Here is a 112,746-nt window from a genome sequence, read left to right on the forward strand (position 1 = left end):
AAATATACTTCGACGTATCCATACCAATGCGGATAATCTGGTTCACGGACGGCTCCCATGTATGAGATCTAGACAACCTCATTCTGGCACACCGATGCCGTAGGGGGCCGTCCACACCATCAACCACAGGATGCACTTGTTGTGCGACGCTGGGGGCCCCAGCGAATTCGATCACACAAGGCGGTGGTAATGGGTCCCGGCCTTCGCCGGGACGACGAGCGGATAGAACTCGTCTCGACCCGTCATTCACCATCTGGAAACGACCCCTTTGTACAGTCCGCGCCGGACTTTGGGGGATTTCCGCTTGATCATTTCGACCGCCGCCGCGCAGCGCCGCGCGCTGACGATTCTCGTCCTGACATTGCTGCTCGGTGCCACGCGTTTCTCCGTGGAAACCTTCGTCCCCAAGGCTCACGCGGCCGGCGCGTTCGCGGTCGGCAAATGCGGGGCGTATGGCCAGGCCTACGACTATCCGGCGGAAGGCGCGGCGCGCGCCGCGGCGCTGAAGCAGTGCAAGGGCGATTGCACCACGGTGACCATGAAGCGCGCCTGCGCCGCGCTCGCAATCGACATGAAGAATCCCTGCGGCGCGCATGGCTACGCGGTGGCGCCGAAGATCTCGAGCTCGCTCAATGCCGCGACCAAGAAGTGCTACGACTATGGCGGCAAGGAATGCGTGATCCGCGCCTGGGCCTGCGACGCCAAGGGGTAGCCCGGCCCGGCATACTGCGGCTAAGCTCGCGCCATGCAGTTCGACACCAAGATCGCGGTCGTGATCCGCACCGACCTGGAAGTCTGGCAGAAGCTCAACGTGGCGTCGTTCCTCGCCGGTGGCATCGCAGCTTCCTTCCCTGAATGCATCGGCGAGAATTACGAGGACGGCTCGGGGACGAAGTATCTGTCCCTGATCGGCCAGCCGATCCTGATCTACGGCGCCGACCGTGCGCAGTTGTCGCGCGCGCTGGAACGTGCGCTGGCGCGCGACGTGCGGCCGGCGCTCTACACCGAGGACATGTTCAGGACCACGCATGACGCCGCCAATCGCGAGGTGGTGAGGGCGGTGGCACGGAGCGATCTCAACCTGGTCGGCCTCGCCATCCGCGCCGAGCGCAAGGTGGTCGACAAGATCCTCGACGGGCTGAAGTTTCACACGTAGTCGGGCCGGCTCCCTCCGGCGTCATTCCCCGATGCGCAATTGCGCATCTGGGAGCGACGCGTAGCGTCGAGCCCGGAATCCGTTCCACCAGGCGGCATGATCCCGAAATGTGGCGCGGCGTTTTGATCGCGCTCAAGCCGGCCAACAGCAACCTTTCGTAAGCAAGCGAGTTCTCCCTTAATCGTATTGACAATGACTGACTGGTCAGTCATATTTTGGTGATGACCGAACGCATGAACACATCGACCCGTACCCCACCCGCCAAACGCCGGACCGCGAGCCGGGCCGCCTCGGCGAGGATCCCCAAGGTGACCTCGGCCAAGCTGGCTGAGGCGAGGCCGCCTGCGAACCGCGCCGAGAAATCGGCGGAGCGGCGCGCGGCGATCATCGAGGCGGCGATGGACGAGTTTATCGCCCGCGGCTTTGCCGCGACGCGGCTCGACGACGTCGCCAAGCGGGCCGGCGTCGCCAAGGGCACGCTCTATCTCTACTTCAAGGACAAGGAGACGATGTTCGAGGAGCTGATCCGCACCGCGCTGGTGCCGCTGATCGGCCGCTTGACCGCGCTGCCCACCATCACCGGCCCCGTGCGTGACGCGGTGGAGGGGTTTGCCGAGACCTTCATGCGCGAGGTCGTGGCGACCCGGCGCGGCGACATCATCCGCCTGATCGTGTCCGAAGGGCCACGCTTCCCGGCGATCGCCGATTTCTATTTCCGCGAGGTGGTGTCGAAGGGCCTGACCGGCATGAAGGCGCTGGTCCAGCTCGCGATCACGCGCGGCGAGATCAAGCAGCGGGAGCTCGGCGATTTCCCGCAACTGGTCGTCGCGCCCGCGATCGTCGCGGTGATCTGGCAGAGCCTGTTTGCCCGGCACGCGCCGCTCGACGGGCTCGCGATGTTCAAGGTGCATCTCGATCTGATCTTTGGCGAACGGAGGAAGACATGACCGCTTCGCGCATGATGAAGCTGATCGCGGCCGTCGCGCTGGCCGCGGCGCTCGCCGGCTGCAAGGAGAAGCGGGACCCCGGCTTCCAGGGCTGGGTCGAGGCCGACATGATCTTCGTCAGCCCGGATGAATCCGGCCGCGTCATCAAGCTCAACGTGCGCGAGGGCGACGAGGTCAAGCCTGGCGATCTGCTCTACTCGGTCGACGACGATCTGCAGCGCGCCGATCTCAACCAGAACAACGCGACCCTGGCGAACGCGCAGCAGAGCTATGACCGCGCGGCCTCGCTGCGCGGCACCGGCGCCGGCACCCAGGCTAATCTCGATTCCGCCGTCTCGGCGCTGCGCGTCGCAGAGGCGCGCGTCGTCACCTCGCAGACGCGGCTCGACCGCCGCAAGGGCTTTGCACCGATCGCGGGCGCGATCCAGCAGATCTATTTCCGCGAGGGTGAGATGGTGCAGGCGCAGCGGCCGGTGCTGTCGATCATGCCGCCCGGCAACATGAAGCTGCGCTTCTTCGTGCCGGAGACCGAGCTGCCGAAACTCGCGCTCGGCGACGAGGTGAGGGTGACCTGCGACAATTGCGCGGCCGACCTCACCGCCAAGATCTATTTCATCGCCACCACGGCAGAGTATACGCCGCCCGTCATCTACAGCCTCGATGAGCGCAACAAGCTTGTCTACCTCATCCAGGCGCGGCCAAGCCGGCCCGACGTGCTGCGTGTCGGCCAGCCGATCAGCATCTACCTCAATCCCAAGACGCCGATGGCGGAGCGCAGATGAACGGCCCGACCAGCGCGCAGTCCAATGCAGCTTCCATCGCGATCGATGTGAAGGGCTTGACCAAATCGTTTGGCGGGCGCGAGGTGGTTCACGACCTGTCGATGCAGGTCAAGCGCGGCTCGATCTACGGCTTCCTCGGCCCCAACGGCAGCGGCAAGACCACCACGATCCGCATCCTGTGCGGCCTGTTGACGCCCGACAGCGGCGAGGGCACCTGCCTCGGCTACGAAATCCGGCGCGATGCCGACAAGATCAAGCGCAAGGTCGGCTACATGACGCAGCGCTTCAGCCTTTACCAGGATCTGTCGGTGCGCGAGAATCTGGAGTTCGTCGCGCGGCTCTATGGCATGCCGGACGCGCGCGGCGCCGCGGCCGACATGATCGCGCGGATCGGATTGAAGGGCCGCGAGGAGCAGCTCGCCGCCAATCTCTCCGGCGGCTGGAAGCAGCGGCTGGCGCTCGGCGCCTGCACGCTGCCCAATCCGCAATTGCTGCTGCTGGACGAGCCGACCGCCGGCGTCGACCCGAAGGCGCGGCGCGACTTCTGGAACGAGATCCACGCGCTCGCCGCCGAAGGCCTCACCGTGCTGGTCTCGACCCATTACATGGACGAGGCCGAGCGCTGTCATGAGATCGCCTATATCGCCTACGGCCACCTGCTGGCCCACGGCACGGTGGATGAGGTGATCGCGGCCTCCGCGCTGTCGACCTGGACGGTGACGGGCGAAGACTTCAACGGGCTGATGGCCGAGCTTACCGGCAAGCCCGGCGTCGACATGGTGGCGCCGTTCGGCACCAGCCTGCATGTCTCCGGCCGCGACAAGGCGGCGCTTGAGGCCGCCATCGCACCTTACCGTAGCAATTCGAAGTGGCACTGGCAGCCGAGCGAGCCGTCGCTCGAAGACGTCTTCATCGACCTGATGGGACGCTCCAAAGATAATTTTCAAGGATAGGGTCCGATGAGCGCGACGGATACGATCCGGAAAGGTGAAGAGCGGGAGCCGGCATTCGGCTTCTGGCGGCGCAGCTATGCGATGCTGGTCAAGGAGTTCATCCAGCTCCGCCGCGACCGCGTCTCGTTCGCCATGATCATCATGCTGCCGGTGATGCAGCTCACGCTGTTCGGCTACGCCATCAACACCACGCCACGCAATCTGCCGACCGCGGTGCTGACCCAGGAGGACACCGATCTCGGGCGTTCGATCCTGAAGGCGATGGAGAACACCGCCTATTTCCATTTTGTCCGAGAGGTCCACACCGTCGAGGAATTCGACGAGCTCCTGCAATCCGGCAAGGTGCTGTTCGGGGTCGAGATCCCGCGTGGCTTCGAGCGCGCGGTGCGGCGCGGCGACAGGCCGGCGCTGCTGGTCGCGGCCGATGCCACCGATCCGGTCGCATCGGGCACCGCGCTCGGCACGCTCGGGCCGCTGGTGCAATCGGCGCTGGCGCACGATCTGCATATCGGCGATCCCCCGGACATGCCGTTCGAGATCCGCGCCCATGCCCGCTACAATCCGGCGGCGGATTCGCGCCTCAACATCGTGCCCGGCCTGGTCGGGACCATCCTGACCATGACGATGCTGATCTTCACCGCGCTGTCGGTGACGCGCGAGATCGAGCGCGGCACCATGGAGAGCCTGCTGTCGATGCCGATCAAGCCGGTCGAGGTGATGTTCGGCAAGATCATCCCCTATGTGCTGGTCGGCTTCATCCAGGCCACGCTGATCATCGCCATCGGTATCGTGCTGTTCGGCGTGCCGGTGCTCGGCAGCCTGACGCTGCTGGCGCTACTCACCACGCTGTTCATCACCACCAATCTGTCGATCGGCTACACCTTCTCCACCATCGTGCAGAACCAGTTGCAGGCGATGCAGCTCTCGATGATGTTCTTCCTGCCGAGCATCCTGCTGTCCGGCTTCATGTTTCCGTTCGCGGGCATGCCAGTCTGGGCGCAATATATCGGCGAGGGGCTGCCGCTGACCCATTTCGTCCGCATCGTCCGCGCCATCATGCTGAAGGGCGCGGCGATGCCGAACCTGCAATACGACACCATCGCGCTGGCGGCCCTGATGCTGTTCGCCATGACCATTGCTGTGACGCGCTTCCGCCGCACGCTCGATTGAGGCAGAATGCGAGTGATTGTTGATCGTCATTCCGGGGCGCCTCGACGGGGCGAGCCCGGAATTTCGAGATTCCGGGTTCGCTTCGTGCCCCGGAATGACCGGGGCGGGGAAATGGCGGAATTTTCGGATAGTGACAGCGCAGCGGCAGGCACGACCGTATCCGCCGATTTCAACCACGCTTTGATGCGCGAGGTGATGACCACCGAGCTGCTCCGCATCAAGGTGCTGATCGGCACCGCCATCGTGCTGGGCGCGATCAGCCTCCTGGTGTATCTGTTCGCGCCCGAGGCGGTCAGCCGGGTCTGGCACGGCAACCTCGACCCCGCCTACATCTTCTATGTCACCGTTCCGCTGATCCTGTTCGAGATCTGGGTGCATGGTGCGATCAGCTGGTACAGGCGCAACGGCCGCGACCTGCCGGTGATCCGGCGCTACATCGGCGTGCTGGTCGAGACCTCGCTGCCGACCGTCGTGCTGGCGCTGCATATCGACAGCATGGGCCGCCAGGAGGCGCTCGGCTTCGTGGCTCCGCTGATCTATTTCGTGTTCATCATTCTCTCGACGCTGCGGCTCGATTTCTGGCTCTCGACCTTCACCGGCGTCGTCGCCGCGACCGAGCTGTTCTACATGGCGGTGTTCTTCCACGCGGCTGATGGCGTCGCGGCCGATCAAGGCATTTATTATCATGCCGCGCGCAGCACGATCATCCTGATCTGCGGCGTGCTCGCCGGCGCGGTCGGCCTGCAGCTGCGGCGACAGTTCGCGGCCAGCATTGCGGCTGCCACCGCACGCGACCGCATCACCAATCTGTTCGGCCAGCACGTCTCGCCGCAGGTGGTCGAACGCCTGATGGCGGAGGGCGCCACCACCGCGAGCGACATCCGCCGCGTCGCCGTGATGTTCGTCGATTTCCGCAGCTTCACCGCGGGCGCGCGCTCGCGCTCGCCGCAGGAGGTGGTGGATCGGCTCGACGGCGCCTTTGCCGTGCTGGTCGATATCCTCGATCGCCATGGCGGCATCGTGAACAAGTTTCTCGGTGATGGCTTTCTCGCGCTGTTCGGCGCGCCGTTCGAAGCCGGCGACGCCGCGCATCAGGCAGTCGCCGCCGCGCGCGAGATGCTGGCCGCCAACGAGCGCACCAATGCGTCGTCGAGCTGGCCGCTGCGCATCGGGATTGGCATCCATATCGGCGAGGTCGTCGCCGGCAACGTCGGCTCGCCGCGGCGCAAGGAATACACGGTGATCGGCGACACCGTGAACTTTGCCGCGCGGCTCGAAGCGCTCAACAAGGAGCTCGGCTCGCAATTCCTGATCTCCTCCGCGGTACGCGAGGCGCTCGGCGACGCGTGCCCGGAAGCCGTGTCGCGCGGCGAGATTCCGGTGCGGGGTTACGAGCACCCGGTGCCGGTCTGGCAATTGGGGTAGGCCGCAGCCATCCAGATTTGAGGTAATAAAGTAGCGATTGACGCGACCTCGTATATTCATATAGATGACTATATGAATTCAGCCCTCGACGACCGCCTCCCGCGCTACCAGCGTCTTCGCGACGACCTCGCGGCGCGCATCAACCGCAATGAATGGCGTCCCGGGGACCTGATCCCCTCGGAGGCCGAGCTCGGCGCGCATTACGGCGTCGCGATCGGCACCGTGCGCAAGGCGATCGATCAGCTCGTCAGCGACGGCGTGCTGGAGCGCCAGCAGGGCCGCGGCACCTTCGTGCGCCGCGCGCGGTTCAATTCGTCGCTGTTCCGCTTCTTCCGCTTCCAGTCGGAGAGCGGCGAGCGCCGCGTGCCGCAAAGCCGTATCCTGCGGCGCAAGGCGATGCCGGCGACCTCGGCTGTCGCCTCGGCGCTGCGCATCACCGTCGGCGAGCCCGTCATCAGCCTGTCGCGCCTGCGGCTGATCGACGACGTGCCGCTGCTCGCCGAGGAGATCTGGCTCGAGAGGTCGCGCTTCGAGGCGCTGCTCGCGCTCGCGACCTCCGAGTTCGGCGACTTGCTGTATCCGCTCTACGAGGATCGCTGCGGCCAGGTCGTGGTCTCCGCCGATGAAATCCTCACCGTCGAGATCGCGACCGAGATGCAATCGCGCCTGCTGCGATTGGAGGCCAACGCGCCGCTGATCGTGATCGAGCGCCTGGCCTTCGATCTGGAGCGGCGGCCGATCGAATGGCGCCGCTCGCGCGGGCCGGCGGATCGCTTCCGCTACCACGCCGAGATCAGATAGCGCGGCAACCAAACACAACAACATAAGAATTCACAGGGAGAAGAAATGGCAAACTGGTACAGCGAATGCTCGCCGCTCGAACGGCGTACCTTCTGGGCAAGTTTTGGCGGCTGGGGGTTAGATGCGCTCGACGTCCAGATGTTCAGCCTCGCCATTCCGGCGCTGATCACGGCATTCGGGATCAGCAAGGCCGATGCAGGGTTGCTCGGCTCGGTCACGCTGTTCTTCGGCGCGTTCGGCGGCTGGCTTGGCGGCGCGCTCGGCGACCGTTTCGGCCGGGTGCAGGCGCTGCAGATCACGGTGGCGACCTTTGCGCTCGCGACCTTCGCCTCGGCCTTCGCGATGAACTACAGCCAGCTCGTGATCCTGAAGGCGATCCAGGGTATCGGCTTCGGCGCCGAATGGGCCTGCGGTGCGGTGCTGATGGCCGAGATCATTCGCGCCGAGCATCGCGGCAAGGCGCTCGGCGCCGTGCAGAGCGCCTGGGCGGTCGGCTGGGGCGCTGCCGTGCTGCTCTCGGCCCTGGTCTTCACCACTGCGCCCGCCGACATCGCCTGGCGTATCCTGTTCGCCGTCGGCCTGATCCCGGCGCTCTTGATCCTGTATATCCGCCGCGGGTTGAAGGAGCCGCCGCGCGCTGCAGCGCGCGAGGCCGAGCCGCCGTTCTTTGCGACGCTCGCCGGAATTTTTCACCGCGACGTGCTGCGCTCGACCTTGATCGGAGGCCTGTTCGGCATCGGCGCCCATGGCGGCTATGCGGCGCTGACGACATTCCTGCCGACCTTCCTGCGCGAGGTGCGGCATCTCTCGGTGCTCGGCTCCAGCGCCTATCTCGCCGTGATCATCGTCGCCTTCTTCTGCGGCTGTGTGGTGTCGGGGATCATCAGCGACCGGATCGGGCGGCGCGCCAACGTCACGCTGTTCGCCGCCGCCTGCGTCGTGACGGTGCTGGTCTACATCTTCGCGCCGCTCTCCAATTCGCAGATGCTGGTGCTCGGCTTTCCGCTGGGCTTTTTCTCGGCGGGCATTCCCGCCAGCATGGCGGCGCTGTTCAGCGAGCTCTATCCGGCGGGCGTGCGCGGCACCGGCGTCGGCTTCTGCTACAATTTCGGCCGCATCGTCTCCGCGGCGTTTCCCTTCCTGGTCGGCTACCTCAGCGATCACATCGGCCTCGGTGCGGCGATCGGGATCGACGCGGCGTTCGCCTATTCGCTGGTGCTGGTCGCGGTGCTGATGCTGCCGGAAACCCGCGGCAAGGTTTTCGAGCAGGCTGCCGCCACGCGCGCGTGATGATGAGGAATGATCATGACATCGTACCAACATGGGTTGACGCGGCGCCGGTTTGCCGCGGGAGTGGTTGCCGCGCTGTCGGCGGGCGGATTGGCGAGCAAAGTGAGGGCTGAAGTGCCGAAACTCGCGATCGATACCCACGCCCACGTCTTCCATCGCGGGCTAAAGCTCGCGCCCGGCCGACGCTACGCGCCGGACTATGACGCGCCGCTCGCGCTCTATCTGCAGCAGCTCGACCAGAACGGCATCACCAACGGCGTGTTGGTGCAGCCGAGCTTTCTCGGCACCGACAATTCCTATCTTGCCGAATGCCTGAAGGCGACCAATGGCCGCCTGCGCGGCATCGCCGTGGTCGACGTTGCTGTTGCAGCCGACGAGCTACGCGCGCTCGATCGCGCCGGCGTCGCGGGCATCCGTCTCAATCTGGTCGGCCAGAAGCTGCCCGATCTGACGTCGCCGGAGTGGACGGCGCTGCTGGCACAGATCAGGACGCTCGACTGGCAGGTCGAGATCCAGCGCAACGCCGGCGATCTCGCGACGCTTGCGCCAACGCTGCTCGACCAGGGCGTGAAAGTCGTGCTCGATCACTTCGCCTTGCCCGATCCGAAGCTCGGCATCGACGATCCCGGATTCCAGTCGGTCCTCAAGCTGGGCGCGACGCGAAATGTCTGGGTCAAGATTTCCGCGCCCTATCGCAACGGCGCGGCCGGTGAGGCGTTCGCGAAGCAGGCCTATCCACTGCTGCGCACGGCTTTCGGCGTCGACCGGCTGCTGTGGGGCAGCGACTGGCCGCACACGCAATTCGAGGCGACGCAGAGCTACGGGAAGAATCGCAAATTCCTCGACGAGCTTGTCACCGATGCCGATGAGCGCGCCCGCGTGCTCGCATCGCCGCGCGAGCTGTTTCGCTTCTAAAGCATGATCCGGAAAAGTGCGAAGCGGTTTTCCGAGGAGATCATGCTCAAACAAGGAGCGCGATTGTACCGAGTGCTCTGAAGGGCGTCATTGCCGCTGTGCTACGATGACGCCTTCGGAATGACCGGCACAAGGACACGCAAGATGCAGCGCCGCTATATCACCGTCGACGTTTTCACCGACCGCGCCTTCGGCGGCAACCCGCTCGCCGTGGTGCTCGATGCCGAGGGGTTGTCGAGCACGCAGATGCAGGCGATCGCGACCGAGTTCAACTATTCCGAGACGACCTTCGTGCTGCCGCCGCAGGACAAGGCCAACGACGCCCAGGTTCGCATTTTCACGGTGCGCTCGGAAATTCCGTTCGCCGGCCACCCCAATGTCGGCACCGCCTTCGTGCTGGCGAGCCTGGCAGCGAAGACGCCGGAGCGGCTGAGGTTCGAGGAGAAGGCGGGTCTGGTGCCGGTCGAGATCATGTCCGATGGCGGCAGGGTGATCGGTGCCGAACTGACGGCGCCGCAGCAGCTGCAACGGACGAATGAGGTGAGCGCGGCCGACGCCGCGGCTTGCCTCTCGCTGTCAGTGGCCGACGTGAAGACCGATCGGCACGGGCCGCAGGTCGCTTCGGTCGGCCTGCCGTTCCTGGTTGTCGAGATCGCCTCGCGTGAGGCGCTGAAGCGAGCGCGGCCCGATGCCGCGGCATTCGCCAGGGCGCTGGCCCAGATCGGCCGCGACGTCGTTTATTTCTACACCCGCGATGCGCCGGCGAGCGAGCGGCCGCTCGATTTGCAGGCGCGCATGTTCCATCCGGGCGCCAGCGGCCTGTCGGAAGATCCCGCCACCGGCAGTGCGACTGCGGCCTGCGCGGCGCTGCTCGCCGATATCGATCCCGCGCGTGACGGCGAATTGCGGCTGCGGATCGGGCAGGGCGTCGACATGGGCCGGCCGAGTCTCTTGCTGACGCGGGTGTGCAAGCAGGGCGGCGCGATCACCTCGGTGCATGTCGGCGGCGGCTGCGTGAAGATGATGGAGGGAACGATCAGCGTGCCGGGGGAGGGCCGACGCTAGACCTGGGGCGCTGCGAGATTCTCGATCTTGACGCCGTCGCGCTCCTCGATGATCTCGGCGATCCAGCGGCGGTGACAATGCTCGTGGTCGCGCTCGTAGCAGAGGATGCAGACCGGGCCGGACTTCTTCACCAGCGCCGACAGCTCGTCGAGCTCCTCCTTGGCCTGCACCGTCTTGAGGTGTGCCGAATAGATCTTGTGCAGCAGCGCATATTGCCCGCTGCGCGCCGCCTCGCGGCCGCTCTTCGGCGTGCCGAGGCCGCGGAGGTGGACGTAGCCGATGCCGCGCTCGTCGAGGCCCGCGGCGAGCTGGCTCTTGGAAAAGCCGGGGCGGCGCGAGGAGGCGACCGCGCGGACGTCGACCAGCAGCTTGACGCCGGCGTGCTGGAGCTCATCGAGCACGGCCTTGGACGGCGTCTGCTCGTAGCCGATGGTGAACAGCTTCGATGCCTTCGCCATCGGCTCTCCCTCACTTCACCCGTTCGATCAGCTCCATCGCGCCCGCGGGCGCGCGGATCTTGCCCTCATGGATCACGTAGGCGAACACGTCGCGTGGCGTCTTCTTCGGCGCTGATTTGTCGACCCGCGGCAGATCGTCCGGCTCGCTGCCGCCGGCCCAGTCCTGAAACCGCTTGGCCCAGGCGTCGAGCTGCTTCGGCGGATAGCAGGTCTTCAATTCGTCATTGCCCTTCTGCAGCCGCGCATACACGAAGTCGCTGGCGATATCGGCGATCGCCGGGTATTTGCCGTGCTCGGCGAACACCACGGGCACCTCGAACTGCCGCAGCAGCGCGATGAATTCGGGCACGCAAAAGCTGTCGTGACGCACTTCGACGACATGGCGCAGCGCGCGGCCGTCGAGCTTGCGCGGCAACAACTCGAGGAACTTGCCGAAATCGGCGCCGTCGAATTTCTTGGTCGGCGCAAACTGCCAGAGCACCGGCCCGAGCCGGTCCTTCAGCTCGAGCACGCCCGAATCATAGAACCGCTTCACCGAATCGCCGGCCTCGGCGAGCACGCGGCGGTTGGTGGCGAAGCGCGGCCCCTTCAGCGAGAAGATGAAGCCGTCGGGCACTTCGCTCGCCCATTTGCGAAAGCTCTCCGGCTTCTGCGAGCCGTAATAGGTGCCGTTGATCTCGATCGAGGTCAGCTTGGAGGCGGCGTAGGACAGCTCCTTCGCTTGCGTGAGCTTCTCGGGATAGAACACCCCGCGCCACGGTTCGAAGGTCCAGCCGCCGATACCGATATAGATTTTGCCTGCGTCTGTCTTGGTCGCCTTGGTGGGAGCTTTGGCCACGACTGCACTCATCGCGAGGAGGGGGAACAGGGATCGAGAGTAGTCAAAATAATCGTGATTGGCCAGTTTGCCAGATTGGCGCGGCGGTGCTTATCGTCGCTCTCGCTCTTCGCTACGATGCGCCAAGATGGAGAACAACACATGCGCATGCTGGTTGCGGCCGCCCTTCTGATCACGTCCTCCGCTGCCATATCGTCCGCTGCAATGGCCGACGAGGTCGACGATGCGCACAGGCTCGCGATCACCGGCCGCGACGCCTACTGGAATTGTCTCGCCCGCGAATATCCCCGCGACAGCAACAAGGCGATGTCCGACCAGGAGTTCACCTCGCTGATCGCCAATGTCTGTCCCTCGGAGCGGCAGAACTTCCGGGTGTCGCTGATCGACTTCCTGTCGCTGCAGTTTCCGAAGCAGGATGCCGACGCCAATCTGACGACGGCCAACCGCGCGATCGAGCTGGCGCAGAAGGACATCGTGACCGCCTTCACCCGGCGCAGAGCCGCGGCGAAATAGGTTCCCGAATCCTGTTGCGGCCGGCCGATTTTTGATATCAATCCGCGCAGGCAAGGGGATGATCGGCATGAGATCACAATCGACGGCAGGCTTCTTGGGCGCAGTGGTCGCAGCCGTCGCGCTGGCGGCGGCGTTCATCTACGGGCCGTCGCCGAGCCAGCTGCGTAACCCGACCCAGCCCGCAGCCGTGCAGGCGGCTCCCGCCACCGAAGCCGCGCCGGCGGCCCCGGTGCCACGCGGCCCGGTGATCCGGGAAGTCCCCAACAACTAGCGCCACCGCCCCTTGCGGACCGCCTGGGGCCTTCCCATCTAGCCTCCAACGGCGACGTTGCAGCTTAGGGGCTCCGGCGCCGGGACGACCACGACATTGTTTGGCTGCGCCGGATGTACGCGCGCCCCTTGTTCGTGGTCGTTGGCATTTTCGGGGGTATTTTGCCCCGTTTTCCCGCTTTCCGAGACGGCGTTTGGGCCGACCCGCCTTGGCAGCGGGGGAGGCTGCGGCTATACGCTGCGCTCATGAATGACGCCATCAAGCTCGCCCCCGAAACCTCCTCGCAGGCAGCAAGTTTGCCGCAGCTTTCGGTGGTCGTCCCGACCTTCAACGAACGCGACAATGTCACGGTGCTGTACCGCCGGCTCGACGCGACCCTGAAGGACGTGTCCTGGGAGGTCATCTTCGTCGATGACAATTCGCCCGACGGTACCTGGGACGTGGTGCGCGCCCTGGCGCGGAAGGATTCCCGCGTGCGCTGTATCCGCCGGATCGGCCGGCGCGGCCTGTCGGGCGCCTGCATCGAGGGCATCCTGGCGTCGAGCGCGCCCTATGCCGCGGTCATGGATGCCGACCTCCAGCATGACGAGACCCAGCTCCCGAAGATGGTCGCGCTGCTGCAGAACGGCGAGGCCGAACTCGTGGTCGGCAGCCGCTATATCGAGGGCTACAAGACCGAAGGCTTCAACAAGCAGCGCGCCGGCGCCAGCGCCTTTGCCACCGAGATCGCGCGCCGCTCGTTGAAGGTCGAGATCGCCGATCCCATGAGCGGCTTCTTCATGATCCGCCGCGACCGTTTCGAGCAGCTCGCGCCGCAGCTGTCGACCCAGGGCTTCAAGATCCTGCTCGACGTCGTTGCGACGGCGGAGGGCAAGCTGCGCGCGGTCGAGATTCCCTACACATTCGGTGCCCGCCAGCATGGCGAGAGCAAGCTTGACTCGATGGTCGCGCTCGACTTCCTTGGTCTGGTGCTGGCGAAGCTGACCAACGACGTGATCTCGCTGCGCTTCATTCTGTTCGCAGCGGTCGGCGGGCTCGGCCTGCTGGTGCATCTCAGCGTGCTGTTCATCGCGCTGGAGCTGTTCAAGGCGCCATTCCCGGAGGCCCAGGCCGCCGGTGCGATCGTCGCCATGACCAGCAACTTCATCCTCAACAATTTCCTGACCTATCGCGACCAGCGGCTGAAGGGCTTTGGCATCCTGCGCGGCCTGCTGCTGTTCTATCTGGTCTGCAGCGTCGGCCTGCTTGCCAATGTCGGCGTCGCGTTCTCGGTCTACGACCAGGAGCCGATCTGGTGGCTTGCGGGCGCGGCCGGCGCGCTGATGGGCGTGGTGTGGAACTACGCGATGTCCGGGCTGTTCGTCTGGCGCAAGCGATGACGGTGGCATGAACGCGAACGAGGCGCGGCTGGCCCGGAACACCGCTCTTGCGGTGTGCGCGCTCGTCGTGTTGCGGCTGGCCGCCGCCGCATGGACGCCGCTGACCTTCGACGAAGCCTATTACTGGATGTGGTCGAAGGCGCTCGCCGGCGGCTATTACGACCATCCGCCGATGGTGGCGGTCGTGATCCGGCTCGGCACCATGACCGCGGGCGACACGCCGTTCGGCGTGCGGCTGGTGTCGATCCTGCTCGCGTTGCCGATGAGCTGGGCGATCTACCGGGCGGCCGAGATCCTGTTCGGCGGCCAGCGTATCGCCGCCAGCGCAACCATCCTGCTCAATGTCACGCTGATGGCCGCCGTCGGCACGCTGATCGTGACGCCGGATGCGCCGCTGCTGGTTGCGGCGAGCTTCCTGCTGTATTCGCTCGCAAAGGTGCTGGAGAGCGGCCGCGGCGCCTGGTGGCTTGCGGTCGGCGTCAGCGCAGGCCTGGCGCTGCTGTCGAAATACACGGCGCTGTTCTTTGGACCCGCGATCCTGATCTGGCTTGCGATGGTGCCGAAGCTGCGGCGCTGGTATCTCTCGCCTTGGCTCTATCTCGGCGGCCTGGTTGCGGCCGGCTTGTTTGCGCCGGTCATCCTCTGGAATGCCGATCACCACTGGGTGTCGTTCATCAAGCAGATGGGCCGCGCCCGGATCGAGGACTTCCGGCCGAACTACATTGCCGAGCTGATCCCGACGCAGTTTGCGTTCGCGACGCCATTGGTCTTCATCCTCGGTGTGATGGGCCTCTACGCGCTCTCCCGGCGCCGCGCCGGCGCGATGCCGGCGCGCGTGCTGGTCAACACGATGTTCTGGACCATCGTGGTGTACTTCACCTGGCATGCGCTGCATGCGCGGGTCGAGGCCAACTGGTTCGCGCCGGTCTATCCGGCCTTTGCGGTAGCGGCTGCGGTCGCGGCGATCCAGGTGCAATGGGCGCCGCGCGAGCAGCGCACGATCGATTTCTGCCGCCGCTGGGCCGCGCCCACGGGCGTCGTGCTGTTCGCGCTGCTGATCGTGCAGGCCAACACCGGCATGCTCTCGGGCTACCGCCGCGACGCCACCGTGCGCAGCGTCGGCGTCGGCTGGCAGGAGCTCGCGGGCGAGATCGAGGCGGTGCGCGCGCGGTCCGGCGCGAGCTGCGTGCTGTCGCCGGACTACGGCACCACCGGCTGGCTTGCCTTCTATCTCCCCGAGGGCACCTGCGTCGCGCAACAAGGCCAGCGCATTCGCTGGGTCAACATGCCTGAGCCGAGCCCGGCGCAGCTGTCCGGCAAGCTGCTGTATGTGCATGAGGTCGAGCAGGCGATGCCGGCTTCGGTGCGCGACAATTTCGCCCATGTCGAAACGGTGGCCGAGGCCAAGCGCATGCGCGGGCCGCTGGTGATCGAGACGTACGCGCTCGATCTGCTGGACGGCGCAAAGGGCGAGGTCTTCGACCGGTCGCCGCCGCCGGAACTGCAATAAAACTGTCACCGGCGCATGTCGGATCGTCCGGTTCCGGCTCGTCTTCCAAGGAGCCCGTCAACCACGCGAGGTTCCAACCATGTCCAGTTCCGCCCTCAAGCCCGCAGCTGAACTTGCCAACACCAATAACAGGCGCTTTCCCAATGAGAGCGCCGAATATCGTCGGGCGCGCCAGGCGCTGCTCATCGAGGAGATCGAGCTGCGCCGGCACATCGCGCGCGTCGCCGAGCTGCGCCGCGCCTTGCCGCCGGGCGGCGAGGTGACCAGGCCCTATGAGTTCATTGGCGAGTCCGGCGCGGCCTCGCTCGCCGATCTGTTCGGCAACAAGCAGACGCTCATCATCTACAGCTACATGTTCGGCCCGCAGCGCGAGAAGCCGTGTCCGATGTGCACATCGTTCATGGCCACATGGGAGGAGAAGCTGCCCGATATCGAGCAGCGCCTGTCGTTGGTGTTCGTGGCGCGCTCACCGATCGCGCGGCTGATCGAGGCGAAGAAGGCGCGCAGCTGGACGCGTCACAAGGTCTATTCGGATGCGTCGGGCGATTACACGCGCGACTATGTCAGCAAGGATGACAGCGACGTGCCCGGTTACAATGTCTTCACGCGCCAGAGCGGCGTGATCCGGCATTTCTGGGCCGGCGAAATGGGAGCCGGCACGGTCGACCCCGGCCAGGGCCCGCGCGGCGCGCCGGACATGGACCCGCTCTGGACCCTGCTCGACACCACGCGCGAGGGGCGCGGCGCGGACTGGTATCCGAAGCTGAGCTATTGAGAGATGGATTTTGCTCGCTCCCCGCGCGATTACGGGGCCGTCGGCAAGGAAATTCTCCCTAGGATTTTATCTCGGCATGCGGCGGCGGAGCCGCGTGCCGGAATGTCCCATCATGGGACAAAAAAGCCGCTTTGCCGGTCCAATGCCATCTTAAAAAAGCCCTACGCCACAGGCACTTCCCGCGCCGCAGGGGATCGCATCCGGTTAAGTCGCATTTAACTAAAAGTCGCCTTAATGGCCGTCTGTGCCCCCGCGCGACGTTGAGCCGAACATCGTTCGACGATGCGTCGAGTGAGGGACAAAGGTGGACCTGTTTTGAGCGCCGGGCGTATGGGTACGAGTGCGAGTGCGTATGTTCTTGGGGCGCCAAGCCGCAAGAATTCCTCCCGAAAAATCCTCCCACAGCATTTCCTCGGCAGCGCCGCGGTGGCGGGGCTGGTGCTTGGCTGCGCCTGGACCGTCTATGCCAATATCTTTGCGGCGAGCGTCTATCCGTCAGTCGGCAATGCGTCGTTTGACGCGCCGGTGGTGAAGCGGCCCGTCGCGGTCGCCGCGCGGCCCGCACCCGCGTTCAACGAGGTGTTCGCGTCCCTGACGCCCGCGCCGGCAGCGCCCGCAAAGACCGAGGTCGCGAAGTCGGAAGCGCCGACACCGTCACTTATGTTTAACGATCGGTTTGCGGCCGCCGCGCCCGAGGGCGTCGCGTCCAGCGTCGTGGCCGACGCCGCACCGCAGATCGATCCGATCAAGCAGGCCGCTGAACCCAAGGTCGCCGTAGCGGCGAGGGCGGTGGCGACGGCAGAGCTCGCCGAGACATCGAAGCCGTTGCCGGCGCCGAAATCGGTCGAAACCGCCAAGAAGCAAGCCGCCGCCAATCTGAAGGTGGCGCTCAACGATCCCGCTGCGACGGTTGAACCCAAGACGGCCGACAAGGCGTCCGAGGCCAAGCAGGCGACCAAATCCGGTAGCGTCCGTGACATGGCCGCGCGCGCCAAGGCCGCGGTGCTGTCGATCGCATCGAGCGAGCGGCAGACCATGGTCGAGAAGCTGTGGGGCAAGCGCGAGTCGAGCGGCGGGCTGCTCTCCTTCGCTTCCGCCGACGCCAATGTCACCGGCAGCATCCCCTCGACGCTGGACCAGAACCCGATGCTCGGCGGCTCGCCGCCCTATGACCGCCAGACCGCGGTCTACGACATCTCGGCCAAGACCGTGTATTTGCCGGACGGTACGCGGCTCGAGGCGCATTCCGGCCTCGGCTCCCGGCTCGACGATCCCAGGTCCTCGCATATGAAGATGGTCGGCGTGACGCCGCCGCACATCTACGAGCTCAAGCCGCGCGAGGCGCTGTTCCACGGCGTGCCGGCGCTGCGGCTCAATCCGATCGGCGGCGAGGGCAAGATCTTCAACCGCGACGGTCTGCTCGCGCACACCTTCATGCTCGGCCCGAACGGCGATTCCAACGGCTGCGTCTCGTTCAAGGACTATTACGCCTTCCTCGATGCCTATCGTAACAAGGGCATCCGCCGCCTCGCGGTCTTGGCGAGGATTCAGTAAGCGCCGTCCTGCTGGGGGGCGCCGCCCCCACGGCGTGAACGAGCGATGCAGCCCCGTACCTGTCCGAAGGTCGCAATCCCATCCCTTGAACGGCCACTGGCGGCGCTATATCCTGCAAAATACAAGGGTGCCAGGGCCAACAGCGCCGCGCTCCCGAGGGTCACAGAACCCGCGGAGCAGGGGAGGGAAGCATGAGCCGGTCGCCAGGCGTCATGCACACGGACAAGGTTCTCGACGTGCTGGCCGGAGGCGGGGCGCCATCCGATCTGTCGGCGTCGTGGCGTCGGTCCGGCCATCTGCATGCGCTCGATCCGGCGAGCCGCCTGCCTTCCCATCGTCTCGGCCAGGCTGACATCGCCGCTGCACAGCAGCGCCTCGGCGAATTCCTGAAAGTCGCCCAGAGTACGCTCGACCGGCTGTTCCTTGCCGTGGGCGGGGTCGGCTGTTCGGTGCTGCTCGCGGACCGCGACGGCGTCGTCGTCGACCGGCGCGGCGCGGGCGCCGATGATGCGACGTTCGACGCCTGGGGGCTCTGGACCGGTGCGGTCTGGAGCGAGAAGTACGAGGGCACCAACGGCATCGGCACCTGCATCGTCGAGAAGCGCCCGCTGTCGATCGACCGCGAGCAACATTTCTTCACGCGCAATTCCGGACTGTTCTGCACCACCGCGCCGATCTTCGACGAGCATGGCGAGCTTGCAGCGGCGCTTGATGTGTCGTCCTGCCGGGCTGACCTGACCGACGGATTTTCCCGGCTGATTGCGACAACTGTGACGGACGCCGCGCGCGCGATCGAAGCCGAGAATTTTCGCCGTGCGTTTCCCGATGCGCGAATTCTGCTGACACCGCGTAGCGAGCGCGCCGTCAATTCACTGCTCGCGGTCGATCGCGACGATCTCGTGATCGGCGCAACGCGCGCTGCGCGCCGCGCGCTTGGCCTCAACGCCGCGTCGCTGGCGCGGCCGTTGCCGGCGGCCGATCTGATCGGCGAGACGCGCGACGACGGCGGCCTGGCCGCCGCGGAACGTGCAGCGTTGCAGCGCGCGCTGGCGCGCGCCGGCGGCAATGTGTCGAAGGCCGCCAAGGATCTCGACATGTCCCGCGCCACATTGCACCGCAAGCTCAAGCAGCTCGGCTTGCATCGCCAAAGCGCGACGAGTTTTGGTTGAATCGGCTTGGCGCGGTCTCGGCTCACCTCTCCCCGGTGGGGAGAGGTTGGATTGCTCTCGGCGATGCGAAGCATCGTCCGGTGCAATCCGGGTGAGGGCTCTTGCTCTCTCGATAGACCGTAACCCCTCACCCGATTTGCTGCGCAAATCGACCTCTCCCAAGGGAGAGGTGAACTTTCGACGCCGTTCCAGCTCACCGCAATCTCATCATGCTCCAGGGCATTTCCGCAACTCAAAACCAGCGTCCGGAGCGCTGACGCATCTGTGCCAATTTGCGGCGCACTCTGTCTCAGATTTGCGACAGTTCCCCTGCGGCCCTTGGGGCGGCCCCTGTTCTGTCCGCCTGATTTGACCGAGCGTCCCGGCCAACGCCGTGTGCATCGGCGTGCCAACGGAGGAACACATGAACAAGGTTGACATGCAGTCCGTGCTCAAGGCGCCGTTCGCCAAGCGCTACGGCAATTTCATCGGCGGCGAATGGCGCGAGCCCCGCTCCGGAAAGTATTTTGAGAACATCTCGCCGGTGACGGGCCTTCCGGTCTGCGAGATCCCGCGCTCCGACGCGTCGGATATCGAGGCGGCGCTCGATGCCGCACACGCAGCCAAGGACGCCTGGGGCAAGACCAGCGTCGCCGAACGCTCGTTGATCCTCAACAGGATCGCCGACCGGATGGAGGCCAATCTCGAAAATCTCGCCACCGCCGAGACCTGGGACAACGGCAAGCCGATCCGTGAGACCATGGCCGCCGACATGCCGCTGGCGATCGACCACTTCCGTTACTTCGCTAGCGCGATCCGCGGACAGGAGGGCTCGATCTCGGAGATCGACCACGACACGATCGCTTATCACTTCCACGAGCCGCTCGGCGTGGTCGGCCAGATCATTCCCTGGAATTTCCCGATCCTGATGGCGACCTGGAAGCTTGCGCCCGCGCTCGCCGCCGGCAACTGCGTGGTCATCAAGCCGGCCGAGCAGACCCCGGCCTCGATCCTGGTCTGGCTCGAGCTGATCGGCGATCTCTTGCCCAAGGGCGTGGTGAACGTCGTCAACGGCTTCGGCCTCGAAGCAGGAAAGCCGCTGGCCTCGTCGAACCGGATCGCCAAGATCGCTTTCACCGGCGAGACCACGACCGGCCGGCTGATCATGCAATATGCCTCGCAGAACCTGATCCCGGTGACGCTCGAACTCGGCGGCAAATCGCCCAACATCTTCTTCAAGGATGTCTGCGCCGAGGACGACGATTTCTTCGACAAGGCCGTCGAAGGCTTCGTGATGTTCGCGCTCAACCAGGGTGAGGTTTGCACTTGCCCGAGCCGCGCGCTGATCCACGAATCGATCTATGACCGCTTCATGGAGCGCGCGCTGAAGCGCGTCGAAGCGATCACCCAGGGCAGCCCGCTCGATCCGACCACGATGATCGGCGCGCAGGCGTCCTCCGAGCAGCTCGAGAAGATCCTCTCCTACATCGACATCGGCAAGAAGGAAGGCGCCGAGGTGCTCGCCGGCGGCGAGCGCAACAATCTCGGCGGCGGGCTCTCGGGCGGCTACTATGTCAAGCCGACCGTGTTCAAGGGCCACAACAAGATGCGCATCTTCCAGGAGGAGATCTTCGGGCCCGTGGTGTCCGTGACCACCTTCAAGAATGACGAAGACGCGCTCTCGATCGCCAACGACACGCTCTACGGCCTCGGTGCCGGCATCTGGAGCCGCGACGTCAATCGCTGCTACCGGTTCGGCCGGGCCATCCAGGCCGGCCGGGTCTGGACCAACTGCTACCACGCCTATCCGGCGCATGCGGCGTTCGGCGGCTACAAGCAGTCCGGTGTCGGCCGCGAGAACCACAAGATGATGCTCGACCACTACCAGCAGACCAAGAACATGCTGGTGAGCTACAGCCCGAAGAAGCTCGGCTTCTTCTGATATTCCGGCCGCCCCCGCGTTCAGGGGGATGAAGACCACAGGCTTCGGCGGGGTGTCCCGCCGAAGCTCCATGACGGAGGCCGAGATGGCTGACAAGGTGACCGCGACGCCGGCTGCGCTGGAGCTGATTGCCGAGATCGTCGCCGATCATGGGCCGGTGCTGTTTCACCAGTCCGGCGGCTGCTGCGACGGTTCGTCGCCGATGTGCTATCCGCAAGGCGACTTCCTGATCGGCGATTATGACGTCAAGCTCGGCGAGATCGGCGGGGCGCCGTTCTATATCAGCAGCTCGCAATACGACGTCTGGAAGCACACCGATCTGATCATCGACGTCGTGCCCGGCCGTGGCGGCATGTTCTCGCTCGACAATGGCCGCGAACACCGGTTCCTGACCCGGTCCGAACTCTGTGCGCTGCCGCCGCGCCAGACAGGATAGGGCGTTTCGGCGCGATCGGCGTCGATCTGGAACTGGAGGCCATTGTCGCTATACTGCGCTGATCCAGGGCGAGTCCAAGCTCGGCAACGGATCCGGTGCAAAGCGAACATGTCTCCGACACCCCCCATCGAAACTCCGCCGCCGATCACGACCGAAGCGTTCGTCGATGCTGGCGCGGCGGTTGCCCGTCTCGAAGAGATCTACGAGCGCAACACCGGATTCCTGCGCAGTCGCTTCGAGGCCTATGTCAACGGGGTGCCGTGCACGACGCGGGTGCGCGCGCATTACCCGTTCGTCCGCATCACGACCTCGTCGCATGCCCGGCTCGATTCCCGTCTCGCCTACGGTTTTGTCGCGGGACCCGGTGTCCACGAGACCAGCATCACGCGGCCGGACATTTTCCGGACCTATCTCACCGAGCAGATCGGGCTCCTGATCAAGAACCATGGCGTGGCGGTCGAGATCGGCGAGTCCAATGAGCCGATTCCGATCCATTTCGCCTACCGGCGCGACATCAATATCGAGGCGGCGCTGACTATCGCCGACAGTTCGGCCTTCACAAGGTCGCTGCGCGACGTGTTCGATACGCCGGACCTTGCGGCGATGGACGACGCGATCGCCGACGGCACGTTTGAACTGACGCCGGGCACGCCGGAGCCGCTGGCCCTGTTCCGTGCCGCGCGCGTCGATTACTCGCTGCGCCGGCTCTATCACTACACCGGCACCGATCCCGAGCACTTCCAGAATTTCGTGATCTTCACCAACTACCAGTTCTATGTCGACGCCTTCGCGCAATCGAGCCTGCAGCGTCTCGCATCAGGTGAGGAAGGCCTCGAGGCGTTCGTCGCGCCCGGCAATGTGATCACGCGCAACGCGCTGGCAGGCGGAGGCGTGAGCGGGACGGCATCGGATCGCGTCCCGCAGATGCCGGCGTTTCATCTCGTCGAGCCCGGCTATCGCGGCATCACCCTGATCAATATCGGGATCGGTCCATCGAACGCCCGCAACATCACCGATCACGTTGCGGTGCTGCGGCCGCATGCCTGGCTGATGATCGGGCATTGCGCCGGACTGCGCAACACGCAGCGGCTCGGCGACTATGTGCTGGCCCATGGCTATGTCCGTGAGGATCACGTGCTCGATCACGAGCTGCCGCTCTGGGTGCCGATCCCTGCGCTTGCGGAGATGCAGGTCGCGCTCGAGGAGGCGGTCGGGGAGGTGACCGGGCTCACCGGCTTCGAGCTCAAGCGCCTGATGCGCACCGGCACGGTCGCCAGCGTCGACAACCGCAATTGGGAAATCAGCGGGCCGCAGGTGATCCGGCGGATGTCGCAATCGCGCTCCATCGCGCTCGACATGGAATCGGCGACGATCGCCGCCAACGGCTATCGGTTCCGCGTGCCCTACGGCACGCTACTGTGCGTCTCGGACAAGCCGCTGCACGGCGAGATCAAGCTGGCGGGTATGGCGAGCGAATTCTATCGCCAGCGCGTCGGCCAGCACCTTCAGATCGGCCTGAAGGCGCTGGAGCGGCTCAAGCAGCAGGAATCCGAACGGCTGCATTCGCGCAAGCTGAGGAGCTTTGCCGAAGTCGCGTTTCAGTAGCCGATCACGGTCGATGCGCTCGTAAGCCCTCGCTGGAGGAGGAGCGCCCGCCGGCGATCACGCCGCCATCTTCTTCCACAGCTGCGTCTCGATGCCGACGGCGGCCTTCACGTGCGGGCGCGCGTGCATTCGCGCAAGATAGTCGACGAGTTCGGGCCACTGCGCGATATCGACGCCGGCAGAGCGAAGCAGCATCAAGGCCCAGGCGAGATGCGCGTCGGCGACCGTGAAGCGGTCGCCGACGAGATAGTCGCGACCATTGAGGCGCGCGGCGGCGACCGACACGGTTTGCCCGATCCGTTCGCGCGCGCTGGCCTTCGATGCATCGTCCTTGTACCAGAAGGTCGGAAACAGGAAGCCTTTGTGGATCTCGGTGCCGATGAAGCTCAGCCATTCCTGCAGGCGATAGCGGTCCAGGTCGCCCGGCGGCGGCGCGAGACCGAACTCGGGCTTCCGATCGGCGATATACTGCAGCACGGCCGCGCTTTCGGTCAGCCGCTCGCCGTTCTCAAGAACCAGTACCGGCACCGCACCCTTCTGTGACACCACGCGAAAATCGCTGTCGTCGTCCAGCACCTTCTTGGTCCAGATATGGGCAAGGTGGTAACGCGCCTCGATGCCGGCTTCCATCAACGCGATGCGGCTGGCGAGCGAGCAGGCCATGGGAAAGAAATAGAGCTGGAGCATATTGCATCCTCAGGCGAGGGCGTTGCCGCGGGCGATGATCGCGAAGCGGTCGGACAGTTCGGCGAGGGCGACGTCGTGAATGAGCTTGGCTGCAATCGTGCCGCCAGTGCCGTCGGGCAGGTCGCGGGTGGCGCAGCTGTCTGCGTCGATGGTGGTGCGGAAGCCGAGATCGAGCGCGGCGCGGGCGGTCGAGCTCACGCACATATGCGTCATGAAGCCGGCGAGCACGAGCTCCTTGCGGCCGGTCGCGGCAAGCTGCGCGTTGAGGTCGGTGCCGGCGAAGGCGTTCGGCAATTGCTTCTCGATCACGATCTCGCCGGGCCGCGGCGCCAGCGGCGCGACGATCGCACCCCGCTCCGCGCTGCGATCGAACAGGCTTCCCGGCGCTCCCTTGTGCGCGATGTGGATGATCGCGGCGCCGCTTTCGCGCGCGCGGGAGAGCAATGCAGCTGCGCGCGCAATCGCGGGTTTGGCGTCGCGCAAGGCGAGGGGACCGGCGAGATATTCGTTCTGGATATCGATCAGCACGAGGCAGCTGTCGCCGAGGCGGGGCGGGGTGAGGTCGATACCGGCAAGCTGCATCAGCGTTTTGGCTGCGGTCATGGTCCTGAGAACTCCGGAGGGTGCGTCCTGTGAAAATATAGCCGCGGACCGGCCTGCCGTTATGCAGGGATATTGCAGCCGGCGGCTGCGTTATTGCAGGCGGGCCAGGCACGATGTAGCCTGTCACCATGAACTGGGACGACCTTCGCATCATCGCGGCCGTCAGGGACGAGGGCACCTATGCCGGCGCCAGCGCGCGGCTGCGGATCGACGAGACCACGGTCGGCCGCCGGCTGGCGCGGATCGAGCGTGCGCTCGGGCTGCGGCTGTTCGAGGCCGCCGACGGCATCCGCAAGCCGACCCGGCAGTGCGACGTGGTGCTCGCGCATATCCAGGCGATGGCGGCGCATGCCGAGGAGATCGGGCGGATCGGCGAAAGCCTGCCCGGCCCGGTCGGCCGGCTGCGCATCGCCTCCACCAACGCGATCGCGGAGGAGGTGCTGGCGCCGCGCACCGGCGAATTGCTGCGCGCCCATCCGGGCCTGACGTTGCAGTTTCTGACGTCGAGCGAGAATGTCAAATTCTCGCGCTGGGAAGCCGATCTCGCGATCCGCCTGCGCAAGCCCGACAAGGGCGACTTCGCAATCTCGAAGCTCGCCGAGGTCAGGCTGTATTTCTTCGAGCCGGTCGCGACGACGGCGGGAGAGGCGGTGACGTGCGCCTATCCCGACGAACTCGGAGGGATTCCGGAAATGCAGTTCCTGCGCGGAAAGCGGCTTCGTGCGCGCTGCGTGACCGACAATGTTCGCATCATCCACAAGCTGATCCAGTCGCATCAAGCGGTAGGTGTGCTGCCGGAGCATAGTTGCGTGGACCTGATGTCCGATCGCCGTCTGCGCGCCACGCTGCTGCCGAAGCGGCGCGACGTCTGGCTTCTGGTGCAAAGCCATCTCAAGCGCGATGCGGCAACGCGCGTGACCATCGACTGGCTGCGCGGCTGTTTTCAGGACGTCGCGCGCAGTGGGTGAGGTGGACGGAAGAACATCTCTTTTGCCGCTGTCCTTGCTCGCGCTCCGCGGCGCCGCCGGTGAGCCCCTCAGATCTCGGCCTTCAGCTTCGCGAAGGCATCCTGGACGTACGTCGTGAGCTTGCGCTTGCGGCCCTGCTCGATCCATTTGTCGACGGCGAGACGAAGCGTTCCGATCGAGACCATCGCGACGAGACGGAGCGGCTCGCGGCGTTCCTTGTCTGGCCATATCTCGCAGAGGGCCTCGAAAACCACCTGTTCGCGCCGCAGATTATTGCCGTACCTGCTGGCGCTTAACGCCTCGCTCTGCCGGATCAGGCGAATGATCGCCATGAGTCGAGAGGTCTCGAAACGGGCAGCGACGTCGAGCAGCGCTTCGCGGACGACATCGATCGGCGAACCGGCGGCGGCATGTCCCAGGACTGACGCCCTGAGCTCGTCATCATAGCCGGCAAGATGCCCGAGCAGGATGTCGTCCTTGCTCTTGAAATAATAGAAGAAGGTTCGGCGCGAGATGCCGGCCGCGGCCGCGATCTCGTCCAGCGTCGTTGCCTCGTAGCCCTTGGCAAGAAACAACTCGATGCCGACCTCGGCGATATGCTGAAGCGTCTGCCGGCGATTGCGCTCGCGCAGGCCTTCGGGTTTCGAGAGGGGGTCGGGCATCAGCCGCTTCTCTCATCAGGATGAAATCAGGAGCCGGCGGTCACGCCTTAAAACCGCCCAACACGAAATTTACACCAAGTGTAATATTTACACCAAGTGTAAGTCAGTGGGGCTCCAGTGACAACCTGCTCGCGCGTAGGCCGGATCAAACTGATTCCGGAGGCAAATGGATTCGCGAACGGGCGGGGGCGCAACTGCGGGGCTGGGCGGCGGCGACGTTGCTCGGTCTGCTGGTCCCGGGCTGCGCGACGGCGACACTGGATCAGGCCGGTTCACTCCGCTCCTACGACAATATGGAGCAATCGGACGGGATGCTGACTCGTTCGAAGCTGCGGGTGAGCAAGGAAGAGGTGCTGGCAGCGAAGACAATCAGGATCGTGCCCACCGTGTTCTCGGACGGAACGGCAGTGCCCTTCACGGCTGCGCAGCGCAGGCTCGTCACCAACGCCGCCGACCGCGCATTGTGTGCGGGCCTGAGCGAACGCTTCTACGTGGTTGCGTCAGAGCCCGCCGACCTGACCGTTCACGCCGTCATCACGCATGTGGTGCCGACCGATCCGACGGCAGTCGGCGTCTCCAAAGGTGTGTCGGTGGCGAAGACGATTCTGTTGCCCGGCGTGCCGGTGCCCGTTCCGCGCATTCCAGTGGGGCTCGGCAGCCTGTCGCTTGAAGCCGAGGCGCGTGATCCGGCCGGACAGCAGAAGGCGGCGATGGTCTGGGGCCGCGCGGCCAATGCCTTCGACAGCGGCCGGATGTCGGAGGAGGGCGATGCGTACGGCCTTGCGGCATCGTTCGGCGGCGATTTCAGCCAGATGCTGGTCACCGGCGTGACGCCGTTCGGCGGCGTGCCATCGATGCCCTCGATGCAGCGGCTGGGCTTCCTGCTCGGCGGCGCGCCGAAATATCCGGCCTGCGAAGCGTTCGGACGCGCGCCGGGTCTCGTCGGCATGGTCGGCGACAGCGCCGGCGTGCCGCCGGATTGGACCGACAAGGGACCGGTTGCAGCGAAGGTGGAGTGAGGCGGCCGGCACGCTTACGAATGTTCGCGTGCACACGGCTGTAACGGGGCACCGCCAAGGCACAATTCGCATATCCTGCTCCGGGCGGACGACCGCAAAACAGAGTGCCACCCCGGACAGATTGCGGTAACGTCGGTTTACCGTGGTCCGGAATTCGGCCAGCCGTCAGCCCGTCGGTGGTGCCAATGCAACAGATTGCGGAATGGCTCGAGAAACTGGGGCTTGGGCAATACGCGCTGCGTTTTGCCGAGAACGGGATCGACCTTGGCGTTCTTCCCGAATTGACGGATGAAGACTTCGACAGGCTCGGGGTCCTGCTCGGCCACCGCCGCAAGATGCTGCGTGCGATCGCCGATTTCAATCAAGCCGAACTGATCGCCGCGCCGGTTTCACCGCACGATGCCGAGCGCCGCCACCTCACTGTGATGTTCTGCGACCTGGTCGGCTCGACGGCATTGTCGGCGCGTCTCGATCCCGAGGACATGTGGGAGGTGATCCGCGCCTATCGCGCAGCCTGTGCACGGGTGATCACGACATACGACGGCGTCGTTGCCAGATTTATCGGCGATGGGATCCTCGCTTATTTCGGCTATCCCCGTGCCCACGAGGATGACGCGGAGCGCGCGGTGCGCGCCGGCCTCGATGTCATCGCCGCAATCGGCAAGCTCGAGACCCGCGCGGAAGGGGGAGTTGCGGTACGGATCGCGATCGCAAGCGGGCTTGTCGTGGTCGGCGACCTCGTCTCCGGCGGCGCATCGGAGGAGCAGGCGCTGGTCGGCGATGCGCCGAACATCGCGGCGCGGTTGCAGAGCCTGGCGGAGCCGGGCGTGGTCGTCGTGGCCTCCTCGACACGCCGGCTGCTCGGCAATCTGTTCACGCTTCGCAACCTCGGTCGCCGCGAGGTCAAGGGGATCTCCGAGCCGATCGCGGTGTGGGCCGTCGAAGGCGAGCCGGCATCGGAAAGCCGTTTCGAGGCGGTGCGGACCGCGCGCTCGATCGGCTTTGTCGGCCGCAAGGCGGAGATCGAATTTGCATTGTCGCGCCAGCAACTGGCGTGGCAGGGCCAGGGCCAGGCAGTGCTGATATCGGGCGAAGCGGGCATCGGCAAATCCCGCATCGTGGCGATGCTCTCCGACAGCCTCGTGCCCGCGACGTACCGCCGGGTGCGCTATCAATGCTCGCCCTATCATACCAACAGCGCGCTGCATCCCTTCGTCGCCCAGCTCGAGCGTGCCGCTGGCATCAGGTCGGAAGATGTGCCGGAGCAGAAGCTGGACAAGCTCGAGGCCATGCTGGCGCTCGGGACGCAGCATGTGCCCAGCGTGACACCGCTGATCGCGGCGCTGCTGTCGATCCCGACCGGTGACCGCTATCCGCCGGTCGGCCTGAGCCCGGCGCAGCAACGGCGGCAGACATTCGCAGCGCTGCTCGACCAGCTCGAGGGCCTTGCCCGGCAGCAGCCGGTGCTTGTCGTCTGCGAAGACATGCATTGGGCCGATGCCACGTCGCTCGAATTGCTCGACCTCGCGGTCGACCGGATCAGGGGACTGCCGATCCTTATGCTGATGACGTTCAGGCCCGAGTTCGAACCGCCGTGGGCGGGGCTCGCCAATGTCAGTCTGCTGCGGCTGGATCGGCTCGATCGGCAGGACACGCGCGCCCTGATCGAGCAGGTGACTGTCGGCCGGTTGCTACCCGGCGAGATGATGACACAGATCATCGAGCGGACGGATGGTGTCCCGCTGTTCGTCGAGGAGCTGACCAAGATGGTCATGGAATCGGGGCTGCTCGTCGAGAATGCCGGACGCTACCGCCTCGACAATCCGCTGCCGCCGCTGGCGATCCCGGCGACGCTGCAGGACTCGTTGATGGCCCGGCTCGACCGCCTGGCGCCGGTCAAGGAGGTGGCGCAGATCGGCGCAGCGATCGGCCGTGAGTTCTCATACGCGCTGCTGCGCAGCGTGGCCGGTCGCGATGATCTGACGCTTGCCGCGGCGCTCGCCCAGCTCGAGGAGGCGGAGTTGCTGTTGCGTCGGGGCACGCCGCCGGATTCTAGCTACAGTTTCAGGCACGCATTGGTCCAGGAAGCGGCTTACGAGAGCTTGCTCAAGAGCCGCCGGCAATTGCTCCACAAGCAGATCGGCGATGTGCTGCGCGCCAAGTTTGCCGAGATCGCCGAGATCGAGCCGGAAGTCGTTGCGTATCATTTCACCGAGGCGGGGCTCGGCCAGACTGCGCTGGCGTGGTGGCGCAAAGCCGGTCAGCAGGCGCTGAAGCGCTCGGCCTATTGCGAGGCGATCGCACATCTCGGCAAGGCGGTCGCCATCGCCGATGAACTGCCCGACGAGCGGGGTCGGATGATCGGCCGGCTCCATCTGCAAATCGCCTACGGCCGCGCGCTGCGGGGCAGCCTTGGGCACAGCGCCCCCGCGACGGTGGCCGCCTGGACGCGAGCCCGGCGGTTCGCCTCTGACATTGACGATCCAATTGAACTGGCGCCGATCCAGTCGGGCCTCTTCAACGCCTGCTTGACCCACGGTGAGCTCGCGCCGATGCGGGAGTTGGCGGAGGCGATCATGGGCGCGGCGGAACGGCATCCGGAATCGCCGGTGGCGACGATCGTCGCGGGCTGGACCAGCGGAGTGACCTGCTGGTTTGCGGGCGACTACCTGAGCGCGGGCATCCATCTCGAGAAGGCGTTCGCTGCCTATGCGACCGAGCCGGATCCGGCAACGTTCAAGGCGTCGACGCTCGATCTGCCGTTCGTCATCATGAGATTTCTGGCGCTCGTGCTCTGGCCGCGTGGCGAGATCGATCGAGCCCGGCAGCTCGCGGGTGCAGCGGTGAGCGTCTCCGGAGAACAGCGCGCGCTCGCGCGTGCCAATGCGCTGGTTCACAAGGCCGTTTTCGACGGGCTGTGCGGCAGCCGGTTGCGGCAGACCGAGACGATCCTTGCCCTCGGACTGGCGCAGGATCACACGATGCCGCTGTATGTCGCCGCCGGCACCTATCTCAATGGTTTGGCAAAGTGGCGTGCCGGCGACCTGGAGGCAGGTCTCGCGGAGATGCAGCGCGGCTGGACATTGCTTCACGAGAACGACTGCTACCTCTGTGATCCCTTCTGGGGACTGCATATCGCGGTGGCGAACGCGGAGGCAGGGCATGTCGAGGCGGGGCTCGACATCATCAACGAGCTGATCGACGCGACGGAGCAGTCCGGGCAGCACTGGCTGGATGCCGAGCTGTACCGTGTGTTGGGCGAGCTGCGGTCGCGTCGCGACACCCCCGACATTTCCGGCGCCGAGGATGCCTTCCACCGCGCCCTCGAGATTGCGCGAAGGCAACAGACCAGGACGTTCGAGCTGCGCGGCGCGCTGGGACTTGCACGTCTTTACAGCCGCAGCGGCCGGGCAGAGGAGATATCTCAATTGTTGGCGCCGTTGCTCGCCGGCTTCGATGCGGCGCTCGATCTTGCCGAAATCAAGGACGCGCAGGAACTGCTCATGCGAGCGTGGCCGGATCGCCACTCGCGCGCGTCCTGACGGGTGCCGCAGTGGAGCAGTCACATCGCGTCCGCCCATCTTCCTGAGCCCGCGCAAGTGGTGAAAGAGCCGGTTCGAATGTCGCGCGCGGCGCTTGCGGTGCGAAACTGGAACTCTTGGGCTCGGCGAAGTTCTTGGGTTCCGAAGTTCTACGGGGCAACAATGCGCATTTTGCTATTGCGTCCGGCGGCGCATTTGCATCTAACTCTTGGGACGCGGCCGCAGAGAATTCCGTCGTGTGGTCAAGCGTTTGGAATTCGTTTTTGAGCTTGTGTCCGAATGAGTTTGCCGTGCGACCCTTCATGACGTTCCCGCAGGTAGGCATTTCCGGCGGAACGCGTAACCGCCTTCTCGCAACACTGTCGGCGGCGGATTTGGACCTCCTGAGGCCCGAACTTGAGACGGTCGCGCTCGAACAGGATGCTGTCCTGGCGCGCGCCGGTGACGAGATCGACTACGTCTTCTTTCCCCACAGCGGGGCGATCTTGCTGATGATCGACATGGCGGACGGGCACACGGTCGCCACCGGTGTGGTCGGAAGCGAGGGGGCCGTAGGCAGTCTTTCGGTGCTTGGGGCGTCTCCGTCAGGCATTACCGCAGTCGTTCGTGCGGCCGGTACGGCGTCGCGGGTTCCCGCGGCGCGCTTTCATGCAGCTTTCGGCCGCAGTCCCGGGATCCGGCAGGCGATCCAAAAGCACGTCAGATCGATGCTGATCCAGTTTCAGCTTGGCTCCGCCTGCAATGCGCTCCACCCGGTCGAAGCGCGGATGGCGCGCTGGCTGCTCCAGCTTCGCGACCGCGTCGACAGCGACGTTCTTCCGCTCACCCAGCAGGCGCTGTCGCAAATTCTCGGCGTACGACGAACAACGGTGACGTTGCTGATGCGCAATCTGCGCAAGCGCGGTGCGATCAGATCCGATCAACGAGGCCGGATCGAGATCGACCGGGCGCGGCTGTTGGCGGCGGCGTGCGAATGCCACCGCGTCATGCGTCTGGAGGCCGAGCAGATCTTCTCAGGCGACAAGGTCCGGACCGGAGCAACGGCGCTCGCCGACGATCCGCGCATCTCGGAAATCGAGGCGGACGACGCCGTGTGAGCGCGCTCCCGGCGCGATCAGTTTCCTGGCCGCCGATCAGGCGCCCGCGCGGGGCGGGACGCCGTCTCGAGCTTGGCAATCTCACGCAGCACCTTCGCCGTCTGGCGCAACTCATTGCGCTCCGGGCCCGGCTTCAGCCGTCGTGCTTCATCGAGAAAGTCCTTGGCCTGCAGCAGCCAGGCAGACGTTTCCGTCGAGATCTGCACATGCGCCATGGCGTCCCTCCATCGCGATCATCAATCGTGGCGGCCACTCTTCAGGCCGGTGAACCGGCGCTGCGGCGCCCCCGGATGCGGATGCTCGGCTCGTCGACCCAGGCGTCTCGCGCAAACCAGGCGTGATCGGCGCGGCAAAATGGACAGAGGGTGCGCGAGAAGAACACCGTTCTGCGCCGGAAGCTTTCGCGATCGGTTTCGATTCCGGTGGAAATCGCGTGTCCGGTTTGCGGACATCTGACCATGACCATGCCCATGTGAGCCTCCCTCCCATATTGCTCTTTTGCTTTTTTGGAAAAGCTCCGGCCGGTTGGATTGGCCTCAGGTCGGTGCGGGTACTTGGGGGGCATCGCGCACCTGCGGCTTTTGACGGAGCATCGGGCAGTGGGGGCTGCATGCTCGTCACTGGGCTTCATCCAACCGGCCAGATCCCTCCTCGAACGAATCCTCGATGTGAGTTGAACGCTTCTCTAGGCAGCTTCGCGGAGAACCGCGGCGAAGCGTTGCCTGGCTGGTTCGCGGGCTTGCGTTGCGCCCGTCTGGTCGGACTGTTGGCTCGACAACAGCATTGCGAAGCGACGCCTGCCGTTCACCGTGACTTTCGTTTGGCTTTCACTCACCAGACAGCCTCCCTCTCAAGCGAAAGCATTCTCCGCGACGCCTGCTCGCGTCGCGGGAGCTGACGCTCCGTATTCGATTCGGATTTTTGAGTGACTTTCGATTTCGTCCCGAGCTTACTGTGCGGGACGAAGGCGGGGTTGTCGGTTCGGTTTGCGACTCTCGCCGATAATTTTTTTAGAATGTCAACTCAACTAACATATGTTTATGGAGAGTGCTGTGCATAAGCAACGTTGCCGTGGGCAGCAACGTGCCTGCTTCCGCGCGAGGCTGCGCAGATCGTCCAACCTGAGCGTGCTGCAACACGTGCGTCGTTGACCGCCCAAAACAAAAACCCCGGCATCGCTGCCGGGGTTTTGCATTTCGTAAATTGTCCGAGTGGCTGGACCTTAGAAGTCCATGCCGCCCATGCCGCCGCCCGGAGGCATTGCGGGGCCGCCGGCGTTCTTCTTCGGCAGCTCGGCAACCATCGCTTCCGTGGTGATCAGCAGCGCGGCAACCGAGGCAGCGTTCTGGATCGCGGTACGGACGACCTTGGTCGGGTCGATGATGCCCTTCTTGACGAGGTCGGCATACTCGCCGGTCTGGGAGTCGAAGCCGTAATTGTAGGCCTTGTTCTCCAGGATCTTGCCGACGATGACCGAACCGTCTTCACCGGCGTTGATCGCGATCTGGCGAGCCGGGGAGGACAGCGCCTTGCGCACGATCTCGACGCCGGTCTTCTGGTCGTCGTTCTTGGTGCGCAGGCCCTTGAGCTGCTCGGAAGCACGGAGCAGGGCGACGCCGCCGCCCGGGACGATGCCTTCCTCGACAGCCGCGCGGGTCGCATGCATCGCGTCATCAACGCGATCCTTGCGCTCCTTCACCTCGACCTCGGTCGCGCCGCCGACGCGGATCACCGCGACGCCGCCTGCGAGCTTGGCGAGACGCTCCTGCAGCTTCTCACGGTCGTAGTCCGAGGTGGTCTCCTCGATCTGCGCCTTGATCTGGGCAACGCGGGCGTCGATGTCGGCCTTCTTGCCGGCGCCGTTGACGATCGTGGTGTTTTCCTTGTCGATCATCACCTTCTTGGCGCGACCGAGCATCTGCAGCGTGACGTTCTCGAGCTTGATGCCGAGGTCTTCCGAGATGGCCTGGCCGCCGGTCAGGATCGCGATGTCCTGCAGCATGGCCTTGCGGCGATCGCCGAAGCCCGGAGCCTTGACGGCCGCGACCTTCAGGCCGCCACGCAGGCGGTTGACGACGAGGGTGGCGAGGGCTTCGCCTTCGACGTCTTCGGCGACGATGACCAGCGGCTTGCCGGTCTGCACCACGGCCTCGAGCAGCGGCAGCAGCTCGTTCAGCGAGGAGAGCTTCTTCTCGTTGATGAGGATGTAGGCGTCGTCCATCTCAACGCGCATCTTGTCGGCGTTGGTGACGAAGTAGGGCGAGATGTAGCCGCGGTCGAACTGCATGCCCTCGACGACGTCGAGCTCGGTCTCGAGCGACTTGGCTTCCTCGACCGTGATCACGCCCTCGTTGCCGACCTTCTTCATGGCGTCGGCGAGGAACTTGCCGATCTCGGCATCGCCGTTGGCCGAAATGGTGCCGACCTGGGCGATTTCATCGTTCGAGGTGACCTTCTTCGAGTTCTTCTGGAGGTCCGCAACGACGGCTTCGACCGCGAGGTCGATACCGCGCTTCAGGTCCATCGGGTTCATGCCGGCGGCAACCGACTTGGCGCCTTCACGCACGATCGCCTGGGCGAGCACGGTGGCGGTGGTGGTGCCGTCGCCGGCCGCGTCAGCGGACTTGGAGGCGACTTCGCGCACCATCTGCGCGCCCATGTTCTCGAACTTGTCCTCGAGCTCGATCTCCTTGGCGACGGTGACGCCGTCCTTGGTGATGCGGGGAGCGCCGAACGACTTCTCGAGCACGACGTTGCGGCCCTTCGGGCCGAGAGTGACCTTCACCGCGTTGGCGAGGATATCGACGCCGCGCAGCATCTTGTCGCGCGCATCGACGGAGAATTTGACTTCTTTAGCTGCCATCTGAATTTTCCTTGAGATTTACCTGGGAGGGAAAGAGGCGCTTAGGCCGCCTTCTTCTTGGAAGCGGGGACGTCGAGCACGCCCATGACGTCGCTTTCCTTCATGATCAGCAGGTCTTCACCGTCGATCTTGACCTCGGTGCCGGACCACTTGCCGAACAGGACGCGGTCGCCGACCTTGAGGTCGATCGGGATCAGCTTGCCGGCTTCGTCGCGGCCGCCCGGGCCGACGGCGATGACTTCGCCCTGCGAGGGCTTTTCCTTGGCACTGTCCGGAATGATGATGCCGCCAGCAGTCTTCTCTTCGGCGTCGATGCGCTTGACCACGACGCGGTCGTGAAGCGGACGGAATTTCATGCAGTCCTCCTAAACGTTTGCATATGCTGTAGATTTTTGGAGTGTTAGCAGTCCAGCCCAGCGAGTGCCAGACTGGCTGAGCAGGAGATAGGCCAAGCCCGGGCGGCGGGCAAGTGGCTCTAGCAGAAAAATTGGCACTCGCGAATGACGGCTGCCAGCATCATTTCGGCATCCTTAATGCCGCCCGGCAGGGGCACCGGACTATTAGCAGATGCGGTAAGCTGCTGCTAACGCAAGAAATTTCAACAACCTATTAAACATTTGGGCTTGAGATGGGTTAGTCGCGTGCGTCACATTTCTCTCATGTGAGCGCATCCATTGCCGGTGGTCCGGCGGGGGTCGGCCGCCATCTGAATGCGCTCCGTCACAGGAGGTTGGCATGGTCTCGCGAGTTGGTGGGGGTGTTTCCGACGATTTCCGGAAGCAGTTGTTGGGGTATGGGCTGACGACGGCGCAAATCCTGTATCGGATGCCGGATCATCCCTCGTTGCTGCAAACCTATGTCTGGCAGAATTACGACCTGTTTCCGAAATTTCCGGCGCTGCAGGATTTCCTCGCCTTCTGGCAGGAGAAGCTCGAAGGCCCGCTGTTTTCGGTAACGGTGGCGCATTCCAAGCTGGTCAAGCCGGCCGAACTGCGCGCCGTCGACGGCGTGTTCCGGTTGCATTGATCCGCAAGGGGGCAAGGCGCGCGGCTTGCGCCTTTGCCCGCCTCGCACAGCGCGACTTGTGTTAGCCTCTATCAGTCACAAGAAGACGGGAGGCGAACAATGGCCAAGAAGACGGCATCGAGATCCGCAGCCAAGACCGCGGTGAAGAAGAAATGGTCGGGGCTCGGCGCCGGCGCCAAGAAATCGTCGGCGAAATCGTCGGCGCGCAAGACCATCAAGTCCAAGGGCCGCGTCTCGGCGGCCAAGAAGAGCGCGCCCAAGACAGCAACCAAGACAGCAACCAAGGCACGGCCGAAGCAGCGCGTCGCCATCAGCCATCACCGCGAAGAGGATTTCAAGGCCGACGGGCTGCGCGCCTACGCCAAGTATCGCGATCTTGGCATCGCCGCCGCCTCGCATGGCCTTGCGCAGGCGCACGTCATCCGGCTGCAGGGTCCGTGCAATCCGGACGAGGTCTCGAAGCTGCACTTCCACGACGTCGACTTCCAGATGGTCTATGTGCTCAAGGGCTGGGTGAAGACCTACATGGAAGGCGAGGGCGAGACGCTGATGAAAGAGGGCAGCGCCTGGACCCAGCCGCCGCGCATCCGGCACATGATCCTGGACTATTCCGACGACGTCGAACTGCTGGAGGTGATCCTGCCGGCCGAGTTCAAGACGGTGGAGCTGAAGGCGTAAGTCTCGCTGCGTCATGGCCGGGCTTGACGGCATCGTAGCCCGGATGGAGCGAAGCGAAATCCGGGATTCGCGCCCGCAGTCGGACGGCCCCGAATTGCGCTGCGCTTCATCGGGGCTACGGCGCTGTCATCATCCCCACGATCGCGCCCATCAGGCAGGTCGTCAGCGTGCCCGAGACGATCGATTTCGGTCCGAGCGCGTTGATCTCGTCGCGCCGTACACAGCGCGTCCGGAGAACGTCCCGAAGGGCGGACGCGCCTTCCTCCCGCCGCGTTGTCAGGTCTCATAGATTTCGCGCACTCACCAAATTGACTAGCCGTCTCGCTCTATATGGCTATGGAACTCCATCTCAGCTTTGGCAAGGATGTGCACGAAGATCAGTTGGGCCGACGAATACAAGGACCAATGCTGCAATAGCTTGGCAAACATCTCTTTCTTTTCGATCGCTTCATCGTAATAGTCCCAACGGCCGCTTGCTTTCAGCTTGGCTTCAAGTCCTGTCACGCCATCCGGTGCACGCCGGGTGTGATAGCGGGCGAGTTCATCGATGATCGTTTGGGTTTGTTCTTGACAGTCGTACTGCTCCTGCAGGCGCAGAAGTAGCTTTTCGATCATGCCCTTTTTGGCCTCGACGACTATGTGTTTGTCGCGACCAATAATATCACCCTGAGCTTGCGCGCCAGTCTGGGTGGTAATCGTGCTGTGGCCGGTGGCGACGCTCATGTGGATCGTCTTGTCCGCGCCGTGTTAGCGCTTGTCCCGACCGACGATGTCTCCTCCAGCTCGCGCGCGAGATTGATCGGTGGCCGTTCCTTCCCGATCAGCCCGAACTGTTTTTGTGAGCTTCAGCGTCAACAGCGCTCCGCCCAATCCGCCTGCGACTAAGCCACCAAGGAAATTCCACAAATCGAAGTTCACGAGCGATTCCCCCAAAGCAATGACGATAGCAATTGCCCGCTTTTTTTGCACGCTGCAACAGTTTAAGGTTGTGCACAGCGAAGTAGTCGAGCGGTGTCATTGCACCGTTAGGCTGAGGCTGAGCGCCGGCGCTGCGTGCCGACAATAGCTAGCCAAAGGACTGCGTTGAGGCCGGGCACGCCGGTTTCGTAGTCGCATGGAGCGAAGCGCAATCCGGGAATCGCGCACGCGGGCCGAGCGGCCCCGGATTGCGCTGCGCTCCATCCGGGCTACGGGTGCGTCATCATCCCCACGATCGCGCCCATCAGGCAGGTCGTCAGCGTGCCCGAGACGATCGACTTCAGCCCGAGCGCGTTGATCTCGTCGCGCCGTTCGGGCGCCATGATGCCGAGGCCGCCGATCATGATGCCGAGGCTCGCGAAGTTGGCAAAGCCGCACATCGCGTAGAGCATGATCAGCCGCGAGCGTGGGTCGAGCACGTCGGGGCCGAGCTTCGACAGTTCGACATAGGCGATCAGCTCGTTCAGCACGGTCTTGGTGCCCATCAGGCTTCCCGCCGTGATCGCCTGCGGCCATGGCAGGCCCATCAGCCAGCACACCGGCGCCATGACGTAGCCGAGCAGCCGCTGGAGCGAGATCTTCGCGCCGCCAACCTCCGGCAGCAGGCCGATGATCGCATTCGCTAGATAGACCAGCGCGACCAGGACCAAGAGCATCGCGATGATGTTCATCAGCAGCTCGAGCCCGGCGGCGGTACCCTTCACGATCGCGTCCATCGTCGATGACACCTGGACATCGGGATCGTCGAGCGACCCGCCGGTGCGCTTGTCCGACGTTTCCGGCACCATGATCAGGCTCACTAAAATTGCGGCCGGCGCGCCCAGCACCGAGGCGATGACGAAATGCGCGGCCGCATCCGATATCAGCGGCGCGAGCAGCGTGGCGTACAGCACCAGCACGGTGCCGGCGATCCCGGCCATGCCGCCGGTCATCACCAGAAACAATTCGCTGCGGGTCAGCTGCGCCAGATAGGGGCGGATGAAGAGCGGGGCTTCCACCATGCCGAGGAAGATATTGGCGGCGGTCGAGAGCCCGACCGCGCCGCCGACGCCGAGCGTGCGCTCGAGAATCCAGGCCATGCCGCGCACCACAGGCGGCAGCACGCGCCAATAGAACAACAGCGTCGTCAGCACGCTCATGACCAGCACGATCGGGAGTGCCTGGAAGGCAAGGATGAAATCCGAGCCCGGCGCCTTGGGATCGAAGGGCGCCGGGCCGCCGCCGACATAGCCGAACACGAAGGCGGTGCCGGCGCGCGTCGCAGCCGCGATGGTGCCGACGGCATCGTTGATCGCCCCGAAGGCCTGCGTCACCAGCGGCACCTTGATCAGCACCAGCGCGGTGACGACCGTGACGACGAGCCCGACCGCCGCCTGTCGCAGCGACACCTTCAGGCGATTCTCGCTCAACGCCCAGGCGATCACGAGCAACGCCACCACGCCGAACGCCGATTGCAACTGCAGCATCACGCCCCCAAGAACCCTCGGGCGATTATGAGCAGGGGCCCCGCGCAGCGCAATGCTGTTGCGCGTTCATCCCGAATCCATTGACAAGTTGCAGGGGCTCAGTCACGCAATCATCCATGTCCTCTGCCACGCCGGCCGGCGCCCGCGATCTGCTCGGCCACAGACCGTTCCTGTTCTTCTTGTCGTCGCGCAGCCTGTCGCGCTTCTCCAGCCAGATCGGCGCGGTGGCGATCGGCTGGCAGATCTATGATCTGACTGGGAGCGCGTTCGATCTCGGCATGGTTGGACTGGTGCAGTTCCTGCCGACTGCGCTCCTGGTGTTCGTCGCCGGCCACGCCGCCGACCGCTTCGAGCGCAAGCGTGTGGTGCAGGCCTGCCAGGCCGCGGAAGCGCTGACCGCATTGTTTCTCGCCGGAAGCACATTTGCCGGCACCATCTCCGAGATCCAGATCTTTGCTGCGACCTTCGTGCTCGGAATCGCCGGCGCGTTCGAGAGCCCCGCGACTGCCGCGCTGCTGCCGCTGATCGCGCCGCAAGGCTCGCTGCAGCGGGCGACCGCGATCTCGAGCGGCGCTGCCCAGGTCGCGCCCATCACCGGACCCGCGCTCGGCGGCTTCGCCTATGCGATGATGCCGAGCGCGCCCTACGGCATCATGATGGTGTTCTGGCTGTTCGGCGCGCTGCTCACCGGCGGCATCGGTCGGCTGCAGCAGGCGGCGGCGAAGAACGGCGAGGTGTCGGATGACCTGTATGCCGGCGTCACCTTCGTTCGCAGCAATCCGGCGATCCTCGGCACCATCTCGCTCGATTTGTTCGCGGTGCTGTTCGGCGGCGTCACGGCGCTGCTGCCGATCTATGCGCGCGACATCCTGCAAACCGGCCCGCTTGGGCTCGGCATCCTGCGCGCCGCGCCCGCGGTCGGCGCGCTGTTGATGACGATGGTACTGGCGCGGCACAGCATCAACCGCCGCGTCGGCATGCGGATGTTCCAGGCGGTGATCGTGTTCGGCGTCGCGACGGTGGTGTTCGCGCTGTCGCACTGGATGTGGCTGTCGGCGCTGGCGCTCGCGGTGCTCGGCGCCGCCGACACGATCAGCGTCGTGATCCGCTTCTCGCTGGTGCAGCTTGCAACCCCCGACGAGATGCGCGGCCGCGTCGGCGCGGTGAACTTCCTGTTCATCAACGCGTCGAACCAGCTCGGCCAGTTCGAGAGCGGCGTCACCGCGGCGCTGCTCGGCACCGTGCCGTCAGCCGTGCTCGGCGGCGTCGCGACGGTCGCGATCGCGCTGCTCTGGATGAAGCTGTTCCCGACGCTGCGGGACGTCGAGAAGCTGGAGTAGGCTTCTCCCTACCTCGCCCCGCTCGCGGGGAGAGGTCGACGCGAAGCGTCGGGTGAGGGGGACTCTCCGCGAATTATTCTGACACCGGCTTCGCTGAAGCAGCCCCTCACCCCAACCCTCTCCCCGCAAGAGCGGGGCGAGGGAGCAGATGCGAGGGCGCTTGCATGATTTCGGAATAATGGAAAAATACCGCTGATTTGCCCGACGTGTCAAGTTGCGGTGTCGAACGCCGGCTTCCTTTGCATGGGGTTGTTTTCGGTATTTTGACCGCGCGCCCATGCGAGGCATGGCCGGGACAAGGGCGGAGCGGAAGCGACGCCGTCCTTCGGACGGCTATGCCCGGCTGTGCCGTGGTGTAGTGCTGCCGAAAGCGGAAAAGGGAGATCAGCCCCGCCCGACGAACGGCATCTTGGTCGCCATGACCGTCATGAACAGCACGTTGGCGTCGAGCGGCAGGCCGGCCATGTAGGCAACGGCGTCGCCGACCGCCTTGGCGTCCATGCGCGGCTCGTGCTTGGTGGTGCCGTCCGGCTGCAGCACGCCGGGGCCGTTGACCATGCGATCGGTCATCGGGGTCGCGGCGTTGCCGATATCGACCTGGCCGACCGCGATGTCATACATGCGGCCGTCGAGGTTGGAGGCTTTTGTCAGGCCGGTGATGGCGTGCTTGGTCGAGGTGTAGGCCGCCGAGAACGGCCGCGGCGCGTGCGCCGAGATCGAGCCGTTGTTGATGATGCGGCCGCCGCGCGGCGTCTGGTCCTTCATGATGCGGAAGGCGTGCTGGGTGCACAGGAACGGCGCGGTGAGGTTGGTGTTGACCACGGCCTGCCACTGCTCGAGCGGCAGATCCTCGAAATTCACCGGCGGTGCGCCCATGCCGGCATTGTTGAAGAGCACGTCGAGCCGGCCGTAGGTCGCCTTCACCTTGTCGAACAGCGCGGCGATCGCGGCCGGATTGGCCATGTCGGCCGAGACGCACAGGCTCTTGCCGGCGGGACCGAGCTTGGCGGTCTCTTCCAGCATCTCGATGCGGCGCCCGGCCAGCACGACGGTGTAGCCCTTGTCCATCAAAGCGAGCGATGCGGCGCGTCCGACACCGGTGCCGGCGCCGGTCACGAGCGCGATCTTGTTGGTTGCTTCGGTCATCTCCGAGTTTCCTCTTACCTGGTTTTTGCTTCGGTTTCGTTCTTGTAGGGTGGGCGTGGAATGTTCTGGTGCGCCGCGCGCAGCGCAGCCGACCAGCGCGAGCGCAGATCGTGGAAATAGGGCTCGCCGGCCTCGATGCGGTGGTTGAGATCCGCCTCGCAGGCGTCGGTGCGCACCACCAGCACGTCGATCGGCAGGCCGACGCCGAGATTGGAGCGCATCGTCGAATCCATCGAGATCAGGCCCGTTTTGAGCGCCTCATAGAGCTCGACGTCGTAATGCATGGCGCGGTCGAGCACCGGCTTGCCGTATTTGTGCTCGCCGATCTGCAAATAGGGCGTGTCGGTGGTGCATTCGATGAAGTTGCCGGCGGTGTAGACCATGAACAGGCGCATCCGCGAGCCCTTGATCTGGCCGCCGAACAGGAACGAGACGTCGAAGGAGATGTCTTCGGAACGCAATGCATCGCCCTCGGTGGCATGCACCGACCGGATGGCGCGGCCGATCCGCTGCGCCGCCTGGAACATGGTCGGCGCGTTCATCAGCGTCTCGAGCTCGCCGGTGTGCGGATCTTCCATGCCCTCGGTCAGGGTCGACAGCACCGACTGGCTGATCGCGAGATTCCCGGCGCTGGCGATCGCCATGATGCGGTCGCCGGGCTTTTCGAAGATGTGCAGCTTGCGGAAGGTCGAGACGTTGTCGAGACCGGCATTGGTGCGGGTATCGGCGATCATGACGAGGCCGTCGCGCACCAGAATTCCGCAGCAATAGGTCATTTGCAGTCCTCAAACGGTCCGAGTTTCTCGGCGCCAAACGTGTAGCCAATTTCGAGGTCGCATCCAACCCTAATTCCCCGTGACGGGACATGCGGTGGCCGGTCAAAAGGGGGCCGGCGACGGTCCGTGCAAGGCCCTTTTCCACCGCTGGCCGCCTGAGAATCCCGTCCTTGCCCCAGCCTCGTTCTGCGTTGCACGCAGCCGGCAATGATCTGCACTCCCGTGTCATTGCGGGGCACCTGGCGTTGTGGTCGACTGCCCACAACCGACAACAACAAGAAATTCCGGGAGGCGAGAATGTCGTTCAAGCTGGCCACGTGCATCATGGCATTGGGCGCAGCAGTGATGGCTGCGAGCCCTGCATCGGCGCAGAAGAAGGGCGGCACCTTGCGGCTCTATCACAACGACAATCCGCCCTCGACATCGCTGCTTGAGGAATCCACCATCGCCTCGGTGATGCCGTTCGCGGCGGTCTTCAACAACCTCGTGGTGTTCGATCCGGCCAAGGTGCATGAAAGCATCGACACCGTGATCCCCGATCTTGCCGAGAGCTGGTCGTGGGACCAGACCAACACAAAGCTCACCTTCAAGCTGCATCACGGCGTGAAGTGGCATGACGGCCAGCCGTTCACGGCCAAGGACGTGCAATGCACCTGGCGGATGCTGATCGGCAAGAGCGAGACCCAGGACTCCAAAACCCAGGACTTCAAGCGCAATCCGCGCAAGGTCTGGTATTCGAAGCTCAAGGACGTCGGCATCAACGGCGACGATGAAGCGACCTTCGAGCTGACCGAGCCGCAGCCCGGCCTGCTGGCGCTGCTCGCCAGCGCGTTCTCGGTGGTCTATCCCTGCCACGTGCCGCAGCAGGTGATGCGCACCAAGCCAATCGGCACCGGGCCGTTCAAATTCGTCGAATTCCGGCGCGGGGATTCGATCCGCCTCGTCCGCAATCCCGATTACTTCAAGAAGGATCGGCCGCATCTCGACGAGATCACGGTGCGCTCGATCGACAGCCGCGCCACGCGCATGCTGGCGTTCGCGACCGGCGACTATGACATCACCTTTCCGTCCGACGTCAGCATTCCTCTGATGAAGGACGTCAAGGCGCGGGCCCCGAATGCGATCTGCGAGATGACGTCGACCAATTTGCAGATCAATCTCTTGGTCAACCGCGTCAATCCGCCGTTCGACAATCCGGAGATCCGCAAGGCGATGTCGCTGGCGCTCGATCGCAACGCCTTCAACACTATCCTGTTCGAAGGCACCGGCCGGCTCGGCGGCGCGATGCAGGCCAAGCCGGAAGGCGAGTGGGGTATGCCGCCGGAGATATTGTCGACGCTGATGGGCTACGGCGCGGATGCCGAGAAGAATCTCGCGGACGCGCAGGCGATCATGCAGAAGCTCGGCTACAGCGACGCCAAGCCGCTGGCGATCAAGATCCAGACCCGCAATCTACCGACCTATCGCGACCCGGCGGTGATCCTCGCCGACCAGCTCAAGAAGATCTACATCGTCGCCGAGCTCGATATCCTCGACACGCCGCGCTGGTATTCGCGGCTGCAACGCAAGGATTACACGATCGGCCTCAACGTCACCGGCGTCAGCGTCGACGATCCCGACGGCAATCTGGTCGAGAACTATTCCTGCAACTCCGAGCGCAACTATACGCAATATTGCAATGCCGAGGTCGACAGGCTGCTGGCTGCGCAGTCGCGCGAGGTCGACAAGGACAAGCGCCGCAAGATCGTGTTCGACATTGAGCGCCTGCTGGTCGCCGACGCGGCGCGGCCGGTCATCCTGCACTCATCGGCCGGCAATTGCTGGCAGCCCTATGTGAGGAATTTTCATCCGCACGACAACAGCCAGTACAACAATCTGCGCTTCGAGGATGTCTGGCTGGATAAATAACGCATGCAGTTCCGCCGACGACGACGCGAGCCGTCGCCTTGCGCGCGCGCAGAACTCGCGCGGACCGCCGGGGGCCAGAATAGCGACGGCACCCGTCGCTCAAGCCGCGCAGAGATCCGTCAGAGCATCCGAAGCCGCTACGGAAGCTCGGCGATCAGCTTGGTCCACTCGGCCTCGGGCCAGGCCCGGGAGGTGCAGGTCCGTATGTTTCCCTGAGAACTGAGGGCAAGCGCGAGCTTCGTGATGTTGTCGCCGAGCGGCGCTTCGGCAAGGAGAAGGATGTCATGCTCGCCGGAGGTGAGATAGACCTCCTTGATTTCGACACCGAGCGTCTTGGCGAGTTCTCTCGCGGCTCGGCTGCGCTTGGGCGCGTCCTTGACGTTACGAATTCCCTGGTCGGTCCAGTCGATCCTCACTATGAATGTCGCCATGTCGTCCTCCAAGGGTTACGCATTCCCTTGTCTGCCGCGTGTGCAGCAGGCCAACCTGCTTCATGTTGAAGTTGAGGGAGCGCCACATAAGGCAGGCGCTGCGTTCAGACTGAGATGCCTGCCGACGGCTGACCGCTGCCCGTTCCGTCAAACGGAGACGTCGGCCCGTCCCGTCTCAAAGGGCAGCTCGGCGCAGATTACGCCATGTCGCTCGCCCGAGAAAGAGGGCTCGCCGCGTTGTGATCGCAAACGCAGTGGCAAGGCACGGTGTTCGCCCGAAATTCACGTAAGCGAAAACACTGCGTCGAGATCACGCGCTCTGCACAAGGATGAGGGCCACAGCGGGCCTGCCGTGCAGCACTTGGTGCAGGTCGTCAGGCGCAAGTCAGCTGGGCCTGCACCCAGAGCGAAGTTACGGCGGTATTGCATCGTCGCGGCTCGAACACCAAATAGCTGAACGTGGCAGGCAGAACCGCTCCAGGAGAGTGAGCGTGGCCAGCAAAAGAGCAAAAGAAGAGCTCCCCGTCATTGCACGCTTTGAGGTGCGCCGCCGCAACTACCTTGCGCCGAACGGCGCAATCAGCCGGCCGCTTCCCGCCTTCGCCAGCGATGCCAAGCTGCTGATCGAACTCTACCGGTCGATGGTGCTGTTACGGCTGTTTGACCGCAAGGCTGTTGCGTTGCAGCGCACCGGTCGGCTGGGAACCTATGCCGTATCGCTCGGCCAGGAGGCCGTGTCGGTCGGCATCGCGAGTGCGATGCGGCAAGAAGACGTTCTGCTGCCGTCCTATCGTGACAATGGCGCGTTGCTCTGGCGTGGCGTCAAGCCCGAAGAGATATTGCTGTTCTGGGGCGGCGATGAACGGGGCAATCAATTCTCCGGTCCGGTCCATGATTTTCCATTTTGCGTTCCGGTCGGATCGCAGGCGCCGCATGCCGCCGGCGTGGCCTATGCCTTGAAGCTGCGCAAGCAGCCGCGTGTGGCCGTCTGCCTGTTCGGCGACGGCGCTACCTCGAAAGGCGACGTCTACGAGGCCATGAATTTTGCCGGCGTTCACAAACTGCCGCTCGTGTTCGTCGCCACCAACAATCAATGGGCCATATCGGTGCCGCTGCGATTGCAGACCGCCTCTGAAACGCTGGCCCAGAAAGCTATCGCGGCCGGGTTCAGCGGCGAGCAGGTAGATGGGTGCGACGTGGTGGCGATGCGCGCCGCGGCCGAGGAGGCCATTTCCGCTGCCCGCGACGGCAAGGGCCCGCACTTTATCGAAGCGGTCACCTACAGGCTCGGCGATCACACGACGTCAGATGATGCGTTGCGCTATCGTTCGGCCGAAGAAGTCCAGGCGCATTGGAAGGAAGAGCCGATCGCGCGCCTCAGGTCTTATCTCGTGAGTCAGAAGATGTGGACCAAGGCGAACGAGGAGCAGCTTGCCGCCGAGTGCCATGAGCGCATCGAGGCAGCGGTGCAGCGCTATCTGGCGACGCCGCAGCGCCGGCCAGAAACCATGTTCGACAACCTCTATGCCGAGCTGCCCGAGGCCTATGCCGCGCAGCGTCGCGAACTCGCGGGAGAGGACGATGCCTGAAGTGACGTTGGTCGAAGCCGTCAATCTGGCGCTCGGCCGCGCGATGGCTGACGATCCCGACGTGGTCGTGCTCGGCGAGGATATCGGCGTCAATGGCGGCGTGTTCCGCGCGACGATTGGCTTGCAGGAGCGCTTCGGTCCGGAGCGCGTCCTTGATACGCCGCTTGCCGAGCTTCTGATCAGCGGGCTCTGTGTCGGCATGGCCGTGCAGGGGCTGAAGCCGGTCGGCGAAATCCAGTTCATGGGATTCATCTATCCCTGTCTCGATCAGCTGGTGAACCACGCATCTCGAATGCGCAACCGTACCCAGGGACGGCTCACCTGTCCGATGGTTCTGCGCACGCCGCATGGAGCCGGCATTCGCGCGCCCGAGCATCATTCCGAAAGCACCGAGGCAATGCTCGCCCACATTCCGGGCTTGCGTGTCGTCATGCCTTCGTCGCCGGAGCGGGCCTATGGACTTCTGCTCGCCGCGATCCGCGATCCCGATCCGGTGGTGTTCCTGGAGCCGACGCGGCTGTACCGCGCAGCGAAAGGCGAGGTGGAGGACGATGGCGAAGCCTTGCCGCTCGATCACGCCTTTGTCCTGAGGGAGGGGCGCGACATCACGCTGGTCAGCTGGGGCGCGATGTTGAAGGAAACGATGGCCGCAGCGGACACGCTTGCCGATGACGGCATCGCCGCCGAGGTCATCGACCTTGCCACGCTGAAGCCCTACGATGAAAACACCGTGCTCGGTTCGGTCGCAAAGACCGGGCGCTGCGTCATCGTGCACGAGGCGGCGCACACCGGCGGATTTGGCGCAGAGATCGCGGCCATGATCGCCGAGCGCGGACTGTCCTCGCTGCTCGCACCCGTGATCCGCGTCACCGGCTACGACACGGTGATCCCGATGGCCCGCCTCGAGCAACGCTACATGCCGTCGGTCGGACGCATCGTGGCGGCAGCCCGAAAGACGTGCCAATACAACTGAACACCGACGGATCTTGTCCCATGCACCAGTTCACGCTGCCGGACCTTGGCGAAGGTCTTGAAGAAGCGGAGATCGTCACCTGGTACGTCAACGAGGGCGACCATGTCGTGACCGACCAGCCGCTCGTCTCGGTCGAAACCGACAAGGCGGTTGTCGAGATACCGGCGCCGTCGAACGGACGCATCGCGCGTCTGTTCGGTGCCAAGGGCGATATCGTGAAGGTCGGCGCGCCGCTCGTGGAGTTCGCCGAAGGCGCCGAGGAGGATACCGGCACGATTGTGGGCGAACTCGGCACCGGCGAGCAACCGCCGGCGGCCGCAGCAGCTTCGACGCCGCCCGGCGGGGAGGGCGCTCAGGTGTTTCCAGCGGTGCGCGCGCTCGCGCGCAAGCTCGACGTCGCGCTCGATCTCGTCGAGGCGACGGGGCCCGGCGGCACCATCACGCGGGCCGATGTCGAGCGGGCGGCAAAGCGGATGTCTCACCGCGGACCCGCCGAGCCGCTGCGCGGCCTGCGCCGCGCGATGGCCCAGCGCATGACGGCGGCGCATGCGGAAATCGTGCCTGCGACGGTCACCGATGAAGCCGACATCAACGACTGGCGCCGGGACGAGGACGTGACAATCCGTCTGCTGCGTGCGATCGCCGCTGCATGCAAGGCAGAGCCCGCGCTCAACGCCTGGTATCATTCCGGCTCGGGAGAGCGGCGTCTGATCGAGCGCATCGATCTCGGCATCGCTGTCGACACCGGCGGCGGTCTGATCGTTCCCGTGCTGCGCAACGTCGCGGAGCGGACCGTATCGGACCTGCGGGCTGGGCTCGATCGCCTGCGCGCCGACGCGATCGCGCGCGCGATACCCCCGGAAGAGCTGCGCGGTGCGACGATCACGTTGTCGAACTTCGGAATGATCGGGGGCCGCTTCGCCAACCTCATCATCGTGCCGCCGCAGACGGCGATCGTCGGCGCCGGGCGGATTTCGGAGCGGGTGGTCGCGCATCAGGGCCAGGTTGCGGTCAGACCCACGTTGCCGCTATCGCTCACCTTCGACCATCGAGTGGTGACCGGTGGCGAAGCGGCCCGTTTCCTGGTCGCCCTCAAATCCGACCTTGAGCGTGCGACGCCGCTTCGCGGCTCCTCAGAATGAGCGAGAACCGCCGGCGGCGGCTTAGGACTGCGTCTGGCTCTGCCACTGCCCGGGGCGGCCGGCCTGGTCGACCTTGACCGCGACCGACAGCGTCTCGTTGCCGCCGCCATAGCGGGTGCCGCGGACCGGGGCGGCGCCGAGATAGTCGAGGCCGATCGCGACGCGGGCATGGGCGTCGGTGGTGCAGATGCCGTTGGCGGCGTCGAAGCCGACCCAGCCGAGGTCGGGCACGAAGGCTTCGGCCCAGGCGTGGCCGGCCTGCTGGTTGACCATGCCGTCGGAGCGCAGGAAGTGGCCGGAGACGAACCGCGCCGGAACGCCGCCCGCGCGCGCGCAGGCGATCAGGATGTGCGCGTAGTCCTGGCAGACCCCGCGCTTCAGCGCGAACGCTTCGGAGGCCGAGGTGGCGCTGTTGGTCGGGTCTTCATCGAAGGTCATGTGCTCGTAGATCTGCACCATCACCGCGTGCAGGAAGCCGAGCACGTCGGCCCCGGCTTCCGCGCGCAGCTCGCGCACGAAGCTCGTCATCGCCAGGTTGAGGTCGGTCAGCGGCGTGGCACGCAGGAACAGGCTCGGCGGAAACCGCTCGTCGGTGCCTTTCAGCACGCCGCCGGTGTCCTGGGTCTCGACCAGGCCCTCGCAATGGATCGTGAGGTCGGTGATCGCACCGTGCGTCAGCACATGGGTGACGTTGCCGAACGCGTCCTCATGGGTGTCGAGCCGGGAATCGGTCGAGACGTCGATCTGCCAGTCGGCGACATACTGGCCGTCATGGCTGCCCGGCGTCATCCGCAGAATCTGGATCACGCCCGAGGCCGCCGGCTCGTAGCGATAGGTGGTGGTGTGGGCAATCCGCAGGCGCATGGCTCAACCGGAGTTCAGTCGGTCTTCTGGGGCAGGAACATCATGCCCCGGGCACTCACGTCTTTCTTCCTAATCGGCCGCGAAAGCAAGACATGGGTGACCGGGATTGACCCGGTCATGACGACATTTTGAGCACTTTTCCCGGCGCGGCGGTCACATCAAATATTGCTTGGCGACGATCTCGCCCAGCCGCGAATTATCCGCAAGGAATTCCTGGATGAATTCGTGCACGCCGTGCTGGAAGATATCGTCCATATGGCTGTGCTCGAGCCGGTTCCTGATGCCGCGGGCGTGGCGCTGGGCGGCGCCCTGGCGGCCATAGGCGACGCCGATCTGGTCCAGATTGCGCACCAGGTTGCTGTAGCAGCTGGCAAGCGACCGCGGCAGCGTGTCGTTGAGGATCAGGAGGTCGGCGATCAGCCAGGGCTTCAGGGTTTCCCGGTACACCCAGTGATAGGCGGTCGTTGCCGACACCGAGCGCAGGATCGAGGTCCACTGGTAGTAATCCAGCGGGCCGCCGACATGCTCCTCCTCGGGCAGCAGCATGTGGTACTTCACATCGAGAATGCGGGCGGTGTTGTCGGCGCGCTCGAGATGCACGCCGAGCCGCGAGAACCAGTAGGCGTCGTTGCGCAGCATGGTGCGGTAGGCCGAACCGTCGAAGCGCAGCGAGGTCTCCTGCACGAAGCGCAGGAATTTTGCCAGCTCCTCGCGGTTGGCGGGACCCTTGTTCCAGACTGCCTGCAACTCGATCCACGATGAATTGATGGTGTCCCACATCTCCGACGTCAGCGCGGTGCGCACCGAGCGCGAATTGAGCCGTGCAGCCTCGATGCAGTTCTTGATCGAGGAGGGATTTTCCGACGAGAAGGACAGATACTCGACGACGTTCCGCTCGTTGGCTTCTTCGTAATGGTCGTAGAAGGTCGCGCCGACACCGGCGGTCAGCAGGGCGGAATCCCACTCGTTGGTCTTGCCTATATAGGCCGCGGGCAATGCAGTGACACGGAGCGTGGCGTCGATCGTGCGCGCGAGATACTCGGCGCGTTCGACATAACGGGCGAGCCAGAACAGGTTTTCGGCGGTGCGCGACAGCATGCTTTTAACTACTCGCTCAGTATCCAGGTGTCCTTGGTGCCGCCGCCCTGGCTCGAATTGACCACGAGCGAGCCTTCCTTCAGCGCGACGCGGGTCAGCCCGCCGGGCACGATAGTGGTGTGGCTGGAGCCGGTCAGCACGAACGGGCGGAGGTCGACATGGCGCGGCGCGAGGCCCTTGTCGGTGCAGGTCGGGCAGGTCGACAGCGCCAGCGTCGGCTGGGCGATGAAGCCCTCCGGCTCGCGCTTGAGCTTGTCGCGGAACGCCTCGATGGTCGCCTTGGTGGCGGCAGGTCCAATCAGCATGCCGTAGCCGCCCGAGCCGTGCACCTCCTTGACGACGAGGTCGGCGAGGTTGTCGAGCACGTAGGACAGGTCCTGCGCCTCGCGGCAGCGCCAGGTCTGCACGTTCTTCAGGATCGGCTCCTCGCTGAGGTAGAATTTCACGATGTCGGGCATGTAGGAATAGATCGCCTTGTCGTCGGCGATGCCGGTGCCGACCGCGTTGGCGAGCGTGATGTTGCCGGCCGCATAGGCCGACATCAGCCCGGGGACGCCGAGCGCGGAATCCGGCCGGAAGGTGAGGGGATCGAGGAAGTCGTCGTCGACGCGGCGGTAGATCACGTCGACCCGCTTCAGCCCCTCGGTGGTGCGCATGAACACCTCGTCGTTCTTGACGATGAGGTCGCGCCCCTCGACCAGCTCGATGCCGAGCTTGTCGGCCAGGAAGGAGTGCTCGTAATAGGCCGAGTTGTAGACCCCGGGCGTCATCAGCGCGACCGTCGGCTCGGCCGAGGCGCTGAGCGGCGCCACCGACCGCAGCGCCGACAACAGCTCATCCGGATAGCGCTCCACCGGCGCGACGCGGTGCCGCGCGAACAGGTCCGGAAACAGCCGCATCATGATCTCGCGGTTTTCCAGCATGTAGGAGACGCCGGACGGCGTGCGCGCATTGTCCTCCAGCACGATGAAATTGTCCGGATCGGTGCGGATGATGTCGATGCCGGCGATGTGGACGTAGATGTCGTGCGGCACGTCCTGGCCGTTCATCTCCGGCCGGAACACCGGGTTCTGGAAGATCAGGTCTTCCGGGATGACGTTGGCGCGCAGGATGTCGCGGCCGTGATAGATGTCCTTGAGGAACATGTTGAGCGCGAGCACGCGCTGCTTGAGGCCCTTCTCCAGCAGCGTCCACTCGGTCGCCGACATGATGCGCGGAATGACGTCGAACGGGATCAGCCGTTCCTGGGCCTCGGAATCGCCGTAGACCGCGAAGGTGATGCCGATCCGGCGGAACAGCAGCTCCGCTTCCTGGCGCCGATATTCGAGCGCATCCGGCGGCGTCTCTTTGAGCCAGCGGGAGAGCTCCTGGTAGGCCGGGCGGAGATCCTCGCCGAGGCCGTTCATCTCATCGAACGCGACTGCCATATATCCCGATTGCCCTCCCAAGCCATGTGACACAGTGCATGACTTGATGGGATGGTAGCAAGGGGCGGGCCAGCGCGATATGCATTGGCTTCTGGCATTTGCTAAGGGGGAGGCGGAAGGCCTGCCCGAAAAACCGGCTGAGGTCTGCTTAATTCGGCGGCAAAACCCCGTGACATCAAGGCATTGGATCGGCAATGTCAGGGGATCAAGTTTAAGGAAATGGGACCATGAGCGAGATCGTCACGGCGGGGATATTGGTGATCGGCGACGAGATCCTGTCCGGCCGGACCAAGGACAAGAACATCGGCTTCATCGCCGAATACCTGACCAATATCGGCATCGACCTGAAGGAGGTCCGCGTCGTCGCCGACGACGAGGCCGACATCGTGTCCGCCCTTGATGCGCTGCGGCATCGGTACACCTACGTGTTCACCACCGGCGGCATCGGGCCGACCCATGACGACATCACCGCCGACAGCGTGGCGAAGGCGTTCGGGGTCGAGATCCACCATCATCCCGACGTGGTGGCGCGGTTCAGGGAGCGCTGGACTGAGCAGGACCTCAACGAGGCGCGGCTGCGGATGGCCCGGGTGCCCGATGGCGCCGAGCTGATCCAGAGCGCGACCATCCTGGCGCCGGGCTTCAAGCTCGGCAACGTCATCGTGATGGCCGGCATTCCCACCATCATGCAGGCGATGATGGACATCGTGGCGCCGACCCTGAAATCCGGCGTGCGGATGCTGTCGGACTCGGTCCGCGCCGACGCAAGGGAAGGCGACATCGGCGGCCCGCTGCGGGCGATCGCGGAAGCCAATCCCGACACCATCATCGGCAGCTATCCGTTCCAGGACGAGAACCAGAAGCCGAACACCAATCTGGTGGTGCGCTCGCGCGATCCCGAGAAGCTCGCCGCGGCGATGGCCGCGGTGAAGGAGATGTTGAAGCAGGTGCAGGCCGCGCAGAAGAAGCCGGCGGGTTGAGGCGACATGGTTGAACGAAATTCTGAACAGAATGCGCAGGATCGGGCCGGCAGGCCGTTCCCGGTCTCGTGGGATCAATTCCATCGGGATTGCCGGGCGCTGACCTGGCGGCTCAACGAGGTCGGCCCGTTCCACGCGGTGATCGCGATCACCCGCGGCGGGCTGGTGCCGGCGGCGATCGTGGCGCGCGAGCTCGGCTTGCGGGTGATCGATACCGTCTGCGTCGCCAGCTACGACCACGACAAGCAGGGCGACCTGAAAGTGCTCAAGGGCATTTCGGAGCAGACCGCCAAGCTCGGCGGCGGCACCGGCAAGGGGCTCTTGATCGTCGACGACCTCGTCGATACCGGCAAGACCGGCAAGCTGGTGCGCGAGATGCTGCCCGATGCGCATTTCGCGACTGTCTATGCCAAGCCGAAGGGGCGGCCGCTGGTCGACACCTACATCACCGAGGTGTCGCAGGACACCTGGATCTTCTTTCCCTGGGACACCGCGCTGTCGTTCCAGCCGCCGATCCGCGACGGGGCGGCATAGAGAGTCACCTCGCCCCGCCTGCGGGGAGAGGTCGGATCGCATGCAGCGCAGCGCAATGCGATCCGGGTGAGGGGGACTCACCGCGAGTTCATCTCTCACTATCTTTGCGGACACAGCCCCTCACCCCGACCCTCTCCCCGCAAGAGCGGGGCGAGGGGGAAGTCAGAAGCATGCCCCTGCAAAACCGCGTCACCCCGACAGGCGACATCGTCGCGTCCGAACATCGCGGCACCTTCACCGGCAATCGCGGCATCATCCATGATCCCGCGACGCGGACGCTGCTCAACAGGCGTTGGTCGAGCCCGGCCTGGCTCACCTGCGTCTGCGAGTTCAGGGGACGGCGGCGCAAGGTGATGAGCCAACAGAGCTGGACCGAGCTGTTCTTCCTCGATGAAGCGACCGCATTCGCAGCCGGCCACCGGCCTTGCTTCTACTGCCGCCGCGACGACGCCAAGCGGTTTCGCGCCGCGTGGGAGGAGGGTAACGGCACGAGCGATCTCAGCGCCAGGGCGATGGATGCGGTGCTGCATGCCGAGCGGCTCGACCGCGGCAAGAAGCGGCTGCATCCGCTGCCGATGCCGCTCGCCGCGCTACCTGACGGCGCGATGGTGCAGGCGAACGGGGAGAGCTACCTCGTTGCCGGTGGCGAGACCTTGTGCTGGTCGTTCGCCGGCTACGAGCGGGCCGACGTCATTGCTCCCGCGATGCTGCTGACGCCGCCCTCGACCGTCCGTGCGTTTCGGGCCGGCTACCGGCCGGTGCTGCATCCGAGCGCGATAGCTGCTTCGGGCTGAACCGCCGGCGTTGAGCTTAGGCCAGCCGCTGCCGTGCCAGTTTCGCGCCGGCGCCGAGCGCGATCAGCTTGGCTTCGGCGATGTCCCGCCGCATCGGGGCCATGCCGCAATTGGTGGTCGCGATGATGTTGCCCTTCGGCACGTATTTCGCAACCGCCTCGATCACCTTGACGACATCTTCCGCGGTCTCGACCTCGTCGCTGGCGACGTCGATCACGCCGGCCTGGACGATCTTGCCGGGGAGCGCCGCGAGCAGCTCGATCGGCACCTTCGAGTTGCGGCATTCGATCGCGACCTGCTGGATCGTGCTCTTGTCGATCACCGGGAAGGTCTCTTCATATTGCCGCCACTCGCCACCGAGCGTCTGCTTCCAGTCAGTGTTGGCCTTGATGCCGTAGCCGTAGCAGATATGTACGGCGGTGGCGCAGGTCAGGCCCTCGGCGGCGCGCTCCAGCGCCTTGATGCCCCAGTCGCGGACTTCATCCATGTAGACGTTGAAGGCGGGCTCGTCGAACTGGATCATGTCGACGCCGTCGGCCTGCAGCGCCTTGGCCTCCTGGTTCAACAGCTCGGCGAAGGCGAACGCCATCTTCACGCGGTCGCCATAATATTTGTCGGCGATGGTGTCGATGATCGTCATCGGACCGGGCAGGGTGAACTTCAGCTTGTTCCTGGTGTGGGCGCGCGCCGCGCGCGCCTCGCTTTCATGGACGCGGCCCTTGAGCTGCAGTGGCGCGACCACCTGCGGGACCATGGCTTTGTAGCGGTCCTTGCGGATGCCCATCTCGACCTTGTGGGCGAAATCGATGCCCTCGATCCGCTCCAGAAAACCGTGCACGAAGTGCTGGCGCGCCTGCTCGCCTTCGGTGACGATGTCGACGCCGGCATCCTCTTGCAGCTTGACCGCAAGCACCGTGGCATCGCGCTTGGCGCGGGCGAGTTCGGCACCTTCGGATTTCCACGGCGCCCACAGCATGTTCGGCTCGGCGAGCCATTCCGGCTTCGGCAGGGAGCCTGCGATCGTGGTTGGAAACAGCATGGGTGCCTCCCGCTGGGTTCTGATTGAGCGCCTGTGTGCCATGTCCTAAGGTGGACGTACAGAACAACAAAAGTCTTTGTGACGGGGAAGTGGACGCCGATGATCGACCTGCACTACGCGCCGACGCCGAACGGCTGGAAGATCTCGATCATGCTGGAGGAACTGGGGCTGCCCTATCAGGTGATCCCGGTGAACATCCGCGCCGGCGAGCAGTTCCGGCCTGAATTCCTGGCCATCAGCCCGAACAACCGCATCCCCGCGATCGTCGACCATGCGCCTGCCGACGGCGGCGGGCCGTTCTCGGTGTTCGAGACCGGTGCGATCCTGATCTATCTCGCCGACAAGACCGGCCGCTTCCTGTCGCGGGAGCTGCGTGCGCGGTCGAACGTCATCCAATGGGTGATGTGGCAAATGGGCGGCCTTGGGCCGATGCTCGGCCAGCACGGCCATTTCGCGCTTTATGCCGCCGAGAAGATTCCCTATGCGATCGAGCGCTACCGCGACGAGACGGCGCGGCTCTATGGCGTGCTCGACCGCCAGCTCGGCAAGACCGGTGCCTATATCGCCGGCGATGATTATTCGATCGCCGACATCGCCTGCTTCCCCTGGACCATGACCCACAAGGCGCAGGGCTTCACCCTCGACGATTACCCGAACATCAAGCGCTGGTACGCGACCGTGCGCGCCCGGCCGCAGGTCCAGGCGGGCCTTGCGATCGGAAAATTCGTCAAGGAGCCGTTTGACGAGGAATCACGCAAGAACATGTTCGGCCGGCGTGCGAAGGAGTTGGTCGAGAAGAATTAATGTCAGTTATTCCGCGGCGCGACACAGTCGCGAGGTCCGCGCCTTGCAGCGCATCCCGGAATGACGACAATGACTATGGAAAAGACAAAGGGAAACGCCAATGATCGAATTCTTCTTCGACTGTTCCAGCCCGTGGACCTATCTCGCCTGGCACAACATCCAGCCCCTGGCGAAGGAGTTCGACGCGCCGATCAGCTGGCGGCCGATCCTGGTGGGCGGCATCTTCAACACCGTCAATCCGTCGGTCTACGCGCAGCGCGAGAAGCCGGTGCCGTTGAAGGCGCGCTACATGAAGAAGGATCTCGGCGACTGGGCGCGCTCGGCCGGCCTTGCGATCAAGATGCCGCCGACCGTGTTCCCGGTGAACAGCGTCAAGGCGATGCGCGGCTGCATCTGGCTCGGCAACGAGAAGATGGTGCCGTTCGCGCGCGCGGTGTTCGAGGCCTATTGGGGTGACGACAAGGACATCTCGCAGGATGCGGTGCTGACCGAAATCTGCACCAAGCTCGGGATCGATCCGGCGCAATTCCTGGCCGGCATCGGCGACCAGGCGATCAAGGATCAGCTCAAGGCCAACACCGAGGAGGTGATGGCGCGCGGCGGCTTCGGCTCGCCCACGATCTATCTCGACAAGACCGACATGTATTTCGGCAACGACCGCCTGCCGCTGATCCGCGAGGCGCTGGTCCGCCTCAAGGCACGAGCCGCCTGATGCCGAAAGCCGTCGTTTGCCGCGAGCTCGGCCCGCCGGAGCGCCTGCAACTGGAAAGCTTTGCCTCGGTGCCTTTGCAGCCGGGGCAGGTGCGGGTTGCGATCCGTGCCGCCGGGATCAATTTTCCCGACATCCTGATGGCGGCAGGTGAGTACCAGCTCAAGCCGCCGCTGCCGTTCACGCCGGGCTCGGAGGCTGCCGGCGATGTCGTCGAGGTCAATGAAGCTGCCGGCGTCGCCGTCGGCGACAAGGTGATCGTCAAGATGCGCTTTGGCGCCTATTGCGACGAGGCGATCGCGACACCGTCGCAACTCGTGCCGGTGCCGTCGACCTTCGACTATGCGGAAGGCGCGACCTTCCTTGCCGCGCACGGCACGGCGTATCACGCGCTGATCGATCGCGGGCAGATCAAGCCGGGCGAGGTGCTGCTGGTGCATGGCGCCGGCGGCGGCGTCGGGCTTGCCGCGGTCGAGATCGGCAAGCTGCTCGGCGCCACCGTGATCGCGGCGGCCTCGAGCGAGGAGAAGCTTGCGATTGCCAAAGAACGTGGCGCGGATCATCTCGTGCTCTACGCGCGTGAGCCGTTCCGCGATGCGGTCAAGCGTCTCACCGACGGAAACGGCGCCGATGTGGTGTTCGATCCCGTCGGCGGCGAGGTGTTCGAGAACTCGATCCGCTGCATCAACTGGGGCGCGCGCATTCTGGTCGTCGGCTTCACCGGCGGCATCGGTCTCGCCCGCACCAATCTGTTGATGATCAAGGGTGCGAGCGTGCTCGGCGTCCGCGCCGGCGAGGCGGTGCGGAAGGACCCCGCGCTCGGCGCGGTCAGGTTCAAGGCGCTGAGCGAATGGGCCGAGGCGGGCCGGGTGCGACCGAATATCTCACACCGGTTGCCGCTTGAGGACTATGCGAAGGCGATGTGCCTCCTGATCGAACGCAAGGCCATCGGCCGTGTGGCGCTGCTAACCAGATGAAAGTGCGTAGGGCGGGTTAGCCGAAAGGCGTAACCCGCCGCATCTTCGGATCTCGGTGGATTACGCTTCGCTAATCCACCCTACGCTCTTGTGAGGTGAGGAGTGGACGCCGCGGGACGCCGTTCGCTCACTCATAGTCGCGCTCTTGCCACCACGGGAAATAGTCGGGCATGTCCGACGACACCTTGTTCTTGAACTGCGCGGGACGCTTTTCCAGGAACGACACCACGCCTTCCTTGACGTCCTCGGAGCGGCCGCGGGCATAGATGCCGCGGCTGTCGACCTTGTGCGCCTCCATCGGATCGTCGGCGCCCATCATGCGCCACATCATCTGGCGGATCAGTGCCACCGAGACCGGCGCGGTCTTGGCCGCGAATTCCTTGGCGAGCGCGCGCGCGGTCGGCAACAGATCGTCCGGTGGCACCACCTTGCTGACGAGCCGGCCGGCGAGCGCTTCCTGTGCCGGGAAGACGCGGCCCGAGTAGCACCACTCCAGCGCCTGCGAGATGCCGACGATGCGCGGCAGGAACCAGCTCGAGGCGGCCTCCGGCACGATGCCGCGCTGGGAGAACACGAAGCCGAAGCGCGCGGCCTCCGACGCGATGCGGATATCCATCGCAAGCTGCATGGTGACGCCGATGCCGACCGCGGGGCCGTTCACCGCGGCGATCACGGGCTTCAGGCACTTGAAGATGCGCAGCGTCACCTGGCCGCCGCCGTCACGCACCTGCGGATCGCTGTAGTCGACGCTGCCGTCGGCATTGCGCTTGACCGGACCGCGCCGCGCATCGCGGTCGAAGGTGTTGGCGCCGGAGGACAGATCCGCGCCGGCGCAGAAACCGCGGCCTTCACCGGTCACGATGATGGCCCTGACGTCGTCGTCCTTGTCGGCCTTGTCGAACGCGTCGATCAGCTCCTGCTGCATCGTGGCGTTGAAGGCGTTGAGCTTGTCGGGCCGGTTCAGCGTGATGGTCAGGATCTGCTCGGCGACCTCGTACTTGATCGTCTCATACGCCATGGGGATGATTTCCTCTCTGTTTTCTTGAATGAACGGCGCTGGCGCGCGTCTCCATCCAGTTAACCCGGCAATCATCCCTTGTGAAGAAGAGGGATGCGCGAGGCTCGGCTCCGCGCATCCCGATTTGCGTTGAGGCGCTACTTCTTCGGCGGCGTCGGCCACGGCTTCTGCGGGCCGCGCAGGCCTTCGAACGCCTTGCCCATGCCGAGCACGCCGATGTCGTCGAAGCGGCGGCCGATGATCTGGACGCCGATCGGAAAGCCCTTCTTGTCGTAGCCGCCATTGATCGACAGCGCCGGGTTCTCCGACATATTCCACGGCACGGTAAAGCAGATGTGCTCGAACGGCTTTGCGGGGTCGTTGAGGGGGGCTGCGAATTCAGCCGGGAAGTTCACGACCGGCGACACCGGCGAGATCACGTAGTCGACGTCGCAGAACAGTTTTGCAGCGGCCGCGCGGATCGCCATCGTCTGGTTGAAGCCGCGCACCACATCGACGCCGGAGAGCTTTGCGCCGGCCTCGGCCCAGTTGAGGATATAGGGCAGGGTCTTGCCGCGGTCGGCCTGCGACAGTTTCGACAGCTCGTCCCAGGTCCGCGCACGCCAGAAATTGTCGAGCCCCTCGAGCATCTCAGGCGTCAGGATGCCGTCGATCTCGGTGATGACGGCGCCGGCGGATTCGAACGCCTTCGCGGCCTTGACGACGACCTCGCGAACCTCCTTCTCGACCTTCTGGCCGGACCCGGCGTCGAGCATCAGCCCGATGCGCAGCTTGCGCGGCGACTTCTCCAGCGCCTTCCAGTTCACCTCGAGCGCCGGCAGGCTCATGCCGTCGCGGCGATCGGGGCGCGACAATACGCTCATCATCAGCGCGGCGTCGTCGACGGTGCGGGTCATCGGCCCCGCCACGCGGCCGACATAGGGCGGGTCGATCGGCACCCGGCCAAGACTTGGCTTCAGGGCGACGAGGCCGCACCAGCAGGCCGGCAGCCGCACCGAGCCGCCGATGTCGGTGCCGAGATGCAGCGGGCCGTAGCCGGCGGCGCCGGCCGCGCCGGCGCCGGCGCTCGAGCCGCCGGGATTCTTGCTGATATCCCAGGGATTGCGGGTGAGGGGATGGAACGACGACAGCCCCGACGACAGCATGCCGTAATCCGGCATCGTGGTCTTGGAGAAGATCACGCAGCCGGCTTCGCGCAGCCGCGCGGCAGGCGGCGCATCCTTCTCGGCGGGCGCGAGCTTGACGCTTGCGGCACCCAGCGGCACCGGCTGGCCCTTGGTCGCGACGTTGTCCTTGATGGTGACGGGCACGCCGTCGAGCGTGCCGACCGGCTCGCTCTGCTGCCAACGCTCGGTCGCGGCCTTGGCGACCTTCCGCGCGCCGTCGGGGTCGTACAGATACAGCGCCTTGATGTGCGGCTCCCAGGTCGCGACCTGGGAGATGATGTCCTCGAGCACCTCGGACGGCGAGAACTGCTTGGCACGGTAGCCGGCCAGCAGGTCGACGGCCGAGAGATCGTGCAGCGACGTGATGGCGTCCGCTTTCGGCTTATGCATGCGCACCTGCCGGCATACGTTTCTCGATGATGCGCGCGAACATGCTGGCGCCGATCGGCAGGATCTTGTCGTCGAGAACGTAACCGGGATTGTGCACGGGCACCGAACCGTCATGGCCGACCCAGAAATACGCACCGGGAATGGCCTGCATCATGTCGGCGAAGTCTTCGCTGCCCATCTTCGGCGTCGAGCGGGTGATCACCTTGGCCGGATCGACCACGGTGCGCGCGACTTCCTCGACGACGCGGGACTGCTCTTCCTGGTTCACCAGTACGCTGAAGCCGTCGCGGATCTCGACCGAGATTTCGGCGTCATAGGCCGTCGCAAAGCCGGCGGCGATTTCGCGCATCCGCTTGCGGATCAGCTCACGGATCTCGTCGGAGAAGCAGCGCACCGTGCCGCACATCCAGGCTTCGCCGGGAATGACGTTGTACGCCGACCCGGAATGGATCTGCGTGATCGACAGCACCGCAGCCTGCAGCGGATCGACGTTGCGGCTGACGATCGACTGCAATGCTTGTCCGAGCGTCATTGCGATCACGACCGCGTCCTTGGAGCGCTCCGGCATCGCGCCATGCGCGCCGTAGCCCTGGATCCTGATGTCGAAGAAGTCGGCTGCGGCCATTGCCGGGCCCGGCAGGATCGCGATCTCGCCGTGGTTGAGGTCGGGCGCGTTGTGCAGGCCGTAGACCTCGTCGCAGGGGAACTGCTTGAACAGGCCGTCCTTGATCATGGCACGGGCGCCGCCGAGGCCTTCCTCGGCCGGCTGGAAGATGAAATGCACGGTGCCGTCGAAATTGCGGGTCTCGGCGAGATAGCGCGCCGAGCCGAGCAGCATCGTGGTGTGGCCGTCATGGCCGCAGCCGTGGAAGCGGCCGGGAATGGTGGAGCGCCACTTCAGATTGGTGTTCTCCTCCATCGGCAGCGCGTCCATGTCGGCGCGCAGGCCGATCTTCTTGCTGCTGTTGCCCTTGCCCTTGAGCACACCGACCACGCCGGTGCCGCCGAGGCCGCGATGCACCTCGATGCCCCAGCTCGTGAGCTTGTCGGCGACGATGCCGGAGGTGCGGACCTCCTCGAAGCCGATCTCGGGATGCGCATGCAGATCCCGTCTGATGGCGGTGAGTTCGTCGGCAAAACTGTCGATGCGCTCAATGGTCGGCATGATCTCTCTATCCGTTTGTGCGTGATGGGGAGGAGGGGGTGAAAGCGGGGCCGTTAGGCTTGATACGAATGCCGGGACGCAAATGTTTCCACGGCAGTGTGGCGGTATCGGCCGGCATTGCGCCGGGCGCGGCGCAGATCAGCAGTTTCTCGGCGATCGGCTCGAAATCGGCGCGGAAATGCACCGAGCTCTTGTTGACCAGGATCTTCTGCGCGGTCGGCTCGATGCCGACATAGCGGTACATCGACTGGTCGGCAAGCTGGGCCTTGTAGGAGCCGACGACGACGCGGACGTCGCCGACCCGCAGGCAGGCCGAGAGGCCCATGTCCATGTCGCGGCCGCCGTAGAATGGCCCAGGCGCGACAAACCTGCCGTCCGAGAGTTTTTCGACGACGAAGGTCTCGCGGTACGGCGCGTCGCCGGCGATGCCGGATTTACCGCCGAGATCGAGCGTGACGCTAGCCCCGACACCGGCTTCATGCGCTGCCTTCGCCGACTGCGGATCGAAGATCACACCGGTGGCGGCGCTGGCCTTGTTGCGCACCAGCGCCCGCAGCATGCCCGTGGTGTCGGACGTGCCGCCAGCGCCGGGATTGTCCTGGGTGTCGGCGATCACGATCGGCCTTGTCGCCGATGCTGCCAGTTCCATCGCCAACCGCACGCCGTCGTCGGGCGAATAGATACGGCCGTCGAAATCGTTTTCATGGCCCTCGACCAATGCGGCGAGCCGGTCGGCGGCCGCATCCGCATCGGCCTGCGTCCGGCCATAGGTAAACACGCTTGGGCCGCAGTCCCTGAAGTCGGCAGCCGGGAAGCCGAACGCAAACGACAGCGTCGGTGCCGCGTCGCTCTCGAGCGACGCAAGCTGCTGATAGATGTTCTTCGCCGGCTGATCGTTGGTGCATTGCCAGCTGATCGGGATCAGGAACGGCAGCTGCCGGAACGCCTTTGCCAGTCGTTCACCGGACTTGAGCAGCAAGGCCAGATGCCTGGCGCAGGCCCGGCCGGTGTCGGCCATGTCGACATGCGGGTAGGTGCGGTAGGCGATCAGCGCATCGGCATGCGCGATCATTTCGGGCGAGACGTTCGCGTGCAGGTCGAGGCTCGCGACCAGTGGAATGTCCTTGCCGACCACCTTGCGCACGCGGGCGAGGATCTCGCCCTCGCCGTCGTCATAGTGCTCGGTCACCATGGCGCCGTGCAAATCGAGATAGACGCCATCGATCGGCCCCGCAGCGGCAATGCCGTCGACAATCTCCCTGACGATCCGCTCGAAGGCATCTTTCGTGACATGGGCCGATGGAGTCGCGCCGGCCGCGACCGTCGGAGCGAGCTCCCAGCCGTTGGCTTCCGCCGCCTCGACAAAGCCGGCGAGGCCGGCATTGATCTTGCGCATCACCCTGAGCACGTCGCTGCCGTGCGTCATCGACGGCCAGCCGCCGCCGTGCACGAAGTCGTCATAGGTTGCCTTCGTCGGTGCGAAGGTGTTGGTCTCGTGCAGGAAGCCGCCAACGGCAATGCGGGTCATCAAGTTGGTCTCGATACGTTTCTTCGATCGTGACGCGATCGGAACGGTTCGCGTCACGATCTCGTTGGTTTGAGCGTGTTCTTTCGGGAAGACCGGCGTCCACCTTCCAGGCCATGCCCTAGCGCGCGACGTTAAGCGTGTCGTCGCGCCAAGCGCAAGCCGTCAAGCACTTCCGGATTTGCATGCCCTATGGGCGTAAAGGCCCAAGGCTAAGCCAAGGCAGAGACTGAGGCTACGGCTAAAGACCTAGGCCGTTGCCACGAGGCCTTCCGAAACGGGGCGGAAATTTGCAAAATCCCAGCCGCGCCCGGGCGCAGCCTCGAGCAGCGCGCGGGTGTAGGCCTGCTGCGGATTGGTCAGCACCTCGGCCGCCGGTCCCTGTTCCACGACGCGGCCATGTTGCATCACGGCGACGTCGTCGCAGATCTGCGCGGCGACGCGCAAATCATGCGTGATGAACAACAGCGCGATGCCCAGCCGTCGCTGGATTTCGTCGAGCAGATTCAGAACCTGCGCCTGCACCGAGACGTCGAGCGCGGACACCGCCTCATCCGCCACCAGCACGTCGGGATCGAGTGCCAGCGCGCGCGCGATCGCGATGCGCTGGCGCTGGCCGCCGGAGAACTGGTGCGGATAGCGCGAGATCGCGTCGGGCGGCAGGTGGACGAGCTCGAGCAGCTCGCGGGCCCGCGCCAGCGCATCCTTGCGCGGCATGCCGTAGTTGACCGGGCCTTCGGCGATGCTCTCGCCGACGGTGACGCGCGGATTGAGCGAGCGGTAGGGGTCCTGGAAGATGATCTGGATCTTCTGCCGATGCGGCTGCAACAGCCGGCGCGACAGTTCGGAGATCTCGCGGCCGACGAGGCGCACCCCGCCCGAGGTCGGATCGATCAGGCGGACGATGCAGCGCGCCACCGTCGACTTGCCGGAGCCGCTTTCGCCGACGATGCCGAGCGTGCGGCCCTTGCGCAGAGTGAGCGTGACGTTGCTGGCGGCGGCGACCTCGCGGGGTTTGCCGAACAGCGACCGCTCCCGGTAGACCTTGCTGAGCTCGTTGGCTTCCAGCACCACCGGCTCCTTCGTCTCCGGGCGTGGCGCGCGCGGCACGAGGCTCGGCACCGCGGACAGCAGGTTGCGGGTGTATTCCATTGTCGGGTTGCGCAGCACGTCTTGCAGCTGGCCGGTCTCGACCAGCCGGCCGTGCCGCATCACCGCGACGCGGTCGGCGATCTCGGCCACCACGCCCATGTCGTGGGTGATGAACAGAACCGCTGTGCCGTGGTCGCGCTGCAGGTCGCGGATCAACGTGAGGATCTGCTTCTGGGTGGTGACGTCGAGCGCGGTGGTCGGCTCGTCCGCGATCAGGAGCTTTGGTTCCAGCACCAGCGCCATCGCGATCATGATGCGCTGGCGCTGTCCGCCCGAGAGGCGGTGAGGGTAGGAGGAGAAGATGCGCTCCACATCCGGCAGCCGCACATGCTCCATCATCGCCAGGATCTTCTGACGCCGCGCGCGGGAATCGAGATCGGTATGGGCGCGTAGCACCTCGTCGATCTGGCGGCCGACCGGCACCACCGGATTGAGCGCGGTCATCGGCTCCTGAAAGATCATCGCCATCCGCGTGGCACGGAGCTGGCGCAGCCGCCGGTCGGTCGCGGTGAGCAGTTCCTCGCCGACCAGCTTGACGCTGCCGCCGGACGGCACCAGCGTGCCCTTCTGCAGCAGGCCCATCGTGGTCAAAGAGGTCACCGACTTGCCCGAGCCGCTTTCGCCGACAAGGCAGAGCGTCTCGCCCTCACGCACCTGCAGCGACAGGTCGTCGATGATGCGGTGGGCGTCAGCCTTGCGGCCGAGACCGACGACAAGATTGTTGATGTCGAGGACGACGTTGGCAGAGTTGGTTGTGGTCACTTGCCCTCACGCTGTTTCATGCGGGGATCGAGCGCGTCGCGCGCGGCGTCGCCGATCAGGTTGATGCTGAGAATGGCGATCGAGAGCAGCAGCCCCGGCCAGAAGATCAGCGACGGCTTGATTTGGAAGTAGGCGCGGCCCTCGGCCATGATGTTGCCCCAGGTCGGCGTTTCCGGCGAGATGCCGGCGCCGAGGAACGACAGGATCGCCTCGGTCAGGATCGCGGATGCGCAGACATAAGTGCCTTGCACGATCAGCGGCGCGATCGTGTTCGGCATCAAATGCCGCCACATGATCTTCGGCAGGCTCGAGCCGAGCGAGATCGCGGCCTCGACATAGGGCTCCTCGCGCGCGGTCAGCACCACCGAGCGCACCAGCCGCGCCACGCGCGGTATCTCGGGGATGGTGATCGCGACCATCACGGTCCAGATGCTGGCGCCGGACAGCGACACCACGGCGATCGCGAGCAGGATGGCGGGGATCGCCATCAAGCCGTCCATCACGCGCATCATCACCGCGTCGACCCAGCGGAAGAAGCCGGCGACGAGGCCGATCAGGAGCCCGATGGCGATCGAACAGACGGCGGCGCCGAGCCCGATCAAGAGCGAGATCCGTGCGCCATAGATGACGCGCGACAGCAGGTCGCGTCCATAGGCGTCGGTGCCGAGCAGGTATTGCGCGCTCGACGGCTTCAGCCGCTGCGCCGGCGTCAGCAACAGCGGATCGTGCGGCGCGAGCAGCGGTGCGAAGATCGCCATCAGGATGATCAGGACGAGGCAGATCGTCGCAACCGCGATGATCGGCGTCGACGCCAGGAAGCCGAACTTGACGCGGAACGGCCGGGTGACGGGGATGGAGGATTCGGGAAGGGTTTCGATCGCCATTGCTCAGTACCGGATACGAGGATCGAGCAGGGTGTAAGCGAGGTCGATCAAGAGATTGACCGCGACATAGATACCCGACGTCAAAAGGATCATGGCCTGGATCACCGGATAGTCGCGCGCCAGCACCGCATCGACGGTGAGGCGGCCGATGCCGGGCAGGTTGAACACGCTCTCGGTGACGACGACGCCCGAGATCAGCAGCGCGAAACCGGAACCGATCACAGTGATGACCGGGACCGCGGCGTTGCGCAGCGCATGGCGCAGCAGCACGCCGGTCTCGCCGATGCCCTTGGCGCGCGCGGTGCGCACGTAATCCTCACCCAGCACATCGAGCATCGAGGCTCGCGTCATGCGTGCGATCAACGCGACATAGATGAAGGAGAGGGTGCAGGTCGGCAGGATGAGGCGCTGGAAGAACGGACCGAAGCCGTCCCCCATACAGGTGGCGACCTCCAGCGCGCTAAGCGGTTTCGGCGGCGCTGCCGGGCAGGCGGACATGATGCTCTTGAAGCCCTGCACCGGCACCCAGCGCAGATCGATCGCAAAGAATTGGATCAGCACATAGCCGATCACGAACACCGGCACCGAGAAGCCGAGCACCGAAAGCCCCATCACGCAGCGGTCGATCCAGGTGCCGTGCTTCCACGCCGCGATCACGCCGAGCGGCACCGCCACCAGGATCGAGAGGACGATGGTGGCCAGCGCGACCGAAATCGAGGGCTCAAGGCGCGGACCGATCATCTCGAGGATCGGCTTGTTCGAGATCAGGGAGACGCCGAGATCGCCGTGCAGGAGTTTGGCGACCCAGGTATAGAACTGGATGTAGATCGGCTCGTTGAGACCAAGCGAGGTGCGGATGCGATCGAGCTGTTCCGGCGTCGCATTGTCGCCGGCGAGAATGGCGGCCGGGTCGCCCGGCGTCAGCCGCAGCAACAGGAACACGAACAGAGCCACCACGCCCATTACGGGAATGGCGGCGAGGATGCGGCGGAGGAGATAGCCGAGCATCGTTGCTATCTCCTGCCGTCGGGTGGTGCGAAGCGAAGGCTGGGCCGCATCATACTCATGGTGTCCCCGTGATGTGTCTCATGCGCTTCTGCGTGTTGTCTCAAGGCTAGCGCGAACGTGATGAATTTGCAGGCAAATACTGTGCCAATGGCGATGTTATATCAAGGCGCGGTTCAGGCCGTTGGAAGCCTCCCTTGGTCTGAAGCGCTATTTCGAATTGCACATGGCGCAATGCGCCACCGACCTGAAACGACAAGTCCATTCACGCTCGCATCACGCCGCACCAGTTGGCGACGAACAGTGCGATGCTCTGCGTCGTCTTGCGAAGGCTGTCGAGCTCGACCCGTTCGTTGAACGCGTGCGGGCCGATACCGTAAGGACCATAGCAAAGTGCGGGTATGCCGTAGTCGACGCAATAGTAGCGGGTGTCGTTGACGGCCGTGGACAGGCGCTCCTGCATTGGAGCCTGGAAGACGGAGTGATGGGCGGCAGACAGAGCTGCTTCCGCTTCGCTGCCGGGCTCGCACACCGCTGCGTCCGCCTGAAAGCCACTCCACACCAGCTCGGCCGGATTGTCGGACAGGAACTCGTCAGCCTTGTGCGCCTCAGTCAGGCATTCCTCGATGCCGCGCATCGCCTGCTGTGGTGTTTCGCCGGGCAAGAGACCAAGCCGGCAGTCCAGCTCGCACCACGCCGCGGTCGAACTGGCCCAATCGCCGCCTTTGATGATCCCGACGTTGAACTTGATCGGATTCTTGACACTGCGGAACCAGCTGTTGTCGAGCGCCCGGGCGTTGAGCGCCTTGATGTAATCCTGAAACGCGCGCACCAGATGCATCGCCGACAGGATCGCGCTGGTGCCGGCCTCGGAATAGGCAACATGCACCGGCGTGCCGCGGACGCGCAGGCGGAACCAGACGGCGCCGACCTGGGCGCGCGTGAGCGTGTGTCCGGTTGGCTCGGGAATGAGGCAGGCGTCGGCGCGATAGCCGCGCATCAAGGTCGACAGCGCGCCGTTGCCGGTGCTCTCTTCCTCGGTCACGGTCTGCAGATGGACGCGGCCGGCAGGGGCATAGCCGGCGTCGCGGAAAGCATCGAGCGCGAAGATCATTGCCGAGACACCGGCCTTCATATCTTGCGCGCCACGCCCGAACATCCAGCCGTCGTGCACGGCACCCGCGAACGGCGGCCGGTCCCAAAGGTCAGCGGGCCCCTCCGGCACCACGTCGATATGACCTTGCAGGATCAGGCTGCGCCCGCTGCCTGTGCTGTTGAGCGTCGCAACGACCTGCTGCGATCCGGCAAGATCGATGCCGTCCATCGGTGCGGCCTTCGGATGGCTCATCAGGTTGACGTCCGCAAGGCTGAACGTATCGACCTCGTAGCGGCGCTTTGCGAATTGCTCGGCCAGCCAAGCTTGTTGCGGCGCTTCCTGTCCGCGCAAGCTGCGGAACTGCACCATGCGCGACAGGAATGCGATCTGATCGTCGAAGTTTCGATCGACGGCCGCGCACAGCTCCGCGGCAATCTGATCCGGCTTGGTCAGCGTCTCATGCGTGTCCGCCACCCCAATGCGCATTGTCCCCTCCCGCGCTGAAGCGCTTTTCCCCAATATGACGCTAGTCGTTGTCATGCGGTGTTTCTCAGCGAATTCCGACTTGGCCACACGCAAATACGCTCATATTCTTCCTCGTCGACCGGATAATTAGGGGAAAGCTGCGCGGGCGGCCTCGGTCGCATCGACCTGCGACGGCAACACCGAGGGCGCGTCGAGGTCGCGCAGTCATCAATCGCGCCTGCCACCATCTGTGCCGTCGCAGCCGACAGCGTCCAGCCGAGATGACCGTGGCCGGTGTTGTAGAACACGCCCGGATACCGTCCGGCGCGCACCACCGGCATCATGTTCGGCATCATCGGGCGCAGGCCGGCCCACGGCACGACCCTCGACGTGTCGATGCCGGGAAAATGCTGCCGCACCCAATCCACCAGCGGCTGGATGCGGTCGGCGCGAATGTCGCGGTTGAAGCCGTTGAACTCGGCGGTGCCAGCGACGCGGAAGCGGTCGGCGCCGAGCCGGCTGGTGACGATCTTCGCCGCCTCATCGAGCAGGCTGACGGTTGGCGCAGCGTCCTGGCTTTGCGGCGCATCGAGCTGCACGGTGATCGAATAGCCCTTCACCGGATAGACGTTGACGCGGTCGTTGAGCAGGCCTGCGAAGTGGCGGCTCGCGACGCCGGCGCAAATGACGATGCCGTCCGCCTGCAACTCATGTCGCCTCGCGACCTCAGCATCGTGCGAAGCGGCTTCGTTCCAGCCGATGCGGAAACCGTCGTCGCCGCGCGCGATCGCATCGACGTCGGCTTCATGGACGAAGCTCGCGCCGCGGCGGATGCAGGCGTCGGCGAGCCCGCGCGTGAACTTGTGGATATCGCCGGTCGCGTCCGACGGCGTGAAGAAGCCGCCATAGCAGGTCGTTTGCAGCGCGGGCTCGATGCTGCGGATTTCGTCCGCCGTCACCGGCCGGCGGTCGAGCCCGCCTTGTTGCAGCAGCGTGTTGACGCGCAGGCCCGCCTCGAAGCCGGCCTTGTCGTGATAGACGTGCAGGATGCCGCGGCGTTCGAGATCGAAGGCGATATTCTCGCGCTGTGCGATCGAGAACAGATGCTTGCGCGCCTCGATTGCGAGCCGCGTCGTCTCGATGGTGTTGGCACGATAGCGCCCGATGTGGCCGACGAACTCGCCGATCCAGGAATATTTGTGCCAGCTCGGCTTCGGGTTCATCAGCAGCGGCGCGTCGCTGCGAAGCATCCAGCGCAACCCCTTGAGAATGGTCGCGGCGCTGTTCCACACTTCCGCATTGCTGGCAGAAAGCTGTCCGCCGTTGGCGAACGAAGTTTCCATCGCGGCATAGCGATGCCTGTCGAGGACAGTCACCCGATAGCCGCGTTCGAGCAGGGCATAGGCTGTCGTCACGCCGGTGATGCCGGCGCCAATGATTGCGATGTGAGGCATGGTGGTCTTCAGGCTCCCGTGGGTTAGAGTCGCCGAACCACCGGTGAAACCGGCGTCGGCGCCCCATCTGTCACGGTACCTGAGAGCTTGATCCGCATCGGGCCAGGGCCCGATGGCAGACTATCCCCTTCGGTGGACGTCACGGCCCTTGATGCGGTCGTGTCCGTCTCTCTCCAGATCGTCCTGACGATACAGTCCTTTTGCCTGAGAGTTTCCGGGGCGGTTGCTCCGTCGGCGCCGAAGCAACAACACGAATGTTGTGGCTTCGATCTCTCCCGCATCGTCGCGTTGGACGGCCGGACCGTAGGCGAAGCCTCAAAATTGGACAAGGCTAAATTTCGATCCGGCAGTGCCAACGTGTTGTGCAGTGCAAATCGATGTCAGTCCAGCGTCGCCAGCAGCGCCGCCATCAGGCGGCCGCGCTCGACGAGGCTCTCGATCTCGATATGCTCGTTGAGCGTATGTGCATCGGCGCCGCGAACGCCGAGGCCGTCGAGGGTAGGGATGCCCATCGCACCAGTGAAGTTGCCGTCCGATCCGCCGCCGGCGCTGCCGTGCGGCAGATCGAGGCCCATCGCCGCTGCAAGGCCCTTGGCCTTTTCATAGAGCGCCATGGTGCCGGCATCCGGCTCCCATACCGGGCGGGTGACGCCGCGCGTCACCTTGAAGGTGACGTCGTTGGCGGTGCCCGACAGCGCCAGCATGCGCTCGACGCCGCGGTCGAGATCGGCCTGGCGCTTGGCCATGCTGAGCGCTTCGCCGGTGCAGGTCGTTGCGACGCAATTGACCCATTGCCCGCCATGCACGATGCCGACCGAGAAGGTGCAGTCTTCGGTGGTCATGCCGTCGATCGCAATGATTTGCCGGGCCATTTCGCGGATCGCGGAACGGCCGGAGGACAACGTCGCGCCGGCATGGCTCGGCTTGCCGACAGCTTCCAGATTGAAGCGCGCAATCGCGTAGCGGCCGGTGACGACGCCGTTGTTCGGCCGTCCGGGCTCCGGCACCAGCACGTATTTGTTGCGCGCGGCTTCGGCCTCGATGATGTCGCGCGTCGACGGCGTGCCGACCTCTTCATCGGGCGTGAACAGCACGGTGATCGGCAGCGGCGTCGTAAAGGACGCGCGCGCCAACTGCCGGATCGCCTCGATCGACAGATAGTTGCCGCCCTTCATGTCGAAGATACCGGGCCCGAAGCACTTGTTGCCTTCGCGCCGCCACGCCAGCTTTTCGATGGTGCCGACCGGGTGCACGGTGTCCAGATGGCCGGCGATGAGGATGCCGGGCTGGCCTTGTTTCGGATGGGGAAAACGGGCGCGGACGCAGCCGGCAAAGCCCTGGCGTCCCGCGATGCGTTCGATCGTCGCACCCATGACCGCCATCTCGCGCGCGGCGAGGTCGAGCATGCGCTCGACCGCGGCCGCATCCCATGTCGGGCTCTCGCATTCCACCCAGCTGCGCAGCCCCTGCAGCATCGCTTCGGAATCAAAAGGAAGATTGGCGGGGTTCATGTCTTTTCTCTCTTGTTGTTTGTGCGCGCCGATACGCGTTCGCGTGCCGTACGAAAAGCTCGGAAGACGACTTTGTAAAGTCAAATGCGCTGAACCTGCCGCTCATTCGTTCGTATACGTTCGATCCTGCCGGAAACCGATTGACGCGCATTGCGCTTGATGCAAGTCTCGATTTCACAAGCCATACAGCATGTTAGTTCGCCTAAATAACGAACCGCATGCATAACGAATAAGCCGGCTTTGACCAGTTACACGTCAGGAGAAATTGCATGTTCCCTATCTCGCGTTGGAAGCACCGCACGCTAGCGGCTGCGTTGACGGCGCTCGCGCTGTCGTTCGCGCCGCAGGAATTGTCCTTTGCGCCGCAGGCCATGGCCGCGGGCAAGACCATTACCGCGGTGATGCACTCGGATCTGCGCGTCATCGATCCGATCCTGACCACGGCCTACATCACGCGGGACCATGGCTACATGGTCTACGACACGCTGATCGCGACCGACTCCAACTTCAAGATCCAGCCGCAGATGGCCGACTGGAAGGTGTCCGACGACAAGCTCACTTACACGTTCACGCTGCGCGACGGCCTGAAGTGGCACGATGGAACACCGGTGACCGCCGAAGACTGCGTCGCTTCGCTGAAGCGCTGGGCCAAGGTCGACGGCATGGGCCAGAAGCTGATGGACTTTACCGCGAGCTTAGAGGCCACCGACGCGAAGACGATCACGCTGAAGCTGAAGGAGCCCTACGGCCTGGTGCTGGACTCGATCGGCAAGCCGTCGTCGCGCGTCGCCTTCATGATGCCGAAGCGGTTGGCGGAAACGCCGCCGGACAAGCCGATCCCGGAGCAGATCGGTTCGGGCCCATTCAAATTCGTCCAGGCCGAATTCCAGCCGGGCGTGAAGGCGGTCTATGAGAAGAACAAGGATTACGTGCCGCGCAAGGAGCCGGCGAGTTGGACCGCGGGCGGCAAGGTGGTGAAGGTCGACCGCGTCGAATGGGTTACGATGGCCGACGCCCAGACCGCGATGAATGCGCTGCAATCCGGCGATATCGATTTCCTGGAGAATCCGTCGCTCGACACATTGTCGGTCCTCGAAGCCGACAAGGACCTCAAGATCGAGACGCTGAACAAGGCCGGGTTCCAGACGCTGGGCCGCATGAACTTCCTCTATCCGCCGTTCGACAACGTCAAGGTCCGCCAGGCGGCGCTGCTGGCGGTCAACCAGAAGCAGGTGCTCGACGCCCTGGTCGGCAATCCCAAATATTACACGACCTGCGTCGCCTTCTTCATCTGCGATACGCCGTTTGCGACCGATGTCGGCGGCGAGACGTTGGCGAAGGGCGGCGACATGGCCGCGGCCAAGAAGGCGCTCGCGGAGTCGGGCTATGACGGCACGCCGATCGTGATCATGGCGCCCGGCGATGTCACCACGCTCAAGGCGCAGCCAATCGTCGTCGCCCAGCAGTTGCGTGATGCCGGCTTCAAGGTCGACCTGCAGGCAACCGACTGGCAGACCGTGGTGACCCGCCGCGCCAGCCAGAAGCCCCCGAAAGAAGGCGGCTGGAACATGTTCTTCACCAACTGGGTCAGCGCCGACGTCTCCAACCCGATCGCCAACCTCTCGATCGGCGGCCAGGGCAAGAATGGCGGATGGTTCGGCTGGGCCGAGGATGCCAAGATCGAAAAGCTGAAGGATGCCTTCGTTCGCGCGCCGTCGCTCGACGAGCAGAAGAAGATCGCGGCCGAGATCCAGAAGGAAGCCTACGAGCAGGTCATCTACATTCCGCTCGGGCAGTATCAGGGGCCGAGCGCGTGGCGGAAATCGTTGACCGGTGTGCTCGACGGTCCGGCGACGCCGATCTTCTGGAATATCGACAAGTCCGAGTAGGCTTGCGGCTTGATGCAACACAAACGGCCGGGACCCGTCCCGGCCGTTTTCGTTTCGCGCAGCCGTTCCGCGACGGCGGCTAATCTAATGGCCTGATTTCGCGTTGCTCGTGCTCGACAGGCTCGAAAGCTGGGTCTGTCCGACGCCGGCGCTCTTCACCCAGACCATCGCTCCCGTGGCGAACGCCAACAATCCGTAAAGCACGATCGCGCTGCGAATCCAGCGCCGGTAGATCACGCGCTCGTCGTGCGTCGCATCGAGGAATTTCTGTGCGTTGAGCCCGTTGCTGCAATGGGCTGCGTCGTCGCCGTGCTCGAGGACGGAAGCGCCATGATCGGGCGCGGTATTGCCGACAATCCGATTGCGATCAGCAATCCGATTGCGATCCGCAATCGTCATCGCCTATCTCCAACTCATTGATCTCGAAATGTGGGCCCGCGAAATGTGCGGCCGGAATTTCCAATGCGACGACCCTACACCACGTGACGATCGCGGCATGTGAACCCTGCCACACCCGCAAAACACGATGAGGTGATGCAGGCATGGTGACGCCTCGGCTGCCTGCTCAAGCCGTGGGCGGGCGCGTGGCATACCAATTTGGATAGCGGCGGCTTTAAGGTTCCCGTCAGTATTGCATCGTAGTCTGACCGCCGACTTGTGTACCTACCGCGACGGGCCCATGGCCGACGACCATAGCAGGCCCGCACCGGCCAGCGCGCAACAGCCAATGCCGACCGAGAAGCGCCGTGCCGGCGCGCGCCGCCGCGTGCTCAAGTCGGGAGCGATCGAGTTCGGCAATGAAGCGATCGCCTGTACGGTCCGAAATGTCTCGCCTCAGGGCGCCTGCATCGAGGTCAACTCGCCGCTGTGGTTTCCCGACCGCTTCACCCTCGGCGTCGACGGCCAGCGGTGGCCGTGCCGCATCGTATGGAAGAAGCAGAAGCGGCTGGGACTGGCGTTCGATTAGGGCTCGATGCCCGGCGCGCCGCGTCGCGCCGATTTGCACGAACAGTTGTCGCCTATTTCACAAACTACCCAAGGTTACCGGGGTATTGTCCGACGGGCCGATATCGGTGCCGCTCCAGGACGCTCTCGCCGTGCGAAGGCGGTGTCCAATATTTCGCAGCTGCGCATTCACCCAGCCTCGGGGAAATTGTGATGACCATCAATGTCAAGGCTTACGCGAACGCCGATGATATCCTGATCGCCTGGCAGCCGGACACCTGGTCGAGCGACTGGGTCGGATTCCAGCTCGAGCGGCGCAACAACATCACGCAGCAGACGACCGTGCTGTCCAACCGCATTCCGCCGAAGCCCGGCGAGAAACCGGTGGCGGACGCCGGCATCTCCTCGACGCAGTCGCCGTTCCGGCGCTGCATCTGGACCGATCACAGCGTCGTCGACACCGACAATGTCTCGTATCGCGTCACCGCGATGAAGAGCGGCGCGAACGGGACGTTCACGCCCGATGCCGCCTCGGTGTCGGCCTGGACGACGCCGGCGATCGCTTCGGGCGATGCGGGCGGCGGCTTGTCGGCCTATTTCAACCGCGGCACCCTGATGTCGCAGATCGTCAGCCGCTTCGTGCAGGGCGATACGTCCGACGACGCGCTGCGCAATTTCGTCAAGAGCCTGTCCGACCCGGCCAATCAGGCGCGGCGCTACCTGTCAGGCGATGCTCTGCACGAGATACTGGCCTTCCTGCACGATGCCGATCTCCGCGGCAGCCAGATCCATGCCGCGATCTACGAGATGAATGACGAGGAGCTGGTCGGCGCGCTGAAACCGTTCGGCAGCCGCGGCAACGTCCTGCTCGGCAATGGCAGTGCGACCAAGCCGAACATCGCGGGCGAGCTCAGTGGCGCCGGCCTGACGGTCAAGCATCGCGATCTGTCGAATGCGGGCAGGTCGTCGCCCAGCGTCCACAACAAGTTCGTGGTCGAGAGCGACGCGCATGGCAACGCGATCCGCGTGCTGACCGGCAGCACCAACTGGACCACCACCGGGCTGTGCACGCAGCTCAACAACGTGCTGATCATCGAGAATGCGGTGATCGCCAAGCGCTACCTCGATCAGTGGGGCAAGCTGGTCGCCGCGGGCAATGCCATGCCGCCGGCACTGAAGACGTCGAATTCCAGTCCGACCAGCGACAGCAACATCTCGGTCTACTTCGCCGCGACCAACGGCGAGGCCGAGTTCAAGCCGGTGCTGGACCTGATCAAGAACGCCAAGGACGGCGCGCTCTTCCTGATGTTCATGCCGGGTCAATCGCCGCTGCTGGATGCGCTGCTGGACCGCGCACAGCAGAACGACATCTATGTCCGCGGCGTGGTGTCGACCATGATGGCCAGCAAGAACGGCGACATCGTTTCGGTCGGCGGGGAGGTCGTCAAATCGGGCGCACCGAAACAATCCTTTCATGACGACGTCCAGCTGCCGCATGGCGTGAGCGCGACCAACGAACCCTCATGGGCCGACGTCGAGTTCAGCGTCCAGCAGATCCGCAACGCGGGGATGATTGCGATCGTTCACTCCAAGACCATCGTGATCGATCCGTTCTCCGACAATTGCGCCGTCATCACCGGGTCGCACAATTTCTCGGTCGCCGCCTCGGAGAAGAATGACGAGAATCTCGTGATCATCCGCGGCAACAAACAGCTTGCCCAGGCCTATGCGCTGCACATCAACGGCGTCTACGACCACTATTCCTGGCGCGGCTATCTCGGCAGCGGCGGCAATCCGGATCGGATCTATTCGCTCGACGGCTGGAAGCCGGGCGGCGGCAAGGAGCAGGAGCTGGATTTCTGGATGGAGGAGCCGGTGCCGCCGCGTCCGACGCGTAGTGGCGGCAGCGCGGCGCAACAGTCCAGTGTGGCTAGCGGGGCGTCGGCGAAGACGGCCGCCAAGAAGACCCCCAAGAAAGCCCCGAAGAAAGCCCCGAAGAAATCGGCCAAGAAAGTTGCCAAGACGTCAGCCAAGAAATCGGCGAAGAAGGCGAAGGCCAGCAAGCCGGCAAAGGCAAAGAAAACCAAGGCCAAGGCGACGAAGAAGGCCAAGGCAAAGAAGGCGAAGGCCAAGAAGTAAGAGTGGTGCGCAACAGACTGGTGCGGGCGGTGGGACTCGAACCCACATGACGTTGCCGTCGAGGGATTTTAAGTCCCTTGCGTCTACCAGTTCCGCCACGTCCGCATCTTGATTTTATTGAGTTTTCGCAATTTAGACCGAGAGGCTTTCCAATATCCCTCGGCGGTTTTCCAAATCTGGTTTCGTTCTGTTCCGGACAAAACCCCCGGCGGGCGCATCTTCTAGCTCTTCGTCGTCAGCCGGGCAAACGCCGGGATAACGTATCGCAGGTGTGAACGGCGCGGTTTGTCCGTTAGTCCGTTCCTGAATTCGTCAACGCGTTGCGAAGCGCCTGGACGCGCTTGTTGAGTGAGATGAGTTCGTCGACCGTCAGGCCGGACCGCTCCAGCAAGGTATCGGTCAGGCAGCCGGTGCGCGACTGCATCGCCTTGCCGCTGTCGGTCAGGTGAACTCCGACCTGCCGTTCATCCTCCACACTGCGCCGGCGCACCACAAAGCCGGCGCTTTCGAGCCGCTTGACCAGCGGCGTGATGGTGCTGGGTTCGAGGGCGAGCCGGTCGGCGATTGCCGAAATCATCTGTCCGTCCTTTTCCCAGAGCACGCTGAGAACGAGGTATTGCGGATAGGTGATGCCGAGGCGGTCGAGCAGGGGCTTGTAGGCACGGTTGATCGCAATGGTCGTCCCGTAAAGAGAGAAGCAAAGCTGGCTGTCCAGCGGAATCGGTCCCGGATTTGGCATGGGAGGGGCCCTTTCGTGGTGGCTTGCCCAATGTACCACGAAAATCGTTATCGCGATAAAAAATATCTGGACAAGCAAATCAGGGCGGTTATACGATGATTATCGCGATAAAGATTATCGCGAAATAAACATCTAGGAGAACTTCAATGTCTGTTGTCACCAAATTGCTCGCCGCCGCAGCGTCGCTGGGCCTCGCCATCGCGACGATCCCCGCCGCCCACGCCCAGTCCGCCCCGGTCAAGTCGATCGTCCTCGTCCATGGCGGTTTCGTCGACGGTTCGGGATGGGAAGGCGTCTACAAGATCCTGAAGAAGGACGGCTACAAGGTCAGCATCGTCCAGAACCCGACCACCACGCTCGCGGACGACGTCGCCGTCACCAAGCGGGCCATCGCCGCCGCCGACGGCAATGTCATTCTGGTCGGTCATTCCTATGGTGGCGTCGTCGTCACCGAAGCGGGCACCGATCCGAAGGTCGCGGGGCTGGTCTACATCACGGCGTTCGCGCCCGACCAGGGTGAATCGGTCGGCAAGCTGATCGCCAATCCGCCGCCCGGCGCGCCGGTGCCGCCGATCCTGCCGCCGAAGGACGGCTTCCTGTCGCTCGATCACGCGAAGTTCGCCGCCGCCTTCGCGGCCGATGTGAAGCCTGACGTCGCGGCATTCATGGCTGACTCGCAGGTGCCGTGGGGTGTCGCTGCCTTGAATGGCGAGGTGTCCGTGCCGGCCTGGAAGAGCAAGCCGAGCTGGTACCTGGTGGCGACCAACGACAAGATGATCCCGGTCGACGCGCAGCGGATGATGGCCAAGCGCGCCGGTGCCAAGACCGTCGATCAGGCCGGCAGCCACGCTGTGTATGTCTCGAAGCCGGAGGCAGTGGCAAAGGTCATCGAGCAGGCCGCCAAGGGCGTCGGCGACAAGCAGAAGTAACGCAGCCGTCCCTGACCGAGTTCCTGATCGGGCTCAAGCGATGCCCGATCAGGCTCCCGGTCGCAGAACGACGCGGTTGCGCGATGATCCGATCACGGCGGTGTAGGCCGCCTTCGTCTCAGCAAGCGGGTAGATCGAGGACGGGATGATCGGATAGGGGCGCAGGAAGCCGCCGGCGAACCCAGGTAGCACGCTGCGCAGCAGTTCTGCGCTTTCGATCGTGGAAAACGCAAGCGTGTCGACGCCGACATACGTGTGCCGTCCGCGATAGAATTCCAGGATGTTGAATTTGACCGTCTGGTTGGTCGTGGCAATCAGGATCTGCCGCCCGGCCTTTGCAAGCGAATGATGCGCATCGTCGAAATAGGGGTCACCGACCGTGTTGAAGACGATATCGGCTCCGTGGCCGTCGGTCAGTTCGCGCACCCGTTCCGCGACGTCGGCCGCCGAGGAATTGATGATCTCGATCGGGGCATTGGCGTGGCCTTCGTAGGGTTCGTCCTTGCGCACCACGCCGATCACCCTGGCGCCTTGCCAGGTCGCAAGCTGGACCGCAGCCTGCCCGACCTTGCCGTTGGCGCCCATGACGAGGACATGTTCACCGGGTCTCGGCGCGCCGGCTCGCCGAAAGCCTTCGATGGCTGTCACGAACGGTACGCCGATCCCTGCAGCCTCATCCATTGAAATTCCGTCCGGCTTTTCGACCAGGGCCGCGGCCTCGACGACGACATGGCTGGCGTGCGTACCGTCGCGGCGGATTCCGAGGTCGCCCGACGAACCGAACACGGCTTTTCCGATCAATGCGTCCGGCCCTTCGACCACCCGCCCGGAAAAATCACGGCCCGGGGTTCTTGGGAACACCGCATAGGGCATCAATCCCGTGGCGGCCTTGACGTCCGACGGGTTGACGCCCGCGGCTTCGATCGCAACCACGACTTCGTGCGGTTGCCGCGTGAGCGAGTGTTTCTCGATGGACGGCGCGATCGCCGCCGCGTCGGCGGCTTTGGCATTGAGCCGCACGCAGGTCGCCTCGACGACGACATCGGTCCCCGATCTGGTGATGGCATTCATAGCCCGCTCCTAAGCCTTGATTGTCTTGGTGGGCGAGGGCAGGCCGACGATCCGCCGGCTGTCCTCGATCGTCGCGATCGCGCCTCCGAGATCCTCGACGATGCGGCGCGCCTTTGTGACCATTTCCGCGTTGGAGGTCGCGAGCTGGCCGCGCGTGAGATAGACCGCATCTTCCAGGCCGATCCGCACGTGACCGCCCGCAAGATAGGATTGTGCAACCGTCGTGAATGCGGCCTTGCCGATGCCGACCGCGGTGAATTCCGCGTCCGGCGGCAGCAGGCCGCGCGCGTACAATACGGTTTCCGGGGCAGGCTGAAAGCCGTAACGAACGCCCATCACGAAGGAACACAGGACTGGCCCTTGCAGGGAGCGGTCGGCCAAGAGATCGCGCATCAAGGCGATATCGCCGGAATCGAACAGTTCGATCTCCGGTTTGACGCCGGCGTCCGCGATCACTTTCGCCATCCGGCGAACGTTCGCCGGCGTATTGATCACGACCTCGCCTCCGGAGTTCATGGTGTTGAGATCGAGCGTGCAAATGTCCGGTCGCAGCACGGCGATGTGCTCGACCCGCTTCTCCGGCGCCATCAGGGTCGTGCCTTCGGCGGCCATCTTCGGATCGTCCTTGGATGGAACAAAGCGTCCGCCCGGTCCGGTCGTGATGTTGAGGATCAACGCGGGGTTGCGCGCGCGGATGCGCTCGACGACGTCGACATAGTGGTCGAGCAGCATCGAGGGACGGCCGGTAAGCGGGTCTCGGACGTGGATGTGGACGATGGCGGCGCCGGCATCGGCGGCGTAGAGACAGGCGTCAGCGATCTGCGCCGGCGTGATGGGAAGGTGAGGGGTCTGCTCGGGTGTCGTCAGGTTGCCGGTCACGGCGCAGGTGATGATGACTTTATCGCGGGGAGATCGCATAGACTTGTTCTTTCAAAGCGAGCGGCCGCCGTCGACCACGAAAGTCGTTCCGGTCGCGAAGCCGAGTTGGGTTGCGCAGGCGAGAATGGCCGAGGCGATGTCCTCCGCGGTCGCGATCCGCTTCAGCGGTGTCGTCGTCGCGGTCTTGGCGTTGAAGTCCGCGCCGCGGCCCGGAACGAAGCCGGTGTCGACCACGCCGGGTGCGACCGCGAGCACGCGCACCTCGGGGGCCAGCACGCGGGCGAGCGATTTCGTCATGACGTCGATGCCGGCCTTGACGGCGCAATAGGCAATCGAGGACCCGATCCCGTTGGTGCCCGCGATCGATGATATCGAAACGATGAGGCCGTCACCGGATGCCTTCAGCAGCGGAGCGAAGGTGCGGATCGCCGCAAACTGTCCGCGCCAGTTGACCGCGAACATCCGGTCAATCAGGTCGTCGTCCAGCGCGTCGAGATCGGCGTGAGGCACCGGCTTGGTAAAGCCGGCGGCGTTGACGAGAATGTCGAGCCGGCCGAAGCGCCGCTCGATCTCGGCGCGCAGTGCCGTCAGGGTTGCCGTCTGCGCGACGTCGGCGATCAACGCGGCGTGGCCGTCTCCAGGCAGGGATTGCGCCACCGTTGCCGCGGCGGCGGCTTCGTCCGGAACGTCGCGGTGGCTGATTGCGATGCGGGCACCGAGTTCTGCGAAGCGCTTGGCGGACACGGCCCCGATGCTGCCGGCGCCGCCGACGACGAGCACGACCTTGTCCTTCATGGATCGATTCATCGTCAGCCTCACTTGATCGGTGGCTTGGGGAGGATCGCTTCACCGTTTTCCATGGTGAAGCGATAGTTCAGCGTGTACCAGGGAGCGCGGACCCCGGGCGCCGGTGGATCGCCGTCGTCATGCCGGCGATAATCGCCGACCAGCGTGCGCGTCACCCCGAACACCACGTCGCTGTCCAGGTGCTCATCGTGGTCGACGAAGACCTGCGTGATCAGCGTCTTGTAGCCGGGCTTGAAGCCCAGGAAGTGCATGTGTGCCGGCCGGTAGGGATGCCTGTTCTGGGCGCGCAGCATGTCGCCAACCGGGCCGTCGGTCGGCACGGGATAGCCGGCGGGCTTGACCGATCTGAATGAGAACCGACCCGAGGCGTCGGTGGTGAACTTGCCGCGCAGGTTCATGTCTGCCTGCGTTTCGTCCTGGTTCTCGTAGAGGCCGACCGGTGAAGATTGCCAGACGTCGACCTCGACATTGGCGAGGGGCTTGCCCGCGATGTCGACGACCTCGCACGCGACGAAGAGTTCGGGGCCGGGTGTCGCAGAACGAACGATCGATGCTCCGTTCTCCGTTCGGGGAGAATTGGCCCGCCAGAACGGGCCCAGCAATGCCGCCGCGGTTTCGGTCGCACCGGCGTTGCCGTTGTTCAGCAGGCAGACCAGCGTCGAGAAGCCGGTCGCATCCGCGAAGAGGATGCCCTCGTTGTGGCTGTCGTGGGTGGCCTGTCCGATCCGGTTCAGGAAATCGATGCCGAGATCGTATTCCGCCTCGGTGAGTTTCACCTCGCGGGCGAAGGCGTGGAGGTTCCTGACGAAGGCTTCCATCACCGTTCGAAGCCGCGCGGTGTCGGTCGACGCCATCGCTCGCAACACGGTCGGCGTCACGTCCTCGAGCTTTTCGATAATGCCGTGAGACATCGGTGGGTTCCCAATCGGTTGATTGCAATCGTTTGCATGAGATATTGCAATCGATTGCAACAAGTCAAGGGAAGCGCTATGCTCATTTCGCAAACGAGCTAAGCAGCAGGAATCGCTGGGTGAATCGACCGGTCACGACAATCAAGCAGATCGCGGACGCCACCGGCGTTCATCCTTCGACGGTGTCACGGGCCCTTGATCCCAAGAAACGGCATTTGGTCGCGGACGACGTCGCCAGGAGGATCTCCGCCCAGGCGGAGGCGCTGGGTTATCAACCCAACCGGCTGGCCGCCAACTTGCGACTGGGGCGATCCGATCTTGTCGGTGTGCTGCTGCCCGACATCACCAATCCGGTGTTCGCTCCGATCCTGGGCGGCATAACGGAGGTTCTCTCTGCGGAAGGCTACGCACCGATCGTCGCGGACGCCGGCAATGTATCGTCGCAGCAGATCTCCTTTGTCGAGAGACTGCTCAGCCAGCGGGTCGACGGCCTGATCCTGGCGACGGTTTCGCAGGATGACGAACTCGTCGGTTTCTGTATCCGTCGCGGCGTTCCCGTGATCCTGGTCAACCGATCGGAAGCGCGCGATCGCGTCTCCTCAGTCGTCTCGGACGACGAAAAGGGAATGCGTCTCGCCGTCGATCATCTCTTCGATATCGGACACCGCCGCATTGCGCATATCGCAGGGCCGCTGTCGACTTCAACCGGCGCGCTGCGGCGTGGCGGCTTCGAGCGCGCGATGGCGCGGCACGGATTGACCGGTGCCGTATGTGAAGCCGCGGGATACACGCGCGAAGGGGGCGCGTTGGCGGCGACGCATCTCGTCGGTGGGCCGCATCAAGTGACTGCGATCGTTGCCGCGAACGACCTGCTGGCGATCGGTGCCCTTGACGCTCTGAAGGACCGGCACCTGCGGTGCCCGGAGGATATCTCGCTCGTCGGTCACAACGACATGCCACTCGTGGATGTCGTCTCGCCGCCCCTCACCACCGTGCGCATCGAGCACCGCGAGATGGGGCGGATCGCTGCCAGGATGCTGATCGAAATGCTCCAGAGCAGGTCGGCCGAGATCCGGCACGTCGTACTTCCTCCCGAGTTGGTCGTCAGGAAGTCCACGCAACCGGCAGCCTAGACATGCGCACGTCTTCAACGCGCTCGTACACTTGTGTCCGCTCCGCGACCTCCATCCTGGGATGCTTGATCAAGCTACTGTCGCAAGGGGGCGGCGCCTGGTATCCATCTTGGCTTAGCCCCGCGCTCCGATATCCGCTGCTACCAGGCGCGCCTTCAAAGACCTAACCTGCGGCTTGCAATTCCATTTGCTTCAGCGGCCGAGCATTGGGATAAGCAGCGCGCCGCCGCGATTGAGCCTCAATCCGGACACCGGCGGCTGCTTTAGGCAATCTCAACACTGTCGGACTAAGCTGAATGTCTGTTCGTCCCTCACGCCGCCCAAATCTGTCGCGCGCGGCAGCCATCGTTGCGCTGCTCGCCTCGGCCGCGGGCGTTTCCGGCTGCGCGCAGATCGGCGACAGCGTGCCGTCGGCATTCGCCGATCCCGCCAAATACGATCTGTATGATTGCAAGCAGCTCGAGACCGAGCGCAAGAATCTCACGTCTCGCGCGACGGATCAGGAAAAGTTGATGGCCAAGGCGGAGACCGGCGTCGGCGGTACCGTGGTCTCCGAGATGGTTTATCGCAACGAGCTGATCTCGATCCACGCCCAGCAGAGGCTTGCGGACCAGGCCTGGCGCGCCAACAAGTGCCATGAGAGCCCGCCGGATACGCCGGCGGCGGCCGCACCCGCGGCGCCTGCGCCGGGGGCAACGGGCCCGCGCGCGCCGCGAGGCCTCGTTCACTGAACAAGCACTTCGCGATGAGCCGATTGCTGATCGCGCCCGCAAGCCGCGTTCACCTGATCTCTCAGGCGCGCCAGTCGTAGATCCAGTCCTGCCGCGCCAGCATGCGCTGCGGACCGATGGCGCGGATCGCGAGATCGCGGGCGATCGCCAAGGGTCCGCTCAAGTGATAGATGCGGCCCTGCTGGCGCGCCATGCGCTGCACCTTCAGCACGCGCCCGCGCCGCATCTCGGCGTAGCGCTTCAACGCGGCGGGAATGCCTGCGGTGTTTTCGCCGGTGCAGTCGGCCAGCGCCTTGGCGAGCACGGCCGCATCCTCGATCGCCATGCCGGCGCCTTGCGCGGCAAACGGCAGCATCGCATGCGCGGCGTCGCCGAGCAGCGTCACCGCGCCTTCGCTCCAGCGGCCGATGTCGGGCAGGGTGAACAGCGCCCATTTGCGCCAGCCATCGACCGCGCCGATCAGCATCCGCGCCGTGGCGGGCCAGCGCGCGGTCGCGAACGCGCCCTTGATCTCGTTGATGTCGCCGGGCGCGCTCCAGCCCGGCCGATTCCAGGTGCCCGACACGATCGCAACCACGTTGACCTGGCGTCCGGCCGAGATCGGATAGGCCACGAGATGCGCGTCCGGCCCCATCCACAGCTGCACGCGTGGCGCGGTATATTCACGCGGCAGCGCGGTCGCATCGAGCGTGCCGCGCCAGGCGATCAGGCCGGAGAATTGCGGCTGCACATCCGGAAACAGATGTCCGCGGACCGACGACCAGATGCCGTCCGCGCCGATCAGCGCAACCGCCAATTCCTCCTGCCGTGCGTTGCCGCGGCGCTGCACCACTGTCAGCCCCTTGGCGTGCTTGGTCACGTCCTCGAACTGGCAGCCGAGCCGCAGATCGATATCGGGATGCTCGTTGACGGCGGCCTGCAACGCGGCCTGCAGATCGGCGCGGTGGATCACCCAATAGGGAGCACCGGCGCGGAACTCGGCGGCCCGGCCGAGCGGCATCCGCGCGATCTCGCCACCGGCGCGCGCGCTCAGGATGTTGACGGATTCCGGCGTGACCGCGCGGCGCGCCAGCGGTTCCTTGAGCCCGAGCTCGACCAGGATGCGGCTGGCATTGGGAGAGAGCTGGATTCCCGCGCCGGCTTCCTCGAGCCGCTCGGCCTTTTCCAGCACGACGACGCGAAAGCCCTGTGCCGCCAGTGCCAGCGACGCCGTCAGTCCTCCGATCCCGGCGCCGGCAACGATGACGGTTCGCGTCAGCGCCACGGAGCGGTCAGGCGACCTTGTCTTTCAGCACGCATTCCGGCGGCCGGGCTTCGCCGGCAGCGAGGTCGGACGCGAAGCGATACAGTGTCGAGCAATACGGGCAGATGATCTCGCTGTCGTTGCCGAGGTCGAGGAACACGTGCGGATGGTCGAACGGAGGGTTGGCGCCCACGCACATGAACTCCTGCGACCCGATCTCGATCACCGAGACACCGGCATCGTTATGGAAGTGCGGGACGACGTGGTCGGACATATTCTCACCCTGGTGGCAACGATGGCAGACGCAATCAACAGCATGCGGCATCGCGAAATGCCGCGCACCATACTGGCGGGAACAGTTGATTCCTAGAGCCCCGATGGCTCATTTGCTCATGCAAATTCGACACAATCTTGTCGTCCCAGAGAAGCCCTTCTTTGGTCGGAGCCGTTGTGTCGCAAAAACGGCACACTATGTCCAAGGCCAACTGAACAAGGCGAATAAAACTAGAGGTTTTCAGCGGAATGAACGGGGTGCGCCTCAGTTTTGCGGTGGCCGGCCTGGCGGCGAGCGTTGCCGTGGGCGCAGCCATTTGGCCGCACGCCCGGGACGCCGGCACGGTGCTGTCAGCGCGGAACGATCCGGCTGCGCTCGCCGATCTCAGGCTCAATTCCGTTCTGCGCAACAACCCGGCGTTGATATCGGACGATATCGAGGCGGCACTCGCCTCCGGAGATGCCGATCTTGCGACCAGCTTTGTCACGCTCGCGAGCGAGAAGAACATCGCGCTCAGTGATGAACTCACAAAGCGCGTCGGCGATGCGCGTGCCAAGCAGTCGTCCACCACGCATTTCGCCAAGGGATTTGCCACCGGTCTCGTGACCGGCAATGCCGACGATGTCGCAAGCCTGTCCGGCACCGTTGCCGGCGATCTGTTCGTGTTCGGTGACGTCAGGGACGTCGTGCGCGAAGGCAAGCACCTCGTGATGGGCGAGGACACCGACCGACTGGTGCTTGGCCTTGCCGCCGCCGGGCTCGCCGTGACTGCGGCCACCTATGTGTCGGTCGGCGGCGCCGCGCCGCTGCGCGCCGGACTGACGCTGGTCAAGGATACGCGCAAGGCCGGACGGCTGAGTGAGGGGATGATCGAATGGGCCGGGCGCTCGACCCGCGAGGTCGTCGATCAGCCGGCGCTGCGTGAGGCGGTCGCGTCCGGCTCGGTGCTGCGGCCGGCGGAAACTGCAACCGCGATCCGCGCGGCATTCCGCGCCGAGAAGGCCGGCGCGCTGGTGCGCGTCGCCAAGGACGTCGGGCGCATCGGCGAGGCGGCCGGGGTCCGTGCCGCGCGGGACACGCTGAAGGTCGCAGAGAACCCGCAGGAGATCGCGCGCGCCGCCCGCATCGCGGACGTGAAGGGCGGCCAGACCCGCGCGATCATCAAGCTGCTCGGCCGCGGCGCGCTGCTGCTCGCGGCCGGCACATTCAATCTCACCATGTGGCTGTTCGGCGCGCTGCTTGCGCTGTTCGGCTTCCTGTCGTCGATCAAGGCCACTACCGAGCGAGCCACGGCGTGGTGGCTCAGACGAAGCAAGGCGCTGCGCATGAAGCGGCAGATGACCGCGCAGGCCGCGCTGGCGAGTATGCCCGCCCAGGGCTAAGGTTGCGGTCGCCGGTCGATCGCCAATCCCAAATCCCAAATCGCAAGAAAAAACGGAATCGAAGATGCCGAGTTTCCACCACGGCGATGTTGAGATTGCCTATATCGACGAAGGCGCGGGCGAGCCGATCGTGCTCGTGCACGGCTTTGCGTCGAGCAAGAACGTCAACTGGATCTATCCGACCTGGGTGTCGGAGCTCGTCAAGGCCGGCCGTCGCGTCATCGCGCTCGACAATCGCGGCCACGGTGAATCCGCCAAGCCCTACGACGCCGCGCAGTACGAGATCGCGACCATGGCAAGCGACGTGATCGCGCTGATGGATCATCTCGGAATCGCGCGCGCAGACATCATGGGCTATTCGCTGGGCTCGCGGATGACGGCGATCCTGGCGCGTGAAAATTCCGATCGGGTGCGTTCGGCGATCCTCGGCGGCATCGGGATCGGGCTGATCGAGGGCGGCGGTCCCGGCGAGGCCGTTGCGCTGGCGCTGGAGGCGCCGTCGCTCGACGATGTCACCGATCCGGTCGGCCGCACCTTCCGCGCCTTCGCCGATCAGACCCGCTCCGACCGCCGCGCGCTCGCCGCCTGCCTGCGCGGCTCGCGCCGCCTGATGACGCGCGAGGAGGCCGCCGGGATCCGCGTGCCGGTCCTGATCGCGGTCGGCAGCAAGGACGAGATCGCGGGCTCGGCGTCAGCGCTCGGCCGGATCATTCCGGGTTCGCAGGTGCTCGACATTCCGAACCGCGATCACATGCGGGCGGTCGGTGACAAGGTCTACAAGACCGGCGTCATCGACTTCCTGTCGCGGCGAAAATAGCTCGTCGGCATCGTTCTCGACATCGTCCTTGGCATCGTTCTTGGCGAAGGCGCGCGTCGCCGCGATCAGCGCCACGAAGGTCGCGACCCACACCATGCGCGCGCCATAGCGGTCATGGGGCCCCGAGATCACGCCACAGACGGCGGCATTGCCGAGCAGAGCGAGCGTCACCGTGCCCGCCAGCAGCGTCAAATCGTCGAGCCGCCGCTGCCACAGCCCACGGCCGAACAGGATCACGACCAGGAGCATCGAGGCCAGCGCGACCGGCACGTGGATGCGGTTGATCGCGGTGAAGTCGAGGGCCCATTGTTGTTGCCGCGCGGCGCGCATCGGCGCGACCTGCTTGGGAATGTAGCGCTCGATAATGCCGTAGGTGTGCGGGATCCAGCCCGAGGAGCCTTCGCCGGTCGCCACATCCATCAGTTGGTCGGCGGTTGCCGTCAGCGCCGCCTTGGCCTGCCATGTCGGATATTCGGCGAGCGAGCGCACCACGATGTGGCCCATTTCGTCATTCAGTCCCTGAAAGCGGCCGAGCGTGTTGAACATGCTGTGACCCCACAGGAAGTCGTCGGCGGTCGGCGGCAACTCGTCGCGATAGGGGCACAGCTTCAGGTTCTCCTTGGCGCAATGATCGCGCAGATATTGCGCGACGATGCCATCCTGCAGCATGCGGCCGAAGGCGACGCCATAGCCGCCGGGTGTCCAGGCAAGCTGTCCCGACAGCGCGAAGTTCGCTGCCAGCAGCATTACGGCGCCGGTGACAACGGTCAGGCTGCCTTGCACGAGCCCCGCGACCGGGACGCGGCGGCCGAGCCACGGACGCAGCATCCAGCCGACGCAGCAGAGCCCGAGCAGCACCGCGAGCGTCGCGCTGTGCGTGGCGGCGGAAAACGCTGTGAATCCGAACAGCACCGCCTTCTCGAGCGTCGAAATCCGCTCGCCGTGCAGGACGAGGATGTAGAGCGCGAGCACCGAAAGGCCGGCAAAGATGTCGGTCAGCAGCATGCTGGCGAGCCAGGGCAGGGCGGTGGTGGCGATCAGTGCGAGGCTGATCGCGAGCAGCCGGACCGGCCGGGCGAGCTCGAGCATGCGCAGGGTCAGTTGCAGGATCCACAGCGACGCCAGGGTCTGGATGCCGAGGTTGAGCCAGAAGCCCGATGCCTCGCCGACATGCAGGTAGATGCCGAACACCGTCGACCGGCTCGGCACCAGATAGCCCTCGTACCAGCGCGCCAGATAGCCGCCGGTATCCCATTGGAGCAGCGGATAGCCGTTCCAGAAGGCAGGTGCGAGCAGGAGGAGGGGAATGGCAATGGTGGCGATCCAGACCGACCGTGCATCGGTCAGGCGCCCACGTAACGTCCGGGTGTTGATGGTATTTCCCCCCTTTTATTGGGGCCGACCATGCCCAAAACCACACTCGGGACGAAATCCGCCAATAGTTGCAGAAGCACGGCTTGATTTCGGCAAAATCCCGACCAATTCCCCTAGACATCGGCCCGGGGGGCGTTCGGCTGGGGTTTACCGTACCGAGCCTTCCCGGGACGCGCTGGGGTCACCGTGCTATAACGCACATCAGAACAACCGAATTGCGAGAGCAGCTATGGCAGTTCATCAGGTCAATCCGCAGGGGGCGAAGCTGGCGGCGCTCGATCCGATCTGGGATCGAATTCGCGGCGAGGCGGAAGACATCCTGCGCCGCGAGCCGGAGCTCGCATCCTTCATTTATGCGACCGTGCTGCATCATGAGCGCCTGGAAGATTCCGTGGTCCATCGCATTGCCGATCGGCTCGACCACGCTGCGCTGTCGGGCGACCTGATCCGCCAGACCTATGGTGAGGCATTGCGCGATGAGCCCGATATCGGCAACGCCTTCCGCGCCGATCTCGTCGCCGTCTATGACCGCGATCCCGCGACCTCGCGCTTCATCGATCCCTTGCTCTACTTCAAGGGCTTCCACGCGCTGCAGACCCATCGTCTCGCGCACTGGCTCTATCAGAAGGGCCGCAAGGATTTTGCCTTCTACCTGCAGAGCCGCTCGTCGGCGGTGTTCCAGACCGACATCAATCCGGCGGCCAGGATCGGCCGCGGCATCTTCCTCGATCACGCCACCGGTTTCGTCTGCGGCGAGACCGCCGTTATCGACGACGATGTCTCGATCCTGCATGGCGTCACGCTCGGCGGTACCGGCAAGGAGAACGAGGATCGCCATCCGAAGATCCGCCACGGCGTGCTGATCGGCGCCGGCGCCAAGATCCTCGGCAATATCGAGATCGGTCATTGCGCGCGGATCGCGGCGGGCTCCGTCGTGGTCAAGCCGGTGCCGCACAACGTCACGGTCGCGGGCGTGCCGGCGAAAATCGTCGGCGAGGCCGGCTGTGCCGAGCCGTCGCGCACCATGGACCAGATGCTCAACGCGATCGGGCTTTGATTTCACTCGCTTTCTGATCGGTACCGCGCTTTAGCGTGTGCGCAACATCACGTCGCCAAAGCCTGAAAAGGCTCTGGCGATCTTTGCCGTCTCGTCCTAAAACTCCCCCGAAAATCATCGACCCGATTGGAGACGGCTGTGGACGTTCAGGAAGTCAGGAAGCTCGACGCGTATCTCAAACGCGTGTTCAGCAATCCCAAGATCCGCGTGGTGCCGCGGCCCAAGAAGGACGACTCGGCCGAGGTTTATATCGGCGAGGAGTTCATCGGCGTGCTGTTCGTCGACGACGAGGACGATGATCGCTCGTTCCAGTTCCAGATGGCGATCCTGGAAGAAGATCTGGGCGAGCAGGGCTGAACGGCCTGGTCTCGGCGCGTCATTGCGAGGAGCTCGCGACAAAATTGCAAAGCAATTTTGCGCTGAAGCGACGAAGCAATCCATATTTCCGCGTTAGCGGCTCGATGGATTGCTTCGCTTCGCTCGCAATGACGGGGAGCTACCCCTTCGCGCTATGCATCTGCGCGGAGAGGCGGTTCATCGCGGTGGCGATGTCGCGCCATTGCGCCAGCCAGCTGCGCGGAAAGCGGAAGGTCAGGTCGGCGCCTTCGATGCGCTGCTCACTCAGGCACATGCCCGGCGTCGACGTATCGCGGGTGCAGCGCGCGATCAGCTGCGGCTCGGTCGCGGTGAACAGGTCCTCGCCGCCATAGGGCGTGCCGTCGCGGAACGCGCGTGCCGTCAGGCCGTCATCGGTGTTCGCACGCTCGTCGAGATAGCTCGGATAGATCGTGCGCAGCCGCATGTCCGGCGCGAGTGAATCGTGATGTGCCGCGATCGACACGAAGATCCTGTCGATCGGCTGCACCTTGTCCTCGACCGTATCGGCGCTGTAGTGCTTCGGCGCGGCAGGCGCCTCCAGCGACGGATAGAGGAAGCTCAGATCGACGCGCTCCTGCGGCCCGGAGTGGCGCTGGATTTTCATGCGCACGGCCATGGTCGGCACGTTGAACAGCGTGCCGCCGACGCTCACCGGCAGCCGCGACGGATCGCTCGGCGGGACGGTGGTATAGGTCGGCCACAGCAGATAGGCGACGAGCGCAATCGCACCGGCCGCGATGACTGCCGAGGCGATGATCGGAACGAGATGCGCGCGCGGATTGCGGCGGGTGTCGCGGGCGAGATGCTGGGCGGTCGAGAGAAGCGTCATGAGCGAGGCAAACAGCAGGTCGGGAGTGGCCGAATCACCTGCCGAATATGCCACGTGACGCGGAATTTCCGTACGATTCCAATGGAATCCCGCAGCGAATGGTCATGCGCAAACGCCGTGCCGGGCGCCCCCGGTTAACCCTTCCTTAAGGATGATGTGGCGGCCCGCCGCCAATTCTGCGAAGCAGGGTGAGTGGCCTGTTGCGTAGCGGAAGTTCCGATGTCGCCTGATACCTTGAATTCCCTGTTCTCGCTCTTCATCGGCTTCGCGCTCGCCGGCGCATTGGCCAGCGGTTATCAGGCGATGGCGGAGCGTCCGGCCGGCTTCGGCCTGCTGCAGGAGGGCGTGGCGCCGAGGACCTTCGCCGCCGTTCCGTTTCTCGTCTTCGCCGCACCCTTCATCATCATGCGCAACACGCTGCGCGGTGCGCGCATCGAGCGCCGCCGTTTCGAGTTCGTGATGATGGCAACCGTCATCTCCGGCTTCTGGAGCCTGATGTCCGGCACCTTCTTCGTGATGACGCTGCGCGCTGCGGGCGTGATCGGGTGATCCGCGCTGGATCCTGATCCGTGTCCGGATCATGATCGCGCTTGCTTGAAACCATGTCGGCCGCTGTGCCAAGGTCGTCCTGACGAGAGCCTCGGTTCTGATCAATCAGAACCGAAAACGCTGCAGGGAGACCTTCATGGCGATCTACGAACTCGACGGGCAGGGGCCCGATCTTCCCGCCGACGGCAGCTACTTCATTGCCGACAATGCCGTCGTGATCGGCAAGGTGCGCCTCAAATCCGCGGCGAGCGTCTGGTTCGGCGCCGTGCTGCGCGGCGACAATGAGTGGATCGAGATCGGCGAAGGCTCCAACGTTCAGGACAATTCGACCCTGCATGTCGATCCCGGCTTTCCCCTGACCATCGGCAACAACGTCACGATCGGCCACAACGCGATCGTGCACGGCTGCACGCTGGAAGACGGCGTGCTGATCGGGATGGGATCGATCGTGATGAACGGCGCGCGCATCCGGCGCGGCAGTGTCGTCGGCGCTGGCTCCGTCATCACCGAGGGCAAGGAGTTTCCGGAAAATTCCCTGATCATCGGCGCGCCCGCGCGCGTGGTGCGTACGCTGGACGCCGCGCAGGCGGAGGCGTTGTCGCGGCCGGCGAAGTCCTATGCGATCCGTGGCCCGCAGTACAAAGCCGGACTGAAGAAGATCGGCTAAGCCCTTCAGCGCTTCCGGCCCTGCTTGCGTGCGCCCTTCGCTATCGCCGGGCCTGGCCTTGCCGCCTCCCGCGGTCTCGCTGCTTCCTGCAGTCTTGCGCTCTTGCGCAGCGCATCCTTCAGGTCGATCGGAATACCGTGCTTCTTGAGGAGGTCGGCGAAGGCCTCGTCCGCGAGCTCCTGCAGCGTCGCCATCCGGTCGCGCCCAAGCTGCTTCAGCTTGTCGAAAGTGTCGTCGTCAAACTCGATCAGCTTGCGCAAATTGCATTGCTCCCAAACTGTATTGCCCCAGCGCCTGTGGGAACCGGCGTTTTGCGGACCCGTTGATGTCCGCAAGGGAGAATTGCCATGCGCAAATTATCCGTCACCGTCGCGTCAGCGACAATCGCGATTATGCTGGCACCCACGGTTACCATCGCCCAAGGCACTGGGAGCGGTATTGGGAGCAGCAGCCCCTCGTCAGCCAGCCCGACGTCGCCGCAAGTCGCGTCACCGCCGCCCGGCACCAACAGCGCCGGCACGGCGCAATCCTCCGGCCGGCTGAACGCCGGTGAGGGCGTCACCACCGGTTCGGCGTCGAGCGAAAGTTTCGACAAGGCAATCGCCGACGAGAACAGGTCGGTCGACCACCGGCTCAAAGGCATCTGCCGCGGCTGCTAACTTTTGACGGCCGCGCTTGATGAACGCGGGTCGCGCAGAAGTGAGCGCGACATCGGCGCGCGGTCGAAGCCGCGGTCTTACATTGGGTTAGCATACGCGGGACGCGGCGGAGGAGGCTTGCAAAGAAAAGCCTTGGAAAGAGGAGTAACGGGTGATGTTGCGTAAAACGATGATTGCCTTGCTGGCGACGGCCACGGTCGGCCTGTTCACGGTCGATGCCGCGTCGGCTCGAGGTGGTTTTGGCGGTGGCGGTTTCCACGGCGGTGGCGGTTTCCACGGCGGTGGTGGCTTCCACGGTGGTGGGGGCTTTGGCGGCTTCCACGGTGGCGGCGGCGCTTTCCGCGCCATGGGCGCGGGCGGTGGCTTCCGGTCGGCTGCGATCGGTGGCGGTTGGCACGGCGGCGGCTGGCATGGTGGCGGCTGGCACGGCGGAGGCTGGCATCGGCGCGGCTGGGGCTATCCGTTCGCGGCGGCCGCGATCGGCTTTGGCCTGGGCTACGGCGCCTACGATTACTATGACGGCTACTACGGCAACCCGTACTACGCCGGTTACGGCTACGATGACGGGTATGGTTACGGTGACGGCGGCTGTTATGTCGTGCGCCGTCGCATGCTGACGCCGTATGGCTGGCAGGTGCGACCGGTGCAGGTTTGCAACTGAGATATCTGCTGACGCATGGCCGGTCCATCGGATCGCCATGCTGATGATCTTGGAATGATCGGCGCGGCCTCGGTGTCTTGATGCCGGGGCCGTCGCGCATTGGTACGCTGCTTGCAGCGCATTAGGGCAGTCTGTGTGTGAACGCGTCCCGAAAACAAACGGTCCGGCTGCGATTGGAGCCGGGCCTCAGAGGATATCAGAGATGCTGACCATTCCTGATCTGACATTGCTGTTCATGGTTGTTGTTTCGGGCCTCGCCATCGCATTTGTCTACATGCTCCATGAGCTCGAGCCGAAGCTTGCACGGCTGCGGCAGCGAAGCGATCGCATCCTGCGCGACCGAACCAAGTAGGCGGTAACGCGGATCGCTGCGGCTTCAGCGGCAGCGATGTCGCGCGTGCAGAGCCGTCACCCGAGCATGCCGTGTTTCCGGGGTGGGCAGTCCAGAGACCGGGATTCGCGGTCCCAAAAAAACAAGGCCGTCGACGTAGTATACCGTCAACGACCTTGCCAGCCCCGGATATTGAAATCGGCTCACGCCATCCGGTGGTTTAAGGATGACTCGGATTCGAAGTCGGCTATGTGAACCAGTTCACAAAGTTCCGGATTAATTCACGCTAACGGGCACTCATACGGGGCTGCCGCCGGCAGGCCTGAGCCGAAAAATTCCACCTTAGGTCCTGATGTTGTTCGGGATTTGGCGCATTTTGATGGCCGCGCTGGTGACGGCGCCCGGCGCCTTCGGTCGTCAGCCGCCGCGCGGTCTTTGGCGCTTCCGATTGGCGCTCCGGGTGGCCTTCGACCGCTTGCGGGGCTCGGGCTCGGCGGCCGGCTCATTGGCCTGCGCACTCGCGAGCGACTGGCGCAGGCCCTCGACCTGCTCACTCAGTGCGGCGACCTGGTCGGAGAGCTTCTTGGCGTCGGCCTGCTGCGCGGCGAACTGCTTGCGCATGCTCAGCAGCTGGTCCTGCACCTCCTGCAACTGGTCGATGGATTCCTGCTGGGTCACCTCCATCCCCTTGGTCTTTTCAACCAGGGCCTCGGAGACCTGCGCGGTCCGCGCCTGCAACTGACGGACGGCGACCATCCGGTCGGTCTCCGGCACGTTGCCGCTGAAGGCGCGCCACAGCGCGATCGAGCCGATCCCGAACAGCACGAGCACCAGCGCCACGGCGCCGATCGCGATCGGCTGCACGCCGATCAGGCTGCTGGCCTGTGCATTCCGGGGGGCAAGTTCGACCATGCGACCAGAACCGGACATCAATTGAAAGGTCCCGAATAGCACAACCGCGATGCGGGCAAAACCCCCGGGGATTCAAGCAGGTGGCGCGGGGAGTGCAAAACTCGCCGCAGATTCCGGGGCTGCCGCCTCAAAACGGGACTGTCCGGCGCGCGTCCGGTGGCTCAGCCTCTGGGCGCGATCAGGCCGACCCTCATGTCCTTCGCCAGATAGATGCACGCGCCGTCGGCGAGCACGCGGCCGTCGGCAATGCCCAGCACCAGCCGGCCGCGCCTGATCTGACGCATGTCGACCTCGTAGCGCACGAGCCTGACGTCCGGCGTGATGTGGCCCCTGAACTTGACGATGCGGTCCATCATCAGCATCGGCGGCGCCGGCAGCTGCGCATTGCCGGGGCCGAAATAGCCGCCCGCGCTCGAGCGCAGCAGATCCGGCCTGCTGTAGGACGATTGCGGCGTGTGAAAATCATGCGGGTTGAACAAGATGGCCACCGACCTTGGGGTTATAGTTGAACATTAGAAGCGGCTGCGCCGCGCGGCTTTTGGCTTCACCGGCGGGGACTTCGCAGTCAGGCGCAGCGCCGCGGCCATGAAGGCCCAGATGTCGCCGGTCAGCCTTGCCGGATCCGGCCGCCGGTCGGCGGTGAGCGCGCCGATCAGCGCCTGGCGGATGCCGCCGATCATCAGCGCAATGGTGAGGTGAGGGTCGAGGTCACCGGGTACGATCCCGTCGCGCTGCGCGGCCTCCAGCATGCGCGCACCGGCTGCAAGCTGGCGGCTGGTGAAGGCGGTCTCGACATCAAGCACTTCGGCCGCCCGGCTCAGCGGTCCGATCACCAGGGGCGCAAACGGGTGCTCATAGTGAAAGGCGACATAGGCGACGATCCGTTGCTTCTCCCGGTCCGCCCAGTTGCTGGCGGACAGCCTGGCACCGCTGAAGGCCGCCTCATCCAGATCCTGATAGAAGTCTTCGACCACGGCGGCGATCAGGCCGGCCTTCGATCCAAAGTGGTGATAGGCGAGCCCGACCGAGACCTGCGCCCGTCTCGCGACGGCCTGCATCTCGAGATGCCCTTGGCCTTCGATCAGCTCCTCTTGGGCTGCGGCGAGCAGCCGATCGCGTGTCCCCTGGCCCGTCGCGCCCATCGTTTGTCCATGGCTAAATTGAATTCAATTCAATCGGGCGGATGCTGGGATGTCAAGTCGGGGGCGCCGGCTGGCCGAGCGTGCCGGTGCAGGGGATGCGATGGCGTTTGCGATCAAGACCGAGATTGGGGAACCGCGGGCGAAGGCGTTCATCTTCACCGCGCAGAAGACCATGTACGGCGGCAAGCTGATCGCGACCGACGACATCGTGTTTGTGTTCGCGAGCGAGAACGAGGGCGGCAACGGCCTGATCGCACGGGCAGTGGTGACCTCAGCCGAACCGGTGCCGCGCAAGCTGGATGTCGCCAGGCAAACGCCGCGTATCAGCATCGCGGTCAGGCGTGTTGCGCTGGTGAAGCGGCCGCTGGGACGCGACGCGCTCAAGCGCTTCAACGATTGGGACGACGGCCGGCCCGAGACCGAGCTCAACTTCAAGTTCTATCGCCAGGCCACCAACAAGATCGTCGGCATCACGGACGAGACGGCGGCGTTCCTCGATCGGTTCTTCTGATCGGCGGCCACCGTGTCCCTCAAAAAGTTGCGGCCAGGCTTTGGGGGAAGCCTGGCCGCGCGCGAACCGGTCTGGGACGGGGAGGGGTGGGGATGTGACCGGGTCGCGAACTCGATTCCTCGTTGCCGCTCAGCGCGAGCTTGCGGTCGAAACTGCGGGGCGGTTGTCGCCGAGCGAGACCCACACATTGGGATCGCTCTGCGATTGCCGCTTGACGAAGCGGTAGCCGGTCTCCGTCCAGGCGACGATGCTCTCGTTCTGGTTGTCGAGCACGAATTCGCCCTTGTCGGTCTTCACCGTCAGCACCGCGTGGCCTTCGCCCTTCTTGTCGCGGACCACCGTGATCAACAGCGCCTCGCGCGGCCAGCCGGCATCCATCAGCATCTTGCGCTTCAGGAGCACGTAGTCCTCGCAGTCGCCGTAGCCGTCTGATGGCAACGACCATTTCTCGATCACGCCCCAATGATCCATGTCGGTCATCGGCTTGATGGATTCGTTGACCCACTTGTTGACCCGCACGAGGTCGCGCCAGGCGGTCTGCGACAACACGATGTCGCGTGGTTGCGTCTTGCCGCCGCGGCACTCGGCGGGATTGTCGGCGCAGAATTCGACCCAGCCGATCGGCGAACGCGCAACGTCACCCAGGCTGGCGTAGACCACGTCGCCGGCCTTGGCCGACACGCACGTCGCAAACAGAATGGCGGCAACCGCCAAACCTTTCCCCTGTCCCCTGAACCCAAACATCGTGGCCCCCGTTCTTCTTGTTGGGACCACGTTTCGCACAAAGCTTTTGCGCCGCCGCTAAGTGCGCGAAGTAGATTTGACGCGAATACTGGTAAAAGCTGCGGCGAATTCGATCTTTACTTGAATCGAATTCGCGTAAAATTTGAAACATCTGCAATTGATTCAAATTTTATCTATTAACGCGGCAAACGCTGCGCCTGCACGGTTTGTTTCCTCAAACGCTCCGGCTGTTAACCGCCGATTTTGCTGCGCCAAACGCGCCGAAGGCGGCCACCGGTGTACCGGAGGCCGCCTTCGCGGGCTGAAAACGGGGGTCTTGAGCGGTTGTTCGCTTTACCTCGCGGTAACGCTCTCTTCGAGCGTTTCCGCCGACTGCTCGTGGACGAACTCGAGCGCGAAGCCTTCCTCGAGATTTCGCACCACGCGGGCCTGCACCCTGCCGAGCATCACCAGCGACTTCAGCGGCGGGCGGTTCTCCGCGGCGATCGCAGCACCGGACAGCGAAAGGTCGATGATGCGGCAGGTCATCCGCGAGCCGTCTTCCTGGGTGAGCAGGGCGATCGGGTTGCGCGGCACGATACGGTCGTGGCGGCGATCCTCGGGCAGATTGAGGATGTCGCGGTTGGCGAGCCAGGTGAGCTGGGCGGCGAGCTTGTCGCGCTTGCGCGCGGTGGCGCCGATCGTCATCGCAAAGCCGTTGTCGATGATGCGGGTGATGCGGCCCTCGACCCTGCCGATATGGTCGAGATAGGCGATCACGCGGTCGCCGACATTGCCGATGCCGGGCGCCAACAGCGCGAGGCCGCCCGGGGACATGTTGATAATCTGGCAGGGAAACTCGCGCCGGTCGGGCAGCATGTAGCGGCCGAGCAGGTGCACCTTGACGCGCTGGAAGCGTCGCCGCTCCTCGGCAACGGGGACGGCGGTAGTTTTCTTTTGTGCAAACGACATCACAACAAACCCGGCCACCGTCCATTCGGAGCCCCGACGACCCTAAGGCTGATAGGGTTAACGGGGCGTTACGGTTGTGAAAGGGAACCCGGACACGGAGCGAGAGCGGCAAGCGAAGTCCGCACGGGCCGTACCCAGGGGCGTTAGGCACATTCAGATGCCGCGTCAGGTTCTCCGAACCATCGCGCCGCGGCTTGGGCAGTCTCCTCCAGATCCGGCGCGATGTCTGTGGCCCAAGCCACAAAGCCATCGGGACGCACCAGCACCGCGCACAAGCCCAGCCGATCCCCGGCATCGCTCGTGACATAATTGATCCGCCCACACCAGCGATCGGCCAGCGCGCGCAGAGGAGCGTGCCGCTCGAAGTCGAGCAGCAGGCCGCGCCCATCTCTGAGCAGTTCGCCGAGCCTCGTTCCGCAGGCGAGCTCGAAGTCGGGCGCGCTACGGCCGACCAGCGGATGGCCGCCGCCGAGATCGTAGCGCAGCGAAACGCCCCACACGCGTTCGGCAAAATATGTCGCGCCGTCGGGCGTCGCGATCAGATCGCGGATGATGGCTTCGAGCGCGCGCGAGCTGCGGCTCGGCCGCATCAGCGCAACCTGCGCCCGTGACCAGTCGAGGATCTGCGCGCCCACCGGATGCCGTTCGCTGCAATAGCTGTCGAGCAGGCCGGCCGGCGCGTCACCGCGGATCGTGGCGGCGAGCTTCCAGCCGAGGTTCATCGCATCGCCAAGCCCGAGGTTGAGCCCCTGGCCGCCCAGCGGGGAATGGATGTGCGCGGCGTCGCCCGCGAGCAGCACGCGTCCCTTCCGGTAGGCCGTCGCCTGACAGGCGCGATCCGTCCAGGTGGTGGCAAGCTGGAGGGCCGTCAACGTCACGTCGGTGCCGGAGACGCGGCGCAGCACCGCCTGCACATGCTCGCGCGTGATTGCTCGGGTGCGGTGGAAGGCGCCGCCGTCGAAATCGACCATCGCGATGGTGCCGGGGCGCGTGTACGTATACACGCCGGTCGGCGTGTAGTGGCGGCCCGGACGGAGCGTATCCGGATCGGCAATCTCGACCTCGACCGAATAGCCGGTGAACTCGGGATCGGTGCCGACAAACTCAAAGCCGCCGCTCTTGCGCACAATGCTGCGGCCGCCGTCGCAACCGACCAGCCAGCGTCCATGAAACGTCTCGCCGCCGGCGCGAACGATCACGCCGTCATCCGACTGATCGAACGCCTCGACGGCCGCGCCGCGCCTGATCTCGACGCCCATCGCGATTGCACACGCGGCGAGCGCGGATTCGAGCGTCTCCATGTCGACCGCCATGCTGGTGCCGGCCGGACCCGGCAGCCGATAGGACCATTTCGAACTGTCGATCTCGTCGTGATAAAACTGGATGCCGGCGAAATGGCCGGCCGGGCGGCGCGGCTGCCGCATCCAATGCGCGCCGTTCGATGCATTGCGGCCCAAGCTATCATTCGCGCGCTGCGGCATCGCGATCTCGTTCAGCATCCCGCGGCGATAAACGGCCTCGATGCTGGGCGCCGAGAGGCCGCGCATGCCGAACGGCAGCCGCTTCAACGGCGAGCGCGGGTCCGTGGCCTGCTCCAGCACCGGCACCGAGCACCCGGCAAGCCGCAGCTCGCAGGCAAGCAGCAGGCCGACCGGGCCGGCGCCGGCGATTACGACATCATGGGGAAGGGGGTGGTGGTTCTGCATGAACTGCTCCTTTGTCGATGTTCGACCGGAGCGGTTCGTCGGGTTGAGAACCACACGGACGAACAATGGACGCTTGGGTAGCGTCCGGTGTTCGTCGTGGGGATCTCATGCACGAGGCGGGAGACCAGAGCTTTCGATTCCGAAGGGACTTCGTTTCGAAAGGACTTGGGCTTACCAAACCAAGTCTGCCTTTTCCGACACGGGCGATATAGCGGCATCGCGACCGCTCGGCAATGGCGATCCATGCGTGCAGGTTATGGGAACAACGCTGGGCCGCGATGTTCCGGTGCGACCGCATCGGCGCTATCAGGACCGCCGACGCGGCGGGCTACTTGGCTTCCTACTTGGCTTCAGCGTCCATGGCCGGTTCGACCGGCTCCGCCGGTGGCTCAACAGTCACGGCCTTTAGCACCTTGCGCTTCGCCGCGCGGATCTCGAGCTGCAAGGGCGGCTGATAGGAGCCGGCTGGCGGCTCGAACATGAAGCCATGGTGGCCATCGCCCTTGTTGAGCTTGAGCAGATCCTTGCGGAACTGATCGGCGACGACTTCGGCCACATGATCGCCGTTGAAATAGATATCGATCGTGACCCGTTTGTCGGGGTGCTGGTCGTACAGGGCCCAGCCGGCGATCCGGTTCTCGTTGAAGACGTCGACATGGCCGGTGACCTCGCCCGAGAGGCTCTCGATGCCGGCTTCGATCACCTCGAGGTCGCTCTTGTAGATCGATCGCGTGACGTCGAAGCTGAAATGCGCGGTATCGACACATTGGTCGAGCAGGTTCTGCCGATGCTCCTTCATTCGTTGCAGCGTGTCCAGCTCGCCCAGCTTGACGTACATGCCGACGATACCTTCGATACCAGGATTCATGGTGTCGTTCCCCGCAATGCTACAAGCCTGTTGGCCCTCAGTTGCGTTCACAATCAACGGCTCTTTGCGATGCTTCCTTGCGGAAAAATACTCCCGTCAAGACTTGAAGCGCGTCGTCCCGCCAGGGCCTGTCATGAAGGCCTTCATGACAGGCGTTCATGACATCCCGATCGTCCTGACCTAAAGTCGGTGCGGCCGAACCCGGCCCAATGACAAGGACAGGGAGAGCGAACCGATGGAGCAGATCCGCGTCTGCACGCATGACGGACCTGGAGCCAAGCCTGTAATCCGGACCGTGCCATGGCCGGATGTCGGCAAAAAGGCGGCCTTGATCAAGGTCGGCGCCTGCGGCGTTTGCGGAACGGACCTGCACATCCTGAAGGGACACTGGCCGAAGCCGCTGCCATGGCCGTTCACGCTCGGCCACGAGCTCGGCGGCGTGATCGTCGAATGCGGCCCGGAATTCACCGAAGACTTCATGAGCAAGCCGCTGCAGGTGGGATCGAAGGTGATGATCCCGCCCTTGATGCCGTGCGGCCGCTGCTATTACTGCATCCATTATCCCGAGAGCGCCAACAAGTGCCTGACGCCGGTGTATTACGGCCGCTATCTCGGCTTCGACAAGGCGCCGCACATGTGGGGCGGCTGGGCCGAATATGTCTACGTCGATCTCGACATGCTGCCCGGCACCAAGATCTACAAATTGCCCGACGACATGTCGCTGCGGCTGGGCGCACTCTCGGAGCCGTTGACCTCCTGCATTCGCGCCTTCAACCGCGCCACCCGTGCCGGCGGCTTCAGCTGGGGCGACACCGTGGTGATCCAGGGCTCCGGGCCGATCGGCATCCTCGCGGTCGCGGCCGCGCAGGAGATGGGAGCAGGGCGCGTGATCTGCGTCGGCGCGCCGGAGACGCCGCGGCTGGCGCTGGCGCGCGAGTTCGGCGCCGAGGCGACCGTCGATATCGAGCAGCTGAAGACGCCGGAGCAGCGCATCAAGGCGGTGCGCGATATCGTCGGCGGCTTCGGTGCCGACCTCGTGATGGATTGCTCGGGCCATCCGACCGCCGGCCCAGAGGGCATCGAGATGCTGCGCGACGGCGGCACCTATGTCGAGATGGGGCAGTTCACCGACGCCGGCTCGATCAATACGTCGTGGCACCGCATCTGCACCAAGGACCTCAACGTGCTCGGCTCCTGGGGCTTTACCGGCAACGACCTGCCGCTCGGCGTCGACATGCTCTACCGCACGCGCAACAAATATCCGTGGCTCGACATGCAGACGATCTATCCGTTCACCGAGGACGGCGTCGCGCGCGCGGTGGCGGACGCGATGGCGATGAAGACGGTGAAGTCGACCATCGTGCCGTGGCCGGAGCTGGTCGGATGAGGCAGGCCCATGGAAGCGTCGCTATTCCTGTTGCAGTGCTCCCAAGGAATGCCGACCGCGGCGCCGCCGGGGATGGCCGTGATATCGCTCGCCGGGACGGCGGCCCGGCGCTAACATCCGCCCATGCAATCGAACCGTGTGCCGCCGAGCGCAACGTTTGCGTGGGGAAACCTGTCCGAGGACTTCGCGCTGTTCCGCACGCTCAGCGCGGAGCAGCGGCTGATCGCCTTTGGCGCGATGACCCGGCGCGACCTCGTGCGTGGCGAGCTGCTGGTGGAGCAGGGCGGCGCCTCGGATTCATTGTTCCTGGTGCTGCACGGCGCGCTCGCGGTGCACCGGACCGATCATCCAGAGCCGATTGCGGAGCTTCGCGCCGGCGAGCTGGTCGGCGAGATCGGCTTCTTCGCCAACATCCCGCGCACGGCCAACGTGATCGCGATCCGCGATTCCAGCGTGCTGGTGTTGACGCGGGCGGCCTATGCGAGGCTGGTGCAGGAAGCGCCCGGCATCGTCGAGGCGCTGCTTGCCGCGCTCGCGCAGCGCTTTGCCATCCAGACTGCGCGGCTGTTGCCCGTCCGCGCGTCACCAAAGGCGCGCACCGTCGCGCTGATTGCGGGCGGAAGGGAGCTGGTGCCGGCTGCCTTCGAACAAAGGCTGCGCCTGAGCCTTGCCGCCGCAGGCGCCGAGATCGTCGATCTCGCGCGCGTTCAGGCGATGTTTCCCGGCCGCGCGCTGGATTCCTCCGAGGTTGCCGACTGGCTCAACCGGATCGAGTATGACGCGCCGCTGGTGGCTTATTTCGGTGGTGAGGAAGCATCCGAATGGGCGCGCAAGACCATTCGCCAGGCAGACCTCGTGGTGTTCGCCTGCCGCGGTGATGCTCCGCCGCCGGTTCTCACCGAGATCGAGAGCTTCGCCTGCGGAGTGCATCCGGCGTCGGCGCGGCGCCTGGTTCGTGTTCATGATATCAGGCAACACGAGGTCAGCGGCACCGCGGCGTGGCTGGCGCGGCTGCCTTGCTTCATGCATCATCATGTCGCGCTCGAGGACCAGATCGACATCGAGAGTCTGGTGCGCTTCCTGTGCGGTCGCGCCATCGGGTTTGTCGCCGGCGGCGGCGGCAGCCTCGGCACCGCCCATGTCGGCGTCTACAAGGCGTTTCGCGAGCGCGGCACAATGTTCGACATCTTTGTCGGCACCAGCGTCGGTTCGGCGATGGCGGCGGGCTTTGCCAAGAACTACGACGCCGAGCATCTCGAGCGCGGCACCCATGAGATATTCGTCTCCAGCCGCAGCTTCCGCCGCCCGACCTGGCCGCGCTACGCGCTGCTGGACCACAAGGCCTTCGATCGGGCGCTCGCCGATCAGTACGGAGACAACTGCCGGATCGAGGATTGCTGGCGGCCGTTCGCGGCGGTCGCGACCAATCTGTCGACGCACAGTCTCGAATTGATCAGGACCGGCCTGCTCTGGCAGGCGGTGCGGGCATCGAGCGCCATCCCCGGCCTGCTGCCGCCGTTCTATACCAAGGACGGCTCGATGCTGGTCGACGGATGCCTCGTCGACAACGTTCCGCTGGCGCAAATGCATCAGATGAAGAGCGGACCGAACCTGGTGGTGCATTTCGGCGAGCCGGCGACCGAGATGTTCGACGTCGACTATGCCGCGCTGCCGGGAAGGTTCGAGCTGCTCGCGTCGCTGCTGACGCCATTCCGGCGGAAGGCGCTTCCGGCCGCGCCCAGCGCCGTCAACGTGTTGTGGCGAAGCCTCGTCGCGCATCAGCGCTACGATACGCTGCCGACCACGCCGCTCGACCTGGTGATGCGCCCGCCGACGCCTGAAGGCATCGACGTCACCGATTTCGATCGCCATCAGGAAATCTTCGAATCCTCGTACCGCTGGGCGCAGGAGACCATTGCCGCCTCGGAGGCGGCGCATCATCCGGCCATTGCAGCCATCGTTGCGTCGGCCAAGGGTGGGGACAAGGCTGCGGGCATCGTCGCAGAGAACAGTGCGGATCAGACGACGACGGTGACCGCGCCCATTTCCCATCAGGCCCGCGTCGGCTGAACGTCTTGCAGGCCGCGCCGAACTCGACCATCGTGCCGGACTGAAATCCGGAGAACACGATGCCTTTCGATTTGATTCTGCGCGGCGGACGGGTGGTCGACCCGTCGCAAAAGCTCGATGCGGTGACGGATGTCGCCTTTGCCGGCGGCAAGGTCGCGGCGGTCGGCCGGGAGCTGAAGGCCGATCCCGCGACCGAGGTCCGCGATGTCTCCGGGCTGATCGTCTCGCCGGGGATCATCGACCTGCACACCCATGTCTATTGGGGCGGCACCTCGCTCGGCATCGATGCGGAGGAATTTTGCCGCAATTCCGGCGTCACCACCTCGGTCGACACCGGCAGCGCCGGTCCCGGCAATTTCGCCGGCTTCCGCAAGCACGTGATCGAGCCGAGCCAGGTCCGCATCCTCGCCTATCTGCATGTCTCGCATGCCGGCATCTTCGGCTTCTCCGACCGCGTGATGGTCGGCGAGAGCGAGGAATTGCGGCTGATGAATCCGGTCGACGCCGCGCGCGTGGCGGACGAGAACCGCGACCTCATCGTCGGCATCAAGGTGCGGGTCGGACTGCACGCCTCGGGCACCTCGGGGCTGGTGCCGCTCGAGATCGCGCTCGAGGTTGCGGAGCAGGTCGGCATGCCCTTGATGGCGCATATCGATCACCCGCCGCCGAGCTATGAGGAGGTGCTCGCGCGCCTGCGCCCGGGCGATGTGCTGACCCATGCGTTCCGACCGTTCCCCAACACGCCCGCGACCGCGCAGGGCACGGTGAAGAGGAGCGTGCTGGAAGCGCGCGAGCGCGGCGTGCTGTTCGACATCGGCCACGGCAAGGGCTCGTTCGCCTTCAAGACCGCGCGCGCGATGCTCGCCAACGGCTTCTATCCCGACACCATCTCTTCCGACATCCACCAGCTCTGCATCGACGGTCCAGCCTTCGACCAGGTGACGACGATGTCGAAATTCCTTTGCATGGGGATGTCGCTGCCGGACGTGATCGCGGCGTCCACCGTCAATGCTGCGATGGCGTTGCGGCGCCCCGAGCTCGGCAGCCTCAAGCCGGGCAGCGTCGGCGACGCCACGCTGCTCGCGATCAGGCAAGGGCAGTTCGACTATGTCGACGTGGTCGGCGAACACCTGACCGGCGATCGCAAGATCGCATCCGAAGGCGTCGTGATCGGCGGCCGCTGGTGGCATCCGCTATAGCGCGGTTCCTCACAAGACCCGCGAGCGCTTTGCCCTCAAGAAGGCGACATTGATGCCGGTCTGAATGTTGGGCCCGCAACCGGAAGCCCGGCGGACCTGTTCGACCACTTCACTGCCGCTGCTTCTGACGGTCTCAGCACGGCGGATATGGATAGTAACCGCAGCGTCGGCCGTAATAGTACGCTCCAGTAGCCGCTGCTCCGACGGCAGCCGCACCTGCCGCAGCTCCGTAGTACGCGCGCCGATGCACTCGCCTGTTAACCCCCGCGACGCTGCCAGGTGTGAGCGGGCGACCGACACGAGCGTCAGCTTTGTCCACGGAGATAACGACAGTCCCCGCAGGCGACAAGTGAAGCGAAACGGGAGATAAACACAACATCGCTGCCCCGAGGGCCGCGCCGACTACCGTTAGCGTTTTCATGCTCTTCTCCTGATCGGGTTCTGTGCCGCCTTCTGAGGCGGCTTTACTTTGGCTTGAGTGTTTCCACACTGACCCGGGTTCCTCGATGGTGCTCTTGATCCATGTCAAGCTATTCCGGTTCTTCCCCAACGCGAGCTTGGCGCCATGCCCGTGCACTCCATGCCTTGATACGAATATCCGGCCTAATTAAGTGCAGCCGCTACGTCGGCGCTTGGAGTTGTCCCTGAAGCCATGCATTCGTTCTGAGGGAGTTCAGCGGATCGATTTGTTCGACCGCAGTCGGATGGACGTGATCGGACGCAGAGCATTCGCACGTCCGGATGTCGAGGCCCATAGGGCCGGATGTAACCCGCGCCCACATGGTTCTTGTTTGGCACACGGCGCAAGTTGGTCGACGGCTGATCATGGATGCTTCGCCTTCGTTCAGACGGGAGCGTCACAGAACTCTCAGTCGGTAGATACCGAGGAGCGCAGCATGGAACTTTCACAATACCACCCGCTGTTCCGTTTTGCTCACATCCGGAATTAGTTCACGCATCGTTAGCGAACTACGCTGCTTCCGGATTCAAATTGGGACAAATGCCTTGAAGCGAGAACCGCCGAGTGTGGCCGTAGCAACGGTCAGCCATGGATATCACTTCATCCAGATCGAACACACCAGCGACAACTTACGCTCTGGTCCTTCCGAATCTCGGGAGGGGCCGGTGCGATGCCCGGCGCGTCGGTGCAATTGGCTCTGAAGAGTTTAGTCGCCCCTAACGACGCGGCGGTTGGCGTTGGCCCGTGACGCTTGAGGCGCGATTTTATCGTTTTACAGTTCGCGCTTGATCTCGGGCTTGTCGTACAAGACTGCGTTCAGCAATGAACTGTTGACCTCGATCTTTCCATTGTAGCTGATGAAGCCGAGCTTGCGGAATCTGTTCATGAAGAAGCTGACGCGGGATCGCGTCGTTCCAATCATTTCGGCCAATGTCTCCTGGCTGATATTCGGACTGATCGGTTGAGGGTTGCCCTCCTTGCCGAAATTCGCCAGCAGGAGCAGCAGGCGCGCCAACCGTTTTTCACTGGAGTTGAAGAGCTGATCGATCAGGTCCTCTTCAATCCGGCTGTTGCGGGTCAGCAGATAGGCTATGAACAGCTCCGAAAACTTGGGTTCATCGTGCAATGCCGCGACCATGGCGGTCTTCGTTATCGCGGTCACCAGGCATTCCTCCATCGCTGTCGTCGTCGCGATGCGCAGCGAATGGCCGTTCATGCAGCCTTCGCCAAAGAACTGGCCGGCCTCCAAAATGCCGACCACGGCTTCCTTGCCTTGCTCGGATATGACAACAACCTTGACCCGGCCTTTCTGGATATAGAAAACCGAATTTGCCACGTCGCCCTGCGCAAAGACGATCTCATCCTTGCGAAACTCAAGGATGGTCTTCCCTTCGCCTACCTTGGCGAGAAACTCCTTTGGATCAAATATTGCGTGGTTGATCTTTTCTGGCATGTCCCGTTTCGTCCGCGCGTGGTGGGACGCTTAGCATACCATTCAGCCGCCGACGTTCGAAGTGAAAGTACCGCACAAGGAGGCTCTTCGCAGCCCGGATGAGCGAGGGAATACCCGGCTGCCGATAAGCTAATCGAACGCTCAGCAGACCAAGCCCGACCCGGACCCAACAGGTCGCAGACACCGCCTGGAGTGGCGGCTAGATCGCAACTGCAAAGCTTCCAGTCGTCTTGCATTCCGGGCACTCGAAGGTACGCACTTCATGACCGGGTTCAACAGGCTCGATGCAAGCCAACCGCATAGGCTTGCCGCACCTGGAGCACGGAAGAATTCCGATCTCCGCGCGGCTGTATAGTGGATTTGGCTGGATAGATGACATCATGCATCCCCTGCATTGGGCGGGAGCATTACCGATCTCTCTGTCGCCGATGACTGCCTATTGCGGACGGCGATGGAGCTAGTCTTGCCCGACGCGACAATTCAGGCTGGTCAATATTGACCACTATTGAAAATTTCGTTCAGCAAGACGGCCCCAATGTGGGGGACACTGAGGCCGTCTAAGCAGGATGCCTTGGGCAGGAAGGCGATCCATGCAGCGTTAAGACTCCCGAACAACACTTGTTCCGGGTCATTATATTGTGGGACAGAATCTGCGCCCACAGCATGCAATATCCGAGTTGGGTCAAACTGAGACCTCGCACCGGCTGAGCGGCACTTCCGGTCTTCATTAGGAAGCGGACATCGTCACGGCCGTCCGGCATGTCTCAAGAGGGCCAATGTGCGACATAGCCTCTTATCGATTGCGTGAAGCCTAAGCCGTCACAAGCGTTTCCGTTGCTGCGGGACATCCGATGACGCTATTCCCCTTCAAGGAAGTGTCCCAGGGCCTTTAACGGGCGCAACCTATCAGAAATGATCTTCAGGATGGCCAGCATCGGGACGGCCAGGATCGCCCCAAGCGCGCCCCACATCCAGAACCAGAACACCAGCGACAAGATGATCAACACCGGGTTCAGGGTGAAGCGCCGCGCAAGCAACATGGGCGTCAGTGTTTCGCCCTCCACCAGGTGAATTCCAAGGTAGATGGCCGGTGGCAGCAAGGCCCACCATAAGCTTTCGAAGCTCAGCAATCCGACCAACACGAAGATGCAGAACCCGAATAGCGGCCCTATTATCGGAATGTAGTTGAGCAGGAAGGCTGTGGTGCCCCACAACAAGGGATCTCCCAGGCCGCAAAGATACATCGCGGCCGCCGTCGTGACGCCCACCGCGGCATTCATGGCCGTGATCGTCACCAGATAGCCCGATATGTCCTCCTGGATTTGCTGAGAGATATCGACGGCTTGCCGCTTGTTGCTGAACGTCGGCAAGATTTCGACAACGCGTCGAAGGAATATGTTGCCGGCCACCAAAAGAAAATAGAGCACCAAAACGGTCGTAAACAGGCCATCGAGGACGGAGCGCGTCCCCGCGAAAAGTGCGCCCGTTATGCCAAGGTCGCGGCGAACCGAAACGATCGAACCCCGGCCGGGGGGAGCGTCTGCCGCCTGCTCGGCCTGTTGGATTATCTTTTGCAAAGCCTGGATTGGCCCTTTTATAACCTCCAAGTGTGCCTCCAGCCGCGGTATGCCCTCCGGCAGCCGCTCAGCCCAGGTCGCGGCCGGTACCGATAAGGCCGCCACGAGACCTACAAGTGCTCCAATGACCAGGAAGACGGTCAAGAGCGCTCCGACCGCGCGAGGCACATGCACATGCCCCAACAGACGGACAGCGGGTTGAAGAAGGAGATTCAATACGAGGGCGAGCACGACGGGAAGGATGATCGAGCTCGCCACGTAGAGCGCCGCCAAGGCCGCCAGCGCGAATAAACCACCGAGAAAGAACGTGCGCGGATCGGACGGCAGCGGCATCTCCGTCTCGTCGGCGACCTCCGTCACCGCGGCATTTGGCTCTGACGGCGCATTGTCCGGTGCGGGCGTCAATGAGGGACGCTCCGGTGGTCGTTTGGCGGCAACCATTGGGGTTATCCTTCCGAACGAAAGCCGGGTATAGGAAGCAACGACCTCGGCGCGCTTCGGGTGCGGCGTGCCCGCATAAATTACGTGGCCGCAAACGTCGCGTGCGTAACCGAAACTTTCGTTCCCAAAGCCCCGCTCACTGTCACCACTTGAGCATCAAGCTGTTTTGCCAGCGCTTTTACCACTCCGGTACCAAGCCCCGTTTTCGGTTGAGCGAACACGCCATCCGGCTTGCCGGAACCATTGTCGGAGACCGCAAGCTGCCAATCTGTTCCTGACACATCGTAGGCTACTGTGATCTCGCCGCCCTTTGTCGTTTCGTCGAACGCATGCTTGAGGGAATTGATGACGAGCTCGGTGACAATTAGACCAATGCTCTCGGCGCTGCGGCTGGAGGAAATTCCGCCGTTGCCGCTGACTTTGATCGAAATCGGCCGATTGTCGCCGATCATTGAGCGCGACAGGGCCGTGCAGAGCGTCGCAAGATAAGGGCCCATTTCCACCGACCCCCTAGTAACCGATCCGTGCAAGTGTTTTTGAACCGCCGCAACTGAAATGACCCGGTTATGAGCATCTTGCAGATGACGCCGGGTCTCTTCCGACTCCACTGCTCTTGCCTTCAACATGATGATGCTGGCGATGATTTGCAGGCTGTTGGTGACCCGATGCTCCAACTCCTGCAGAAGCATCTCTTTCTGTCGTATCAATTCATCCTTTTCATTTTCGAGGATGCGTTTTTCAGTAACGTCCTCAATACCAAGCAAGATTGTGGAGTGTGAACCGGTCTCGTAGAAAACCTTACGGGCATTCAAGAGCATCGTACGCCGACCGATGTTCGGGAAGTCATGCTCGACTTCATAGTTTTCCATCGCTCCCTGCTCGGGAACGATTTTTCCGAGCAGCACGCGAAGCTTCGGAATGTCCCATTGACCATCTCCAAGGTCATAGAGGAGCTTGTCCTGAGTGTCGTCGGCATTGACGTTGAACGTCAGATAGAAGGATCGGCTCGCGGCAACGACCCGAAGAGACTGATCGAGCACAATGAGTGGTTCTCGTACCGTATCGACGATGGCGTGCGCGAGTGTCCAAGCATCCTGGACCTCGGTGAACTGCTTTCTGAACATGGTGGCGGCCTCACGGGGCGGGGGGAGCCGAGCCAACCCAACTCTCCAGTCTCGGCGCGCCCAAACCGCCGCCCAACTTCAACCTTATACCCACTATGTTCGGTGGGCGACACAATTCGACGCCACCTCGGGGAATGCGATCCCCCATGGCCCAAAATCCGTCCTCCCAAACCTGAAAAAGGCAAGCCGCTGCTTGTTCGAAAAACGCTTAATGTCCCTTCTGGGTCAAACTCGGACGTCCGAACGCGCAATCGTGACGTCCGCTTCACCCCCGACACCGGACTTTCGATAGCTAACGCAGCACTCCTGAAAAGGGCCAATAAGTGACATGAGCAAAACGGGCCGCCAACTTAGTCGACCTTCGACTTCAGTCAGATGGTGCATATTGCCCAGAAGGTCCAAGATGTTCGCACGCGAGGGGCGATCATCATAACCGCAGGTGTCTTGGCGTTGGCTCTCGCTATGTCGCGAGGGCATGGGACTGATGCGGATATCCTGCCCATGCAACCGCTGCCTCCGGTGATCGCGCCTGACAAATAGTGATCCCGCCAACTGAGGCGGTCGGAGAGGTTTCAAAATGCAGCCGAAGATCAAAGAGCGTATCTGTCCGGCCTGTAATGGAACGGGCTTCCCGCCTATTACGCAGCCGATAGAGCAGGGGCACAAAATCTATCCGGTCAAATGCAAGGCCTGCGACGGCAAGGGCAAGATCACGGAAGACAACTATCCGGGCGATTCCGGAACAATACTGACTCAGCCTAGATAAAGTTACGCCGCCCGTTTGAAATAAGTACGGACGGCGTTTCCCTAGCCCCGAGAGGGTACGAACAAAATCCCGGATGTTGCACTTTCGAGTGCGACGACCTCTTTACTTGCGGAGCCTGTCCTTCTGTATCGCGGCGGAACTTCTGTCGGTCTGTCTGCTCCAGAAGTAATTCAGGACCGCCTTGATTGTCGTATCGCTCTTGTTTGCCCACCGCCTACGAAAATTGACGATCCTGCTCGCGGCATGGAAATGGTATCGGCCCCTCATGTCGGCGCTCGCAAACCCGGCGACCGCAGCCAGTCGCTCAACTGTGAGCCGGTTTCGGCCAGGCGTGCCTTGCGGATAAGGCGGGAGCGCTCAACGCCCGGAGGTGTCCCCCGGGCCTCCTTGCGGAGCCGCTCTGCCTGGATGCCAAGACGTTGTTCAAGTGTTTGAGTGTGTATGAGATGTCGCTTCATGGACATGGCACGCTCCATTCCGTTAGAGGAAGGCGGGAGCGCGATCGGGCGTTCTCATCACCGATATAAGCCACAGGTTTGGGCGGTGATGGACTCACTCTGTACCTGTCTAGAGTGAATAGCGAGCTGTTTATTTCAGGCCTATTGTCGCAACTCGCGGAACGAATGTCGCCCAAAGAAACTGATGGGCCGGAACGTCTGCTGGGGCTCTACGGTAGAGCCGTCAACTGACGCGACCTTACTCCGGGCGATCTGCCATCGCCTTATCGACTTCCACAGCCGGATCCCTAAAGTGGGCAGCGAGGCGTTCGCATAGTTCTCGCTTCTTCTGGTCTGTAGCGCTTCTGGCAATCCGGTCGGCATGGTCGGCCTCGGCGCGTAGTTTCTTTGCGCTAGCCTTCAAATCCTCCACAGGGCGTTACCTCGGCGGCTGTAGCTCGGAAGATCGCAGCCACTCGCTCACGTGCGAGCCGGTCTCAGTCTGTCGGGCTTTCTTCAAGAATGGTTTCCCGATCAGGCCCAGGTGAGAGCGCGACAGCCTGTTGACGGAGGCGTCCCGCTTCGTCAGCTAGACGTTCTTCCGAGGCTGCGTTTGCTTGACACGGCGACGCTTCTGCATGTGGGGCTCCGTTCCGTTAAGCAGGACGGGAGCGCGTCGTTGCGTTCCATCGCCGATTGCCGTTGCTGATATGCGGCGATGGCTATCAACTCGTGGCGCAGGAGCTGGGTTTCCGTTTGAATTCCGTGTGCAAGAGGTCGCCAACTGAGGCGGGCCTTATTTGCTGATGTGTTCGAAATTGAACATCCGGAACTGCCAAGACATGAACATACTCGAATCATGGCCTCAAAAAAGAAACCGCTTAGCCCGGAAGAGTTTGCTTCCTTGCTTATAGTCGGCAACACATCTGCCGTAACCAGTCCTCCAGCAGTGATCCCGGCCGAACATAGCGCCCGACTGATCGCAATGGGTTACATGGTCGAACTATCGGGCCGGCTGCGAATGACCACGCAGGGCCGAATGCAAATATATGCGGGACAACTCATCACGGAGGTGGGCTCACAACGCCACCAAGCTGAATGAATGCCTGGTGGCGTTGCGCTAGCCCCGGATAGAGCAATCCTCCGGTGTTGCTAGATCAGCACACGGCTTAGCTCTCGTCTGAGCAAGATTGCTCACTTTTCATTTTTAGATGGATGATCTTAGTCCGGGAGATGCCAGCCACTCAGTCATATGGGCGGAGGCTTCATCGTGCCGTTCTCCGCAGCCGCGACTCTCGTTCTGAACCTGGTGGAAGTTGGTTGGCGCGCCCTCGCAGGTCTTTGGCTTCCTCGGCAAGGCGCGCTTCAAGAGAATGAATCTGCTTAACCCGACGTCGTTGTCTCTGCATGGCTCCTCTTTGGAACCCTTGAGGAATCGGAACCGTTAGAATGGTTGGGTGCCTTCCGCTGCTGGGGCGTGCCCGATCCGGGCGGTCCCGGCTTTCAGCCCCCAAGCCCGGCCGGGACCGCTCACTTAAGGTCTCTGTCCGTAGCCCTCAACGTGAGGCGGCTTGGCTTCTCAGTACGGCCGCTTCAATGGGCCTAAGATCAGTCTCATTGTTTCGGGCGATTTTGGTGGATCTGGACCGTCACAATCAATGCAGCGGAACTCACGACCGCCCGTCTGCGCTAGCAGCCATCTCATGGGCTCGCTGCATTTCCTGCAGAGAGGTGGGGGCGTATTTTTCGGCATGAATGCTCTCGCGGTATCGGCGGGAGCACAAAACTCTCAGTCACCGATGGATGCCGAGGGCGGTCGATGATCCAGGCACTAGCCCGTCTTATTCATGATTGCCGGGCGGGGCAGCTGGAACATTTCCGGTCGGGGTGAAGGCGCGCGCGAACGCTTCGGCTTTTTCGCCGCTTTTCGACCCGACTTCGTGAACGCGTTGGAGGAC

At 64.2% G+C, this 112,746-nt stretch carries 106 protein-coding genes, 1 tRNA gene, 1 pseudogene and 2 riboswitches; of the genes and pseudogenes, 58 read left to right on the forward strand and 50 right to left on the reverse strand.

Features of this window, described 5'->3' with window-relative positions:
- The first annotated feature begins 361 nt into the window (after window positions 1-361).
- From AC066Y_RS32900 to AC066Y_RS32950, 11 genes are all read left to right on the forward strand, one after another.
- A complete protein-coding gene (locus AC066Y_RS32900) occupies window positions 362-712 on the forward strand; it encodes a DUF4189 domain-containing protein (RefSeq protein ID WP_375781184.1) in 351 nt (116 codons plus the stop codon).
- 33 nt (window positions 713-745) lie between these two features.
- Window positions 746-1,156, forward strand: coding sequence for a DUF2000 family protein (locus tag AC066Y_RS32905; RefSeq protein ID WP_478277507.1), 411 nt, complete (start codon window positions 746-748; stop codon window positions 1,154-1,156).
- A 233-nt stretch (window positions 1,157-1,389) separates the two neighbouring features.
- Entirely contained in the window at window positions 1,390-2,103 is a 714-nt protein-coding gene (locus AC066Y_RS32910; RefSeq protein ID WP_478277508.1) for a TetR/AcrR family transcriptional regulator, read from the forward strand.
- Window positions 2,100-2,885 carry an HlyD family secretion protein gene (locus AC066Y_RS32915; protein ID WP_478277509.1) on the forward strand — a complete coding sequence of 262 codons (786 nt, stop codon included), beginning with the start codon at window positions 2,100-2,102 and terminating at the stop codon, window positions 2,883-2,885. The genes AC066Y_RS32910 and AC066Y_RS32915 overlap by 4 nt, the downstream gene beginning before the upstream one ends.
- The gene (locus AC066Y_RS32920) at window positions 2,882-3,838 is read left to right on the forward strand and encodes an ABC transporter ATP-binding protein (RefSeq protein ID WP_478277510.1); all 957 of its coding nucleotides are present in this window, start codon (window positions 2,882-2,884) and stop codon (window positions 3,836-3,838) included. The genes AC066Y_RS32915 and AC066Y_RS32920 overlap by 4 nt, the downstream gene beginning before the upstream one ends.
- A gap of 6 nt (window positions 3,839-3,844) precedes the next feature.
- Entirely contained in the window at window positions 3,845-5,008 is a 1,164-nt protein-coding gene (locus AC066Y_RS32925; protein ID WP_478277511.1) for an ABC transporter permease, read from the forward strand.
- 111 nt (window positions 5,009-5,119) lie between these two features.
- Window positions 5,120-6,433, forward strand: coding sequence for an adenylate/guanylate cyclase domain-containing protein (locus AC066Y_RS32930; RefSeq protein WP_478277512.1), 1,314 nt, complete (start codon window positions 5,120-5,122; stop codon window positions 6,431-6,433).
- Between the two features lie 72 nt (window positions 6,434-6,505).
- Complete coding sequence (locus AC066Y_RS32935; protein ID WP_478277513.1) at window positions 6,506-7,234, forward strand: GntR family transcriptional regulator; 729 nt, start codon at window positions 6,506-6,508, stop codon at window positions 7,232-7,234.
- A 45-nt stretch (window positions 7,235-7,279) separates the two neighbouring features.
- Window positions 7,280-8,524: an MFS transporter gene (locus AC066Y_RS32940; RefSeq protein ID WP_478277514.1), complete on the forward strand. Its 1,245-nt coding sequence runs from the start codon at window positions 7,280-7,282 to the stop codon at window positions 8,522-8,524.
- 15 nt (window positions 8,525-8,539) lie between these two features.
- Entirely contained in the window at window positions 8,540-9,439 is a 900-nt protein-coding gene (locus tag AC066Y_RS32945) for an amidohydrolase family protein (RefSeq protein ID WP_478277515.1), read from the forward strand.
- A 144-nt stretch (window positions 9,440-9,583) separates the two neighbouring features.
- Window positions 9,584-10,504 carry a PhzF family phenazine biosynthesis protein gene (locus AC066Y_RS32950; RefSeq protein WP_478277516.1) on the forward strand — a complete coding sequence of 307 codons (921 nt, stop codon included), beginning with the start codon at window positions 9,584-9,586 and terminating at the stop codon, window positions 10,502-10,504.
- Here AC066Y_RS32950 and AC066Y_RS32955 read toward each other — a convergent pair.
- On the reverse strand, window positions 10,501-10,962 hold the full coding sequence (locus AC066Y_RS32955) for a DUF488 domain-containing protein (RefSeq protein WP_478277517.1): 462 nt from the start codon (window positions 10,960-10,962) through the stop codon (window positions 10,501-10,503). The genes AC066Y_RS32950 and AC066Y_RS32955 overlap by 4 nt on opposite strands.
- A 10-nt stretch (window positions 10,963-10,972) precedes the next feature.
- Window positions 10,973-11,800, reverse strand: a complete 828-nt coding sequence (locus AC066Y_RS32960) for a DUF72 domain-containing protein (protein ID WP_478277518.1) — start codon at window positions 11,798-11,800, stop codon at window positions 10,973-10,975.
- 141 nt (window positions 11,801-11,941) lie between these two features.
- Here AC066Y_RS32960 and AC066Y_RS32965 point away from each other — a divergent pair, with 141 nt between their 5' ends.
- The 10 genes from AC066Y_RS32965 to AC066Y_RS33010 all read left to right on the forward strand — a co-directional run bounded on the left by AC066Y_RS32965 (window position 11,942) and on the right by AC066Y_RS33010 (window position 22,933).
- Window positions 11,942-12,313 (forward strand): hypothetical protein, encoded by a 372-nt coding sequence (locus AC066Y_RS32965; protein WP_478277519.1) that lies wholly within the window; start codon window positions 11,942-11,944, stop codon window positions 12,311-12,313.
- 67 nt (window positions 12,314-12,380) lie between these two features.
- Complete coding sequence (locus AC066Y_RS32970; protein WP_176530371.1) at window positions 12,381-12,584, forward strand: hypothetical protein; 204 nt, start codon at window positions 12,381-12,383, stop codon at window positions 12,582-12,584.
- 245 nt (window positions 12,585-12,829) lie between these two features.
- A complete protein-coding gene (locus AC066Y_RS32975) occupies window positions 12,830-13,963 on the forward strand; it encodes a glycosyltransferase (protein ID WP_478277520.1) in 1,134 nt (377 codons plus the stop codon).
- A 7-nt stretch (window positions 13,964-13,970) separates the two neighbouring features.
- Window positions 13,971-15,473, forward strand: a complete 1,503-nt coding sequence (locus tag AC066Y_RS32980) for a glycosyltransferase family 39 protein (RefSeq protein WP_478277521.1) — start codon at window positions 13,971-13,973, stop codon at window positions 15,471-15,473.
- Window positions 15,474-15,552: 79 nt separating this feature from the next.
- Window positions 15,553-16,248, forward strand: coding sequence for a DUF899 family protein (locus tag AC066Y_RS32985; protein ID WP_478277522.1), 696 nt, complete (start codon window positions 15,553-15,555; stop codon window positions 16,246-16,248).
- Between the two features lie 426 nt (window positions 16,249-16,674).
- Window positions 16,675-17,802 carry a DUF2778 domain-containing protein gene (locus AC066Y_RS32990; RefSeq protein ID WP_478277523.1) on the forward strand — a complete coding sequence of 376 codons (1,128 nt, stop codon included), beginning with the start codon at window positions 16,675-16,677 and terminating at the stop codon, window positions 17,800-17,802.
- Window positions 17,803-17,993: 191 nt separating this feature from the next.
- Window positions 17,994-18,971 (forward strand): GAF domain-containing protein, encoded by a 978-nt coding sequence (locus AC066Y_RS32995; protein WP_478277524.1) that lies wholly within the window; start codon window positions 17,994-17,996, stop codon window positions 18,969-18,971.
- 403 nt (window positions 18,972-19,374) lie between these two features.
- Complete coding sequence (gene adh / locus AC066Y_RS33000) at window positions 19,375-20,892, forward strand: aldehyde dehydrogenase (protein WP_478277525.1); 1,518 nt, start codon at window positions 19,375-19,377, stop codon at window positions 20,890-20,892.
- A gap of 85 nt (window positions 20,893-20,977) precedes the next feature.
- Window positions 20,978-21,328, forward strand: a complete 351-nt coding sequence (locus AC066Y_RS33005) for a DUF779 domain-containing protein (protein WP_478277526.1) — start codon at window positions 20,978-20,980, stop codon at window positions 21,326-21,328.
- 108 nt (window positions 21,329-21,436) lie between these two features.
- Window positions 21,437-22,933, forward strand: coding sequence for an AMP nucleosidase (locus AC066Y_RS33010; protein WP_478277527.1), 1,497 nt, complete (start codon window positions 21,437-21,439; stop codon window positions 22,931-22,933).
- A 57-nt stretch (window positions 22,934-22,990) separates the two neighbouring features.
- Here the strand turns inward: AC066Y_RS33010 and AC066Y_RS33015 are convergent, their stop codons facing one another.
- Together AC066Y_RS33015 and AC066Y_RS33020 are read right to left on the reverse strand one after the other, a co-directional pair.
- Window positions 22,991-23,620 carry a glutathione binding-like protein gene (locus tag AC066Y_RS33015; RefSeq protein WP_478277528.1) on the reverse strand — a complete coding sequence of 210 codons (630 nt, stop codon included), beginning with the start codon at window positions 23,618-23,620 and terminating at the stop codon, window positions 22,991-22,993.
- Between the two features lie 9 nt (window positions 23,621-23,629).
- On the reverse strand, window positions 23,630-24,223 hold the full coding sequence (locus AC066Y_RS33020) for a cysteine hydrolase family protein (RefSeq protein ID WP_478277529.1): 594 nt from the start codon (window positions 24,221-24,223) through the stop codon (window positions 23,630-23,632).
- 128 nt (window positions 24,224-24,351) lie between these two features.
- Here AC066Y_RS33020 and AC066Y_RS33025 point away from each other — a divergent pair, with 128 nt between their 5' ends.
- Window positions 24,352-25,191 (forward strand): LysR family transcriptional regulator, encoded by an 840-nt coding sequence (locus tag AC066Y_RS33025; protein WP_478277530.1) that lies wholly within the window; start codon window positions 24,352-24,354, stop codon window positions 25,189-25,191.
- A gap of 68 nt (window positions 25,192-25,259) precedes the next feature.
- Here AC066Y_RS33025 and AC066Y_RS33030 read toward each other — a convergent pair whose 3' ends face one another.
- A complete protein-coding gene (locus AC066Y_RS33030) occupies window positions 25,260-25,853 on the reverse strand; it encodes a TetR/AcrR family transcriptional regulator (protein ID WP_478277531.1) in 594 nt (197 codons plus the stop codon).
- Window positions 25,854-26,071: 218 nt separating this feature from the next.
- Here AC066Y_RS33030 and AC066Y_RS33035 point away from each other — a divergent pair, with 218 nt between their 5' ends.
- The 3 genes from AC066Y_RS33035 to AC066Y_RS33045 all read left to right on the forward strand — a co-directional run bounded on the left by AC066Y_RS33035 (window position 26,072) and on the right by AC066Y_RS33045 (window position 31,511).
- On the forward strand, window positions 26,072-26,872 hold the full coding sequence (locus tag AC066Y_RS33035) for a DUF3313 domain-containing protein (protein ID WP_478277532.1): 801 nt from the start codon (window positions 26,072-26,074) through the stop codon (window positions 26,870-26,872).
- A gap of 185 nt (window positions 26,873-27,057) precedes the next feature.
- Entirely contained in the window at window positions 27,058-30,414 is a 3,357-nt protein-coding gene (locus AC066Y_RS33040; protein ID WP_478277533.1) for an adenylate/guanylate cyclase domain-containing protein, read from the forward strand.
- Between the two features lie 302 nt (window positions 30,415-30,716).
- Entirely contained in the window at window positions 30,717-31,511 is a 795-nt protein-coding gene (locus AC066Y_RS33045) for a Crp/Fnr family transcriptional regulator (RefSeq protein WP_478277534.1), read from the forward strand.
- 17 nt (window positions 31,512-31,528) lie between these two features.
- Here the strand turns inward: AC066Y_RS33045 and AC066Y_RS33050 are convergent, their stop codons facing one another.
- The 4 genes from AC066Y_RS33050 to AC066Y_RS33065 all read right to left on the reverse strand — a co-directional run bounded on the left by AC066Y_RS33050 (window position 31,529) and on the right by AC066Y_RS33065 (window position 34,730).
- A complete protein-coding gene (locus AC066Y_RS33050; RefSeq protein WP_106327108.1) occupies window positions 31,529-31,726 on the reverse strand; it encodes a hypothetical protein in 198 nt (65 codons plus the stop codon).
- A gap of 41 nt (window positions 31,727-31,767) precedes the next feature.
- Window positions 31,768-31,983, reverse strand: coding sequence for a hypothetical protein (locus AC066Y_RS33055; protein WP_478277535.1), 216 nt, complete (start codon window positions 31,981-31,983; stop codon window positions 31,768-31,770).
- Window positions 31,984-32,733: 750 nt separating this feature from the next.
- Window positions 32,734-34,374, reverse strand: coding sequence for a chaperonin GroEL (gene groL / locus AC066Y_RS33060; RefSeq protein ID WP_456762211.1), 1,641 nt, complete (start codon window positions 34,372-34,374; stop codon window positions 32,734-32,736).
- 41 nt (window positions 34,375-34,415) lie between these two features.
- Complete coding sequence (locus AC066Y_RS33065) at window positions 34,416-34,730, reverse strand: co-chaperone GroES (protein WP_106329499.1); 315 nt, start codon at window positions 34,728-34,730, stop codon at window positions 34,416-34,418.
- A gap of 379 nt (window positions 34,731-35,109) precedes the next feature.
- Between AC066Y_RS33065 and AC066Y_RS33070 the strand changes: the two genes are divergently transcribed.
- Window positions 35,110-35,400: an usg protein gene (locus tag AC066Y_RS33070; protein WP_456762212.1), complete on the forward strand. Its 291-nt coding sequence runs from the start codon at window positions 35,110-35,112 to the stop codon at window positions 35,398-35,400.
- A gap of 99 nt (window positions 35,401-35,499) precedes the next feature.
- A complete protein-coding gene (locus AC066Y_RS33075) occupies window positions 35,500-36,078 on the forward strand; it encodes a cupin domain-containing protein (protein WP_478277536.1) in 579 nt (192 codons plus the stop codon).
- A 312-nt stretch (window positions 36,079-36,390) separates the two neighbouring features.
- Here AC066Y_RS33075 and AC066Y_RS33080 read toward each other — a convergent pair whose 3' ends face one another.
- A complete protein-coding gene (locus AC066Y_RS33080; RefSeq protein ID WP_478277537.1) occupies window positions 36,391-36,801 on the reverse strand; it encodes an ABC-three component system protein in 411 nt (136 codons plus the stop codon).
- 464 nt (window positions 36,802-37,265) lie between these two features.
- Window positions 37,266-38,522, reverse strand: coding sequence for a NupC/NupG family nucleoside CNT transporter (locus AC066Y_RS33085; RefSeq protein WP_478277538.1), 1,257 nt, complete (start codon window positions 38,520-38,522; stop codon window positions 37,266-37,268).
- Between the two features lie 116 nt (window positions 38,523-38,638).
- On the opposite strand from AC066Y_RS33085, the gene AC066Y_RS33090 reads away from it, so the two are divergent.
- The gene (locus AC066Y_RS33090) at window positions 38,639-39,862 is read left to right on the forward strand and encodes an MFS transporter (protein ID WP_478277539.1); all 1,224 of its coding nucleotides are present in this window, start codon (window positions 38,639-38,641) and stop codon (window positions 39,860-39,862) included.
- 384 nt (window positions 39,863-40,246) lie between these two features.
- On the opposite strand, the gene AC066Y_RS33095 is transcribed toward AC066Y_RS33090, so the two are convergent.
- Window positions 40,247-41,008: an SDR family oxidoreductase gene (locus AC066Y_RS33095; protein WP_478277540.1), complete on the reverse strand. Its 762-nt coding sequence runs from the start codon at window positions 41,006-41,008 to the stop codon at window positions 40,247-40,249.
- 14 nt (window positions 41,009-41,022) lie between these two features.
- Window positions 41,023-41,784: a proteasome-type protease gene (locus tag AC066Y_RS33100; protein ID WP_478277541.1), complete on the reverse strand. Its 762-nt coding sequence runs from the start codon at window positions 41,782-41,784 to the stop codon at window positions 41,023-41,025.
- Between the two features lie 297 nt (window positions 41,785-42,081).
- Here AC066Y_RS33100 and AC066Y_RS33105 point away from each other — a divergent pair, with 297 nt between their 5' ends.
- Complete coding sequence (locus AC066Y_RS33105; RefSeq protein ID WP_478277542.1) at window positions 42,082-43,692, forward strand: ABC transporter substrate-binding protein; 1,611 nt, start codon at window positions 42,082-42,084, stop codon at window positions 43,690-43,692.
- Window positions 43,693-43,829: 137 nt separating this feature from the next.
- Here AC066Y_RS33105 and AC066Y_RS33110 read toward each other — a convergent pair whose 3' ends face one another.
- Window positions 43,830-44,123: a GYD domain-containing protein gene (locus tag AC066Y_RS33110; protein WP_478277543.1), complete on the reverse strand. Its 294-nt coding sequence runs from the start codon at window positions 44,121-44,123 to the stop codon at window positions 43,830-43,832.
- Between the two features lie 542 nt (window positions 44,124-44,665).
- Between AC066Y_RS33110 and pdhA the strand changes: the two genes are divergently transcribed.
- The 3 genes from pdhA to AC066Y_RS33125 are packed head-to-tail and all read left to right on the forward strand — an operon-like array spanning window position 44,666 to window position 47,827.
- Window positions 44,666-45,712, forward strand: a complete 1,047-nt coding sequence (gene pdhA / locus AC066Y_RS33115; protein WP_478277591.1) for a pyruvate dehydrogenase (acetyl-transferring) E1 component subunit alpha — start codon at window positions 44,666-44,668, stop codon at window positions 45,710-45,712.
- The gene (locus AC066Y_RS33120; protein WP_478277544.1) at window positions 45,705-46,685 is read left to right on the forward strand and encodes an alpha-ketoacid dehydrogenase subunit beta; all 981 of its coding nucleotides are present in this window, start codon (window positions 45,705-45,707) and stop codon (window positions 46,683-46,685) included. The genes pdhA and AC066Y_RS33120 overlap by 8 nt, the downstream gene beginning before the upstream one ends.
- A gap of 20 nt (window positions 46,686-46,705) precedes the next feature.
- A complete protein-coding gene (locus tag AC066Y_RS33125) occupies window positions 46,706-47,827 on the forward strand; it encodes a dihydrolipoamide acetyltransferase family protein (protein ID WP_478277545.1) in 1,122 nt (373 codons plus the stop codon).
- Between the two features lie 21 nt (window positions 47,828-47,848).
- Here the strand turns inward: AC066Y_RS33125 and AC066Y_RS33130 are convergent, their stop codons facing one another.
- From AC066Y_RS33130 to AC066Y_RS33140, 3 genes are all read right to left on the reverse strand, one after another.
- Complete coding sequence (locus tag AC066Y_RS33130; RefSeq protein ID WP_478277546.1) at window positions 47,849-48,691, reverse strand: transglutaminase family protein; 843 nt, start codon at window positions 48,689-48,691, stop codon at window positions 47,849-47,851.
- Window positions 48,692-48,844: 153 nt separating this feature from the next.
- Window positions 48,845-49,789 (reverse strand): alpha-E domain-containing protein, encoded by a 945-nt coding sequence (locus AC066Y_RS33135; RefSeq protein WP_478277547.1) that lies wholly within the window; start codon window positions 49,787-49,789, stop codon window positions 48,845-48,847.
- A gap of 8 nt (window positions 49,790-49,797) precedes the next feature.
- Complete coding sequence (locus AC066Y_RS33140; RefSeq protein ID WP_478277548.1) at window positions 49,798-51,216, reverse strand: circularly permuted type 2 ATP-grasp protein; 1,419 nt, start codon at window positions 51,214-51,216, stop codon at window positions 49,798-49,800.
- Between the two features lie 227 nt (window positions 51,217-51,443).
- On the opposite strand from AC066Y_RS33140, the gene AC066Y_RS33145 reads away from it, so the two are divergent.
- The 3 genes from AC066Y_RS33145 to AC066Y_RS33155 all read left to right on the forward strand — a co-directional run bounded on the left by AC066Y_RS33145 (window position 51,444) and on the right by AC066Y_RS33155 (window position 53,524).
- A complete protein-coding gene (locus tag AC066Y_RS33145) occupies window positions 51,444-52,196 on the forward strand; it encodes a competence/damage-inducible protein A (RefSeq protein WP_207830820.1) in 753 nt (250 codons plus the stop codon).
- A gap of 6 nt (window positions 52,197-52,202) precedes the next feature.
- Entirely contained in the window at window positions 52,203-52,730 is a 528-nt protein-coding gene (gene gpt / locus AC066Y_RS33150) for a xanthine phosphoribosyltransferase (protein WP_092115219.1), read from the forward strand.
- A 170-nt stretch (window positions 52,731-52,900) separates the two neighbouring features.
- Window positions 52,901-53,524 (forward strand): hypothetical protein, encoded by a 624-nt coding sequence (locus AC066Y_RS33155; protein ID WP_478277549.1) that lies wholly within the window; start codon window positions 52,901-52,903, stop codon window positions 53,522-53,524.
- A gap of 16 nt (window positions 53,525-53,540) precedes the next feature.
- Here AC066Y_RS33155 and AC066Y_RS33160 read toward each other — a convergent pair whose 3' ends face one another.
- Window positions 53,541-54,563 carry a methionine synthase gene (locus AC066Y_RS33160; protein ID WP_478277550.1) on the reverse strand — a complete coding sequence of 341 codons (1,023 nt, stop codon included), beginning with the start codon at window positions 54,561-54,563 and terminating at the stop codon, window positions 53,541-53,543.
- 99 nt (window positions 54,564-54,662) lie between these two features.
- Here AC066Y_RS33160 and AC066Y_RS33165 point away from each other — a divergent pair, with 99 nt between their 5' ends.
- From AC066Y_RS33165 to AC066Y_RS33175, 3 genes are all read left to right on the forward strand, one after another.
- Window positions 54,663-55,367: a glutathione binding-like protein gene (locus tag AC066Y_RS33165; protein WP_478277551.1), complete on the forward strand. Its 705-nt coding sequence runs from the start codon at window positions 54,663-54,665 to the stop codon at window positions 55,365-55,367.
- Between the two features lie 100 nt (window positions 55,368-55,467).
- On the forward strand, window positions 55,468-56,079 hold the full coding sequence (locus AC066Y_RS33170) for a 2-hydroxychromene-2-carboxylate isomerase (protein ID WP_092115215.1): 612 nt from the start codon (window positions 55,468-55,470) through the stop codon (window positions 56,077-56,079).
- Window positions 56,079-57,053, forward strand: coding sequence for an NADPH:quinone oxidoreductase family protein (locus AC066Y_RS33175; protein WP_478277552.1), 975 nt, complete (start codon window positions 56,079-56,081; stop codon window positions 57,051-57,053). The genes AC066Y_RS33170 and AC066Y_RS33175 overlap by 1 nt, the downstream gene beginning before the upstream one ends.
- 127 nt (window positions 57,054-57,180) lie before the next feature.
- Here AC066Y_RS33175 and AC066Y_RS33180 read toward each other — a convergent pair whose 3' ends face one another.
- The 10 genes from AC066Y_RS33180 to AC066Y_RS33225 all read right to left on the reverse strand — a co-directional run bounded on the left by AC066Y_RS33180 (window position 57,181) and on the right by AC066Y_RS33225 (window position 70,646).
- Window positions 57,181-58,071, reverse strand: coding sequence for a crotonase/enoyl-CoA hydratase family protein (locus AC066Y_RS33180; RefSeq protein ID WP_478277553.1), 891 nt, complete (start codon window positions 58,069-58,071; stop codon window positions 57,181-57,183).
- Window positions 58,072-58,208: 137 nt separating this feature from the next.
- Window positions 58,209-59,627: an amidase gene (locus tag AC066Y_RS33185; protein WP_478277554.1), complete on the reverse strand. Its 1,419-nt coding sequence runs from the start codon at window positions 59,625-59,627 to the stop codon at window positions 58,209-58,211.
- A complete protein-coding gene (locus AC066Y_RS33190; RefSeq protein WP_092115210.1) occupies window positions 59,620-60,792 on the reverse strand; it encodes a M20 aminoacylase family protein in 1,173 nt (390 codons plus the stop codon). Before AC066Y_RS33190 ends, AC066Y_RS33185 begins: the two co-directional genes overlap by 8 nt.
- Before the next feature lie 7 nt (window positions 60,793-60,799).
- Entirely contained in the window at window positions 60,800-62,320 is a 1,521-nt protein-coding gene (locus AC066Y_RS33195) for a M81 family metallopeptidase (RefSeq protein WP_478277555.1), read from the reverse strand.
- A gap of 246 nt (window positions 62,321-62,566) precedes the next feature.
- Complete coding sequence (locus AC066Y_RS33200) at window positions 62,567-64,231, reverse strand: ABC transporter ATP-binding protein (protein WP_478277556.1); 1,665 nt, start codon at window positions 64,229-64,231, stop codon at window positions 62,567-62,569.
- Window positions 64,228-65,115: an ABC transporter permease gene (locus AC066Y_RS33205; RefSeq protein ID WP_478277557.1), complete on the reverse strand. Its 888-nt coding sequence runs from the start codon at window positions 65,113-65,115 to the stop codon at window positions 64,228-64,230. The genes AC066Y_RS33200 and AC066Y_RS33205 overlap by 4 nt, the downstream gene beginning before the upstream one ends.
- Before the next feature lie 3 nt (window positions 65,116-65,118).
- The gene (locus tag AC066Y_RS33210; protein ID WP_478277558.1) at window positions 65,119-66,123 is read right to left on the reverse strand and encodes an ABC transporter permease; all 1,005 of its coding nucleotides are present in this window, start codon (window positions 66,121-66,123) and stop codon (window positions 65,119-65,121) included.
- A 262-nt stretch (window positions 66,124-66,385) separates the two neighbouring features.
- Window positions 66,386-67,702, reverse strand: a complete 1,317-nt coding sequence (locus AC066Y_RS33215; protein WP_478277559.1) for an ArgE/DapE family deacylase — start codon at window positions 67,700-67,702, stop codon at window positions 66,386-66,388.
- 50 nt (window positions 67,703-67,752) lie between these two features.
- Window positions 67,753-69,135: a D-amino acid dehydrogenase gene (locus tag AC066Y_RS33220; protein ID WP_478277560.1), complete on the reverse strand. Its 1,383-nt coding sequence runs from the start codon at window positions 69,133-69,135 to the stop codon at window positions 67,753-67,755.
- Between the two features lie 65 nt (window positions 69,136-69,200).
- Window positions 69,201-69,314: riboswitch (glycine riboswitch) on the reverse strand.
- A 3-nt stretch (window positions 69,315-69,317) separates the two neighbouring features.
- Window positions 69,318-69,423: riboswitch (glycine riboswitch) on the reverse strand.
- A 92-nt stretch (window positions 69,424-69,515) separates the two neighbouring features.
- Complete coding sequence (locus tag AC066Y_RS33225) at window positions 69,516-70,646, reverse strand: M20/M25/M40 family metallo-hydrolase (RefSeq protein ID WP_478277561.1); 1,131 nt, start codon at window positions 70,644-70,646, stop codon at window positions 69,516-69,518.
- Window positions 70,647-70,915: 269 nt separating this feature from the next.
- Here AC066Y_RS33225 and AC066Y_RS33230 point away from each other — a divergent pair, with 269 nt between their 5' ends.
- Window positions 70,916-72,535, forward strand: a complete 1,620-nt coding sequence (locus tag AC066Y_RS33230) for an ABC transporter substrate-binding protein (RefSeq protein ID WP_478277562.1) — start codon at window positions 70,916-70,918, stop codon at window positions 72,533-72,535.
- Window positions 72,536-72,619: 84 nt separating this feature from the next.
- Here AC066Y_RS33230 and AC066Y_RS33235 read toward each other — a convergent pair whose 3' ends face one another.
- Window positions 72,620-72,934, reverse strand: coding sequence for a hypothetical protein (locus AC066Y_RS33235; protein ID WP_478277563.1), 315 nt, complete (start codon window positions 72,932-72,934; stop codon window positions 72,620-72,622).
- A 280-nt stretch (window positions 72,935-73,214) separates the two neighbouring features.
- Between AC066Y_RS33235 and AC066Y_RS33240 the strand changes: the two genes are divergently transcribed.
- Both AC066Y_RS33240 and AC066Y_RS33245 read left to right on the forward strand, forming a co-directional pair.
- Complete coding sequence (locus AC066Y_RS33240) at window positions 73,215-73,502, forward strand: PilZ domain-containing protein (RefSeq protein WP_478277564.1); 288 nt, start codon at window positions 73,215-73,217, stop codon at window positions 73,500-73,502.
- Between the two features lie 191 nt (window positions 73,503-73,693).
- Window positions 73,694-75,619 carry a phospholipase D-like domain-containing protein gene (locus AC066Y_RS33245; RefSeq protein ID WP_478277565.1) on the forward strand — a complete coding sequence of 642 codons (1,926 nt, stop codon included), beginning with the start codon at window positions 73,694-73,696 and terminating at the stop codon, window positions 75,617-75,619.
- An 18-nt stretch (window positions 75,620-75,637) separates the two neighbouring features.
- Here the strand turns inward: AC066Y_RS33245 and AC066Y_RS33250 are convergent.
- Window positions 75,638-75,724, reverse strand: a tRNA-Leu gene (locus AC066Y_RS33250).
- A 187-nt stretch (window positions 75,725-75,911) separates the two neighbouring features.
- Window positions 75,912-76,358 (reverse strand): MarR family winged helix-turn-helix transcriptional regulator, encoded by a 447-nt coding sequence (locus AC066Y_RS33255; RefSeq protein ID WP_456656622.1) that lies wholly within the window; start codon window positions 76,356-76,358, stop codon window positions 75,912-75,914.
- Window positions 76,359-76,504: 146 nt separating this feature from the next.
- Here AC066Y_RS33255 and AC066Y_RS33260 point away from each other — a divergent pair, with 146 nt between their 5' ends.
- Window positions 76,505-77,287, forward strand: a complete 783-nt coding sequence (locus AC066Y_RS33260; RefSeq protein ID WP_478277566.1) for an alpha/beta hydrolase — start codon at window positions 76,505-76,507, stop codon at window positions 77,285-77,287.
- Window positions 77,288-77,335: 48 nt separating this feature from the next.
- On the opposite strand, the gene AC066Y_RS33265 is transcribed toward AC066Y_RS33260, so the two are convergent.
- From AC066Y_RS33265 to AC066Y_RS33280, 4 genes are read right to left on the reverse strand one after another with little or no spacing between them, the layout of a single operon-like run.
- Window positions 77,336-78,358 carry a quinone oxidoreductase family protein gene (locus tag AC066Y_RS33265; RefSeq protein ID WP_478277567.1) on the reverse strand — a complete coding sequence of 341 codons (1,023 nt, stop codon included), beginning with the start codon at window positions 78,356-78,358 and terminating at the stop codon, window positions 77,336-77,338.
- A gap of 9 nt (window positions 78,359-78,367) precedes the next feature.
- Window positions 78,368-79,276, reverse strand: a complete 909-nt coding sequence (locus tag AC066Y_RS33270; RefSeq protein WP_478277568.1) for a beta-keto acid cleavage family enzyme — start codon at window positions 79,274-79,276, stop codon at window positions 78,368-78,370.
- Between the two features lie 12 nt (window positions 79,277-79,288).
- Entirely contained in the window at window positions 79,289-80,044 is a 756-nt protein-coding gene (locus AC066Y_RS33275; RefSeq protein ID WP_478277569.1) for an SDR family NAD(P)-dependent oxidoreductase, read from the reverse strand.
- 8 nt (window positions 80,045-80,052) lie between these two features.
- A complete protein-coding gene (locus tag AC066Y_RS33280; RefSeq protein ID WP_478277570.1) occupies window positions 80,053-80,955 on the reverse strand; it encodes a dioxygenase family protein in 903 nt (300 codons plus the stop codon).
- 119 nt (window positions 80,956-81,074) lie between these two features.
- Between AC066Y_RS33280 and AC066Y_RS33285 the strand changes: the two genes are divergently transcribed.
- Complete coding sequence (locus tag AC066Y_RS33285; protein ID WP_478277571.1) at window positions 81,075-82,088, forward strand: LacI family DNA-binding transcriptional regulator; 1,014 nt, start codon at window positions 81,075-81,077, stop codon at window positions 82,086-82,088.
- 296 nt (window positions 82,089-82,384) lie between these two features.
- Complete coding sequence (locus tag AC066Y_RS33290; protein WP_478277572.1) at window positions 82,385-82,819, forward strand: twin-arginine translocation pathway signal; 435 nt, start codon at window positions 82,385-82,387, stop codon at window positions 82,817-82,819.
- A gap of 61 nt (window positions 82,820-82,880) precedes the next feature.
- Here AC066Y_RS33290 and AC066Y_RS33295 read toward each other — a convergent pair whose 3' ends face one another.
- Together AC066Y_RS33295 and AC066Y_RS33300 are read right to left on the reverse strand one after the other, a co-directional pair.
- The gene (locus AC066Y_RS33295; RefSeq protein WP_456722368.1) at window positions 82,881-84,083 is read right to left on the reverse strand and encodes an FAD-dependent monooxygenase; all 1,203 of its coding nucleotides are present in this window, start codon (window positions 84,081-84,083) and stop codon (window positions 82,881-82,883) included.
- 7 nt (window positions 84,084-84,090) lie between these two features.
- Window positions 84,091-84,336 carry a zinc-finger domain-containing protein gene (locus AC066Y_RS33300; protein ID WP_092115185.1) on the reverse strand — a complete coding sequence of 82 codons (246 nt, stop codon included), beginning with the start codon at window positions 84,334-84,336 and terminating at the stop codon, window positions 84,091-84,093.
- Between the two features lie 248 nt (window positions 84,337-84,584).
- Here AC066Y_RS33300 and AC066Y_RS33305 point away from each other — a divergent pair, with 248 nt between their 5' ends.
- Both AC066Y_RS33305 and AC066Y_RS33310 read left to right on the forward strand, forming a co-directional pair.
- Window positions 84,585-85,718, forward strand: a complete 1,134-nt coding sequence (locus AC066Y_RS33305) for a hypothetical protein (RefSeq protein ID WP_478277573.1) — start codon at window positions 84,585-84,587, stop codon at window positions 85,716-85,718.
- A 64-nt stretch (window positions 85,719-85,782) separates the two neighbouring features.
- Window positions 85,783-86,535: an alpha/beta fold hydrolase gene (locus AC066Y_RS33310; protein ID WP_478277574.1), complete on the forward strand. Its 753-nt coding sequence runs from the start codon at window positions 85,783-85,785 to the stop codon at window positions 86,533-86,535.
- Window positions 86,536-86,568: 33 nt separating this feature from the next.
- On the opposite strand, the pseudogene AC066Y_RS33315 reads toward AC066Y_RS33310, so the two are convergent.
- Window positions 86,569-87,909 (reverse strand): annotated as a pseudogene (locus AC066Y_RS33315) (hypothetical protein); the annotation flags it as partial.
- 229 nt (window positions 87,910-88,138) lie between these two features.
- On the opposite strand from AC066Y_RS33315, the gene cysE reads away from it, so the two are divergent.
- Window positions 88,139-88,966 carry a serine O-acetyltransferase gene (gene cysE, locus AC066Y_RS33320; RefSeq protein ID WP_092115182.1) on the forward strand — a complete coding sequence of 276 codons (828 nt, stop codon included), beginning with the start codon at window positions 88,139-88,141 and terminating at the stop codon, window positions 88,964-88,966.
- Window positions 88,967-89,104: 138 nt separating this feature from the next.
- The gene (locus tag AC066Y_RS33325) at window positions 89,105-89,323 is read left to right on the forward strand and encodes a DUF3126 family protein (protein ID WP_050406403.1); all 219 of its coding nucleotides are present in this window, start codon (window positions 89,105-89,107) and stop codon (window positions 89,321-89,323) included.
- A gap of 139 nt (window positions 89,324-89,462) precedes the next feature.
- Here the strand turns inward: AC066Y_RS33325 and AC066Y_RS33330 are convergent, their stop codons facing one another.
- Complete coding sequence (locus tag AC066Y_RS33330; protein ID WP_478277592.1) at window positions 89,463-90,173, reverse strand: hypothetical protein; 711 nt, start codon at window positions 90,171-90,173, stop codon at window positions 89,463-89,465.
- Window positions 90,174-90,392: 219 nt separating this feature from the next.
- On the opposite strand from AC066Y_RS33330, the gene AC066Y_RS33335 reads away from it, so the two are divergent.
- Together AC066Y_RS33335 and AC066Y_RS33340 are read left to right on the forward strand one after the other, a co-directional pair.
- A complete protein-coding gene (locus AC066Y_RS33335; RefSeq protein ID WP_092115175.1) occupies window positions 90,393-90,722 on the forward strand; it encodes a DUF6949 family protein in 330 nt (109 codons plus the stop codon).
- A gap of 136 nt (window positions 90,723-90,858) precedes the next feature.
- Window positions 90,859-91,389, forward strand: coding sequence for a gamma carbonic anhydrase family protein (locus AC066Y_RS33340; RefSeq protein ID WP_092115174.1), 531 nt, complete (start codon window positions 90,859-90,861; stop codon window positions 91,387-91,389).
- 5 nt (window positions 91,390-91,394) lie between these two features.
- Here AC066Y_RS33340 and AC066Y_RS33345 read toward each other — a convergent pair whose 3' ends face one another.
- Complete coding sequence (locus AC066Y_RS33345) at window positions 91,395-91,649, reverse strand: hypothetical protein (protein WP_478277575.1); 255 nt, start codon at window positions 91,647-91,649, stop codon at window positions 91,395-91,397.
- An 87-nt stretch (window positions 91,650-91,736) separates the two neighbouring features.
- Between AC066Y_RS33345 and AC066Y_RS33350 the strand changes: the two genes are divergently transcribed.
- The 3 genes from AC066Y_RS33350 (at window position 91,737) to AC066Y_RS33360 (ending at window position 93,061) form a co-directional block, all read left to right on the forward strand.
- On the forward strand, window positions 91,737-92,048 hold the full coding sequence (locus tag AC066Y_RS33350; RefSeq protein WP_478277576.1) for a hypothetical protein: 312 nt from the start codon (window positions 91,737-91,739) through the stop codon (window positions 92,046-92,048).
- 154 nt (window positions 92,049-92,202) lie between these two features.
- Window positions 92,203-92,709: a hypothetical protein gene (locus tag AC066Y_RS33355; protein WP_478277577.1), complete on the forward strand. Its 507-nt coding sequence runs from the start codon at window positions 92,203-92,205 to the stop codon at window positions 92,707-92,709.
- A gap of 202 nt (window positions 92,710-92,911) precedes the next feature.
- Window positions 92,912-93,061, forward strand: coding sequence for a hypothetical protein (locus tag AC066Y_RS33360; RefSeq protein WP_478277578.1), 150 nt, complete (start codon window positions 92,912-92,914; stop codon window positions 93,059-93,061).
- Window positions 93,062-93,457: 396 nt separating this feature from the next.
- Here AC066Y_RS33360 and AC066Y_RS33365 read toward each other — a convergent pair whose 3' ends face one another.
- The 3 genes from AC066Y_RS33365 to AC066Y_RS33375 all read right to left on the reverse strand — a co-directional run bounded on the left by AC066Y_RS33365 (window position 93,458) and on the right by AC066Y_RS33375 (window position 95,094).
- Window positions 93,458-93,952, reverse strand: a complete 495-nt coding sequence (locus AC066Y_RS33365; RefSeq protein WP_478277593.1) for a hypothetical protein — start codon at window positions 93,950-93,952, stop codon at window positions 93,458-93,460.
- A gap of 161 nt (window positions 93,953-94,113) precedes the next feature.
- A complete protein-coding gene (locus AC066Y_RS33370) occupies window positions 94,114-94,431 on the reverse strand; it encodes a hotdog family protein (RefSeq protein ID WP_478277579.1) in 318 nt (105 codons plus the stop codon).
- Window positions 94,432-94,464: 33 nt separating this feature from the next.
- On the reverse strand, window positions 94,465-95,094 hold the full coding sequence (locus tag AC066Y_RS33375; protein WP_478277580.1) for a TetR/AcrR family transcriptional regulator: 630 nt from the start codon (window positions 95,092-95,094) through the stop codon (window positions 94,465-94,467).
- A gap of 49 nt (window positions 95,095-95,143) precedes the next feature.
- Here AC066Y_RS33375 and AC066Y_RS33380 point away from each other — a divergent pair, with 49 nt between their 5' ends.
- Window positions 95,144-95,605 (forward strand): hypothetical protein, encoded by a 462-nt coding sequence (locus tag AC066Y_RS33380; protein ID WP_478277581.1) that lies wholly within the window; start codon window positions 95,144-95,146, stop codon window positions 95,603-95,605.
- A 129-nt stretch (window positions 95,606-95,734) separates the two neighbouring features.
- Here AC066Y_RS33380 and AC066Y_RS33385 read toward each other — a convergent pair whose 3' ends face one another.
- The 4 genes from AC066Y_RS33385 to AC066Y_RS33400 form a co-directional block, all read right to left on the reverse strand.
- Window positions 95,735-96,349: a transglutaminase-like cysteine peptidase gene (locus AC066Y_RS33385; RefSeq protein WP_092115167.1), complete on the reverse strand. Its 615-nt coding sequence runs from the start codon at window positions 96,347-96,349 to the stop codon at window positions 95,735-95,737.
- 333 nt (window positions 96,350-96,682) lie between these two features.
- Entirely contained in the window at window positions 96,683-97,300 is a 618-nt protein-coding gene (locus tag AC066Y_RS33390; RefSeq protein ID WP_456655071.1) for a PilZ domain-containing protein, read from the reverse strand.
- 143 nt (window positions 97,301-97,443) lie between these two features.
- The gene (locus AC066Y_RS33395) at window positions 97,444-99,006 is read right to left on the reverse strand and encodes an FAD-dependent monooxygenase (RefSeq protein ID WP_478277582.1); all 1,563 of its coding nucleotides are present in this window, start codon (window positions 99,004-99,006) and stop codon (window positions 97,444-97,446) included.
- 340 nt (window positions 99,007-99,346) lie between these two features.
- Window positions 99,347-99,874: a hypothetical protein gene (locus AC066Y_RS33400; protein WP_478277583.1), complete on the reverse strand. Its 528-nt coding sequence runs from the start codon at window positions 99,872-99,874 to the stop codon at window positions 99,347-99,349.
- A 235-nt stretch (window positions 99,875-100,109) separates the two neighbouring features.
- On the opposite strand from AC066Y_RS33400, the gene AC066Y_RS33405 reads away from it, so the two are divergent.
- From AC066Y_RS33405 to AC066Y_RS33415, 3 genes are all read left to right on the forward strand, one after another.
- Window positions 100,110-101,261, forward strand: coding sequence for a zinc-binding dehydrogenase (locus AC066Y_RS33405; RefSeq protein ID WP_478277584.1), 1,152 nt, complete (start codon window positions 100,110-100,112; stop codon window positions 101,259-101,261).
- Window positions 101,262-101,384: 123 nt separating this feature from the next.
- Entirely contained in the window at window positions 101,385-103,331 is a 1,947-nt protein-coding gene (locus AC066Y_RS33410; protein WP_478277585.1) for a patatin-like phospholipase family protein, read from the forward strand.
- Between the two features lie 59 nt (window positions 103,332-103,390).
- Window positions 103,391-104,530: an amidohydrolase/deacetylase family metallohydrolase gene (locus tag AC066Y_RS33415; protein WP_478277586.1), complete on the forward strand. Its 1,140-nt coding sequence runs from the start codon at window positions 103,391-103,393 to the stop codon at window positions 104,528-104,530.
- A gap of 1,232 nt (window positions 104,531-105,762) precedes the next feature.
- Here AC066Y_RS33415 and AC066Y_RS33420 read toward each other — a convergent pair.
- From AC066Y_RS33420 to AC066Y_RS33430, 3 genes are all read right to left on the reverse strand, one after another.
- Window positions 105,763-106,443, reverse strand: a complete 681-nt coding sequence (locus tag AC066Y_RS33420; RefSeq protein WP_478277587.1) for a Crp/Fnr family transcriptional regulator — start codon at window positions 106,441-106,443, stop codon at window positions 105,763-105,765.
- Window positions 106,444-107,300: 857 nt separating this feature from the next.
- On the reverse strand, window positions 107,301-108,461 hold the full coding sequence (locus AC066Y_RS33425; protein WP_478277588.1) for an AI-2E family transporter: 1,161 nt from the start codon (window positions 108,459-108,461) through the stop codon (window positions 107,301-107,303).
- A gap of 80 nt (window positions 108,462-108,541) precedes the next feature.
- Window positions 108,542-109,585: a sensor histidine kinase gene (locus AC066Y_RS33430; protein ID WP_478277589.1), complete on the reverse strand. Its 1,044-nt coding sequence runs from the start codon at window positions 109,583-109,585 to the stop codon at window positions 108,542-108,544.
- Between the two features lie 577 nt (window positions 109,586-110,162).
- Between AC066Y_RS33430 and AC066Y_RS33435 the strand changes: the two genes are divergently transcribed.
- A complete protein-coding gene (locus tag AC066Y_RS33435; protein ID WP_478277590.1) occupies window positions 110,163-110,351 on the forward strand; it encodes a hypothetical protein in 189 nt (62 codons plus the stop codon).
- The last annotated feature ends 2,395 nt before the right edge of the window (window positions 110,352-112,746 follow it).

The organism is Bradyrhizobium sp. USDA3010 (assembly GCF_056429065.1).

Coding starts and splice junctions, on each gene's coding strand:
- AC066Y_RS33420 (WP_478277587.1), bottom strand. CDS start 106,443: ATGCCAGAAAAGATCAACCACGCAATATTTGATCCAAAGGAGTTTCTC.
- AC066Y_RS33260 (WP_478277566.1), top strand. CDS start 76,505: ATGTCTGTTGTCACCAAATTGCTCGCCGCCGCAGCGTCGCTGGGCCTC.
- AC066Y_RS33185 (WP_478277554.1), bottom strand. CDS start 59,627: ATGCATAAGCCGAAAGCGGACGCCATCACGTCGCTGCACGATCTCTCG.
- AC066Y_RS33330 (WP_478277592.1), bottom strand. CDS start 90,173: ATGACGCTTCTCTCGACCGCCCAGCATCTCGCCCGCGACACCCGCCGC.
- AC066Y_RS32975 (WP_478277520.1), top strand. CDS start 12,830: ATGAATGACGCCATCAAGCTCGCCCCCGAAACCTCCTCGCAGGCAGCA.
- AC066Y_RS33125 (WP_478277545.1), top strand. CDS start 46,706: ATGCACCAGTTCACGCTGCCGGACCTTGGCGAAGGTCTTGAAGAAGCG.
- AC066Y_RS33015 (WP_478277528.1), bottom strand. CDS start 23,620: ATGCTCCAGCTCTATTTCTTTCCCATGGCCTGCTCGCTCGCCAGCCGC.
- AC066Y_RS33245 (WP_478277565.1), top strand. CDS start 73,694: ATGACCATCAATGTCAAGGCTTACGCGAACGCCGATGATATCCTGATC.
- AC066Y_RS33165 (WP_478277551.1), top strand. CDS start 54,663: ATGATCGACCTGCACTACGCGCCGACGCCGAACGGCTGGAAGATCTCG.
- AC066Y_RS33050 (WP_106327108.1), bottom strand. CDS start 31,726: ATGGCGCATGTGCAGATCTCGACGGAAACGTCTGCCTGGCTGCTGCAG.
- AC066Y_RS33175 (WP_478277552.1), top strand. CDS start 56,079: ATGCCGAAAGCCGTCGTTTGCCGCGAGCTCGGCCCGCCGGAGCGCCTG.
- AC066Y_RS33240 (WP_478277564.1), top strand. CDS start 73,215: ATGGCCGACGACCATAGCAGGCCCGCACCGGCCAGCGCGCAACAGCCA.
- AC066Y_RS33230 (WP_478277562.1), top strand. CDS start 70,916: ATGTTCCCTATCTCGCGTTGGAAGCACCGCACGCTAGCGGCTGCGTTG.
- AC066Y_RS33155 (WP_478277549.1), top strand. CDS start 52,901: ATGCCCCTGCAAAACCGCGTCACCCCGACAGGCGACATCGTCGCGTCC.
- AC066Y_RS33255 (WP_456656622.1), bottom strand. CDS start 76,358: ATGCCAAATCCGGGACCGATTCCGCTGGACAGCCAGCTTTGCTTCTCT.
- AC066Y_RS33390 (WP_456655071.1), bottom strand. CDS start 97,300: ATGTCGTTTGCACAAAAGAAAACTACCGCCGTCCCCGTTGCCGAGGAG.
- AC066Y_RS32940 (WP_478277514.1), top strand. CDS start 7,280: ATGGCAAACTGGTACAGCGAATGCTCGCCGCTCGAACGGCGTACCTTC.
- AC066Y_RS33435 (WP_478277590.1), top strand. CDS start 110,163: ATGCAGCCGAAGATCAAAGAGCGTATCTGTCCGGCCTGTAATGGAACG.
- AC066Y_RS33005 (WP_478277526.1), top strand. CDS start 20,978: ATGGCTGACAAGGTGACCGCGACGCCGGCTGCGCTGGAGCTGATTGCC.
- AC066Y_RS32950 (WP_478277516.1), top strand. CDS start 9,584: ATGCAGCGCCGCTATATCACCGTCGACGTTTTCACCGACCGCGCCTTC.
- AC066Y_RS33375 (WP_478277580.1), bottom strand. CDS start 95,094: ATGGGCGCGACGGGCCAGGGGACACGCGATCGGCTGCTCGCCGCAGCC.
- AC066Y_RS33380 (WP_478277581.1), top strand. CDS start 95,144: ATGTCAAGTCGGGGGCGCCGGCTGGCCGAGCGTGCCGGTGCAGGGGAT.
- AC066Y_RS33205 (WP_478277557.1), bottom strand. CDS start 65,115: ATGGCGATCGAAACCCTTCCCGAATCCTCCATCCCCGTCACCCGGCCG.
- AC066Y_RS33215 (WP_478277559.1), bottom strand. CDS start 67,702: ATGCGCATTGGGGTGGCGGACACGCATGAGACGCTGACCAAGCCGGAT.
- AC066Y_RS33265 (WP_478277567.1), bottom strand. CDS start 78,358: ATGAATGCCATCACCAGATCGGGGACCGATGTCGTCGTCGAGGCGACC.
- AC066Y_RS33130 (WP_478277546.1), bottom strand. CDS start 48,691: ATGCGCCTGCGGATTGCCCACACCACCACCTATCGCTACGAGCCGGCG.
- AC066Y_RS33180 (WP_478277553.1), bottom strand. CDS start 58,071: ATGGCGTATGAGACGATCAAGTACGAGGTCGCCGAGCAGATCCTGACC.
- AC066Y_RS33120 (WP_478277544.1), top strand. CDS start 45,705: ATGCCTGAAGTGACGTTGGTCGAAGCCGTCAATCTGGCGCTCGGCCGC.
- AC066Y_RS32985 (WP_478277522.1), top strand. CDS start 15,553: ATGTCCAGTTCCGCCCTCAAGCCCGCAGCTGAACTTGCCAACACCAAT.
- AC066Y_RS32965 (WP_478277519.1), top strand. CDS start 11,942: ATGCGCATGCTGGTTGCGGCCGCCCTTCTGATCACGTCCTCCGCTGCC.
- AC066Y_RS33350 (WP_478277576.1), top strand. CDS start 91,737: ATGCGCAAATTATCCGTCACCGTCGCGTCAGCGACAATCGCGATTATG.
- AC066Y_RS33270 (WP_478277568.1), bottom strand. CDS start 79,276: ATGCGATCTCCCCGCGATAAAGTCATCATCACCTGCGCCGTGACCGGC.
- AC066Y_RS33170 (WP_092115215.1), top strand. CDS start 55,468: ATGATCGAATTCTTCTTCGACTGTTCCAGCCCGTGGACCTATCTCGCC.
- AC066Y_RS33425 (WP_478277588.1), bottom strand. CDS start 108,461: ATGGTTGCCGCCAAACGACCACCGGAGCGTCCCTCATTGACGCCCGCA.
- AC066Y_RS32955 (WP_478277517.1), bottom strand. CDS start 10,962: ATGGCGAAGGCATCGAAGCTGTTCACCATCGGCTACGAGCAGACGCCG.
- AC066Y_RS33135 (WP_478277547.1), bottom strand. CDS start 49,789: ATGCTGTCGCGCACCGCCGAAAACCTGTTCTGGCTCGCCCGTTATGTC.
- AC066Y_RS32945 (WP_478277515.1), top strand. CDS start 8,540: ATGACATCGTACCAACATGGGTTGACGCGGCGCCGGTTTGCCGCGGGA.
- AC066Y_RS33045 (WP_478277534.1), top strand. CDS start 30,717: ATGACGTTCCCGCAGGTAGGCATTTCCGGCGGAACGCGTAACCGCCTT.
- groL (WP_456762211.1), bottom strand. CDS start 34,374: ATGGCAGCTAAAGAAGTCAAATTCTCCGTCGATGCGCGCGACAAGATG.
- AC066Y_RS33310 (WP_478277574.1), top strand. CDS start 85,783: ATGCCGAGTTTCCACCACGGCGATGTTGAGATTGCCTATATCGACGAA.
- AC066Y_RS32930 (WP_478277512.1), top strand. CDS start 5,120: ATGGCGGAATTTTCGGATAGTGACAGCGCAGCGGCAGGCACGACCGTA.
- AC066Y_RS32905 (WP_478277507.1), top strand. CDS start 746: ATGCAGTTCGACACCAAGATCGCGGTCGTGATCCGCACCGACCTGGAA.
- AC066Y_RS32925 (WP_478277511.1), top strand. CDS start 3,845: ATGAGCGCGACGGATACGATCCGGAAAGGTGAAGAGCGGGAGCCGGCA.
- AC066Y_RS33085 (WP_478277538.1), bottom strand. CDS start 38,522: ATGCTGCAGTTGCAATCGGCGTTCGGCGTGGTGGCGTTGCTCGTGATC.
- AC066Y_RS33190 (WP_092115210.1), bottom strand. CDS start 60,792: ATGCCGACCATTGAGCGCATCGACAGTTTTGCCGACGAACTCACCGCC.
- AC066Y_RS33405 (WP_478277584.1), top strand. CDS start 100,110: ATGGAGCAGATCCGCGTCTGCACGCATGACGGACCTGGAGCCAAGCCT.
- AC066Y_RS33360 (WP_478277578.1), top strand. CDS start 92,912: ATGCTGACCATTCCTGATCTGACATTGCTGTTCATGGTTGTTGTTTCG.
- AC066Y_RS32915 (WP_478277509.1), top strand. CDS start 2,100: ATGACCGCTTCGCGCATGATGAAGCTGATCGCGGCCGTCGCGCTGGCC.
- AC066Y_RS32980 (WP_478277521.1), top strand. CDS start 13,971: ATGAACGCGAACGAGGCGCGGCTGGCCCGGAACACCGCTCTTGCGGTG.
- AC066Y_RS33280 (WP_478277570.1), bottom strand. CDS start 80,955: ATGTCTCACGGCATTATCGAAAAGCTCGAGGACGTGACGCCGACCGTG.
- AC066Y_RS33290 (WP_478277572.1), top strand. CDS start 82,385: ATGTCTGTTCGTCCCTCACGCCGCCCAAATCTGTCGCGCGCGGCAGCC.
- AC066Y_RS33400 (WP_478277583.1), bottom strand. CDS start 99,874: ATGAATCCTGGTATCGAAGGTATCGTCGGCATGTACGTCAAGCTGGGC.
- AC066Y_RS33095 (WP_478277540.1), bottom strand. CDS start 41,008: ATGACCGAAGCAACCAACAAGATCGCGCTCGTGACCGGCGCCGGCACC.
- AC066Y_RS32995 (WP_478277524.1), top strand. CDS start 17,994: ATGAGCCGGTCGCCAGGCGTCATGCACACGGACAAGGTTCTCGACGTG.
- AC066Y_RS33030 (WP_478277531.1), bottom strand. CDS start 25,853: ATGCCCGACCCCCTCTCGAAACCCGAAGGCCTGCGCGAGCGCAATCGC.
- AC066Y_RS33275 (WP_478277569.1), bottom strand. CDS start 80,044: ATGAATCGATCCATGAAGGACAAGGTCGTGCTCGTCGTCGGCGGCGCC.
- AC066Y_RS33055 (WP_478277535.1), bottom strand. CDS start 31,983: ATGGGCATGGTCATGGTCAGATGTCCGCAAACCGGACACGCGATTTCC.
- AC066Y_RS33065 (WP_106329499.1), bottom strand. CDS start 34,730: ATGAAATTCCGTCCGCTTCACGACCGCGTCGTGGTCAAGCGCATCGAC.
- AC066Y_RS33145 (WP_207830820.1), top strand. CDS start 51,444: ATGAGCGAGATCGTCACGGCGGGGATATTGGTGATCGGCGACGAGATC.
- AC066Y_RS33430 (WP_478277589.1), bottom strand. CDS start 109,585: ATGTTCAGAAAGCAGTTCACCGAGGTCCAGGATGCTTGGACACTCGCG.
- AC066Y_RS33235 (WP_478277563.1), bottom strand. CDS start 72,934: ATGACGATTGCGGATCGCAATCGGATTGCTGATCGCAATCGGATTGTC.
- adh (WP_478277525.1), top strand. CDS start 19,375: ATGAACAAGGTTGACATGCAGTCCGTGCTCAAGGCGCCGTTCGCCAAG.
- cysE (WP_092115182.1), top strand. CDS start 88,139: ATGGCAGTTCATCAGGTCAATCCGCAGGGGGCGAAGCTGGCGGCGCTC.
- AC066Y_RS33070 (WP_456762212.1), top strand. CDS start 35,110: ATGGTCTCGCGAGTTGGTGGGGGTGTTTCCGACGATTTCCGGAAGCAG.
- gpt (WP_092115219.1), top strand. CDS start 52,203: ATGGTTGAACGAAATTCTGAACAGAATGCGCAGGATCGGGCCGGCAGG.
- AC066Y_RS33415 (WP_478277586.1), top strand. CDS start 103,391: ATGCCTTTCGATTTGATTCTGCGCGGCGGACGGGTGGTCGACCCGTCG.
- AC066Y_RS33080 (WP_478277537.1), bottom strand. CDS start 36,801: ATGAGCGTCGCCACCGGCCACAGCACGATTACCACCCAGACTGGCGCG.
- AC066Y_RS33110 (WP_478277543.1), bottom strand. CDS start 44,123: ATGGCGACATTCATAGTGAGGATCGACTGGACCGACCAGGGAATTCGT.
- AC066Y_RS33365 (WP_478277593.1), bottom strand. CDS start 93,952: ATGGTCGAACTTGCCCCCCGGAATGCACAGGCCAGCAGCCTGATCGGC.
- AC066Y_RS33395 (WP_478277582.1), bottom strand. CDS start 99,006: ATGCAGAACCACCACCCCCTTCCCCATGATGTCGTAATCGCCGGCGCC.
- AC066Y_RS33020 (WP_478277529.1), bottom strand. CDS start 24,223: ATGACCGCAGCCAAAACGCTGATGCAGCTTGCCGGTATCGACCTCACC.
- AC066Y_RS33210 (WP_478277558.1), bottom strand. CDS start 66,123: ATGCTCGGCTATCTCCTCCGCCGCATCCTCGCCGCCATTCCCGTAATG.
- AC066Y_RS33335 (WP_092115175.1), top strand. CDS start 90,393: ATGTCGCCTGATACCTTGAATTCCCTGTTCTCGCTCTTCATCGGCTTC.
- AC066Y_RS33340 (WP_092115174.1), top strand. CDS start 90,859: ATGGCGATCTACGAACTCGACGGGCAGGGGCCCGATCTTCCCGCCGAC.
- AC066Y_RS32970 (WP_176530371.1), top strand. CDS start 12,381: ATGAGATCACAATCGACGGCAGGCTTCTTGGGCGCAGTGGTCGCAGCC.
- AC066Y_RS33195 (WP_478277555.1), bottom strand. CDS start 62,320: ATGACCCGCATTGCCGTTGGCGGCTTCCTGCACGAGACCAACACCTTC.
- AC066Y_RS33225 (WP_478277561.1), bottom strand. CDS start 70,646: ATGAACCCCGCCAATCTTCCTTTTGATTCCGAAGCGATGCTGCAGGGG.
- AC066Y_RS32920 (WP_478277510.1), top strand. CDS start 2,882: ATGAACGGCCCGACCAGCGCGCAGTCCAATGCAGCTTCCATCGCGATC.
- AC066Y_RS33090 (WP_478277539.1), top strand. CDS start 38,639: ATGTCCTCTGCCACGCCGGCCGGCGCCCGCGATCTGCTCGGCCACAGA.
- AC066Y_RS33010 (WP_478277527.1), top strand. CDS start 21,437: ATGTCTCCGACACCCCCCATCGAAACTCCGCCGCCGATCACGACCGAA.
- AC066Y_RS33100 (WP_478277541.1), bottom strand. CDS start 41,784: ATGACCTATTGCTGCGGAATTCTGGTGCGCGACGGCCTCGTCATGATC.
- AC066Y_RS33385 (WP_092115167.1), bottom strand. CDS start 96,349: ATGTTTGGGTTCAGGGGACAGGGGAAAGGTTTGGCGGTTGCCGCCATT.
- AC066Y_RS33040 (WP_478277533.1), top strand. CDS start 27,058: ATGCAACAGATTGCGGAATGGCTCGAGAAACTGGGGCTTGGGCAATAC.
- AC066Y_RS33105 (WP_478277542.1), top strand. CDS start 42,082: ATGTCGTTCAAGCTGGCCACGTGCATCATGGCATTGGGCGCAGCAGTG.
- AC066Y_RS33140 (WP_478277548.1), bottom strand. CDS start 51,216: ATGGCAGTCGCGTTCGATGAGATGAACGGCCTCGGCGAGGATCTCCGC.
- AC066Y_RS33160 (WP_478277550.1), bottom strand. CDS start 54,563: ATGCTGTTTCCAACCACGATCGCAGGCTCCCTGCCGAAGCCGGAATGG.
- AC066Y_RS33305 (WP_478277573.1), top strand. CDS start 84,585: ATGAACGGGGTGCGCCTCAGTTTTGCGGTGGCCGGCCTGGCGGCGAGC.
- AC066Y_RS33300 (WP_092115185.1), bottom strand. CDS start 84,336: ATGTCCGACCACGTCGTCCCGCACTTCCATAACGATGCCGGTGTCTCG.
- AC066Y_RS33220 (WP_478277560.1), bottom strand. CDS start 69,135: ATGCCTCACATCGCAATCATTGGCGCCGGCATCACCGGCGTGACGACA.
- AC066Y_RS32935 (WP_478277513.1), top strand. CDS start 6,506: ATGAATTCAGCCCTCGACGACCGCCTCCCGCGCTACCAGCGTCTTCGC.
- AC066Y_RS33355 (WP_478277577.1), top strand. CDS start 92,203: ATGTTGCGTAAAACGATGATTGCCTTGCTGGCGACGGCCACGGTCGGC.
- AC066Y_RS32910 (WP_478277508.1), top strand. CDS start 1,390: ATGAACACATCGACCCGTACCCCACCCGCCAAACGCCGGACCGCGAGC.
- AC066Y_RS33025 (WP_478277530.1), top strand. CDS start 24,352: ATGAACTGGGACGACCTTCGCATCATCGCGGCCGTCAGGGACGAGGGC.
- AC066Y_RS33075 (WP_478277536.1), top strand. CDS start 35,500: ATGGCCAAGAAGACGGCATCGAGATCCGCAGCCAAGACCGCGGTGAAG.
- AC066Y_RS33410 (WP_478277585.1), top strand. CDS start 101,385: ATGCAATCGAACCGTGTGCCGCCGAGCGCAACGTTTGCGTGGGGAAAC.